This window comes from Vibrio furnissii CIP 102972, assembly GCF_000176175.1.
GTDB lineage: Bacteria > Pseudomonadota > Gammaproteobacteria > Enterobacterales > Vibrionaceae > Vibrio > Vibrio furnissii.
In genome coordinates this window covers 1-115,343 of sequence record NZ_ACZP01000018.1, presented here as the reverse complement: position 1 = coordinate 115,343, position 115,343 = coordinate 1, and the positions used below count along the sequence as shown (strand labels likewise).

At 53.0% G+C, this 115,343-nt stretch carries 95 protein-coding genes, 5 tRNA genes and 3 rRNA genes (1 of these 103 running past the window's edge); 53 read left to right on the top strand and 50 right to left on the bottom strand.

Annotation, left to right across the window (positions count from 1 at the left end; translation table 11 throughout):
- On the top strand, positions 1-25 hold the final stretch of the coding sequence (locus VFA_RS19285; protein ID WP_004728535.1) for a DUF3135 domain-containing protein. 326 nt of this gene lie to the left of the window's left edge; the window shows 25 of its 351 coding nt (coding positions 327-351); its start codon lies off the left edge, out of view; the stop codon is at positions 23-25.
- A gap of 54 nt (positions 26-79) precedes the next feature.
- Here the strand turns inward: VFA_RS19285 and VFA_RS19280 are convergent, their stop codons facing one another.
- Both VFA_RS19280 and VFA_RS19275 read right to left on the bottom strand, forming a co-directional pair.
- A complete protein-coding gene (locus VFA_RS19280) occupies positions 80-517 on the bottom strand; it encodes a DUF805 domain-containing protein (protein WP_004728534.1) in 438 nt (145 codons plus the stop codon).
- 34 nt (positions 518-551) lie between these two features.
- Positions 552-899 (bottom strand): 5-carboxymethyl-2-hydroxymuconate Delta-isomerase, encoded by a 348-nt coding sequence (locus tag VFA_RS19275; protein WP_004728533.1) that lies wholly within the window; start codon positions 897-899, stop codon positions 552-554.
- 232 nt (positions 900-1,131) lie between these two features.
- Here VFA_RS19275 and tpiA point away from each other — a divergent pair, with 232 nt between their 5' ends.
- Both tpiA and VFA_RS19265 read left to right on the top strand, forming a co-directional pair.
- Entirely contained in the window at positions 1,132-1,902 is a 771-nt protein-coding gene (gene tpiA / locus VFA_RS19270; protein WP_004728532.1) for a triose-phosphate isomerase, read from the top strand.
- Between the two features lie 172 nt (positions 1,903-2,074).
- On the top strand, positions 2,075-3,436 hold the full coding sequence (locus tag VFA_RS19265; protein WP_038152608.1) for an MATE family efflux transporter: 1,362 nt from the start codon (positions 2,075-2,077) through the stop codon (positions 3,434-3,436).
- A 110-nt stretch (positions 3,437-3,546) separates the two neighbouring features.
- On the opposite strand, the gene rraA is transcribed toward VFA_RS19265, so the two are convergent.
- From rraA to priA, 7 genes are all read right to left on the bottom strand, one after another.
- Positions 3,547-4,083: a ribonuclease E activity regulator RraA gene (gene rraA / locus VFA_RS19260; protein WP_004728530.1), complete on the bottom strand. Its 537-nt coding sequence runs from the start codon at positions 4,081-4,083 to the stop codon at positions 3,547-3,549.
- Between the two features lie 75 nt (positions 4,084-4,158).
- Complete coding sequence (locus VFA_RS19255) at positions 4,159-5,076, bottom strand: 1,4-dihydroxy-2-naphthoate polyprenyltransferase (RefSeq protein ID WP_004728529.1); 918 nt, start codon at positions 5,074-5,076, stop codon at positions 4,159-4,161.
- 93 nt (positions 5,077-5,169) lie between these two features.
- The gene (hslU, locus tag VFA_RS19250) at positions 5,170-6,501 is read right to left on the bottom strand and encodes an HslU--HslV peptidase ATPase subunit (protein WP_004728528.1); all 1,332 of its coding nucleotides are present in this window, start codon (positions 6,499-6,501) and stop codon (positions 5,170-5,172) included.
- Positions 6,502-6,537: 36 nt separating this feature from the next.
- On the bottom strand, positions 6,538-7,095 hold the full coding sequence (hslV, locus tag VFA_RS19245) for an ATP-dependent protease subunit HslV (RefSeq protein ID WP_014204312.1): 558 nt from the start codon (positions 7,093-7,095) through the stop codon (positions 6,538-6,540).
- Between the two features lie 138 nt (positions 7,096-7,233).
- Positions 7,234-7,785 carry an SPOR domain-containing protein gene (locus VFA_RS19240; protein ID WP_038152602.1) on the bottom strand — a complete coding sequence of 184 codons (552 nt, stop codon included), beginning with the start codon at positions 7,783-7,785 and terminating at the stop codon, positions 7,234-7,236.
- Positions 7,786-7,914: 129 nt separating this feature from the next.
- Positions 7,915-8,922: a DNA-binding transcriptional regulator CytR gene (gene cytR, locus VFA_RS19235; protein WP_004728525.1), complete on the bottom strand. Its 1,008-nt coding sequence runs from the start codon at positions 8,920-8,922 to the stop codon at positions 7,915-7,917.
- Positions 8,923-9,229: 307 nt separating this feature from the next.
- Positions 9,230-11,431, bottom strand: a complete 2,202-nt coding sequence (gene priA / locus VFA_RS19230; protein WP_004728524.1) for a primosomal protein N' — start codon at positions 11,429-11,431, stop codon at positions 9,230-9,232.
- Between the two features lie 246 nt (positions 11,432-11,677).
- Between priA and rpmE the strand changes: the two genes are divergently transcribed.
- Positions 11,678-11,896 (top strand): 50S ribosomal protein L31, encoded by a 219-nt coding sequence (gene rpmE / locus VFA_RS19225; protein WP_004728523.1) that lies wholly within the window; start codon positions 11,678-11,680, stop codon positions 11,894-11,896.
- Positions 11,897-12,106: 210 nt separating this feature from the next.
- Positions 12,107-13,381, top strand: a complete 1,275-nt coding sequence (locus VFA_RS19220; protein ID WP_004728522.1) for a malic enzyme-like NAD(P)-binding protein — start codon at positions 12,107-12,109, stop codon at positions 13,379-13,381.
- 76 nt (positions 13,382-13,457) lie between these two features.
- On the opposite strand, the gene metJ is transcribed toward VFA_RS19220, so the two are convergent.
- Complete coding sequence (metJ, locus tag VFA_RS19215) at positions 13,458-13,775, bottom strand: met regulon transcriptional regulator MetJ (RefSeq protein WP_004728521.1); 318 nt, start codon at positions 13,773-13,775, stop codon at positions 13,458-13,460.
- Between the two features lie 217 nt (positions 13,776-13,992).
- On the opposite strand from metJ, the gene VFA_RS19210 reads away from it, so the two are divergent.
- The 3 genes from VFA_RS19210 (at position 13,993) to metF (ending at position 18,734) form a co-directional block, all read left to right on the top strand.
- Positions 13,993-15,159 (top strand): O-succinylhomoserine (thiol)-lyase, encoded by a 1,167-nt coding sequence (locus VFA_RS19210; RefSeq protein ID WP_004728520.1) that lies wholly within the window; start codon positions 13,993-13,995, stop codon positions 15,157-15,159.
- Entirely contained in the window at positions 15,159-17,570 is a 2,412-nt protein-coding gene (locus VFA_RS19205) for a bifunctional aspartate kinase/homoserine dehydrogenase II (RefSeq protein WP_004728519.1), read from the top strand. Before VFA_RS19210 ends, VFA_RS19205 begins: the two co-directional genes overlap by 1 nt.
- Positions 17,571-17,846: 276 nt before the next feature.
- A complete protein-coding gene (gene metF / locus VFA_RS19200; protein WP_004728518.1) occupies positions 17,847-18,734 on the top strand; it encodes a methylenetetrahydrofolate reductase in 888 nt (295 codons plus the stop codon).
- Between the two features lie 75 nt (positions 18,735-18,809).
- Here the strand turns inward: metF and zapB are convergent, their stop codons facing one another.
- The gene (gene zapB, locus VFA_RS19195) at positions 18,810-19,052 is read right to left on the bottom strand and encodes a cell division protein ZapB (RefSeq protein ID WP_004728517.1); all 243 of its coding nucleotides are present in this window, start codon (positions 19,050-19,052) and stop codon (positions 18,810-18,812) included.
- 314 nt (positions 19,053-19,366) lie between these two features.
- On the opposite strand from zapB, the gene glpX reads away from it, so the two are divergent.
- On the top strand, positions 19,367-20,374 hold the full coding sequence (gene glpX, locus VFA_RS19190) for a class II fructose-bisphosphatase (protein ID WP_004728516.1): 1,008 nt from the start codon (positions 19,367-19,369) through the stop codon (positions 20,372-20,374).
- Between the two features lie 63 nt (positions 20,375-20,437).
- On the opposite strand, the gene pfkA is transcribed toward glpX, so the two are convergent.
- The 3 genes from pfkA to VFA_RS19175 all read right to left on the bottom strand — a co-directional run bounded on the left by pfkA (position 20,438) and on the right by VFA_RS19175 (position 23,248).
- Positions 20,438-21,400: a 6-phosphofructokinase gene (gene pfkA / locus VFA_RS19185; protein ID WP_004728515.1), complete on the bottom strand. Its 963-nt coding sequence runs from the start codon at positions 21,398-21,400 to the stop codon at positions 20,438-20,440.
- Positions 21,401-21,662: 262 nt separating this feature from the next.
- Positions 21,663-22,571, bottom strand: a complete 909-nt coding sequence (gene fieF, locus VFA_RS19180) for a CDF family cation-efflux transporter FieF (protein WP_004728514.1) — start codon at positions 22,569-22,571, stop codon at positions 21,663-21,665.
- Positions 22,572-22,702: 131 nt separating this feature from the next.
- Positions 22,703-23,248, bottom strand: coding sequence for a CpxP family protein (locus tag VFA_RS19175; RefSeq protein WP_004728513.1), 546 nt, complete (start codon positions 23,246-23,248; stop codon positions 22,703-22,705).
- A 188-nt stretch (positions 23,249-23,436) separates the two neighbouring features.
- On the opposite strand from VFA_RS19175, the gene VFA_RS19170 reads away from it, so the two are divergent.
- The 4 genes from VFA_RS19170 (at position 23,437) to trmL (ending at position 26,753) form a co-directional block, all read left to right on the top strand.
- Entirely contained in the window at positions 23,437-24,123 is a 687-nt protein-coding gene (locus tag VFA_RS19170; RefSeq protein WP_004728512.1) for a response regulator, read from the top strand.
- Positions 24,123-25,502 carry an envelope stress sensor histidine kinase CpxA gene (cpxA, locus tag VFA_RS19165; protein ID WP_004728511.1) on the top strand — a complete coding sequence of 460 codons (1,380 nt, stop codon included), beginning with the start codon at positions 24,123-24,125 and terminating at the stop codon, positions 25,500-25,502. The genes VFA_RS19170 and cpxA overlap by 1 nt, the downstream gene beginning before the upstream one ends.
- Positions 25,503-25,581: 79 nt before the next feature.
- The gene (locus VFA_RS19160; RefSeq protein ID WP_004728510.1) at positions 25,582-26,199 is read left to right on the top strand and encodes a superoxide dismutase; all 618 of its coding nucleotides are present in this window, start codon (positions 25,582-25,584) and stop codon (positions 26,197-26,199) included.
- An 80-nt stretch (positions 26,200-26,279) separates the two neighbouring features.
- Positions 26,280-26,753, top strand: a complete 474-nt coding sequence (gene trmL / locus VFA_RS19155; RefSeq protein ID WP_004728509.1) for a tRNA (uridine(34)/cytosine(34)/5-carboxymethylaminomethyluridine(34)-2'-O)-methyltransferase TrmL — start codon at positions 26,280-26,282, stop codon at positions 26,751-26,753.
- A 98-nt stretch (positions 26,754-26,851) separates the two neighbouring features.
- Here trmL and VFA_RS19150 read toward each other — a convergent pair whose 3' ends face one another.
- Positions 26,852-27,343: an FxsA family protein gene (locus VFA_RS19150; protein ID WP_004728508.1), complete on the bottom strand. Its 492-nt coding sequence runs from the start codon at positions 27,341-27,343 to the stop codon at positions 26,852-26,854.
- 223 nt (positions 27,344-27,566) lie between these two features.
- On the opposite strand from VFA_RS19150, the gene VFA_RS19145 reads away from it, so the two are divergent.
- The 13 genes from VFA_RS19145 (at position 27,567) to VFA_RS19085 (ending at position 48,467) form a co-directional block, all read left to right on the top strand.
- A complete protein-coding gene (locus VFA_RS19145) occupies positions 27,567-29,477 on the top strand; it encodes a GGDEF domain-containing protein (protein ID WP_004728507.1) in 1,911 nt (636 codons plus the stop codon).
- A 183-nt stretch (positions 29,478-29,660) separates the two neighbouring features.
- Positions 29,661-31,112 carry an aspartate ammonia-lyase gene (gene aspA / locus VFA_RS19140; RefSeq protein ID WP_004728506.1) on the top strand — a complete coding sequence of 484 codons (1,452 nt, stop codon included), beginning with the start codon at positions 29,661-29,663 and terminating at the stop codon, positions 31,110-31,112.
- Positions 31,113-31,269: 157 nt separating this feature from the next.
- Positions 31,270-32,577 (top strand): anaerobic C4-dicarboxylate transporter, encoded by a 1,308-nt coding sequence (locus tag VFA_RS19135; RefSeq protein ID WP_004728505.1) that lies wholly within the window; start codon positions 31,270-31,272, stop codon positions 32,575-32,577.
- A gap of 698 nt (positions 32,578-33,275) precedes the next feature.
- Positions 33,276-34,721 (top strand): YfcC family protein, encoded by a 1,446-nt coding sequence (locus VFA_RS19130; RefSeq protein WP_004728504.1) that lies wholly within the window; start codon positions 33,276-33,278, stop codon positions 34,719-34,721.
- 990 nt (positions 34,722-35,711) lie between these two features.
- Positions 35,712-36,932, top strand: a complete 1,221-nt coding sequence (gene arcA / locus VFA_RS19125) for an arginine deiminase (protein ID WP_004728502.1) — start codon at positions 35,712-35,714, stop codon at positions 36,930-36,932.
- A gap of 66 nt (positions 36,933-36,998) precedes the next feature.
- Positions 36,999-37,913 (top strand): carbamate kinase, encoded by a 915-nt coding sequence (gene arcC / locus VFA_RS19120; protein WP_014204301.1) that lies wholly within the window; start codon positions 36,999-37,001, stop codon positions 37,911-37,913.
- Positions 37,914-38,002: 89 nt separating this feature from the next.
- A complete protein-coding gene (gene argF / locus VFA_RS19115; protein ID WP_004728500.1) occupies positions 38,003-39,013 on the top strand; it encodes an ornithine carbamoyltransferase in 1,011 nt (336 codons plus the stop codon).
- Positions 39,014-39,445: 432 nt separating this feature from the next.
- A complete protein-coding gene (gene pyrB / locus VFA_RS19110; protein WP_004728499.1) occupies positions 39,446-40,375 on the top strand; it encodes an aspartate carbamoyltransferase in 930 nt (309 codons plus the stop codon).
- Positions 40,376-40,390: 15 nt separating this feature from the next.
- Positions 40,391-40,852: an aspartate carbamoyltransferase regulatory subunit gene (pyrI, locus tag VFA_RS19105; protein ID WP_004728498.1), complete on the top strand. Its 462-nt coding sequence runs from the start codon at positions 40,391-40,393 to the stop codon at positions 40,850-40,852.
- 351 nt (positions 40,853-41,203) lie between these two features.
- Positions 41,204-41,677 carry an arginine repressor gene (locus VFA_RS19100; protein ID WP_172475432.1) on the top strand — a complete coding sequence of 158 codons (474 nt, stop codon included), beginning with the start codon at positions 41,204-41,206 and terminating at the stop codon, positions 41,675-41,677.
- Between the two features lie 222 nt (positions 41,678-41,899).
- Positions 41,900-43,696, top strand: coding sequence for a protein-disulfide reductase DsbD (locus tag VFA_RS19095; protein WP_038152598.1), 1,797 nt, complete (start codon positions 41,900-41,902; stop codon positions 43,694-43,696).
- 379 nt (positions 43,697-44,075) lie between these two features.
- Positions 44,076-47,654, top strand: coding sequence for a pullulanase-type alpha-1,6-glucosidase (pulA, locus tag VFA_RS19090; protein WP_004728495.1), 3,579 nt, complete (start codon positions 44,076-44,078; stop codon positions 47,652-47,654).
- Between the two features lie 183 nt (positions 47,655-47,837).
- A complete protein-coding gene (locus tag VFA_RS19085; RefSeq protein ID WP_004728494.1) occupies positions 47,838-48,467 on the top strand; it encodes a response regulator transcription factor in 630 nt (209 codons plus the stop codon).
- A 2-nt stretch (positions 48,468-48,469) separates the two neighbouring features.
- On the opposite strand, the gene VFA_RS19080 is transcribed toward VFA_RS19085, so the two are convergent.
- Positions 48,470-50,215 carry a potassium/proton antiporter gene (locus tag VFA_RS19080; RefSeq protein WP_004728493.1) on the bottom strand — a complete coding sequence of 582 codons (1,746 nt, stop codon included), beginning with the start codon at positions 50,213-50,215 and terminating at the stop codon, positions 48,470-48,472.
- Between the two features lie 426 nt (positions 50,216-50,641).
- Here VFA_RS19080 and VFA_RS19075 point away from each other — a divergent pair, with 426 nt between their 5' ends.
- Both VFA_RS19075 and VFA_RS19070 read left to right on the top strand, forming a co-directional pair.
- Positions 50,642-50,908 (top strand): DUF4212 domain-containing protein, encoded by a 267-nt coding sequence (locus VFA_RS19075; protein WP_004728492.1) that lies wholly within the window; start codon positions 50,642-50,644, stop codon positions 50,906-50,908.
- Between the two features lie 12 nt (positions 50,909-50,920).
- The gene (locus VFA_RS19070; RefSeq protein WP_004728491.1) at positions 50,921-52,624 is read left to right on the top strand and encodes a sodium:solute symporter family protein; all 1,704 of its coding nucleotides are present in this window, start codon (positions 50,921-50,923) and stop codon (positions 52,622-52,624) included.
- A 93-nt stretch (positions 52,625-52,717) separates the two neighbouring features.
- Here VFA_RS19070 and VFA_RS19065 read toward each other — a convergent pair whose 3' ends face one another.
- On the bottom strand, positions 52,718-53,383 hold the full coding sequence (locus VFA_RS19065; RefSeq protein ID WP_004728490.1) for a 7-cyano-7-deazaguanine/7-aminomethyl-7-deazaguanine transporter: 666 nt from the start codon (positions 53,381-53,383) through the stop codon (positions 52,718-52,720).
- A 394-nt stretch (positions 53,384-53,777) separates the two neighbouring features.
- Here VFA_RS19065 and gmk point away from each other — a divergent pair, with 394 nt between their 5' ends.
- The 6 genes from gmk (at position 53,778) to VFA_RS19035 (ending at position 61,633) form a co-directional block, all read left to right on the top strand.
- Entirely contained in the window at positions 53,778-54,401 is a 624-nt protein-coding gene (gene gmk, locus VFA_RS19060) for a guanylate kinase (protein ID WP_014204297.1), read from the top strand.
- A gap of 102 nt (positions 54,402-54,503) precedes the next feature.
- Entirely contained in the window at positions 54,504-54,776 is a 273-nt protein-coding gene (rpoZ, locus tag VFA_RS19055) for a DNA-directed RNA polymerase subunit omega (RefSeq protein ID WP_004728487.1), read from the top strand.
- Between the two features lie 38 nt (positions 54,777-54,814).
- Positions 54,815-56,935 carry a bifunctional GTP diphosphokinase/guanosine-3',5'-bis pyrophosphate 3'-pyrophosphohydrolase gene (gene spoT, locus VFA_RS19050; RefSeq protein ID WP_004728486.1) on the top strand — a complete coding sequence of 707 codons (2,121 nt, stop codon included), beginning with the start codon at positions 54,815-54,817 and terminating at the stop codon, positions 56,933-56,935.
- Between the two features lie 112 nt (positions 56,936-57,047).
- Positions 57,048-57,734 carry a tRNA (guanosine(18)-2'-O)-methyltransferase TrmH gene (gene trmH / locus VFA_RS19045; RefSeq protein WP_004728485.1) on the top strand — a complete coding sequence of 229 codons (687 nt, stop codon included), beginning with the start codon at positions 57,048-57,050 and terminating at the stop codon, positions 57,732-57,734.
- A gap of 145 nt (positions 57,735-57,879) precedes the next feature.
- Positions 57,880-59,958, top strand: a complete 2,079-nt coding sequence (gene recG, locus VFA_RS19040) for an ATP-dependent DNA helicase RecG (RefSeq protein WP_038152632.1) — start codon at positions 57,880-57,882, stop codon at positions 59,956-59,958.
- A 283-nt stretch (positions 59,959-60,241) separates the two neighbouring features.
- Positions 60,242-61,633, top strand: coding sequence for a uracil-xanthine permease family protein (locus VFA_RS19035; protein ID WP_004728483.1), 1,392 nt, complete (start codon positions 60,242-60,244; stop codon positions 61,631-61,633).
- A gap of 206 nt (positions 61,634-61,839) precedes the next feature.
- Here VFA_RS19035 and envZ read toward each other — a convergent pair whose 3' ends face one another.
- The 4 genes from envZ to VFA_RS19015 all read right to left on the bottom strand — a co-directional run bounded on the left by envZ (position 61,840) and on the right by VFA_RS19015 (position 66,209).
- Positions 61,840-63,147, bottom strand: a complete 1,308-nt coding sequence (gene envZ, locus VFA_RS19030) for a two-component system sensor histidine kinase EnvZ (protein ID WP_004728482.1) — start codon at positions 63,145-63,147, stop codon at positions 61,840-61,842.
- Positions 63,148-63,220: 73 nt separating this feature from the next.
- On the bottom strand, positions 63,221-63,943 hold the full coding sequence (gene ompR / locus VFA_RS19025; protein ID WP_004728481.1) for an osmolarity response regulator transcription factor OmpR: 723 nt from the start codon (positions 63,941-63,943) through the stop codon (positions 63,221-63,223).
- 268 nt (positions 63,944-64,211) lie between these two features.
- Positions 64,212-64,817, bottom strand: coding sequence for a bifunctional 4-hydroxy-2-oxoglutarate aldolase/2-dehydro-3-deoxy-phosphogluconate aldolase (locus tag VFA_RS19020; protein ID WP_004728480.1), 606 nt, complete (start codon positions 64,815-64,817; stop codon positions 64,212-64,214).
- A 12-nt stretch (positions 64,818-64,829) separates the two neighbouring features.
- Positions 64,830-66,209: a GntP family permease gene (locus VFA_RS19015; protein ID WP_004728479.1), complete on the bottom strand. Its 1,380-nt coding sequence runs from the start codon at positions 66,207-66,209 to the stop codon at positions 64,830-64,832.
- A gap of 159 nt (positions 66,210-66,368) precedes the next feature.
- On the opposite strand from VFA_RS19015, the gene VFA_RS19010 reads away from it, so the two are divergent.
- Entirely contained in the window at positions 66,369-66,890 is a 522-nt protein-coding gene (locus VFA_RS19010) for a gluconokinase (RefSeq protein ID WP_004728478.1), read from the top strand.
- On the top strand, positions 66,887-68,692 hold the full coding sequence (gene edd, locus VFA_RS19005) for a phosphogluconate dehydratase (protein ID WP_004728477.1): 1,806 nt from the start codon (positions 66,887-66,889) through the stop codon (positions 68,690-68,692). Before VFA_RS19010 ends, edd begins: the two co-directional genes overlap by 4 nt.
- Before the next feature lie 8 nt (positions 68,693-68,700).
- On the opposite strand, the gene VFA_RS19000 is transcribed toward edd, so the two are convergent.
- On the bottom strand, positions 68,701-69,699 hold the full coding sequence (locus VFA_RS19000; RefSeq protein WP_004728476.1) for a substrate-binding domain-containing protein: 999 nt from the start codon (positions 69,697-69,699) through the stop codon (positions 68,701-68,703).
- Between the two features lie 134 nt (positions 69,700-69,833).
- Entirely contained in the window at positions 69,834-70,319 is a 486-nt protein-coding gene (greB, locus tag VFA_RS18995) for a transcription elongation factor GreB (RefSeq protein WP_004728475.1), read from the bottom strand.
- 130 nt (positions 70,320-70,449) lie between these two features.
- On the opposite strand from greB, the gene VFA_RS18990 reads away from it, so the two are divergent.
- Both VFA_RS18990 and VFA_RS18985 read left to right on the top strand, forming a co-directional pair.
- Positions 70,450-71,112, top strand: coding sequence for a hypothetical protein (locus VFA_RS18990; protein ID WP_004728474.1), 663 nt, complete (start codon positions 70,450-70,452; stop codon positions 71,110-71,112).
- A gap of 55 nt (positions 71,113-71,167) precedes the next feature.
- Complete coding sequence (locus VFA_RS18985) at positions 71,168-73,477, top strand: Tex family protein (protein ID WP_004728472.1); 2,310 nt, start codon at positions 71,168-71,170, stop codon at positions 73,475-73,477.
- An 82-nt stretch (positions 73,478-73,559) separates the two neighbouring features.
- On the opposite strand, the gene VFA_RS18980 is transcribed toward VFA_RS18985, so the two are convergent.
- The gene (locus VFA_RS18980) at positions 73,560-74,030 is read right to left on the bottom strand and encodes a hypothetical protein (RefSeq protein WP_004728470.1); all 471 of its coding nucleotides are present in this window, start codon (positions 74,028-74,030) and stop codon (positions 73,560-73,562) included.
- Positions 74,031-74,158: 128 nt separating this feature from the next.
- On the bottom strand, positions 74,159-74,929 hold the full coding sequence (gene bioH, locus VFA_RS18975) for a pimeloyl-ACP methyl ester esterase BioH (protein WP_004728468.1): 771 nt from the start codon (positions 74,927-74,929) through the stop codon (positions 74,159-74,161).
- A 113-nt stretch (positions 74,930-75,042) separates the two neighbouring features.
- Here bioH and VFA_RS18970 point away from each other — a divergent pair, with 113 nt between their 5' ends.
- The 4 genes from VFA_RS18970 (at position 75,043) to cysQ (ending at position 77,950) form a co-directional block, all read left to right on the top strand.
- Positions 75,043-75,717 carry a phosphoribosyltransferase family protein gene (locus VFA_RS18970; protein ID WP_232281756.1) on the top strand — a complete coding sequence of 225 codons (675 nt, stop codon included), beginning with the start codon at positions 75,043-75,045 and terminating at the stop codon, positions 75,715-75,717.
- Between the two features lie 100 nt (positions 75,718-75,817).
- On the top strand, positions 75,818-76,405 hold the full coding sequence (gene nfuA / locus VFA_RS18965) for a Fe-S biogenesis protein NfuA (protein ID WP_038152592.1): 588 nt from the start codon (positions 75,818-75,820) through the stop codon (positions 76,403-76,405).
- 145 nt (positions 76,406-76,550) lie between these two features.
- Positions 76,551-77,099: an ADP compounds hydrolase NudE gene (nudE, locus tag VFA_RS18960; protein ID WP_004728462.1), complete on the top strand. Its 549-nt coding sequence runs from the start codon at positions 76,551-76,553 to the stop codon at positions 77,097-77,099.
- A gap of 23 nt (positions 77,100-77,122) precedes the next feature.
- Complete coding sequence (gene cysQ, locus VFA_RS18955) at positions 77,123-77,950, top strand: 3'(2'),5'-bisphosphate nucleotidase CysQ (RefSeq protein ID WP_004728460.1); 828 nt, start codon at positions 77,123-77,125, stop codon at positions 77,948-77,950.
- 60 nt (positions 77,951-78,010) lie between these two features.
- Here cysQ and VFA_RS18950 read toward each other — a convergent pair whose 3' ends face one another.
- The 12 genes from VFA_RS18950 to gspC are packed head-to-tail and all read right to left on the bottom strand — an operon-like array spanning position 78,011 to position 89,209.
- Complete coding sequence (locus VFA_RS18950) at positions 78,011-78,769, bottom strand: type II secretion system protein N (protein WP_004728459.1); 759 nt, start codon at positions 78,767-78,769, stop codon at positions 78,011-78,013.
- Positions 78,766-79,275 carry a type II secretion system protein M gene (locus tag VFA_RS18945; protein WP_004728457.1) on the bottom strand — a complete coding sequence of 170 codons (510 nt, stop codon included), beginning with the start codon at positions 79,273-79,275 and terminating at the stop codon, positions 78,766-78,768. The genes VFA_RS18950 and VFA_RS18945 overlap by 4 nt, the downstream gene beginning before the upstream one ends.
- A gap of 9 nt (positions 79,276-79,284) precedes the next feature.
- Positions 79,285-80,496, bottom strand: a complete 1,212-nt coding sequence (gene gspL, locus VFA_RS18940) for a type II secretion system protein GspL (RefSeq protein WP_004728456.1) — start codon at positions 80,494-80,496, stop codon at positions 79,285-79,287.
- Positions 80,465-81,481 (bottom strand): type II secretion system minor pseudopilin GspK, encoded by a 1,017-nt coding sequence (gspK, locus tag VFA_RS18935; RefSeq protein ID WP_004728455.1) that lies wholly within the window; start codon positions 81,479-81,481, stop codon positions 80,465-80,467. Before gspK ends, gspL begins: the two co-directional genes overlap by 32 nt.
- The gene (gene gspJ / locus VFA_RS18930; protein WP_004728454.1) at positions 81,471-82,118 is read right to left on the bottom strand and encodes a type II secretion system minor pseudopilin GspJ; all 648 of its coding nucleotides are present in this window, start codon (positions 82,116-82,118) and stop codon (positions 81,471-81,473) included. Before gspJ ends, gspK begins: the two co-directional genes overlap by 11 nt.
- A complete protein-coding gene (gene gspI, locus VFA_RS18925; protein ID WP_004728453.1) occupies positions 82,105-82,461 on the bottom strand; it encodes a type II secretion system minor pseudopilin GspI in 357 nt (118 codons plus the stop codon). The genes gspJ and gspI overlap by 14 nt, the downstream gene beginning before the upstream one ends.
- On the bottom strand, positions 82,448-83,029 hold the full coding sequence (gene gspH, locus VFA_RS18920; RefSeq protein WP_004728452.1) for a type II secretion system minor pseudopilin GspH: 582 nt from the start codon (positions 83,027-83,029) through the stop codon (positions 82,448-82,450). Before gspH ends, gspI begins: the two co-directional genes overlap by 14 nt.
- Before the next feature lie 53 nt (positions 83,030-83,082).
- Complete coding sequence (gene gspG, locus VFA_RS18915; protein WP_004728451.1) at positions 83,083-83,526, bottom strand: type II secretion system major pseudopilin GspG; 444 nt, start codon at positions 83,524-83,526, stop codon at positions 83,083-83,085.
- Positions 83,527-83,563: 37 nt separating this feature from the next.
- On the bottom strand, positions 83,564-84,787 hold the full coding sequence (gene gspF, locus VFA_RS18910) for a type II secretion system inner membrane protein GspF (protein WP_004728450.1): 1,224 nt from the start codon (positions 84,785-84,787) through the stop codon (positions 83,564-83,566).
- Positions 84,787-86,298: a type II secretion system ATPase GspE gene (gene gspE, locus VFA_RS18905; protein ID WP_004728449.1), complete on the bottom strand. Its 1,512-nt coding sequence runs from the start codon at positions 86,296-86,298 to the stop codon at positions 84,787-84,789. The genes gspF and gspE overlap by 1 nt, the downstream gene beginning before the upstream one ends.
- Entirely contained in the window at positions 86,298-88,325 is a 2,028-nt protein-coding gene (gene gspD, locus VFA_RS18900; protein WP_004728448.1) for a type II secretion system secretin GspD, read from the bottom strand. The genes gspE and gspD overlap by 1 nt, the downstream gene beginning before the upstream one ends.
- 35 nt (positions 88,326-88,360) lie before the next feature.
- The gene (gene gspC, locus VFA_RS18895) at positions 88,361-89,209 is read right to left on the bottom strand and encodes a type II secretion system protein GspC (protein ID WP_172475433.1); all 849 of its coding nucleotides are present in this window, start codon (positions 89,207-89,209) and stop codon (positions 88,361-88,363) included.
- 265 nt (positions 89,210-89,474) lie between these two features.
- Here gspC and hslR point away from each other — a divergent pair, with 265 nt between their 5' ends.
- The 4 genes from hslR (at position 89,475) to VFA_RS18875 (ending at position 94,743) form a co-directional block, all read left to right on the top strand.
- Complete coding sequence (gene hslR, locus VFA_RS18890) at positions 89,475-89,861, top strand: ribosome-associated heat shock protein Hsp15 (RefSeq protein ID WP_038152589.1); 387 nt, start codon at positions 89,475-89,477, stop codon at positions 89,859-89,861.
- 33 nt (positions 89,862-89,894) lie between these two features.
- On the top strand, positions 89,895-90,770 hold the full coding sequence (gene hslO, locus VFA_RS18885; RefSeq protein WP_004728445.1) for an Hsp33 family molecular chaperone HslO: 876 nt from the start codon (positions 89,895-89,897) through the stop codon (positions 90,768-90,770).
- Positions 90,771-91,105: 335 nt separating this feature from the next.
- Entirely contained in the window at positions 91,106-92,734 is a 1,629-nt protein-coding gene (gene pckA / locus VFA_RS18880) for a phosphoenolpyruvate carboxykinase (ATP) (protein WP_004728444.1), read from the top strand.
- Positions 92,735-92,844: 110 nt separating this feature from the next.
- Positions 92,845-94,743 carry an AsmA family protein gene (locus tag VFA_RS18875; protein ID WP_004728443.1) on the top strand — a complete coding sequence of 633 codons (1,899 nt, stop codon included), beginning with the start codon at positions 92,845-92,847 and terminating at the stop codon, positions 94,741-94,743.
- Here VFA_RS18875 and VFA_RS18870 read toward each other — a convergent pair.
- Genes VFA_RS18870 through VFA_RS18860 form a run of 3 tightly spaced genes read right to left on the bottom strand, consistent with a single transcriptional unit; the run spans position 94,740 to position 97,023 of the window.
- A complete protein-coding gene (locus VFA_RS18870; protein ID WP_004728442.1) occupies positions 94,740-95,666 on the bottom strand; it encodes a bifunctional GNAT family N-acetyltransferase/hotdog fold thioesterase in 927 nt (308 codons plus the stop codon). The genes VFA_RS18875 and VFA_RS18870 overlap by 4 nt on opposite strands.
- Before the next feature lie 36 nt (positions 95,667-95,702).
- A complete protein-coding gene (gene dtd, locus VFA_RS18865; protein WP_004728441.1) occupies positions 95,703-96,137 on the bottom strand; it encodes a D-aminoacyl-tRNA deacylase in 435 nt (144 codons plus the stop codon).
- Positions 96,109-97,023 (bottom strand): virulence factor BrkB family protein, encoded by a 915-nt coding sequence (locus tag VFA_RS18860; protein WP_014204276.1) that lies wholly within the window; start codon positions 97,021-97,023, stop codon positions 96,109-96,111. The genes dtd and VFA_RS18860 overlap by 29 nt, the downstream gene beginning before the upstream one ends.
- Before the next feature lie 62 nt (positions 97,024-97,085).
- Here VFA_RS18860 and VFA_RS18855 point away from each other — a divergent pair, with 62 nt between their 5' ends.
- Positions 97,086-97,724 (top strand): DUF2959 domain-containing protein, encoded by a 639-nt coding sequence (locus VFA_RS18855; protein WP_004728439.1) that lies wholly within the window; start codon positions 97,086-97,088, stop codon positions 97,722-97,724.
- 4 nt (positions 97,725-97,728) lie between these two features.
- Here the strand turns inward: VFA_RS18855 and VFA_RS18850 are convergent, their stop codons facing one another.
- A complete protein-coding gene (locus VFA_RS18850) occupies positions 97,729-98,268 on the bottom strand; it encodes an AAA family ATPase (protein WP_004728438.1) in 540 nt (179 codons plus the stop codon).
- Between the two features lie 72 nt (positions 98,269-98,340).
- Entirely contained in the window at positions 98,341-100,170 is a 1,830-nt protein-coding gene (typA, locus tag VFA_RS18845) for a translational GTPase TypA (protein WP_004728437.1), read from the bottom strand.
- Positions 100,171-100,676: 506 nt separating this feature from the next.
- Between typA and glnA the strand changes: the two genes are divergently transcribed.
- The 6 genes from glnA to add all read left to right on the top strand — a co-directional run bounded on the left by glnA (position 100,677) and on the right by add (position 109,128).
- The gene (gene glnA / locus VFA_RS18840; RefSeq protein WP_004728436.1) at positions 100,677-102,086 is read left to right on the top strand and encodes a glutamate--ammonia ligase; all 1,410 of its coding nucleotides are present in this window, start codon (positions 100,677-100,679) and stop codon (positions 102,084-102,086) included.
- 167 nt (positions 102,087-102,253) lie between these two features.
- Positions 102,254-102,784: a DUF4124 domain-containing protein gene (locus VFA_RS18835; RefSeq protein ID WP_004728435.1), complete on the top strand. Its 531-nt coding sequence runs from the start codon at positions 102,254-102,256 to the stop codon at positions 102,782-102,784.
- A gap of 135 nt (positions 102,785-102,919) precedes the next feature.
- Positions 102,920-103,966, top strand: a complete 1,047-nt coding sequence (gene glnL / locus VFA_RS18830) for a nitrogen regulation protein NR(II) (RefSeq protein ID WP_004728434.1) — start codon at positions 102,920-102,922, stop codon at positions 103,964-103,966.
- A gap of 55 nt (positions 103,967-104,021) precedes the next feature.
- Positions 104,022-105,425, top strand: coding sequence for a nitrogen regulation protein NR(I) (glnG, locus tag VFA_RS18825; RefSeq protein WP_004728433.1), 1,404 nt, complete (start codon positions 104,022-104,024; stop codon positions 105,423-105,425).
- A 58-nt stretch (positions 105,426-105,483) separates the two neighbouring features.
- Positions 105,484-108,042: a phosphodiesterase GepA gene (gepA, locus tag VFA_RS18820; RefSeq protein WP_038152586.1), complete on the top strand. Its 2,559-nt coding sequence runs from the start codon at positions 105,484-105,486 to the stop codon at positions 108,040-108,042.
- An 81-nt stretch (positions 108,043-108,123) separates the two neighbouring features.
- A complete protein-coding gene (gene add, locus VFA_RS18815) occupies positions 108,124-109,128 on the top strand; it encodes an adenosine deaminase (protein ID WP_038152630.1) in 1,005 nt (334 codons plus the stop codon).
- Positions 109,129-109,477: 349 nt separating this feature from the next.
- On the opposite strand, the gene VFA_RS18810 is transcribed toward add, so the two are convergent.
- From VFA_RS18810 to VFA_RS18775, 8 genes are all read right to left on the bottom strand, one after another.
- A tRNA-Asp gene (locus VFA_RS18810) sits at positions 109,478-109,554 on the bottom strand.
- 32 nt (positions 109,555-109,586) lie between these two features.
- Positions 109,587-109,702: ribosomal RNA gene (gene rrf, locus VFA_RS18805) — 5S ribosomal RNA — on the bottom strand.
- 92 nt (positions 109,703-109,794) lie between these two features.
- Positions 109,795-112,685, bottom strand: a 23S ribosomal RNA gene (locus tag VFA_RS18800).
- 289 nt (positions 112,686-112,974) lie between these two features.
- Positions 112,975-113,050 (bottom strand) — tRNA-Val (locus VFA_RS18795).
- A 12-nt stretch (positions 113,051-113,062) separates the two neighbouring features.
- Positions 113,063-113,138 (bottom strand) — tRNA-Ala (locus VFA_RS18790).
- 31 nt (positions 113,139-113,169) lie between these two features.
- Positions 113,170-113,245 (bottom strand) — tRNA-Lys (locus VFA_RS18785).
- A 1-nt stretch (position 113,246) separates the two neighbouring features.
- A tRNA-Glu gene (locus VFA_RS18780) sits at positions 113,247-113,322 on the bottom strand.
- Between the two features lie 66 nt (positions 113,323-113,388).
- Positions 113,389-114,941: ribosomal RNA gene (locus VFA_RS18775) — 16S ribosomal RNA — on the bottom strand.
- The 16S, 23S and 5S rRNA genes sit together here with 5 tRNA genes alongside, the layout of an rRNA operon.
- Positions 114,942-115,343 lie beyond the last annotated feature (402 nt).

Here is a 115,343-nt window from a genome sequence, read left to right as displayed (position 1 = left end):
CCCGACATCCGAGTCGTGGCGTTAAAAAAGGAGGCACAAGCCTCCTTTTTTCTTGACCGCACAGGCTCTAACAGCCCTGTCACGATGAGTGAGGCGCTTTCCCAAAGCGGTTATCGCCGCGGCTGCCCACCAAAAAACCGCACTCCACCAAAATCCAACTGCCACACAACAAGGCAGCAAGCGAGATCAGGGTATCGAAAATGTTGGGGGTGCTGGTCATCGCCATATTGGCGCCGCCCATCGGCACCGTCATTCGGCCAATCACCAGCGGTACATTAAGCAACAGCCACCAGCTCGATTTATCGCGATCGTGCCAACGCTTGGCGGTGATGGCCAAATCTGGTACCAGAATCAACAGCATAAACAGCGGCAGCAGGTATGGCGCCCAGTCTGGCAGCCAACGGTTAAGCAGCGCGATCGCAGTGACGATCGCCACATAATAAAAGACGTTCCAAATCCAGTATGTACGACGCCCGATGCGCCCCTGAAACGAAAAGAGCAGTGTTTGATAAGACATTAGCGTTTCCTGTTCAAACGGAATCAACTCGCTGTCAGTTCGTGACCTTCTGAAACCAAGCTCGGTCCATGTCACGAATGTTCACCGTCAAGCTGCGAACGTGGCTGGCTTGCGCCACCAACACATCCATGAGCTGACGTGACAACTCGCGTTTTTGCTCGGCGGTGCGCCCGTCCATCATTTCAAAACTGATGTGAATAAAATCCACGCTGTCGCCTTCATCGCCCACCAGCCAATGGTGGCAACGCAGCGCGCGGGATTTAATCGAGGGAATATCAAATAAGCCACACGTCATGACCACCTGATGCAAATCTTCCAATAGCCCCTGCACATTGACACGTTCATCCACAGAGTTGGAGTACTCGAGCACCAAATTAGGCATATTCACTTCCTTGTTTGTTATTTTCCCCATACTGAACTGACAGTAATAGCAAGACGCAGCACAAAATCCGAGCGAATGGCCTCTATTCTGTATAGCAGATCACTTCTCGGCCTTGCGCCTCATCAAACAAGATCCCAGAAAGTCATGACCGGAGTCATGATCTACGTAGTTTTATCTGTTATATTCTTTCGCAATCACGTTTTTTTTATTCATTGAAATTGGAGATATTCCTATGCGTCGTCCTGTAGTGATGGGGAACTGGAAACTGAATGGCAGCAAAGCAATGGTAACTGAGCTGTTGACTGGTCTGAATGCGGAACTTGAAGGTGTAACGGGTGTTGACGTGGCAGTAGCTCCACCAGCACTGTACCTGGATCTGGCTGAGCGTCTGATTGCAGAAGGCGGCAAAAAAATGATCCTGGGTGCACAAAACACTGACCTGCACAACAGCGGTGCGTACACTGGCGACATGTCTCCAGCCATGCTGAAAGATTTCGGTGCAACTCACATCATCATCGGCCACTCTGAGCGTCGTGAATACCACAACGAATCAGACGAGTTTGTTGCTCAAAAATTCGCATTCCTGAAAGAAAACGGTCTGACTCCAGTATTCTGTATCGGTGAAACTGAAGCGCAAAACGAAGCGGGCGAAACTGAAGCCGTTTGTGCACGTCAAATCAACGCAGTGATCGATGCATACGGCGTAGACGCTCTGAACGGCGCAATCATCGCTTACGAACCAATCTGGGCAATCGGTACTGGTAAAGCAGCAACGGCTGAAGATGCACAACGCATCCACGCATCGATTCGCGCGCTGATCGCAGCGAAAGATGAAGCGGTTGCAGCACAAGTGATCATCCAATACGGCGGTTCTGTTAAACCAGAAAACGCAGAAGCTTACTTCTCACAACCAGACATCGACGGCGCTCTTGTTGGCGGCGCATCTCTGGATGCGAAAAGCTTCGCAGCCATCGCGAAAGCAGCTGCAAAAGCAAAAGCGTAATCGCTTGTTGATGAAAAAGGTCGGCACTGCCGGCCTTTTTTATCGCCGTGACTCAGCGCGAGCGCGGCTAGTGCCTCCCCGCAAATTCGAGTATCCTACCCCCTTTCTTCCCTGTAATTGGCTGCCTGCTGACGCACGTCCGGCACGGTGCCGCGCGATGTAAGAAGGGTATATGCACGACAAACACGGCCTGCTTTCCGCCCCGATTCCCACGGTGCTCCGCCAGATGACCATCCCGATGACGTTCGGCATGATCGCCATTCTGATGTTCAACCTAGTCGATACCTTTTTCATCTCGCTGCTGGGCACCGACGCGCTGGCCGCGATCAGCTATACCTTTCCTGTCACATTTGGCGTCAACTGCATCACCATGGGCATTGGTGTGGGCTTGTCGACCAGCATCGGTCGGTTGTTGGGGCAAGGCGATGCGCCCAATGCCGCGCGTTTTTCCACACACGGTGTGCTGTTGGCGGTGTGTTTGGTCGCGATCGCCTCCACGTTGGGCTTTTTCACCATTGAGCCACTGTTTCTGCTGTTGGGCGCCAAAGCTGAGTTGATTCCGCTGATTGAGCAATACATGCAGGTCTGGTACCTCACCATTCCGCTGCTGGTGATTCCGATGGCGGGCAACAGCGCGATTCGCGCCACCGGTGATACCAAAACCCCAGCCAAAATGATGATGCTGGCGGGCGCAATTAACGGCTGTCTCGATCCGCTGCTGATTTTTGGCTACGGCCCGTTTCCAGAACTCGGTATTCAGGGTGCGGCCATTGCCAGTGCCTTCTCGTGGCTGGGCGCATTGGTCGGCTCGCTGTATGTGTTGGTCAAACGCGATCGCCTGTTGGCGCCGCCGCACTTTGCGTCATTGCGTCACGATTGGCAGCAAATCCTCAAGATTGGCACCCCAGCGGCGCTGTCGACGGCGATGAACCCCATTTCCGGCGCACTGCTGATGATGATGCTCTCCGGCCACGGCACCGCTGCGGTGGCCGCTTATGGCGCAGCGCAGCGCATCGAATCGATTTTAATCTTGGTGCTGATGTCGCTCACCTCAGCGTTGACGCCATTTATGGCGCAGAATTTTGGGGCCAACAATCCGGTGCGCAGCTTTTCCGGCCTGTTTTTAAGCCTGCGCTTCTCGCTGATTTTTCAGTTGTTGGTCTTCATCATGATGGTGCCGCTGAGCATTCCCTTGGCTGCGCTGTTCTCTCAAGAGCAAGCGGTGCGCGACTTGTTGTGGCATTACCTGTTGGTGGTGCCATTCAGCTATGGCTTTCAGGGGGTGGTGATGATGCTGGTGTCGGCGCTCAACGCGCTTCATCTGCCGCTCAAAGCGTTTCAATGGAGCTTTATGCGCCTCTTTCTCTTCACCCTGCCATCAGCATGGCTCGGGTCAACGTTGTATGGCATTGAAGGGCTGTTTATTGGCATTGCGCTGGGCAACATTTTGGGCGGGCTATCGGGCTACTTGTATGCCTTGATCCTGCGACGTCGCACGCTGCGCGATGGCATGATGCAATCTGGCGCCTCCTAGCAGCGGCTCATTTTGCACAACCTTTTCTTACGCGACCTAATCTTGCTAGATTGATGCGATAGCGCGAGACAAAAAAAGCCAGCGTCACGCTGGCTTTTTTTGTCTCGGATTCAGAGTAATTCGTCGATGACGTCATCTTCATCGCTTTCATCGCTGTCGAGATCCGTCGTATTAAGCGGCTCTTGCGACAGGATGATGCCGGTGTTGTCGGCATAGAGATAATCTTCTGGCAGGAACGTCACGCCACCGAAGTTGACCGGCACATCGACTTCGCCGATGCCTTGTGCAGGCGCTCCCACGGGAATCGAAGCCAACGCTTGAATCCCGATGCTCATGTCTTCCAGCTCGTCGACTTCACGCACGCAGCCGTAAACCACAATGCCTTCCCATTCGTTCTCTTCGGCTATGGCCGCCAGTTCAGCATCAACCAGCGCACGGCGTAGCGAACCACCACCATCGATCAGCAGCACACGCCCAAGGCCGTCTTGTTCTAATGTCTCACGGATGAGGCCGTTGTCTTCAAAACATTTGATGGTCGTGACTTGGCCGGCAAATGACGCGCAGCCACCAAAATTGCTAAACATGGGTTCTACCACATCCACCTGGTCGAGATAGATATCACATAACGCAGAGGTGTTATATTCCATAGCCTTAGTCTCTTTACGAACAGTCTTTCAACGAGTATATCGGGTCAGTAAGTCAATGCAATGACAGAGTGCAAATTAACTCGTCAGAGTTTGAGCTATCACCACACCAACAAACAAAAGGTTAGTTACCAGCGAGCACTTGACGATCACCGGCAGCATCGGGGCAATTTGCGCCGGTTGCTCTGTAGCCCACACCGCGCGGCCATGCTTGGTCACCATGATGAGGCTGAGTAAAAACGGCAGGCTGATCCACACCGGTTTGCCCTGCATCAACAAATAGCTGGCAAACGCGATCACCGCGCCAGTCAGCAGCAAAAAGTGGTAGGTTTTGGCGCGCTGTTGGCCCAATCGCACAGGCACGGTGCGCTTGCCACATTCTGCATCGTTTTCAATATCGCGCATGTTGTTGATGTTGAGCACCGCCACCGCCATCAAGCCACAACCCAGCGACGGCAGAAACAGACTCCATTCAATGTGACCGATGTGCAAAAAGTAAGTCCCGGACACGCCGAGCAAACCAAAGAACAGAAACACCGACAAATCCCCAAGGCCGACATAGCCGTACGGTTTGTTGCCGACGGTATAGGCGATCGCCGCCATCATTGCCAGCACACCCAAGCCAATAAAGGCCAGAATGCTTTCTAGGCTGTCGAGGGCGTAAAACACCAGCGCCAATCCCGCCACAATGGTGAGACCGATGTTGATGAAAATCGCTCGCTTCATGTCTGCCAGCGACACTTCGCCTGACTGAATCGCGCGCATCGGGCCAAGGCGTTTGTCATTGTCGGTGCCTTTCACGGCATCGCCGTAATCGTTCGCCAAGTTCGATAGAATTTGCAGCAGGGTTGCGGTCAGTAGCGCCAATAGCGCAACAGGCAACGAAAAGTGGCCAGACGAAAAGGCCAGCGCGCTGCCCGTAAAAATAGACACCAGCGCCAACGGCAACGTTTTCGGACGCGCCGCGTCAAACCAGATACGTAAAGAATTATTCATGGGGAAAAATTGTAAGATCGATCAACATAGTTTTCAGTATACGCGCAAGTGCGTAATATGAAAAAGCCCACCAGATCAAGGTGGGCTCAGAAATTACAGAATAAAGCGGCTGAGGTCTTCGTCTTCGACCAACTCGCCGAGTTTGGCGCGCACATAGGCCGAATCAATCGTCAGGCTTGCACCGGCTTTCTCGGTGGCATCAAACGAGATTTCATCCATCAGACGTTCCATCACCGTATGCAGGCGACGCGCACCGATGTTCTCGGTGGTTTCGTTGACTTGCCATGCGGCATCGGCAATTTGCTTGATGCCATCTTCGGTAAAGGCAATATCGACCTCTTCCGTTTTCATCAACGCCATGTATTGCTCGGTCAGAGACGCTTTTGGCTCGGTCAGAATGCGTTTGAAGTCATCACTAGAAAGCGCTTCCAGCTCCACGCGGATCGGCAGACGGCCTTGCAGCTCAGGGATCAGATCCGAAGGTCGTGCCACTTGGAAAGCACCCGATGCGATGAACAGAATGTGGTCGGTACGCACCATGCCGTGTTTGGTGGTGACGGTGCTGCCTTCAATCAGGGGCAGCAAATCGCGTTGTACACCTTCGCGAGAGACATCAGGGCCTGACGATTCGCCGCGCTTACAGATCTTGTCGATCTCATCGATAAACACGATGCCGTTGTTTTCAACGTTGTAAATCGCCTGCTCTTTCAGTTCTTCCTGATTCACCAGCTTCGCCGCTTCTTCTTCGGTCAGGGCTTTAAACGCATCTTTAATTTTCAATTTGCGTTTTTTCTTGGTGTCGCCACCTAAGTTCTGGAACAGGCCCTGCAGCTGATTGGTCATCTCTTCCATGCCCGGAGGCGCCATGATTTCCACGCCCATCTGCGCCACCGCGACGTTCACTTCAATCTCTTTGTCATCCAGCTTGCCTTCACGCAGCTTCTTACGAAACGTTTGGCGTGTCGACGACGCAGTATCGTTGTGCTCCGCTTCGCCCCACGCATCACGCGCTGGCGGCAGCAACGCGTCAAGAATGCGCTCTTCCGCCTGCTCTTCAGCACGGAATTTCACTTTTTCCATCGCTTGTTGATGCGTCATCTTCACCGCCACGTCCGTCAGGTCGCGAATGATGGTTTCAACTTCTTTGCCCACATAGCCCACTTCGGTGAACTTGGTGGCTTCGACTTTAATGAACGGCGCATTGGCCAGTTTCGCCAAACGGCGCGCAATCTCGGTTTTACCGACACCGGTTGGGCCGATCATCAGAATGTTTTTCGGTGTGACTTCAACACGCAAGCTTTCTTCCAGCTGCATGCGACGCCAGCGGTTACGCAGCGCAATGGCGACCGCACGTTTGGCGTTGTCCTGACCGATGATATGACGGTTCAGTTCATGGACAATTTCACGAGGAGTCATTTCAGACATAGTGGTTTCCTTCAAATTCAGTAGCATCACACACGATTATTCGGCTGCGGCAGCAGGCAACAGTTCCGGCGGAATTTCCAGCTCTTCAATGGTGTGATGATGGTTCGTGAACACACAGATGTCGCCAGCAATCTTCAGCGCTTTTTGTGCAATTTCACGGGCGTCTAAATCGGTATTTTCCAGCAAAGCTATCGCCGCGGCTTGTGCAAAATTACCGCCGGAACCGATCGCAATCAGATCGTGTTCAGGCTGCAGCACATCGCCGTTGCCGGTAATGATCAGTGATGCGGTTTCATCCGCGACGGCCAAAATGGCTTCGAGGCGACGCAGTGCGCGATCGCTGCGCCAATCTTTGGCCAGCTCCACCGCCGCTTTTGTCAGGTGGCCCTGATGCATTTGCAGTTTGCTTTCAAAGCGTTCAAATAAGGTGAATGCGTCCGCTGTCCCCCCCGCGAATCCGGCCAATACTTTGTTGTTGTACAAACGACGAACTTTGCGCGCATTGCCTTTCATTACGGTATTGCCAAGCGAGACTTGTCCGTCACCTGCGATGACAACTTTGTTATTACGACGTACAGATACGATGGTAGTCACGAGGAACCCCTTTGTGCTTTTCACTATCAAGATAGTGGTTATATGAGGTTGGAAAATCAAAATTCAAGGCGGGAATCGTCAGCGCATCGTAAAAACGCCCAGCACTGAGGCCGGGCGTTTGATGACAATGAAAGGCTGTTATTGCTGCTCTTTCCAAATCGCGCAAGGTTCAATCTTGGCGCGTTGCAGCTTGTGTTTATCACGCTCTGCATCGCGTTTGAATTTGTATGGGCCAAGCACCACACGGTACCAGCTACTGTCTTCTTTCTTGCGAATTTTGCTGCTCAGGCCTTGGAAAGCAATGTCCAATTTACGCGCTTCCGCCTGCTGCATGGTTTTGTAAGCCCCACACTGCATGATGTACGGAATGTCCGAGACTTGCAGCTCTTTGGCTTTCACTTCAATCTCGCGATTGGGCAGTGATTCCACGTAGTCCCACTTCTCGGTGGGTGGTGGCGGCAAACGGTTGTTGTTTTGTGGTTGGCTGACCGGTTTTGATTTGGTCTCGACCACCACCGGTGCCGGCGGCTCAGGATCTTGATTGAGCAGATACAAGCCATAGCCAAACCCGCCGACCAACAGCATCGCCAGCAAGCCGCTGCGCCATGGTTTTCTGCGTCGAGGAGCTGATTTTTTAGGGGTCGGCTTTTTCGGACTACGACCGCGCCTTACATAATCTTTATTAGCCACTGAGAATTTCGAACGTTGACAATTTTGTCCACATGTTAAAGCAGATTCACTGCAGATAACAGCGCGGAAATGGAAGCGGCGCATCAAAATACGCCGCTGGTTGCAGGGAAATCACCGCGTTCACACGGCTTAGGCCGAGCGGGGCGGCGCTGCACTCTCGCGAATGACCAATTGGGTGTCGAGCAAACGCGAGCCCGCACGCACATCATGACCCCGCAGTAACTCAAGCATCATCAACATCGCCTGACGGCCGATCTCGTAACGCGGCTGAGAAATGGTGGTTAGCGGTGGATCGCAGTACTGCGCAAACTGAATGTCATCAAAGCCGACCACAGACAGGTCTTGCGGCACACGCATGCCCAAGCGCTTGGCTTCCTGAATGGCACCAATCGCCATGGTATCGTTGTGACAGAAAATGGCTGTCGGCGGCTCTGGCAGGGCCATCAATTGGCGCACCGCTTTGGCCCCCGACTCAAACGTAAAGTCACCGATGGTACTGTAGGTTGGATTGCGTGAAATCCCCGCGCGGCGCAGGGCTTGTTGATACCCTTGCTGACGGAACTGACACAACACCGCCGCTTCAGGACCGGCAATCTGCGCGATGCGTTTGTGCCCCATCTGCGTCAGATAGTTCACCGCTTCAAAGGCAGATGTCAGGTTATCGATATGCACCGTCGGCAATTCAAGTTCTGGCGCAAACTCACACGCCATCACCATCGGTGGCAGGTTTTTCTGCTCAGGTTTGCTCACGTCAAACGGCAAATCGGTCCCCAGCAATAGCATACCGTCCGCCTGTTTGGTAAACACCAAGTTCACAAATGAGCTTTCACGTTTTTTCTGCTGACCGCTGTCACCCAGCAGTACCAGATAACCGTGTTCCATCGCGGCGTCTTCGATACCACGAATAATTTCGGTGTAATAAGGATCACAGATGTCCGGCACGATCGCGACAATGGTTTTCGATTCATTGCGACGCAGATTTCGGGCTAAAGAATTCGGTGAATAGCCAGCTTCTAAAACCGCCTCTTCAACCCGTTTACGAGTTGAGGCTGAAACTTTCTCGGGATTCATCAGAGCGCGCGAGACTGTCGCCGTCGATACGCCTGCAAGCTGGGCAACATCCTTCATTGTCGCCATGTGTAATTACCCTCTTTCTCGGTTCTTCATAGTGCGATGCACTTTTTTTATGATTATGGGATCGCTTTGAGTTGCCCTTTACTCTTCAACCACCCGGCACTCCTTTTACCGTGTCGTTGAGACTGCTTTTGGCCAACTTTAAGCACACTTTATGCAGCGAAAACGATTCACTGACACAAGATTGCGAATAGTTTATTCGTTTCCGAATAGAAAGTTACGGTCTGATTAACAAATCTTACATTGCAAGTGTGACGTTAATCACGATAAGGAGGTTTTTATTTTTTGACAAAAATAACAATAAGAACAATCAGCTGAGATCTTGCGGTTCAATGTCCAATGACCAACGCACTTTACTCGCTAGCGGCAAGAGCTGAATGGCCGGTTTGGCGCTGGCGAGCAGCTTTTGCATCACTGAGCGACTCGGCGCCTGCAGCAGCAATTGCCAACGGAATTTACCCGCGCGTTTAGCCAAAGGCGCTGGCGTTGGGCCAAGCACCAGGCAACCCTGTTCACACAATGGATGCGCTTCCAACGTGTGGCGCACTTGGCGCAGAAAATCTTCCACAGGTTGCGATTGGTTGCCTTCGGCACGAAACAGCGTCAAATAGGTATACGGCGGCAGTTGTGCCAACTTGCGCTCAGCAAGCGCGGTCTCGGCAAATTGACTGTAGTCGTTGTGCAGTAATGCTTGCAGCAAGGTGTGCTCCGGATGATGGGTTTGCAATACCACTTCGCCCGGTTTGCTCGCCCGCCCCGCTCGGCCTGCGACCTGAATAAACAGCTGCGCCAATCGCTCCGACGCGCGAAAATCGCTGCTGTAGAGCGAGCCGTCGACATCCAGAAGCGCCACCAACGTTACATCCGGGAAATGGTGACCTTTGGCCAGCATCTGCGTGCCAATCAGAATTTGATATTCACCGCGGCGAATCGCGCCAAGCGCCGACTCCAAGCTGCCTTTGCGACGCGTGCTGTCGCGGTCGATACGAATCGCTTTGTATTCCGGAAACAGCTCACTGAGCTGCGCTTCCAACTGCTCGGTGCCCACGCCGACGGTCACCAAATGGGTAGAACCACATCCCTGACACTGGTGAATTACCGGACGCTGGGAGCCGCAATGGTGACAGCGAATTTCGCTGCTGTGTTGGTGATAGGTGTAATAGGCATCGCAGCGCTGACAGTTGGCGATCCAACCACATTCGTGGCACATCAGTGCCGGTGAAAACCCGCGGCGGTTGAGAAACAACAACACTTGATTGCCTTGCGACAAATGGCGGCGCATTTCGGCGATCAGCGGCGCCGACAGGCCACTTTCCAAGTACAGCCCTTTGACATCCAACACGCGGTTGGTGGTCGGCAGTGCCGTGCCCGCTCGCTGCGTCAGTTGCAGATGATGGTATTTGCCGGTCAGCGCGTTGTGCAGCGTTTCTAGTGCCGGCGTCGCCGACCCCAACACAATCGGCACCTGCTCCAAATTAGCGCGCATCACCGCCACATCACGGGCGTGATAACGTAGGCTATCTTGCTGTTTGTAGGAGGCATCGTGCTCTTCATCGACAATAATGATGCCGAGATCAGCAAACGGGGTCAGCAATGCCGAACGGGTACCAATCACGATGCCAGCCACTTTGTCACGCGCGGCCAGCCAAGCATTGAGCCGTTCGGTGTCGTTCAAGCCGGAGTGAATCACCTCCACCGGCACGGTGAAGCGCTTGCGAAACCGATTAATAGTTTGCGGCGTGAGGCCAATTTCCGGCACCAGCACCAACGCCTGCTTACCCGCTTCCAACACCGGTTTGATGAGATTGAGGTAGACCTCCGTTTTGCCAGACCCGGTCACCCCATGCAGCAGATAACAACCAAAGCCGCGCTGACTGTTGATTGACGCAATCGCGATCGCCTGCTCTTGGTTGAGTTTGGGTTTATCGACATCGGCTTCAACCACCTTGGGCCATGGGCGAAACTGCGGCTGCTTCTCCGTGACTTCAATCCAGCCTTTGTCTTGCAAAGTATTAAGCGTGGCACTGGACACCTCTTCATCGAGCATGATCTGATGCGCCACCGGGCCCGGCTCAAGCAAATGCATCACCTGCGCCTGCTTGACCGCGCGGCCAAAGCCTTGCATCAACTGATCGCGTCCACGCTCGGTCATGTGCCACTCTTTACTGCTGGCAAAATCAGCCGGTTTACCTTTGCGCAATGCACTCGGCATCGCATTGGCCAACGTGTCGCCGAGTGGATATTGATAAAACTGGCTGCACCATTGCAACAAGCGGTACAGCGTTTCCGGCCACACGGGCTGCGAATCGAGCACTGCTTTGATCGCTTTGAGCTGCTCGCGCGGAAACGCCGATTCCTGCGCCAACGCCGTCACCACACCGACCAGCGTCTGGCGGCCAAACGGCACCGACACACGGCCGCCGATGATCGGAAACAAATGGTTGGGGATCAGGTAATCAAATTGCTTATCCAGTGGTACCGGCAGGGCGACACGGGCAATACTTGGGCGCATAACAGTCCGTCAGCAGTCAAAAATGGTGAGAAATCACAGTCTACTGGATGCGGGTAGGAAATTCGACCCACAAATAGTGGCGAAAATAACGCCGAAAGCGGTTGATCCGGCGCGGGGGATTCATTAATATATCGCGCCTTGAAGATGCTTGGTCACCAAGGCTGAGTATCGAACAGTATCATTAACATTACGTGTGGTGTCCGACATTGATTCGGATAGCGACACGGCCTAAATTGAGGTTATCCCATGAAAGCTGGTATCCACCCAGAATACAAAGAAGTAACAGCGTCTTGCTCTTGCGGCAACACTTTCGTTTTCAAATCAACTCTAGGTAAAGACGCTCTGCACCTGGACGTATGTGACCAGTGCCACCCATTCTACACTGGTAAACAACGTGTTGTTGACACTGGCGGCCGTGTTGATCGCTTCAACAAGCGTTTCGGCGCGCTATCAAGCAAGAAGTAATTTCGACTTCACGCGAAGATTCAAAAAGGACGCTCCGGCGTCCTTTTTTCGTGCCTGCAATTTCTCCTTACCGCGATCACAAAATAGCTGGTCTTATCAGATTAAATTAGTCAAGTTTTGTACGATTGACCCGCAATCCTGCCTAGGCAGCTTGACAGACATCTATTAGAATAATTCCCCTTTTCCAAAAACAATAAAGAGACCTCCCCTATGTCCGATGACAACCAAGAACTGACGCCGGAAGAAGCATTCCGCCAGCGTGCGCTGGATTACCATGCGTTGCCGATCCCAGGAAAAATTGCTGTTTCTCTAACGAAACCAGCAGATTCTGCTGCTGACTTGGCCCTCGCCTACAGCCCAGGCGTGGCAGAGCCCGTGCGTGAAATCGCGCAAAATGTCGACAACGTTTACAAATACACGGCCAAAGGCAATACCGTGGCAGTGATCTCAAACGGCACCGCCATTCTTGGCTTGGGTAACTTGGGCCCAATGGCATCCAAACCGGTGATGGAAGGAAAAGCCCTGCTATTCAAACGCTTTGCAGGTCTCGATTCCATCGACATCGAAGTCAAACACCGCACCATTGATGAATTCGTCGATACCGTCGCCAACATTGCCGACACCTTTGGCGGGATCAACCTCGAAGACATCAAAGCCCCAGACTGTTTTGAAATCGAACGTCGCCTGATTGAGCGTTGTGACGTGCCCGTCTTCCACGATGACCAGCACGGCACTGCGATCGTGACCGCCGCTGGCATGCTGAACGCGATTGAACTGCAAGGCAAAAAGCTGGAAGAGTGCATCATCGTCTGCCTTGGCGCAGGCGCTGCGGCCGTGGCGTGTATGGAGCTGCTGATCAAGTGCGGCGCGATGCGTGAAAAAATCTACATGTTGGACCGCAAAGGCGTGATTCACACGCGCCGTGACGATCTGAACGAATACAAACAGCTGTTCGCCAACAATACCGACAAACGCACATTGGAAGATGTGATTGCCGGGGCTGACCTGTTCCTTGGAGTATCAGGCCCGAACCTGCTGCCAGCCGACGCACTGAAGCTGATGGCCGACAAACCCGTGGTGTTTGCGTGTTCAAACCCGGATCCAGAAATCAAACCGGAACTGGCGTACGAAGTGCGCAGCGATTTGATCATGGGCACCGGCCGCAGTGACTACCCGAACCAAGTCAACAACGTGTTGTGTTTCCCATTCATCTTCCGTGGCGCGCTGGATGTCCGCGCGAGCGAGATCAACGATGAAATGAAACTGGCCGCAGTCGACGCGATTCGTCAACTGGCCAAAGAAGACGTGCCTGCGGAAGTCCTGAAAGCGGCCGGCGTTGATCACCTGGCATACGGCAACGACTACATCATTCCAAAACCAATGGACCCACGTCTGCTGCCACGCGTCGCCAAAGCCGTGGCTCAAGCTGCCGTGGATTCGGGCGTTGCACGCATCGATATGCCACAAGGTTACATGGAAGCGTAAACGCTCCTTGCTTCAAGTGAAGACAAAAAAACCTGGCTCATGGCCAGGTTTTTTTATGCGTGACGTACGTGTGCGCTTAGTCGTCGTAAGCTTCGAACTCGATGCCCATCGCGGTCATCAGCTCTTTCACTTCGGCAGGAATATCATCCGGACGGTCTTTACGCAGATCTTCATCCGTGGGTAGCGGCTGACCGGTGTATGCATGCAAAAACGCTTCACACAGCAGCTCACTGTTTGTTGCATGACGCAGGTTATTGATTTGGCGGCGAGTTCGTTCATCCGTCAGCACTTTCAGCACCTTAAGCGGGATCGACACAGTGATTTTTTTCACCTGCTCGCTCTTTTTCCCATGCTCCGCGTATGGACTAATATAGTCGCCATTCCAGTCTGCCATTGCGCACCTTCGTTGTTTGGATTCGAGTTAGTTTTTCAAAGTCCCCAATTTTAGCGGGATTTACTGCCATAAGCAAAGACATATAGACGTCTAGAAGTGTTGACGTCTTCTTTTTTGACCAGTAAAGTGTGATGTTATTCAGCGGGGTGATTAGCGTCAGCATGCGTCACCGCCGACTTGGAAGCCAAAACATCGTCAATCAGGAAAGGAAACGCTCATGACCAATCGCAAGCCAGCGACCGTTGCGGTCCGCACGGGTATTGAATCGGACACGCAGTATCACGCTGTGGTTCCCCCCATTTATCTCTCGACTAACTATGGCTTTCCTGCGTTTGGTGAAGTGCCAAAATACGATTACACCCGCTCGGGGAACCCCAACCGTGGTTTGCTCGAACAAGCGCTGTCTGAACTCGAATGCGGCGCGGATGCAGTCGTCACCAACTGCGGTACTTCAGCGCTCAACCTATGGGTTTCTGCCTTCCTGACTCCGCAAGATTTAATCATTGCGCCACACGATTGTTATGGCGGTACATACCGTTTATTCAACACGCGCGCTAAAAAAGGTGACTTCAAAGTGCTGTTTGTCGATCAATCTGACGAACAGGCGCTGGCCGCGGCGATGGCCCAACACCCGAAACTGGTGCTGCTGGAAACGCCGTCTAACCCGCTGGTGCGGGTGGTCGACATCGAAAAAATCTGCCAGCAAGCCCACGCGGTCGGCGCGCTGGTGGCGGTCGACAATACCTTTTTGACACCGGTGTACCAAAAGCCCCTGACGCTCGGCGCTGACTTTGTGGTGCACTCCACCACCAAATACCTCAACGGTCACTCAGACGTGATTGGCGGCGTGATTATCAGCAAAGCGGCTCAGCATGCCGAAGAGCTGAAATGGTGGGGCAACTGCATTGGTGCAACGGGCACGCCATTTGATAGCTACATGACGCTGCGCGGCTTGCGCACGCTCGGCGCGCGGATGCGCGTGCATGAAGAAAGCTCCCAACTCATCCTCAACTACCTGCAAAGCCAATCGCTGGTGAAGGTCATTTACCACCCAAGCCTGCCAGAGCATCCGGGGCACGAGATTGCGAAAAAGCAGCAGGTCGGTTTTGGTTCCATGCTCAGTTTTGAGTTTGCGGGCTCGTTTGAACAACTGAAATATTTTGTCGGCAAACTCGACCTGTTCTCGCTGGCGGAATCACTCGGCGGCGTCGAAAGCTTGGTGTGTCACCCTGCGTCGATGACGCACCGCGCGATGGGCGAAGAAGCCCTCGCTGAAGCGGGCGTATCACAGCAACTGCTGCGTTTGTCGGTTGGTTTGGAAGATGCCTCTGACCTGATTGCCGATCTGGATCAGGCATTCAACAAAGCCAAGGAGGCCTTTTAATGACTCAGTCGCGTCAACTGCATAAATTTGGCGGTAGCAGTCTCGCAGACCCAGAATGTTATCAACGCGTGGCGCATATTCTGCAGGAATATTCTCAGCCCGACGATTTGGTGGTGGTGTCCGCAGCGGGCAAAACCACCAACCGGCTGATCGCGTTTCTCGATGCGTTGAATAAAGACGGTCGCATCGCGCATGAAACCCTGCAATCCCTGCGCGTGTATCAAAGTGAACTGATTGAAGGCTTGTTAGAAGGCGATGCTGCCGATCGGTTACTGACCCAATTGAATGGTGAATTCGTCGCACTGGGCGAACTCACGGCGCCGCTGAGCACCGCGCAACAAGCGGCCGTGCTTGGTCATGGTGAAGTGTGGTCTTCTCGCCTGCTAGCGGCACTGCTGAACCAACAGCAACTTCCCGCCGCCGCGCAAGATGCGCGCGTGTTTCTGCGCGCTGAAAGTGGCACGCAACCCGAAGTGGATCGCGCCCGCTCTTACCCACTGCTCAAAGAAGTGTTGGCACAACACGCACATCATCGCGTGGTGATCACCGGCTTTATGGCGCAAAACGACGCAGGGGAAACCGTACTGCTCGGGCGCAATGGCTCCGATTACTCGGCAACGGTAATTGGCGCACTGGCGGAAGTCGACCGCGTGACGATTTGGAGCGATGTGGCGGGCGTCTACAGCGCCGACCCGCGCTTGGTCAGCGATGCCTGCCTGCTGCCACTGCTGCGTTTGGATGAAGCCAACGAACTGGCACGCTTGGCAGCCCCTGTGCTACACAGCCGCACGTTGCAGCCCGTCGCCCAAAGCGCGATGGATCTCAGCTTGCGTTGCAGCTACCAGCCGGAATCCGGTTCTACGCGCATTGAACGCGTACTGGCCTCTGGCCGCGGCGCCAAAATCATCACCTCGCTTGACGACGTGCAGCTGATCGAATTGGCATTTGCACACGGCCACACCGTTCAGCGCGCGCAACACGAAGTGCTGGAAAAACTCAAACGTGCGCAGCTTGAACCGCTGGCATTTGAAGTACAAGCCGACCAACACCACATGCGCTTGGCCTACACCGCTGAAATCGCCTCCGGCGCACTGAGCTTACTACACGATTTGGCCATTGAAGCCGAAATCAAACTCAAAGATGGCTACGCGATGGTCGGCGCGGTCGGCGCAGGCGTCACTAAGAATGCGCACCACAGCTACGGTTTCTTCCAACAACTCAAAGCCTCGCCGGTGGAATTTGTGTACGAAGCGGAATCGGGCTTGAGTTTGGTGGCCGTACTGCGTCAAACCGACGTTGAGCCGTTAGTCACCGGTTTGCACACGCAACTGTTTCAGGCGCAAAAACGCGTGGCACTGGCGCTGTGTGGCAAGGGCAACATCGGCTCAAGCTGGCTCAAACTGTTTGCTGAACAAAAAGATGAGCTGGAAAAACGCCACGGCATGAACTTCGAATTGGTCGCCGTCATTGACAGCCAAACCTACTGGTTCAACCCACAAGGCATCGATGCAGCCAACGTGTTGGCGCATTACAGCGATGAAGCGCTGCCAAACGATGGTCAGCAGTGGCTCAAGCAACTGGGCAACATTCAAGGCTTTGATGAAGTCGTGGTGTTGGATGTCACCGCCAGCCAAGAGTTGGCCGATCGCTATCTGGACATCGCAGAACACGGCATGCACCTGATTTCCGCCAACAAGGTGGCCGGGTCAGCTGCGGGCGATTATTACCAACAAGTCAAAGACGCGTTTGCCAAAATCAGCCGTCATTGGTTGTACAACGCGACCGTCGGCGCCGGCTTGCCCATCAACCACACTGTGCGCGATTTGCGTGAAAGTGGCGATGAAATCACCGCGCTATCGGGAATTTTCTCGGGCACGCTGTCGTGGCTGTTCCAGCAATACGACGGCCAGGTGCCGTTCAGTGAATTGGTCGATTTGGCGTGGCAACAAGGCTTAACCGAACCCGATCCACGCTGTGATTTAGATGGCTCAGACGTCATGCGTAAGCTGGTGATTCTGGCGCGCGAATCAGGGCTGGACATCGAACCGCAAAGCGTTCGCGTGGAATCATTGGTGCCTGAAGAGCTGCGCACATTGTCGCTGGATGACTTCCTCGACAAAAGCCAGTTGCTCAACGAACGCTTGGCGGAACGTCTGGCCAAGGCGCAGCGCCAAGACAAAGTACTGCGTTATGTGGCGCGCCTCGAGAAAAACGGCAAAGCCACCGTCGGTGTGGAAGCCCTCGACAAAGAGCATGCGCTGGCGAATTTGCTGCCGTGTGACAACATCTTTGCCATCGAAAGCAAATGGTATCGCGACAACCCGTTGGTGATTCGTGGCCCGGGCGCCGGGCGAGAAGTGACGGCCGGCGCGATTCAGTCCGACCTCAACTTGCTCGCAGGTCTGCTGTAAACATGATAAAGCTCGTCAAAATGGCGAGCTTTTTGTTGTTTATTCTGTTATTAATTTCAAGGACAGAACAATTGTCGAACAGGATGGGAATGGCCGTGAATCACCGCTAACGTGCTGATAACGGTGTTGAATTCCCCTCACGATCAACATGAAAAATATTCATAATGGCAAGGTTGACATTAAAATGCATTCAAGACATTCTGTAGCCATATAGACGTCTAAACGTCAATCTTAACAGTGTTCGCGTTGTGGCATGAAGCCACAGGGAGAGAAAAAATGGGATATACGCACGCCAGTCATATTGACGCACTAAACCAGAATATTGCTGATCTTTCAGACATCAACGTTTCGTTTGAATTTTTCCCGCCGAGCACTGCGCAAATGGAAGAAACGCTGTGGAACTCGGTGCATCGTCTCAAAACCCTGAAACCTAAATTTGTCTCGGTCACTTACGGCGCGAACTCCGGCGAACGTGATCGCACCCACTCGATCATCAAAGCCATCAAAGACCAAACCGGCCTGATTGCAGCGCCGCACCTGACCTGTATCGATGCCAGCCGCGAAGAACTGATTCAGATTGCCGACGATTACTGGCACAACGGGATTCAAAACATCGTTGCCCTGCGTGGTGACATTCCACCGGGCGGCGGCAAGCCAGATATGTACGCTTCGGACTTGGTGACACTGCTGAAATCACGTCACGATTTCGACATCTCCGTCGCGGCTTTTCCGGAAGTCCACCCAGAAGCCAAAAGCGCCCAAGCAGACCTTCTGAACCTGAGACGAAAAGTAGATGCAGGGGCCAACCGTGCCATCACGCAGTTCTTCTTTGATGTCGAAAGCTACCTGCGTTTTCGTGACCGTTGTGTGGCGGCAGGAATTGATGTGGAAATCGTCCCGGGCATTTTGCCAGTCTCTAACTTCAAGCAGGCCTCGCGTTTTGCGGCGCAGAACCACGTCAAAGTACCGAGCTGGATGGCGAAGCAATTTGATGGGTTGGATGACGATCCAGTGACACGTCAGCTGGTCGGTGCCAGCCAAGCGATTGACATGGTGCGCATCTTGTCACGCGAGGGCGTGAAAGACTTTCACTTCTACACCCTCAACCGCGCGGAAATGACTTACGCGCTCTGCCACACGCTGGGTGTTCGTCCAAGCTTGTAAGCCCATATGAGACACAAAAAAACGCCGACAACTGTCGGCGTTTTTTATCAATTCGATATTGCGGCAATCGGTGGATTATTCCACGTCGTCCATTTTGCCCAGCAGGTTGCGAATACGCTCTTGCCATGCAGTGTGTTCTTGTTGAATTTGTTGAGAACGTTGCTCTAGTGCTTCACGGCTCGCTTTCAGCTCGTTCGCTTCTTCGACCAGTTTCACTTTCTCTTCTTTCAGCTCTTCAACTTCCATTTGCAGTAATGCGATTGTATCAACCGCGGTTTGGATTTTTGCTTCTAGTTGTTCTAGTACTTCAAAAGACATGGTACTTACCCTTTTTTGATTCGGTTGCGGTGAACTCACTTCACTAATCGTTCCATTCTACTCAGCCAAGCGCAGAGAAACACTCACTATATTCGATATTTTGCGCTATTCGGTTAAAAAAACGGCGCAAATTGACTTCCCGCTTACTTTCGTGACGCGCAGGGGGAAACAAAGCCTGAAAAATCAGGCTATCGTAACGACTTTTGATCGAGTGCAAGTCTCGTGAGTGTCAAAAAGCAAACGTTTCCTTTCGAATATGCTAAGATCCGCCGCAAATCATTCCCCCTATTACTGATCCTTGGTTTGGAGTAAGCATGAAACGCGAATTGGCAATGGCTTTTTCACGCGTCACAGAAGGCGCGGCATTGGCTGGATATAAATGGCTTGGCCGTGGCGACAAAAACGCCGCAGATGGCGCGGCAGTAGAAGTGATGCGCACCCTATTAAACAAAACCGAAATCAAGGGTGAGATCGTCATCGGTGAAGGTGAGATCGACGAAGCGCCAATGCTGTACATCGGTGAGCACGTGGGTGTGGGCGGCGACGAAGTTGACATTGCCGTCGACCCGATTGAAGGCACGCGCATGACAGCCATGGGCCAATCCAACGCGCTGGCCGTGCTGGCGGCCGGCGAGAAAGGCAGCTTCCTCAAAGCGCCGGACATGTACATGGAAAAATTGGTGGTCGGCCCAGGCGCGAAAGGCTGTATCGACCTCAACAAACCGCTGAAAGAAAACTTGGAAAATGTGGCCGCTGCGCTGGGTAAATCCCTGAACAATTTGACCGTGATTACGCTGGCAAAACCGCGTCATGAAGCGATGATTGTCGAAATGCAACAGCTCGGAGTGCGCGTGTTCGCGGTGCCAGACGGCGACGTGGCCGCCTCAATTCTGACCTGCATGCCCGACAGCGAAGTGGACATGATGTACTGTGTGGGCGGCGCGCCGGAAGGGGTGGTGTCTGCCGCGGTGATTCGCGCGCTCGATGGCGACATGAACGGCCGTTTGCTGCCCCGTCATAAAGTCAAAGGGGAAACCGAAGACAACCGCATTTGGGGCGCACGTGAGCTCGAACGTTGCGAACAGATGGGTGTGACCGCGGAAGTGGTGTTGAAACTCGAAGACATGGCGCGCAGCGACAATGTCATCTTCGCCGCCACCGGCATCACCAAAGGCGATTTGCTGGAAGGCATTACCCGCCAAGGCAACATTGCGACCACCGAAACCTTGCTGATTCGTGGCCGCTGCCGCACCATTCGCCGCATCAAGTCGATTCACTATCTGGAGCGTAAAGATCCAGAAGTACGCGAATTCATTCTTTAATCGCGAGCAACAAAAAAGACCGCCAAGGCGGTCTTTTTTTCGAACTGATTGCAGGTTAAGCGCTTAGAACAGCTCTTCAGCCACCTGGAACAGATCTTTACGTACTGGACGTTTCATGTTTTCAATCGCGTCGATGATGTCGTGGTGAACCAGTTGCTCTTTTTGAATGCCCACACAACGGCCACCGTGACCTTCCATCAATAGATGAACGGCGTAGTTACCCATGCGAGACGCAAGCACGCGGTCAAACGCAGTTGGTTTACCACCCCGTTGAATGTGGCCCAGGATCGTCGCACGAGTCTCACGACCCGTCGCTTTTTCGATCTCTTTCGCCAATTGGTTCGCATCCATCATCAGTTCAGTCAGCGCGATGATCGCGTGTTTCTTACCTTTCTTGATGCCGTCTTGAATATTAGAAATCAGCTGTTCCATATCCAAACCCGTTTCAGGCGTGATGATGTACTCACAGCCGCCTGCGATCGCAGACATCAGCGTCAAGTCACCGCAGTGACGACCCATGATTTCAACGATCGAAATACGTTGGTGAGAAGAAGACGTGTCACGCAGACGGTCAATCGCTTCGATCACGGTGTTCAGTGCAGTCAGGTAACCGATGGTGTAATCCGTGCCTGCGATGTCGTTGTCGATGGTACCTGGCAGACCGATACATGGGTAACCCATTTCAGTCAGTTTCTTCGCACCCATGTACGAACCGTCACCGCCGATCACAACCAATGCATCGATGCCGTGTGTTTTCAGGTTTTCGATCGCTTTTTCACGCACTGCTTCTTCACGGAACTGCGGGAAACGCGCAGAACCCAGGAATGTACCACCACGGTTAATCACATCAGACACGCTTGAACGGTCTAGCTGCTTGATACGACCTTCGTACAGGCCTTGATAGCCATCGTAGATGCCGAATACTTCAAGACCTGCGCCCAACGCCGTACGAACCACGCCGCGAATCGCAGCATTCATGCCTGGGGCGTCGCCGCCACTTGTCAAAATACCGATCTTCTTAATCATGCTCACCCTCGATTTTTGGGAACTTAATATAATATTTTTCGCGCCGCCCGCCCTGGATTGGCAAGCAGCAAAAGCATTCTATATCTGTGCGTTATGTTACATTTCCTAATTAGGAATACTACTGTTATTTGCACGAAATTCTGTAAGTTTGCTACTTATGTAAGAGTATTACAGTTTCGACCCACAGCGTTGTTGATTCACATCAGGATCAGGTTTTTTAGTTCAATTGGGGAAAAGATAGCCAACCTCGACCACTTTTGCCTCACCACCCTTGGAATTTTTGCTTTCGCTCTGGACCGAAGACCACAGAATACGGATCCTGATGGATTAAAACATCGGCACCGGGAAAAGTTTTACGCAGCTTCGCTTCCACAATATCCGAGATGCGATGTGCTTCAATTAACGGAATGTTGTCATCCAATTCCAAATGGAGCTGAATGAAACGCACCGGGCCGGACATGCGTGTGCGCAGTTGATGCACGCCCATCACCCCATCGACCGAAAGCGACAAGGTGCGAATCTGCATCAGCTCATCATCAGGCAATTTGCGATCCAGCAGCGTTTGGACTGCGCCATGCGCCATGCGATAGGCGCTGTAGAGAATGTACACCCCAATCCCGACCGCAAACACCGCATCGGCCTGTTTGATGCCAAACCAACTCAGTCCGAGCGCCACCATGATCGCGCCGTTCATAAATAAATCGGACTGATAATGCAGTGAGTCCGCCGCTATGGCCTGACTGCCGGTTTTCTGCACCACGTGGCGCTGGAACATCACCAAGGCAAACGTCACCACCATGGCAAACCCACTGACGTAAATCCCGTACTCGGGCGATTGTAATTCATGGGGGCGGAAGAAACGGTCAATGCCGTTGAGGATCAAAAAACAAGCAGAGCCGGAGATGAACATCGCTTGCGCCAGCGCCGCCAAGGATTCCGCTTTGCCGTGACCAAAGGTGTGTTCTCGGTCTGCCGGTTGCAGCGAATAGCGCACCACAATCAAGTTGACCACTGACGCGGCGATGTCGAGCAGCGAGTCAATGAGCGATGCCAGCAAGCTGACCGAGCCGGTCACCCACCACGCGGCGATTTTCACGATCAGCAGCAACGTGGCGACTGTGGTCGCGGTCCAAGCGGCGAGGGTCACCAATCTGGCGTATTCCTGTTTCATAGTCTGTTATCCATGCAAATCAATGACGTAATTATACGCAAAAGGCTGTTTGATGTGCGTTAAATCTCATCCGACATCCAGTCAAAAAACGTAAAAAAGGCAGCCGAAGCTGCCTAAAATGCGAGTCACAATTATTCACCAGCTGGTGGCGCAGGTGGCATCATGCGTTGACCTTTTGGTCCCTTGCCCTCGTGATGACCGCCACGAGGGCCGTGGTCCCAACATTGATCCATGCGCTCTTGTTGCAGGGTCTGGAACTGCGCTTTTTGCGCTGGCGTTAACACGCTCAACATGTGATGACGTTTTTCCATCATCTGTACGCGACGTTCCACTTGCATATCAACCATCTGTTTCGCCAGCTCAGTCGCTTGCGCTTTATCGAAATTAGGCGCCAGCATCAGCGCACGTTCTTTGTCACGCATCGCCTTCATCTGTTCAGACGGCCCCGCCTGACGTTTTTGTTGCATCTGCGCACGGCCATCTTCACGCATCTGACGCAGTTGAGCCTGCTGCTCAGCGCTCAGATTCAGCTGTTTGAAAATCCCACGCTCACCGCGTGGACCGCACATCTCATCGTCAGGGCCTTTGTTTTTGCCGCCAGCGGCCAGCACACTCGCTGAACCCAGCACCATCGGTAGAACCACAGCGGTAAGCATCAATTTTTTCGCCATTTTCATCATCATATCCTCAATCGTTGCATTCTGACTTACGGGCTGCCCTTGCAGCGCTTGAGTGTAGAATACGACCTGCTAAGTAAAGTGGTGTTTAGGCAGCGTAAAGAATCGTAAAGAGTGCAATTAGCGCTAATTGCGCGCAAACTTTCACAGTAAACTACAGAGAATCCCCCGATGTTTAAGAGGCAGATATGGCGCACATTCTTCTTATTGATGACGACACCGAACTCACTGGTCTACTGAAAGAGGTCCTGAGCTACGAAGGCTTTGAGGTCTCCGAAGCGAACGATGGTGAAGCAGGCTTACACGCCGTCAACGACAGCGTGGATCTGATTCTGCTTGATGTGATGATGCCCAAACTCAATGGCATGGAAACGCTGAAAAAGTTGCGTGAGAAATGGCAAACGCCGGTCTTGATGTTGACCGCCAAAGGCGAAGAGATTGACCGCGTGATTGGGCTAGAACTGGGCGCCGATGATTACCTGCCAAAACCGTTCAGCGACCGCGAGTTGCTGGCGCGCATTCGCGCGATTTTGCGCCGCACGGGCAACCACACGCAAAGCAAGCCAACCGATATGATTGAGTGTCAGGATTTACAACTGTATCCGGGCAAGCAGGAAGCGTATTGCCAAGGGCAATTGCTCGATCTCACCACCACTGAATTTGCCCTGCTGACCCACTTTGTGCAAAACCCGGGCGAAACCCTGACCAAAGAGATGCTGAGCCTCGATGTGCTGGGGAAACGACTGGCGGCATTTGACCGTGCGATTGATATGCACGTGTCGAACCTGCGCAAAAAACTCCCGGAACGCAGTGATGGCAAACCCCGCATAAAAACACTGCGCGGCCGCGGTTACTTGATGATTGTGGAGGATTAATGCGTCTACCGAAGATCAATAGCCTCTACGGCCGTATCTTTGCCATCTTCTGGTTCACCATGATGTTGGTGTTGGTCGCCGTCTTGACGCTGCCGCACCTCGATCCGCGAAAAACGCGCGACATTCCGCCCGAAGGTTACCAACGCCTGCTGGAATACCGCAACGCGATTGAAAACCGCTTTGGGCGCGAAGAAAACTTAGCGCGCATTCTGATGCGGCTGGAAGAGAATGGCGGACACAAAAATGAAGAGCGCTCGCGTTTCTTCCTGACTGATCTCGACGGCAACATTCTCACCACCAAAAAACATGCGGATTTCAAACTCAAAGCGCTGCAAAACTTTACCACCAGCATTGAGTCGATTGAAAAACCGCAGCAGCGTTTGTATGGCCGCTACATGATTGCCGGCCCCCTGCCAATCCAACTCGCGCAGCGCGATTTGCTGCTCTACGTCGGTTTGCGCTGGGATGAGCCGCCACCGTTTTTATTGCGTCTGTTTGACCGCCCGCTGCAACTGCTGCTAGCCGTCATGGTGGTCAGCACGCCTTTGCTGTTGTGGCTGGCATGGGCCCTGAGTAAACCGGCACAACGTTTGGCATTGGCAGCCCAACGCGTCGCGCGTGGCGAATTTGTGGTCGACCCCAGTTTGGAAAAAGGCACCACCGAGTTTCGCCAAGCTGGGCGCAGTTTCAACCAGATGGTCGAAGCGGTGAATCAGATGATTTCTGGCCAGCAGCGCCTGCTGTCCGACATCTCGCACGAACTCCGTTCGCCCTTAACCCGCCTGCGTATGGCCAGCGCATTAGCAACGCGCAAACAGGGCTCCAGCAGCGAGCTGGAACGCATCGACACCGAAGCGCAGCGCCTTGAACGCATGATTGGCGAACTGCTCGAAGTGTCGCGCATGCAGATCAACAGCCACTTGAGCCGCGAAGTGCAGCCGCTGAGCAGCTTGTGGGAAGAGCTATTGTGCGACGCGCAGTTTGAAGCCGAACAGATGCACAAAACCCTGACGCAGGATCCGATCCCAGAATGCAACATTTCCGGCAACCCCACCTTGCTGATGAGCGCGCTGGAAAACATCGTGCGCAACGCCATTCATTATGGGCAGGACAAAATTGAAGTGCACTTTGCTGCCACGACACAGCAACTGACCGTCACCGTTGAAGACAACGGCGAAGGCGTGCCCGACAGCGAACTGGCGGAGATTTTCCGCCCCTTCTATCGCGTGTCAACTGCGCGCGATCGCCACAGCGGTGGCACGGGATTGGGGCTGGCGATCACCGAAAGTGCAATTCGCCAACACAGCGGCCAAATCACCGCCAGCCGTAGCCAGCTTGGCGGCTTGAAAGTGCAGTTTACGCTGCCCTTGGATGCGTAACGAAAGACCTTACAAAAGACATAGTTGATAATGAGATTAATTATCAGTAACGTTAAGTTAATCAAACGGAGGATCAACTATGTCTCATATTTTCCCAGAGTTGCCATACGCCTACGATGCACTGGAACCGTACATCGACGCGAAAACCATGGAAGTCCATTACAGTAAGCACCACCGGACTTACTACGACAAATTCATCACTGCCCTCAAAGGCACCGCGCACGAACACACCCCGCTCCCGGAATTGTTTGCCCAAATTTCCACCCTGCCTCCAGCCCTGCGCAACAATGGCGGTGGCTACTACAACCACATTCTGTACTGGAACTGCATGGCACCCCACGGCGGCGGTGAACCCCAAGGGGAGCTTGGCGAAGCCATTCGCGCCACCTTTGGCAGTTTTGACGCGTTCAAAGAACAGTTTGCCCAAGCGGCGGTCAACACCTTCGGGTCGGGCTTTGCCTGGTTAGTGGTGAATGAGGGCGCGCTGCACATCAGCGCCACCAGCAATCAGGACAACCCGCTGATGGATGTCGCCAGCGTGCGCGGTGAACCGATTCTGGCATTGGATGTGTGGGAACACGCTTATTACATCAGCTACCAAAACCGCCGCCCGGAATACATTGATGCGTGGTGGCATGTGGTTGACTGGGAAGCGGTGGGCGAAAACTACGCAGTCGCCAAAGCGCTCTCGGCCTAAGCGGCGTCCGTCCCTTACTCGCATCTTGCCGTGACTTGGGTATATACTCCGTCGCTCAGCAAGAGAGGAATGAACGCGTCATGTTTGATATCGCCCTGTATGAACCCGAGATTGCGCCGAACACCGGCAACATCATTCGTTTGTGTGCCAACTGCGGTGCCAACCTGCATCTGATTGAGCCTCTGGGGTTTGATCTCGAAGAGAAGAAAGTGCGCCGTGCCGGGCTGGATTATCACGATCTGGCGCGCGTGACTCGCCACAAAGATTATCAGGCGTTCATCGCATTTCTGGAAGCGCGGGGCGATTACCGCATTTTTGCCTGCACCACCAAAACCACCGGCCATCATGTCGATGCGCAGTTCCAACGTGGTGACGTGTTGCTGTTTGGCCCGGAAACCCGTGGCTTGCCCGCAGACCTGATTGAAAGCCTGCCGATGGCGCAGCGCATTCGCATTCCAATGATGCCTGAAGCGCGCAGCCTGAATTTGTCCAACGCGGTGGCGATCATCGCGTTTGAAGCGTGGCGTCAAATGGGGTTTGAAGGCGCACGTTAAATCACGCGAAACAGGGCCTCCAACCCGCGCATGAACACCGAATCATCGGCAATAAAAAAGCTCTCCCATGGAGAGCTTTTTCGTTATAGGAAGCTGGTTTACGGACGATTGAGCTTGTCCTGATCATCCTGCTTGCGCTCAAATTCACCATCAAATGTTTGACCGTGATGCGACGACGAGTGCGTCTCGCCATCACGCTCAAAGTGACTGGACTGAAATCCGGATGCCATAGGGGTCACCACCATTTTGCTCATCAGAGAGTGCGCCAGCTTGGCACGAGGCGCGGGCAGCAGAATCACCATGCCGAGCACATCGGTCATAAACCCCGGCACCACCAGCAACACACCAGCCATCGCCAACAATACGCCTTCCACAATCTGCTGCGCTGGCATCTCGCCGCGCTGCATACGTTGCTGCACCGTCATCAAGGTATTGAGTCCTTGGCTGCGCACCAGCGACGCGCCGACAAACGCAGTGATCAACACCAACGCAATCGTCGGCCACAGCCCCAGCACGCCACCCACCTGAATAAACAGGCCGATTTCGATCACTGGCACTGCAATAAATAAAATCAGTAGTATCGGAAACACAGTCCCTCCTTATTATCGGCTACAACCTTAGCGCCAAGCGCTAGGCACTTCAAGCGCTCAACACGAGGCAAAAATGTAGCGAATTATTGCCTGAGAGGAAAATTTCTCTGAATGAAAATCAAGTGGATAGCTCGAAACGCCCGAATTCACTGGCCTCAGCGTTGGCAAATTAGCAAAGGCTCAACTACCTTTTAAACACAGATTTCACTCAACATGTATCATAATGAAACGGGTTGCCAATACGCTAAAAAAAACGGTGATTCTGTGGCTAGGGCTGTCGTTGATTCCGCTGGGCTACTATTACCATTTATCTGACAAAGCGCATCAGTTCTTGCTCGACCGATTGGAAGTGCAGGGTTCGCAGTTCCTGTCGTTTGTCGATGCCAAGGCCAGCCGCACGCACGCCCAAATTCAAAAATCCTTTTATGAAATGAGCCACTCCCCACTGCTGTTGGATTTCGCGCTCAGCAACAACCCACAATACCGGGGCTACCTCGAAAGCCAGTGGTATCTCACCTCGTTTAATTCCGGTTTGTTTTACCAATTACGCTATTTAGACCAAGCCGGTACCGAGGTGATTCGAGTCGATTACACGCCGCAGATGACCCACCCGTTTATCGTCCCCATCAGCCAACTGCAAGAGAAAGGACATCGTGACTATTTCCATTACGCGCAACAATTAACCCCCGGCGAACAAGGCTACTTCGGCATCGATTTGGAATACGAACATGGCCTGCCGGTGATTCCCTATAAACCCGGTTTTCGCATTCTCTATCCGATTGACACACTGGCAGGGCGGCAAGGCTATTTCATTGCCAACCTCGACGTAATGGAGGTGATTCATCAAATCACGGAGAACACACAGAACCTGTCGATCGACTTTGTCGACGCACAGGGATATTTCATTGTCAGCAGTGACGACAACAAACTATTTGGTGATTTAATTCAAACGCGCGCATTCAACAACCTGCCACGCGAATACCCCGACGTGTGGCGCGCAATGCAGCAGCATCCCAATCAACGCGGCACCTTGTTGACCCAAGATGGTTTTTTCATTTACCAACCCTTTGAAAATCAACTCTTTGGATCCGTTGGCGGGTTGACGATGCTGACGCATTACGATCCCGCCACCTTGCAACAGATCTTTCAAACCCGCGATGAACAAATTCGATCCGATGCGATCACCATCTGGTTGTGTTTGGGCTTAGCATCTGTGGTGCTGGGCATGTTGTGGGAAGCGTTTCACATGGTGCGCATGGATCAAACCTACGCTCAGTTTGTGATGGACAATGGCGTCGCCATCGCATTTGCCAATCGCGAGCACCGTATTTTGCGCGCCAATGCTCGCTTTAGCGAACTGGTGGGCATTGATTTGCACCTGCTGCATGGGCGCAGTGTGTTGGACATTCTCCCCTCGCGCCACAAGCAGAAATTGATGCTCAATCAACTGGCGCAACATGGCGAATGGAAAGGCCAATACAGCCTGCAAGATCCCGATGGTCACGAGGTGATGTGTAAAACAGAAGTGCGGGCATTGGCGGGGAAAATCGCCAAAGTGCAGTACTACGTGTATTCATTTACCGACATCTCCGAACATTACAATGCGATTGTCGAACTCAAAGAACGCAGCGAACGCGACCCCGCCACCTCGCTGTGGAACAAGAAGAAATTCGAGCACACCTTGCAGTATTACGCGCGCCTGAAACAGCGTTACCCCAATCAACCGCCCACCTGCCTCGCCATCATCGATATCGATTCATTCAAAGCGATCAACGACTCGCTCGGCCACACCGTCGGTGACGAAGTGATCTTGTATGTCGCGATTCAATTGCAATCACTGCTGCGTGATACCGACTTCATCGCGCGCATCGGCGGTGATGAGTTTGCAGTCATCATTCAGCACACGGATATTCACCAAGCGGTGAAGCTGATGCAGCGTGTCTGCACCGCCATTTCGTCGTGGCCACAGCACAAAGTCACGGTCAGTGTCGGCGTTGCCGAAGTGACCGCCGAAGCCCCGCAAACCTGCACCAATGCCGACAAAGCCATGTACCGATCCAAACGCAAAGGCAAAAATTGCGTCTCGGCACATGGTTTTGAAAATTTGACGGTAGTTGAGTCACATCGCGTGTAATTCTTTTCTGAAAATTGAACTAAAAAGTGATCCAGTTCCTATTTTTTAAATACTACTCAAGTATTATGTGCCACAGAAGTCAGGACGGATTTTCCAGCCAATAATTCTGATGAATGGATTCTTAAGGCAGAAATGGCTAAGCATTTTAAATCTAATCAGAATAATTATCTTAAGGATCCTGTTATGGCTACCCTATCTGATGCTCCAATGACATCCACCACAGCCACTCGCATCGAAGAAGATCTATTAGGTCAACGTCACGTACCGGCCGACGCTTACTACGGCATTCACACCCTGCGCGCAATGGAAAACTTTAACATCTCTAATGTCACCATTTCAGATGTACCAGAGTTAGTGCGCGGTATGGTGATGACCAAAAAAGCAGCTGCACTCGCAAACAAAGAACTGAGCGTAATTCCTAAGGATGTGGCGAATTACATCATTCAAGCGTGTGACTTGATTCTGGAAACTGGCAAATGTATGGACCAGTTCCCTTCAGACGTCTTCCAAGGCGGCGCAGGCACTTCTGTGAACATGAATGCGAACGAAGTGATTGCAAACGTTGCGCTTGAGCTCATGGGCAAAGAAAAAGGTCAATACGAGTTCGTGAACCCGAATGACCATGTGAACAAGAGCCAATCCACTAACTGTGCATACCCAACCGGTTTCCGTATTGCGGTATACAACAGCGTGCTGAAACTGATTGACGCGATTGAATACCTCAAAGGCGCATTCGAACTGAAAAGCGTTGAGTTCAAAACTATCCTGAAAATGGGTCGTACTCAGCTTCAAGACGCTGTTCCAATGACTGTTGGCCAAGAATTCCACGCTTGGGCAGTAACACTGAACGAAGAAATTCGTGCCCTGCAATACACCTCAAAACTGCTGCTTGAAGTGAACATCGGTGCAACTGCGATCGGTACGGGTCTGAACGCGGCACCAGGTTACCAAGCGGCTGCCATCAAACACTTGGCTGAAGTGACTGGCCTTGAAGTGGTTCCAGCAGAAGACTTGATCGAAGCAACATCTGACTGTGGTGCGTACGTGATGACTCACGGTGCACTGAAACGCCTTGCGGTGAAACTGTCTAAAATCTGTAACGACCTACGTCTGCTGTCTTCTGGCCCACGTGCAGGTCTGAACGAACTGAACCTACCTGAGCTACAAGCGGGTTCTTCTATCATGCCAGCAAAAGTAAACCCAGTTGTACCAGAAGTGGTCAACCAAGTGTGCTTTAAAGTGCTTGGTAACGACAACACGGTATCGTTCGCAGCCGAAGGCGGTCAGCTACAGCTGAACGTGATGGAACCTGTGATCGGTCAAGCGATGTTTGAATCCATTTCACTGCTGTCTAACGCGTGTGTGAACCTGCGTGACAAATGTATCGATGGCATCACAGTGAACAAAGAAATCTGTGAAGGCTACGTGTTCAACTCAATCGGTATCGTTACTTACCTGAACCCATACATTGGCCACCATGAAGGTGACATCGTGGGTAAAATCTGTGCTGAAACCGGTAAGAGCGTACGCGAAGTTGTGCTTGAGCGCGGCCTACTGACTGAAGAAGAACTGGATGACATCTTCTCAGTAGAAAACCTGATGCACCCACAATACAAAGCAAAACGCTACGAATAAGCACTTCTCGATCAGGCCCCTTTCCGGGGCCTGTTTTGTTCGTATTTTTGGTGATACGCAACGGACCTGCTCCAACCGCCCCTGTTTTAATTATCTGAGGATTTATCCCCCTGAGTTCTCAGATAATTAAATTAATAATATTAAACGAGGTATCACTATGGTTTGGGTTGAACTGTTAGTTGTTCTGCTCTTTATCTTTTTGGGAGCACGTATCGGCGGTATCGGGATCGGTTTTGCCGGTGGCGCTGGTGTCATTGTCCTGTCTCTTGTTCTGGGCGTTCCGACCAGTCAAGCTTTCATTCCCGTCGACGTTATTCTGATCATCATGTCCGTGATCACAGCGATTGCTGCCATGCAGGTTGCTGGTGGTATGGATTGGCTTGTACAGATCGCGGAAAACTTTTTACGTAAACACCCTGAACGCATCACCTTCTACGCCCCAATCGTGACATTCTTCATGACACTGATGGCGGGTACTGGCCACACTGCATTCTCAACACTACCTGTGATTGCTGAAGTGGCGAAAGGCCAAGGCGTACGCCCATCACGTCCGCTGTCTATCGCGGTGGTCGCCTCACAAATCGCGATCACCGCCTCGCCAATTTCTGCTGCCGTAGTCGCTTTTGCCGCGATGCTGGTACCGTTTGGCGTGGACTACTTAACCCTGCTGGCCATCTGTATTCCAACCACATTCGCGGCCTGTATGGTCGGTGCATTTGTGGCGAACTTCATGGGTTGTGAGCTGAAAGACGATCCGGTTTACCAAGAAAACCTCGCCAAAGGTTTGGTGAAACTAGACAACGACCACAAGCGTGAAATTCTACCAACGGCCAAACCAGCAACTTACATCTTCCTTGCTGCGATTGCGTTTGTGGTGTGTTACGCCGCTGCAATTTCGTCTTCTGTCGGTCTGATTGAAAACCCTGCGCTTGGTCGTAACGAAGCGATCATGACTGTGATGCTTGCCGCTGCGGCAGCCATCGTGATGGTGACCAAAATCGACGCGTCTAAAATTGCATCCGCTGCCACCTTCCGCTCTGGTATGACGGCATGTGTGTGCGTTCTGGGTGTGGCATGGTTAGGTTCAACCTTTGTGAACGCGCACGTAGATGGCATCAAAGAAGTGGCTGGCGCCCTGTTGGCAGACTACCCATGGATGCTGGCATTGGTGCTGTTCTTTGCGTCGATGCTGCTGTACTCACAAGGGGCAACCACGGTTGCGCTGATGCCTGCTGCATTGGCGATTGGTGTGGCACCGCTGACTGCAGTTGCATCTTTTGCTGCCGTGAGCGCGCTGTTTGTGCTGCCTACTTACCCAACCTTGTTGGCGGCAGTCGAAATGGATGACACCGGTTCAACTCGCATTGGTAAATATGTGTTTAACCACGCATTCTTTATTCCAGGCGTGGTGACCATTGCATCGGCAGTGGCCTTTGGCTTCCTGTTCGGTGGCCTGTTCATCTAGAGAATAAAGTGCAATCAAGGGGAGCTTCGGCTCCCTTTTTTTATGACTCGAAACCGCCCGCGCGACCCGCCTCCTTTTACGCCACCATCGGTTGCCTATCGAATCCACGAATCAGTGCGCTCAAGCGACTTGATTTAAATCAAGCATTGGTGCAAAAGTTATTTTTTACCCGCTGAATTTGCAACTGAATAAAATTCCCCTGTTTGAAATAGACGAAATAAAATATCGCTTATATTCGCGAACAACCTGAATGAATCAAGAATAGAATTCCATTATTTATACACAATTACCCTGACTTATTTTGAGTCTAATTTCGGCCACGAATCACCACTCAATAATTTGTGAACCACCGCTAAGATAATCCCCACCAGCCTCTTTAGAATTTCTTTAACGATGAAGCGTTATTCACTTCATCACCATGAATAAAAATAAGATTTTTTGCCATATTTATTAATTTTCCTTAAGCTTTATTTCACTTAATACGTTGCCATATTCGATAATATTGCAATTAAGGTTTTCTAAGTTACTGATTTGAGATGCCGGTTGGACGATGTAACCTATCTATTTTTGTTTTCGCGCCAATATAGGTATGCATCGCCCCGCTCAAAACGGGCCTGAGAAAACAATCCGGTGAATAGAGAATATTAGCCACCAAACGCGTTCAGAGCGTTCTATTTTCTGAATGTAAGGAGACAGCTATGACAACCCAAACTGCACCCACAGAACGTAAAGGCGGCTTTCTGGCCAACTTTAAGTTCCCCTCCGCCTACACCATTCTCTTTGTGTTGATCGCCCTGGTGGCGATGCTCACCTGGATCGTGCCCGCCGGTCAGTACGACCGAGCTATGAACGAAGACCTCGGCCGTGAAGTGCCCGTTGCTGGCACCTACCACGCCACCGAAGGCAACCCACAAGGCGTGATTGATGTCTTGCTTGCACCAATTGACGGCTTCTACGATCACAACAGCTATGAAGCGGCGGCGATTGACGTGTCGCTATTCATTCTGGTGATTGGTGGCTTCCTTGGCTTGGTGACCAAAACCGGAGCGATTGACGCCGGTATTGAACGTGTCACCGCACGCTTGGAAGGCCGCGAAGAGTTGATGATTCCCATTCTGATGGCGCTGTTTGCCACTGGCGGGACCGTGTATGGCATGGCGGAAGAATCCCTACCGTTCTACACCTTGTTGGTGCCGGTGATGATGGCCGCTCGTTTTGACCCTGTGGTGGCCGCTGCGACCGTTTTGCTCGGCGCAGGCATTGGTACCCTCGGTTCCACCATCAACCCGTTTGCAACCGTCATCGCGGCCAATGCGGCGGGCATTCCCTTCACCGATGGCATCTGGTTACGCGTGGCGATGCTGATTGTGGGTTGGATCATCTGTGTCATGTACGTCATGCGCTACGCCAAAATGGTGCGTGCCGACCAAAGCAAATCCATCGTGTTTGATAAATACGAAGAGAACAAAGCGCACTTCCTAGGCAGCCGCAGTGGTGAAACCCTGGAGTTCACAGGCACGCGCAAAGTGATTCTGACCATTTTCGCGGCTGCGTTTGCTGTGATGATTTACGGGGTCTCCGTCGCCGGATGGTGGATGGCGGAAATCTCGGCCATGTTCCTTGGCGCGACCATCATCATTGGTTTGGTGGCTCGCATGAGTGAAGAAGAGTTTACCTCAAGCTTTATTGATGGCGCCCGTGACCTACTTGGTGTTGCCCTGATCATCGGGATTGCACGCGGTATCGTGGTGGTCATGGACCGCGGCATGATCACCGACACCATTCTGAATTCAGCCGAACAACTGGTGACTGGCCTGTCATCGGTGATTTTCATCAACGTGATGTACTGGTTGGAAATCCTGTTGTCGTTCTTGGTGCCTTCTTCATCTGGTTTGGCCGTCCTGACCATGCCGATCATGGCACCATTGGCCGACTTTGCAGGCGTGGGTCGTGAACTGGTGGTGACCGCTTACCAATCAGCATCAGGTATCGTCAACCTCATCACGCCCACTTCAGCAGTGGTGATGGGTGGCTTAGCGATTGCCCGTGTCCCTTACGTGCGCTGGCTAAAATGGGTCGCCCCGCTACTGGGCATTCTGTGTGTGCTGATCATGATCATGCTCAGTGTCGGTGCCTTTATGTAACACCGAGTTCGTGACCCCGAGGCCTGCCACACCAAAGCCTCTACTGCTCACCAAGCCGCGCTCAGCGCGGCTTTTTTCTGCCCGCCATCTCATGATCCATGGCACAGGGTTCTGCGCTATGACGGGGCAAGAGACGCCATCAGGACGCCGTTTCTCTTTCGTCCTTTAGCTTTCGTCCTTTATCTTTTGTCCTTTAGCTTTCGCCCGCGATTTGTCGCCTCAGTCGTCCGTACCCCATCTTCTGCGACCCATCTGCGGCCTCCAATCTTTCGCCCCCGGCCTTTCGACACCAGCCTTTCGACACCAGATTTTGCTGCTCGCCTTTCAACAGCAAATACGCCTCGACTACACGGTTCGGCGCATCCATGCCGCCGTCTTGAATCCAGTCGGTTCAACGCGTGGATAATTAGTGCCAAACGCGGAAATATTATTCTGCCGCATTTTTTCATGCGCGCGTGATGCACCATATTCGGATTCAAAATGCGACGTTTTTTATCATCACCCCAAACTTTGAACGCGTATTTTCGATTGTCTCAGATCAATATTTTGCACGATATTTTTGTTACAACACGGCCATTCGCGGCGGTTAAAGTCACTATCTACCCTTTAGAAATGCATACTTCGGTCGTTCAACAATCCGAATAAATAAAATTAAATTGCATAAACTTCCCCAACTATCAATTCATCTCACTCATTTCATGAATATTCTTTATTTTGCTCGATTAAATTTCCGTAAATGACGCGCATTCACCCAAGCGTATCAATCCCTATTCGATGAATAAACATTGTTAAAAAGGACTATTTTTGGCGGTCATTTATTAAAAATCGAACTGTGATCGTTCTCTAAGAAAGGCCTCTCTCACTGGGTAATATGAATATCAGAACGAAACAATGAATTAATTAAAAGCTAATTTAAATTCATTACCTAACCCTACAAATAAATATGTATTTCAAATTAAGAAATACACAGAAAATAAGAGAGATACGATTATGAGTAAGTTATACGTAGGTTCTGAAATCGGTCAATTACGTCGCGTTTTAATTCACCGTCCACGTCGCGCACTCACCCACCTGACGCCATCAAACTGTCACGACCTGTTATTTGATGACGTTTTGGATATCGAACGTGCGGGCAAAGAACACGATGTGTTTGCCCAAACACTTCGCGACCAAGGTGTGGAAGTATTACTGCTCACCAATTTGCTTGCAGAAACACTGGATGTGCCGGAAGCCAAAGAATGGCTGCTGAACACGCAAATTTCTGATAACCGTTTTGGTCCAACGTTCGCCAACGATCTGCGCTGCTACCTTGCAGATCAACCCCACATGGAATTGGCGAAAATTCTGACCGGCGGTCTGTCTTACGGTCAGCTACCCATCAAATCGTCTTCTATTTTACAAACCATGAACAAGGCGAACGATTTCATCATCAAACCGTTGCCAAACCACCTGTTCACTCGTGACACCTCATGCTGGGTTTACGGGGGTGTATCCATCAACCCAATGGCGAAAGTGGCGCGCCAACGTGAAACCAACCACCTGCGTGCAATTTACCGCTGGCACCCAACATTCGCCGGCCAAGACTTCATCAAGTACTTCGGCGACGAAGAACGCAACTACGACAAATCCACCATTGAAGGCGGTGACGTTCTGGTAATTGGTCGCGGCGCTGTGCTGATTGGTATGTCAGAACGTACCACGCCACAAGGGGTTGAGCAGTTGGCTTCTTCTCTGTTCAAACATGGCCAAGCCAAACAAGTGATCGCACTGGAACTGCCAAAAGATCGTTCTTGCATGCACTTGGATACGGTGATGACACACATGCGTGAAGACACCTTCTCTGTGTATCCAAACGTGATTCCAGATGATGTGAACTGCTGGAGCCTGACCGGTGATGAATCTGGCCGCGTGAAAGCGACCCAACAAGCGTCTTACATTCACACCATCGAAAACGCATTGGGCGTCGACAAACTGAACATGATCACCACCGGGGGTGACAGTTTCGAAGCCGAACGTGAACAGTGGAACGATGCCAACAACGTGTTGACCGTTCGTCCTGGCGTGGTGATTGGTTACGAACGTAACACCTACACCAACGAAAAATACGACAAAGCCGGCATCACCGTTCTGCCAATTCCGGGTGATGAACTGGGCCGCGGCCGTGGCGGTGCTCGCTGCATGAGCTGCCCAATTGAACGTGATGACATCTAGTGACTAACTCGGGCCGGGGCTGACCTTCCTCTGCCAGCTTCGGCCCACATAATAAGAGATATAACCATGACTAAACAAACAGTAGTCGTCGCATTAGGTGGTAACGCATTGCTTCGTCGCGGTGAACCGTTAGAAGCGGATGTTCAACGCCACAACATTGAAATTGCAGCCAAAACCATTTCTGAAATTGCCAAAGCGTACAACGTGGTGTTGGTGCACGGTAATGGTCCACAAGTGGGATTGCTCGCGCTGCAAGGTTTGGAATACAAGAAAGTAAGCCCTTACCCACTTGACGTGTTGGGTAGCGAAACTCAAGGCATGATCGGTTACATGCTGATGCAGGAATTCAAAAACCTGCTGCCAGAACGCAACGTGACTTGCATGCTGACTCAAATGTCGGTCGATCCGAACGACCCGGCCTTTGCCGACCCGACCAAACCGATTGGTCCAGTCTACGAAGAAGCCGAAGCGCGTGAAATGGCCGAGAAATATCACTGGACGGTGAAACCGGACGGCAAATACTTCCGCCGCGTGGTGCCAAGCCCACAACCTACCGGCATCATCGAACATGAAGCGATCACTAAGCTCATCGATGAAGGTCACTTGGTGATCTGTACTGGCGGTGGCGGCATCCCGGTCAAACGTGAAAACGGCAAATTGGTCGGTGTGGAAGCGGTGATCGACAAAGACATGTCAGCCGCGTTCCTTGCCAAACAGATCGGTGCCGATGCACTGCTGATCCTAACCGATGCCGACGCGGTGTACCTCGACTGGGGCAAACCAACTCAAACCGCACTGCGCAACACCACCCCGTCTGAGCTGGCGAAATACCAATTTGATGCAGGCTCCATGGGGCCAAAAATCGAAGCGTCCTGCGAATTCATTCGTAAAGGCGGCACCGTGGTTGGCATTGGCGCGCTGCAAGATGGCTTGCGCATTCTGGAAGGCCAAGCAGGCACCAACATCACTCGCGATCAGTAATCACCCGTGCTGCGTCACTGGTAATCAAACATTGAATTTTCAGCGCTTAGGCAAGATGGCGTAAGCGCTTCCCAGATGAGGATAAGATCATGGCTTTTAACCTACGTAACCGTAACTTCCTGAAACTACTCGACTTCACTCCACGCGAAATTCAACACATGTTGGATCTTGCCGCTGAACTGAAAAAAGCCAAATACAACGGCTATGAACAGCCACGCCTGACTGGCAAAAACATTGCACTGATCTTTGAAAAAACCTCCACTCGTACCCGTTGTGCATTTGAAGTGGCGGCATTCGACCAAGGCGCGCAAGTGTCTTATCTTGGTCCCTCAGGCTCTCAAATTGGTCACAAAGAATCGATGAAAGACACCGCCCGCGTGCTGGGTCGTATGTACGACGGCATTGAATACCGCGGTTTCGGTCAAGCGATCGTTGAAGAGCTGGGTGCACATGCCGGTGTACCGGTATGGAACGGCCTGACTGACGAATTCCACCCAACGCAAATCCTCGCTGACTTCCTAACCATGATGGAACACAGCCGTGGCAAACAGCTGCACGAAATCAAATTCGCTTACCTTGGTGATGCGCGCAACAACATGGGTAACTCATTGATGGTCGGCGCAGCGAAAATGGGCATGGACATTCGCCTCGTGGCACCTAAACAATTCTGGCCGACTGAAGAATTGGTTGCGACTTGCCGCGAAATCGCCAAACAAACCGGCGGTAAAATTACCCTGACTGACGATGTGCAAGAAGGTGTGATTGGCTGTGACTTCCTCTACACCGACGTGTGGGTGTCTATGGGCGAAGCGAAAGAAGCGTGGGCAGAGCGCATTAACTTGATGCTGCCTTACCAAGTCAACATGAACGTCATCAAAGCAACTGGTAACCCGCATGTGAAATTCATGCACTGCCTACCAGCATTCCATGGCGAAGACACCACCGTGGGCAAACAACTGGCACACGACTACCCAGTGCTGAAAGACGGCTGCGAAGTGACTGACGAAGTGATCGAATCCGACTACTCCATCGTGTTCGATGAAGCGGAAAACCGCATGCACACCATCAAAGCAATCATGGTGGCAACACTCGGCGACTAAGCCAAAAACCAAAACTTCCTTTACCTACCGACCAATGCGGGCTGAATAAAGCCCGCATTTTTTTTCAGCCTTTTTTCAACGTTTTTTCGGTAAAACCCACCATCAAGCCAGACGCATAAACTGGCGGGTAAAATGCAGAACATTTGAGTAAAATTCGCATAAAAATCCACAACTTGAATATTTTTCAAAAGCTATTGCACCGGTGATTTTTGTCCGTATAATCCTCCGCAATTTGTCTACAGGGAACAAAAAATGAGCGTATTCAATCGAGCATCGCGTTTGAAAAGCCGTCCGTATTGGGCGCGTCACGCCGTTTTGTTTTGCTGTGGTGATCGTTGTTAAAGCCTCCTATTTCAGGGGGCTTTTTTTTGAGTTTTTTTCGTCCTCAGCCCATCGGCCGAGCCATGAACCCACACAAAAGGAAGAGACGTTATGGCACACTCGCTGTTTAACCGACACATCATTTCGATTCCAGAATTCACACGCCATGAACTGGAACTTATCGTCGATACGGCCGCCCGCCTCAAAGCGGAACCCAACCCTGAGCTGCTGAAAAACAAAGTGGTGGCGAGCTGTTTCTTTGAACCCTCCACCCGCACCCGCCTGTCGTTTGAAACCGCAGTGCAACGCCTCGGTGGCACCGTGATTGGCTTTGACAACGGCGGCAACACCTCGCTGGCGAAGAAAGGCGAAACACTGGCCGATTCAGTGCAAGTGATTTCTTCTTACGTCGACGCGTTCGTGATGCGCCACCCGCAAGAAGGTGCCGCGCGTCTCGCTTCCGAGTTCTCCAACGGCGTGCCAGTGGTCAACGGGGGGGACGGCGCCAACCAGCACCCGACGCAAACCTTGCTCGATCTGTTCTCGATTTACGAAACGCAAGGCACGTTGGATAACCTCAACGTCGCATTCGTCGGCGATTTGAAATATGGCCGCACCGTGCACTCGCTGACGCAAGCACTGGCGAAATTCAACAACATTCGCTTCTTCTTCATCGCCCCGGAAGTGCTGGCGATGCCGGATTACCTGTGTCAGGAACTGGAAGAAGCAGGCATCGCGTTCAGCACTCACGCCAGCATTGAGGAAGTGGTGCCGGAACTGGATATTCTGTACATGACACGTGTGCAAAAAGAGCGCTTTGACGAGTCCGAATACGCACACATGAAATCGGCGTACGTCCTCTCGGCCGACACGCTCAAAGCGGCACGCGCGAACCTGAAAGTGCTCCACCCGCTACCCCGCGTGGACGAAATCACCACCGACGTGGATCACACCCCTTACGCCTACTATTTCCAACAGGCCGAGAACGGCGTTTATGCCCGCCAAGCCCTACTCGCCCTTGTTCTGAACCCAAATCTATAAGCAGGAGATGTCATCATGGTAAAAGAGAACCAACTACAGGTAGAAGCGATCCGCAACGGCTCAGTGATTGACCACGTTCCTGCCAACCTCGGCATCAAGATTCTGTCGCTGTTCAAACTGCATGAAACCAATCAGCGCATCACCATCGGCCTCAACCTGCCCTCGTCTGCGCTGGGTCATAAAGATTTGATTAAGATTGAGAACGTCTACCTGAGCAAAGAGCAGGCCAACCAACTGGCGCTGTACGCACCGAATGCGACCGTGAACCAAATTGAAGAGTATCAGGTGGTGAATAAACTGACGCTGGCACTACCTGAGCGCATCGACGGCGTGTTTGCTTGCCCGAACAGCAACTGCATCTCACACGGCGAGCCGGTCAACAGCCGCTTTCGCGTGATTCTGAAACAAGAAAATGTGCAGCTCAAATGCCACTACTGTGAAAAAGTATTCTCGCGCGAAATCATGACCGAGAATTGATTCACCGCCAGCCACTCAGCCGCCTACGTTGGCGCTGAGTGGCTCCCCGCTCACCGCACGCAATATTGCATAAAGTTACATCACTTCAACATAAAATACCAAGCATGACATATTTATCCGAATTATTGTTTGGTGATCCTATTCAAAAAGCCACATTGTGAATAATGGTAAGCTGCTGCCATCAACGATAATGATCCCAGTGCTCAACACCGGTTTCCCGCCCATGCTGCGATGTGCATCGTGGGTGGATGTCGCACTCTAAGGCTTTGGGAGTGTGCTGACAGGGTATGGAATACCAGATTGTCTCGCGCCTAGGCGTGACTGGATAAGGAGTTACCCGTGAACAGAAAAATGCCTCACAGTGCACTCACGTATGAGGATGAATCTCTGGCGGCGGCGTGCAAACGCCTGCTTCAACAGCAGAGCTTTGCCAATCAAAATGAACTGCGTGAAAAACTCATCGAACTGGGCTTTGAGGGCATCAGTCAATCGACGGTGTCGCGCCTGCTGTCACAGCTTGGCGTGGTGAAAGTACAAAATGCCTGCGGTAAGAAAGTTTATTGCATCACGGTGGAAACCGCGCCGGTGCGCGTGGAATCCTCCATCGCCTCGCAGATTGAATTTATCACTCACAACCAAGCGATTGTGGTGGTCAAAACCCATCCCGGCAGCGCGCAATTGGTGGCGCGATTAGTGGACATCGACCCGCACAGCGAAATTCTTGGCACCGTGGGCGGCAATGACACCGTGCTGGTGATCCCGCGCGACGCCAACAATGTGGAAGCGTGCGAACACATCGTCAAAACCCGCCTCGGCGTGGCCTAACTCAAGCACCCGCCCTGTGCGGGTGTTTCCCCACGGTTTTTCAGCAAATTGACGCCATTTGCGCCCCAACATGAAACCAAATCCCCTTTCCACCGGTCTCATCGAACAACCCCCCAAACACCGCGGGTGCGCCTGATGTTGCACAGAATTTGATACCAACAAACGCAGTCGCGGATTTTTTGGGTATAGTATGACCGTCCACTTTTTCAGAATGTCTCGATGATGCGTATATTTTTGTCTTTTTTTCTGCTGCTGTGTGCCGCACTCAGCCAGCCCGCACTGGCCGCCTTTGGCAACAGCAATCCGCTGGCGCTGGGCAGTAACTCGCGTTTTGTCACCGTCGATGAAGCCTTTCCGTTCAGCTCATTTCAACAAGGCCATCAAATCTACCTCGATTGGCAAGTGAAAGACGGCTACTACCTCTATCAAGACCGCATCAGCATCAGCGCCGACAAGGTGACGCTGGGCGACTATCAGTTGCAGCAAGGTCAGCCGTATCACGATGAATTCTTTGGCGATGTCACCATTTACACCACGCCGTTGTCGCTCGCGCTGCCGCTGAGCGACTACCAAGATGGCGCGCGTCTGATTGTGCAGTATCAAGGCTGTGCCAAAGCGGGCTTCTGTTATCCGCCGGAAACGCGTGTGATCGACATCGAGCGTTTCAATGGCACGCAGGCCGCCGCCATAACACCCGCGCCGTCAGCCACAACCGCATCGACGGACAACGCCGCTATCACGCCCAGCAGCGCACCTGCGTCTCAACAGGATTCTCTGGCATCACAACTGGCCGATGCTTGGTGGACGCCACTGCTGTTTTTGCTGCTCGGCATCGGGCTGGCGTTTACCCCATGCGTGCTGCCCATGTATCCGATCCTAACCAGCATTGTGCTCGGTGGCGGCCAGTTGTCGCACCGCCGCGCACTGCTGCTCAGTGTTGTGTATGTACAAGGCATGGCGCTGACCTACACCCTCCTCGGGTTGGTGGTCGCTTCAGCCGGATTGCAATTTCAGGCCGCCTTACAGCATCCGTACGTGCTGATTGGCCTCAGCGCGCTGTTTGTGCTGCTCGCCGCCTCCATGTTCGGCCTTTACACCTTACAACTGCCCAGCCGCGTCCAGACTTGGTTGAACAACCTCAGTAACCAACAACAAGGCGGCAGCCTTGCGGGCGTGTTTGCCATGGGGGCGATTTCCGGTTTGGTGTGTTCCCCTTGCACCACGGCGCCGCTGTCCGGCGCATTGCTGTATGTGGCGCAAAGTGGCGATTTGCTCACCGGTGGCGTGGCGCTCTACGCACTGGCTCTCGGCATGGGCATTCCGCTGATTCTGGTGGCGGTGTTTGGTAACCGTCTGCTGCCCCGCGCAGGCATGTGGATGGAACGCGTCAAAACGCTGTTTGGTTTTATTCTGCTCGCCGCGCCGATTTTCCTTTTGGAGCGCCTGCTGCCTGAATTCTGGGCCACCGCGCTGTGGTCTCTGCTTGGCATCGCCGCGTTTGGTTGGTTATACCATGTTAAAAACAGCCTGCCGTTTGCCGGCTGGAAGCAGAGCCTACTGGGCATCATCGCCATGCTCGGCCTGCTGGCCTCAGCCCAGCCGCTCCTGAACCATTGGCTGCTGCCAGAACACGCGGCCACGCAGGCACAACCGACGATTGCATTTACGCGGATTGCCAATGTGGACGATCTCAACCGCGAACTGGCCAACGCCAAAGCGGCTGGCAAACCGGTGATGCTTGATTTCTATGCCGACTGGTGCGTGGCGTGTAAAGAGTTTGACAAGTACACCTTCCACCATCCGGATGTGGCGCAGAAACTGAAAAACTTTGTCTTGCTGCAAGCCGACGTCACACGCAACCAGCCGCAAGACATTGCCCTGCTCAAACAGCGACAAGTGTTGGGGTTACCCACGATTGAATTCTGGAATGCTCAAGGCGAATCCGTGCCCAACGCGCGCATCACCGGCTTTCAACCTGCCGAGCAGTTTTTACAACATCTCAAAAACCATCAGCTATAACGGGTCACCGTTTTGGCATGGCAGATATTTTAGTCAATGAAGGAAGTGACTGAAATATCTGCCTAATTTTCACGCTCCCACAGGCACACACGACCAACGATCGTGCAATGCAACCGCTGTCTAACAACATTGTGTGCGCCGTGCGACACCTCCGCCCCCGCTCCACCCCGCACCTCCCCCTTCAATATGTGCCAACGCTCACTACAACTCATACCACATTTGGTGACGCGGACTCCAAGCCGAGATTTTTTCTGTCACCAAATTATCTTTACGGCACTGACTCACACTTTGTAGCCCCAGCCGGCTTTTAGCATATCGATTGCAAAAAGAGCCGGGCTAAGCATGGCCAGGCGATCATAACAATCAGGAGTCTACAAACGTGAACAAACCTACTCTGCCTCATTCGGTACTTTGGCAGGCGATGTTGCCAATCATCGCCGCGGGAGTGTTGGTCGGCTGTAATTCATCGTCTGACGATGATGACGTCGACACCGGCACGCAAACGGTCACGGTCTACTACAAAGCCAACGACACCGTGACAACATTGAGCGCCGACAGTACGGCCTACGACAATGCGACCTTATACATCTGGAACGACAGCAACTGTAACGCCTTTGCCGGGGATACCAGTGCCGCCTCGGATTGGAACCAAGGGCTCCCCGCAGACGGTGTTGATCCTGAATTTGGAGCCTACTGGACGCTCAGTTACAACCAAGACAGCACGCAGTGTATTAACTTCATCCCGCGTGTCGACGGCAACAAAGTGCTGGGAGAATACGATGGCAAAATCGATCTGACCCAACTGGGAGAAAACGACAGCGCCTACACCCAGCAAGGGGTTGCGGCGGTGTATCCGGAATTGATTCCAACCAGTGACTTGGCGGCTAACACCACACGTATTTACTTCAATAGCACCGACGGTGATCTCGACGCGTTTACTTTGCACGTGTGGAATAACGAGACCTGCACCAGTTTTGATGACAGCAATACCACATGGCCGGGGATGGCTCCCACCGGCTTTAGTTCTGCGTACGGTGCGTATTGGGATCTGCCAACCAATGATGAAAACACCTGTATTAACATCATTCCTAACGACAACGGCACCTACCAGACCGCCGATTTGAGTTTTGATTTCTCCAAGCAAAGCGTCATTGGCCCGATTGGATTTGTGTTTAAAGGCACCGACAAAGTTTATTACGAACCTTTAACCCGGTTACCGCAAACGCAAGTCGCCCTGAGCGGCGCCAGCGCCATTTTTGCCGATGCCAGCACGCTGTTGGTGGCCAGCCTCGATGCCACATCGCTGTCGCTGTACTACTCCGAAACCGGCGATCTGGCGTTTGACAGCAGCAGTAAAACCGTGACCGGTTTTGATGACCTCATCACCACCAGCCAAGCGGGCAGTGATGATTGGAAGAGTAGCAAACCGCACCTAGTCGATGCCTTCAAGGCGTTTCAATTTGATTTTTCCACCGCGCAACACGATTTAAAAACCATGCTCAAAGGCCAGCTGTGGTTGGTCGCGAGTGACAGCAGCGGCGTGATTCTGGCGACCGAAGTGCAACCTGCCAGCGCTTTGGATGCCCTCTACGCCGATACCGCCAGTCAGTTGCAATATGGCGCGATCGTCAGTGGGAACACCACCAGCTTCCGTCTCTGGGCCCCGACAGCGCAATCGGTCGATTTGGTTGCCTATGATGCCGACAAACAGCTCAAAGAAACCATTGCAATGAACTGGGACAACACGTCCGGTAGTTGGTATGCCGCCGAGACGGCGCTGGCGCATGGCGATTTTTACCGCTACCGCGTGAAGGTGTACCACCCTGCGACCGATCAGGTGGAAGAGTATGAAGTCACCGACCCATACTCTCACAGCTTGGCCCGCAACTCGGAATACAGTCAGGTCGTGAACCTCGACAGCACCGAGGTGACGCCAACCGGTTGGGGCACCTTAAGTGCACCGCATACACAAGACAACCCATCTCAATTCGTCTTGTACGAAGCGCACGTGCGCGATTTCTCCTCATCAGACAGCAGCATGGCCGCGCAATACCGTGGCAAGTTTGCCGCCTTTACACAAAGCGATTCCGTGGCGGTCAGCCATCTGAAAGCGCTGGCGGATTCTGGCGTCACGCACCTGCACCTGCTACCGGTGTTTGACATTGCCACCATCAATGAAGACCCCGATCAAGTGGCCGATATCGACCAGCCGTTCAGCAAGCTGTGTGAACTGCAGCCGACGGTCAGTGCCGACAGCGACTTTGGCGCCTACTGCAGCAGCAGCCAAACCATTGCCGATGTGTTTAGCGCGCTGCAAAGCGACGACAAACAGACGCAAGCCGTACAACGCCTGAACGCGTTTGTACGCGATGTGGACAGCTTCAACTGGGGCTACGACCCATTCCATTACACGGTGCCGGAAGGCTCTTATGCCAGCGATCCGGATGGCCTAGCGCGGATTCTTGAATTCCGTCAGATGGTCATGGCGATCAAGCAAGACGTTGGCCTTAATGTGGTCATGGACGTGGTGTACAACCACACCAATGAGTCGGGAACCTCTTCGAAATCGGTACTCGACCGCATCGTGCCTTGGTATTACCAACGCTTGAATGAGTATTCCGGCAGCGTTGAGAACTCCACGTGTTGTTCCAACACCGCGCCAGAAAACCGCATGTTTGCCAAGTTGATTGACGACTCCATCGCCACGTGGGTCCGCGACTACAAAATCGATGCTTTCCGTTGGGATTTGATGGGCCATCACCCCTTGGCGCAGATTCAGCACACACTGCAAGTCGCACAAGCGATTGATCCTCAAGTCTACTTCTATGGTGAGGGTTGGGATTTTGGTGAAGTGGTCGGCGATCGTATGTTTACCCAAGCCAGCCAATCCAACTTAGGCGGCACCGGGATTGGCTCCTTCTCGGATCGCCTGCGTGATGCGGTGCGTGGCGGCGGCCCATTCGATAGTCAAGACGCTCTGCGTTCAAATCAAGGCTTCGGCAACGGCATTTACGTGCAGCCCAATGACTTAGCGTCGAGCGACACTCTGGCCAGCGCGCTGCATCTGTCTGATTTGGTTCGCCTTGGCATGGCCGGTAACCTCAAAGCGTTTACCTTTATCGACAGTCAAGATAACACCATCACGGGTGAAGAACTGGACTACAACGGTCAACCCGCCGGTTATGCGGAAGATGCGTGGGAAATCCAAAACTACGTCTCGAAACACGATAACCAAACGCTGTGGGACAACAACCAGTACAAAATCGCCTATGACGCCTCCGTCGAAACGCGTGTCCGCATGCAAGCCGTCAGTCTCGCATCCGCCATGCTAGGGCAAGGGGTGCCGTTTATCCACATGGGCAGCGAACTGCTACGCTCGAAATCCATGCAGCGCGACTCGTACGACTCGGGCGACTGGTTCAACCGCGTCGACTTTAGCATGCAAGGCAACAACTGGGATGTGGGCTTGCCTCGTTCTGATAAAGATGGCGACAACTGGGACATCATCACCCAAGTGATCACCGGTGCAGGTGAAGCGGCGAATCCAGGCGCAGACAACATCGCAGCGATGAACCGCTACTTTATGGAGATGGCCCAGTTGCGCGCCTCATCCGGTTTGCTGACGTTAGGCAAAGGCAGCGAGATCATCAAACGCGTTGCCTTCCACAACACCGGAAGCACTCAAATTCCTGGCTTGATCGTGATGAGCATCAACAACAGCACCGACGTGTTCGATTCAACCATCGATGCTGAGCGCAGTGGCCTGATCGTGGTTCTCAACGCGTCACCGACCCCGGTTAGCAATTTCGCCGGCGTGGATGCCAGTGGCTATCAGCTGCATAGCACTCAACAACAGGCGGGCAGTGATTCAATCGGCTTTGGTGCCAGCGTAGACGACGGCAAGCTGTCCGTTCCGGCTTGGTCTGTCGCCGTTTTTGAAGCCCCAATCACGAATTAAGTCATCACACATTGTCCATAACCTTTGCGCTGAGCGTAGCATACGACGCTCAGCGCTTTTTTTTGTTGCAGCGATCTGACCCAAAATAGGGATACAGTTCAGACTTTTAGTGTGTGAGCATTGTCCATATTTTCAAAGCGGACAATAATTTCATTAACTTATTTGTTCAAAGTGTTTAACGTCATGGACTCGACCTACACCATCATCATCGCCGATGATCATCCGCTATTTCGCAATGCCTTGTTCCAATCGGTGCACATGGCAGTCAGTGGGGCGAACCTTCTTGAAGCCGATTCGCTAGAAGCGCTGCTTGCATTGCTCGACAAAGGATCGGAGCCGGACCTATTGCTGCTGGATTTGAAAATGCCCGGAGCCAATGGCATGTCTGGGCTAATCCACCTGCGCGCCGAACACCCGGATTTGCCGATTGTGGTCGTGTCGGCCAGTGAAGAGCCGTCGGTGGTGTCACAAGTTAAAAGCCACGGCGCGTTTGGCTTCATTCCCAAATCGAGCGACATGCGCAGCTTAATCAGTGCGATTAATCAGGTGTTGAACGGCGAACCATACTTTCCGGAAGGGCTGATCGCAAATGCAGGCGCGTGCAACGATCTGGCGGAAAAAATAGCCGCCCTCACCCCCCAGCAATACAAGGTGCTGGGCATGTTATCGGACGGCTTATTGAATAAGCAGATTGCTTATGAGTTGAATGTTTCGGAAGCCACCATCAAAGCACACATGACGGCGATCTTCCGAAAACTTGGGGTGAAAAACCGCACGCAGGCGGTGATCCTGTTGAAGGAGATCAGCGAGTAAATTTACTCGCTCGCTTCCTGAATATCTTTCTCGGCTGGCAGACGCAGACCCACTTTCACCACCTGCCAGTCCACCACATCCGCCACAACCCAATACAGGCCGTGCCACTCAAAATGGTCACCAAGAACCGGCGTGGTGCCAAGGTGTTCGGTCACCAAGTCCTTCAGGGTTTTCTCATCATTGAGTTCGCCGAGATCCAAACCGTAAATCATCGCCACATCGGATAACTTCGCATCGATATCCAAGAAGAAGTCACCAAAGAATCGCGCCAATGACGCTTTTTCAGGCGCTTCACTAAACAACTGACTCAAGGCTTCCAGATCTTTTTCCTGCGCCAACACACACAGCGTATCGCCTTCTTCCAGCTTGGTACTGCCCGATGGGTGAAGTAACTGCTGCTGACGGAAGAGCGCCGCAATCCGCGTGCCCTCAGGCATGAAGAGATTACGCAGTGGCTCGCCAATACACCATTTTTCCTGTTTCAGCTTATAGATGAACAGTTCCCACTCGCTGGTCGGGAAAATTTCCACGCCCGTGCGAGACATCGGCTCCGGTTTAGATGGCAATTCCACTTTCGCCAGTGACATCGCTTTGGTCAGCGTTCCGCCTTGCACAATCAGCGATACCATGACCACGAAAAACGCCAAGTTAAAGTAGAGCTGCGCGCCCGGCAGACCGGCCATCATTGGGAATACCGCCAGGATGATCGGCACAGCGCCGCGCAGACCCACCCAAGAGATGAACCATTTTTCACGCGCGGTAAAGCTCTTGAATGGCAACAGGCCAATCCAGACCGAAATAGGACGCGCAAACAAGATCATCCCAAACGCCAATGCCAGACCCGGTAGCATGATCGACACCAGATTCGACGGCGTCACCAGCAGCCCCAGCACCAAGAACATGCCGATTTGCGACAACCACGTCATGCCATCCAGCACGTTCAAAATCGAGTGGCGGCTGCGCGTTGGACGGTTACCAATCAGTAACCCCACCAAATAAATCGACAAAATGCCACTGCCGCCCAGCGCATTCGACAACGCAAAAATGATCAAACCACCGCTGATGGTCAGAATCGAATACAGCCCTTCTGGCAATTGGCTGCGGTTAATCAGTTTCCACAGTAGCCAACCGCCACACAGGCCGAGCAACGCCCCCAAACCAAACTGCTTCACAAAACTCAGCGCCAGAAAACCTGCGCTCAGATCGGTGCCTTGGCTGCCCAGCACGGCAATCATTGTCACGGTCAAAAAGACCGCCATCGGGTCGTTGGTCCCCGATTCAATTTCCAGTGTAGCGCCGACACGTTCGTTCAGGCTGCGTCCTTTCAGCAGCGAGAATACCGCAGCCGCATCGGTCGAGCCGACAATCGCGCCAACCAAAATCCCTTGCATCAAATCGAGATCAAATAGCCATGCCGCCATCAATCCCGTTAACATGGTGGTAATCGCCACCCCCACGGTCGCAAGCGACACCGAGGGCCAAAATGCCACTCGAAAACTTGCCACCCGAGTGCGCATACCGCCGTCGAGCAATATCACCGCCAGCGCGAGGTTACTCACCAAATACGCAACCGGATAATTATCAAATAAAATGCCCCCGAGCCCATCTTCCCCAGCCACCATACCGACGGCAAGAAACACCAAAAGAATTGGAATACCCAATTTTGAGGATACAGGGCTTAAGAGTACGCTAAGCGCGATAAGTAATGCGCCAATCAGAAAAAAGCTGTTGATGGTGATCGCGTCCACTCTTTAGCTCCCTTGATTAAATTGTTGTTATTATACGGTGGAACCCCACCGCCCGCTGCTCGCCTATTGTGCACGAAAACTCCCCACTTTTACGAAAAGTTTGTGTAAACAAATACCACCAAGTTCTCATGACATAAGACTTGCGCCGATCTTGCCCTCACGCTCATGACACCAATTTCGCATCAAAACGTTATCTGAACACAATTTTATGACGTTCTGGTGTTAGACCTTTGGCTAATTTAACATCACCTTAACATAAAACACACATCACAAACTCGCAGACACGCTTTGATTTTAAAGCGTTTTAAACAAAAAACGTCACGACTAAAGTTGCACAGATCCCTTGCCAAAACACTGCTAGATTACAAATCGTAACATTGCGTTAACACAACATCTCATCAGGAATAGAAACGGAAGGAGAAGGCCATGGCGTTCGAATCAACAGAACATGCTCAAGCCTACTGGAAGGAAAACTTGGGAATTATGGGCGCACTGCTCGCAGTGTGGTTCCTTGTGTCATACGGGGCCGGCGTGCTGTTTGTCGATGCGCTGGACACCATTCAAATTGGCGGCTTTAAACTCGGCTTTTGGTTTGCCCAGCAAGGCTCTATCTACACCTTTGTCGCCCTAATCTTTATTTACGTTGCGCGCATGAATGCGCTCGACAAGAAATATAACGTACATGAAGACTAAGAGGGTTTAGAAATGGATATTCAAACTTGGACGTTTATTCTGGTTGGTCTCTCATTTGCGCTGTACATCGGTATCGCGATTTGGGCACGTGCGGGATCCACCAGTGAATTTTATGTCGCCGGCGGTGGGGTTCACCCGGTGGCAAACGGCATGGCCACGGCAGCCGACTGGATGTCAGCGGCTTCTTTCATCTCCATGGCCGGGATCATCTCCTTCATCGGCTACGATGGCGCAGTTTACCTGATGGGTTGGACGGGCGGCTACGTGCTGTTGGCACTGTGTTTAGCACCTTATTTGCGTAAGTTCGGCCAGTTCACCGTGCCTGACTTCATTGGTGAGCGTTACTACTCCAAAACTGCCCGTATGGTTGCGGTATTCTGTGCGATTTTCGTCTCGTTCACTTACGTGGCCGGACAGATGCGTGGTGTGGGTGTGGTGTTCTCTCGTTTCCTCGAAGTTGACATCAACATGGGTATCATCATTGGTATGGCGATCGTGTTCTTCTACGCCGTACTGGGTGGCATGAAAGGCATCACTTATACGCAGGTGGCTCAATTCTGTGTGCTCATTTTCGCCTTCCTTGTGCCCGCCATCTTTACCTCAATCATGATGACGGGTAATCCGCTGCCTCAACTGGGCATGGGTTCCACCGTTGCCGGTAGCGATGTGTACTTGCTGGATAAACTGGATGGCTTAACCCAAGAACTCGGATTTACCGCGTACACCCAAGGGAACAAGAGCATGGTGGATGTGTTCTTCATCACCGCCGCGCTGATGGTGGGTACGGCGGGTCTCCCCCACGTCATCATCCGTTTCTTCACCGTGCCGAAAGTCCGTGATGCGCGTATCTCGGCAGGTTGGGCATTGCTGTTCATCTCATTGCTGTACACCACCGCACCGGGTGTGGCTGCGTTTGCTCGCGTCAACATGATCGACACCATCAACGGTCCGGACATGCAAGGTGTACCGGGGGATCAAGCACCAAGCTGGTATAAGAACTGGGAAAGCACAGGCCTAGTCGGCTGGGAAGACAAGAACGGCGATGGCCGCATGTTCTACTCAGGCGACGAACGTAACGAGATGAGCATCAACCGTGACATCATCGTTCTGGCATCGCCAGAGCTGGCCAAATTGCCAAACTGGGTCGTCGGCCTACTGGCTGCAGGTGGCTTAGCCGCAGCACTGTCAACTGCAGCAGGTCTGCTGCTGGTGATCTCAACCTCTATTTCACATGACTTGTTGAAAAAAGGCTTCCGACCCAATATGACCGACAAACAAGAGCTGCTCGCGGCGCGTTTGGCGGCCATCGTGGCCATCATCGGTGCTGGTTACTTGGGGATTAACCCGCCCGGATTTGTGGCGCAGGTGGTTGCGTTCGCCTTCGGCTTGGCTGCCGCCTCCTTCTTCCCAGCCATCATCTTGGGTATTTTCTACAAGAAGATGAACAAAGAAGGGGCGATTGCCGGTATGGTCGCAGGTATTGTCTTCACCGCAGCGTACATCATCTACTTCAAGTTCATTAACCCAGCGGCAAGCACGCCAGACAACTGGTTCTTCGGCATCAGCCCAGAAGGCATCGGTACACTGGGTATGTGTCTGAACTTTGTGGTCTCAATCGTCGTGAACAAGTTCACCGCCGAAGTCCCGAATGAAGTTCAAGACATGGTGGAGTCTATCCGTTATCCGAAAGGTGCCGGTGCTGCTCACGACCATTAATCCTCTCCAGAGGAGCGAATTGTAGGGATTCTCTCCACAAAAAAGCCCGGGCACATGTCCCGGGCTTTTCTTTGGCAATTCACCACGCCTTGCTTACGCTTTGGCAACCGAAAAATTCGGATTCACCGCCGTCAGTTTGCGGATCAGGTAGTTGAGCAGCACACCGTACATTGGCACGAATAGCCCCAAACTGATGATCAATTTAAAGCTGTAATCCACCAGCGCGATTTCCGTCCAGTGCTGCGCCATAAACGGATCGGGACTTTGATAAAAAGCAATCGCAAAGAACGCGATGGTATCGAGCGCATTCCCAAACAGCGTAGATGCGGTGGGCGCGACCCACCACTGCTTCAATTGGCGCAGGCGGTTAAACACATGCACGTCCATGATTTGGCCGAGCAGATATGCCATAAAGCTTGCAGCCGCAATACGCGCGACGAACAGGTTAAATTCACTCAGCGGCGCCACACCCTGAAATTGACCTTCAAAGAACACCACCGACAACCCATACGACACCAACAGCGCCGGCAACATCACCAAAAAGATGATTTTGCGGGCCATTGGCGCCCCAAAGATACGCACCGTTAGGTCGGTTGCCAGAAAAATAAACGGGAACGTGAAAGCGCCCCACGTGGTGTGGAAGCCAAACACGGTAAATGGAATCTGCACCAGATAGTTGCTCGAGGCAATGATCACCAGGTGAAATAGAACGAGATAGGATAAAGCTTTGCGCTGCTGCGCAGGGGTAAAGTTACTCATTGTGTACCTTTTTAGTTTGTTTTGGGGGCGAGGGAACCCAAATGGAAGCCGCAGCTTCACGCATCAATGTTCGTGTTGACGTCGTTCTGGCTCGCAGCCAGCGTCAAGGGCGGCGATTATACCGTAATCAATTCGCCCTGCAAGTGAGCAAAAAATAGCAAACGTTTTTATCCTCAAATGATTGTGTTTTGCTCCGATCACGCCCACCACGAAACCGATCTCATTCGGTGACCTTTTGCTTGAGAAGATCCAAAGGATCGTGCTAATCTTCGCCTCCATTTTTCTGGCCTAAAATTCATCCTCTGAATGAACAAATGCGGGCCAGTGCTATCTTTTAGGGTGTTGCACGCACATGCGTGAGCACACAATCCCAACCCAAAGTGGAACCGAACAGATGGGCAAAGGTACTCTATACATCGTCTCTGCACCAAGTGGCGCAGGCAAATCGAGCTTGATCGCGGCGCTGTTGGAACGCAATCCAACGTACGCGATGAAAGTGTCCGTTTCGCACACCACGCGCGGCATGCGCCCGGGCGAACAAGACGGCGTGCACTATCACTTCGTTCAGAAGGAACACTTCGAAGACTTGATTGGAAAAGGCGAGTTTTTGGAGTACGCCGAAGTGTTCGGAAACTACTACGGCACATCCCGTGTTTGGATTGAGGACACACTAAATAAAGGTATTGATGTCTTTTTGGACATTGACTGGCAAGGTGCGCGTCAAATCCGCGAACAGATGCCAGCATCGAAAAGCATCTTTATTCTGCCGCCATCCAAAGAAGAGCTGGAGCGTCGTTTAAACACGCGCGGCCAGGATAGCGAAGCAGTAATTGCAAAACGGATGAGTGAAGCGCAGTCAGAAATTTCGCACTACAGCGAATACGACTACGTGATCATCAACGACGATTTCGATGTCGCACTGATGGATTTTAAAGCCATCATGCGTGCAGAAAGATTGAAGCAGGATAAGCAAGCTGCTAAATATAGCAGTATGCTGGCTGCACTTCTGGCGGACTAAGCCCGCCACCATGAAATTGGCCAGCCTGTCGCTAGTATCTCAACGCGTTAGGCTGTATACTTTCTCGTCATTCAACATTTTAGTTAACTATTTGGAGTTCTCATGGCACGCGTAACTGTTCAAGACGCTGTTGAAAAAGTTGGCAACCGTTTCGACCTAGTTCTGATTGCGGCTCGCCGCGCTCGTCAAATGCAAACTGGCGGTAAAGACTCACTGGTGCCGGAAGAGAACGATAAGCCAACGGTTATCGCTCTACGCGAAATCGAAGAAGGTCTTATCACGAAAGATGTGCTAGACGCACGTGAACGCCAAGAGCAGCAAGAGCAAGAAGCAGCAGAATTGGCAGCGGTGAGCAGCATCGTGCACAACCGTTAATTCTGCATCAGGAATTAATCAACACTCGGGCCTGAAATTTGTATCTATTCGATAGCCTCAAAGATGTTGCCCAGGAATATCTCACAGAGCCTCAAATTGAGGCTCTGCGCCAATCTTATGTGGTGGCACGAGATGCCCATGAAGGGCAAACCCGCTCCAGCGGCGAACCTTACATTATCCACCCTGTTGCCGTAGCTCGAATTCTGGCAGAAATGCGTTTGGATTTAGAAACGCTGCAAGCCGCCCTCCTGCATGATGTTATCGAAGATTGTGACGTCACCAAAGAAGACCTCGAAGCTCAGTTTGGCCATGCCGTGGCAGAACTGGTGGACGGCGTTTCGAAGCTCGACAAACTCAAATTCCGCGATCGCAAAGAAGCCCAGGCTGAGAACTTTCGAAAAATGGTCCTGGCCATGGTGCAGGACATTCGCGTCATCCTGATCAAGCTGTCAGACCGGACTCACAACATGCGCACGTTGGGCGCCCTTCGCCCAGACAAAAAACGTCGCATTGCCCGTGAAACACTAGAAATCTACGCCCCGTTGGCACACCGCCTCGGCATTCACAACATCAAAACCGAGCTTGAAGAGCTGGGCTTTGAAGCCCTGTATCCCAACCGTTATCGCGTTCTGAAAGAAGTAGTGAAAGCCGCGCGCGGTAACCGGAAAGAGATGATTCAGCGCATTCATAGTGAAATCGAAGGCCGTTTGCAAGAAGTGGGCTTGCCTGCTCGTGTGGTGGGCCGCGAAAAGAACCTGTTCTCCATCTACAACAAGATGAAAACCAAAGAACAGCGTTTTCACACCATTATGGATATTTACGCGTTCCGCGTGGTGGTCGACACTGCCGATACCTGTTATCGCGTGCTCGGTCAGGTACACAGCCTGTACAAGCCGCGTCCGGGGCGTATGAAAGATTACATCGCCGTCCCCAAAGCCAACGGTTACCAATCCATACACACCTCCATGGTCGGCCCGCACGGCGTGCCGGTGGAAGTGCAGATCCGTACCGAAGACATGGATCAAATGGCAGACAAAGGGGTCGCGGCACACTGGTCTTACAAAGCCAACGGCGATCGCGCTGGCACCACCGCGCAGATTAAAGCGCAGCGCTGGATGCAAAGCCTGCTTGAGCTACAACAAAGCGCCGGTAACTCGTTCGAATTTATTGAAAACGTCAAATCCGATCTGTTCCCAGATGAGATTTACGTCTTCACGCCCAAAGGCCGCATTGTGGAACTGCCTGTCGGCGCCACCGCGGTTGACTTTGCGTATGCGGTGCACACCGATGTGGGCAACACTTGTGTCGGCGCGCGTGTTGATCGCACGCCGTACCCACTGAGCAAACCGCTGAAAAACGGCCAAACCGTTGAAATCATCAGCGCACCGGGCGCTCGCCCGAACGCAGCATGGCTCAACTACGTGGTCACCTCACGTGCGCGCACCAAGATTCGTCAAGTGCTGAAAACCATGCGCCGTGAAGAGTCGATCACCTTAGGCCGCCGTCTGCTCAACCATGCGCTAGGCGACTTGTCTCTGAGTGACATCAGTGAAGACAACATCAAACATGTGCTCAGTGATCTCAAGATCGCGTCTGAAAACGATCTGCTGGCCGCAATTGGTCTGGGTGAGTTGATGAGTATCGTCATCGCACGTCGCCTCCTCGGCGATGCTGACGAACTGACGGAACTGGAAACCAAAGACAGCAAACCGAAGAAGAAACTGCCGATTCGCGGCGCGGAAGGCATTCTGCTGACGTTCGCCAACTGCTGTCATCCAATTCCAGGCGATTCGATCATTGCCCATGTGTCACCGGGCCGAGGTTTGGTGGTCCACCGCGAAACCTGCCCGAACGTGCGCGGTTATCAACGTGAACCGGATAAGTACATGGCCGTGGAATGGAGCCGAGATTACGAGCAAGAGTTCATTGCCGATCTGCGTGTGGACATGCAAAACCGTCAAGGCGCACTCGCTGAGCTGACCAACGTGATCTCCAATACCGGATCGAACATTCATGGCTTGTCGACCGAAGAACGAGATGGTCGCCTCTACACCGTGACGGTCTCGCTGACCACCAAAGATCGCGTTCATCTGGCTGGCATCATGCGTAAAATTCGTGCGATGCCCAATGCGCTGAAAGTCAGGCGCAGAAAGTACTAACTCATACTGTACACTGCCCTTGATAGCCACCTATCAAGGGCTTTTTTATTTTACGAGAGACCCAAATCGTGCCGCCATTTGCCAGCATGTGGGTCCCCCAAGAGTCCTCACCATGAATTTAGATCGTTACGCCCGAATTCAGGAAGTCCTGAAAGCCCGTCAAACCGACTTAACCGTGTGTCTGGAAGAAGTGCACAAACCCAACAATGTCTCCGCCGTGATTCGCACCGCCGATGCCGTCGGCCTGCATAAGATTCACGCCGTGTGGCCAAACGAGCAAATGCGCACCCTCACGCACACCTCAGCGGGCGCGCGCAACTGGGTGGAAGTGGAAACACACAACAGCACGCTGGACGCGATCAAAACCCTGAAAGCGCAAGGCATGCAAGTGCTGGTGACCAACCTGTCAGACGACGCGGTCGACTTTCGTGACATCGACTACACCCAACCTACGGCGATCATCGTGGGCAGTGAAAAAGTCGGCATCTCCAAGCAAGCCTTGGCACTGGCCGACCAAGACATCGTGATTCCCATGGTCGGCATGGTGCAATCGCTCAATGTGTCGGTGGCCAGCGCGTTGATCTTGTATGAAGCGCAGCGACAACGTCAGCAAGCGGGTATGTATGAGCGAGACGAAAGTCCGCTGCCCGCAGACACCATCAACCGCATTCTGTTTGAACGCGGCCATCCGGTGTTGGCGAAAGTCGCCAAACGCAAAAAGCTTGCCTACCCATCATTGGATGACGCAGGTCAGATCGTGGCCGACGAAGCATGGTGGAAGGCGATGCAGAGCGCGTAATTGGCCCTTCGTGCCGATTTCCCCCTGTACAAATAGACAGCTCAGTGTTTGAATAGCAATTTGATGTTTGAATCGTCACGCCGAGTTTACGTCGGGATTTGAGGGGTCACACGTGACCCCATCCATTGGTTATGTGGTTGAATTTATGTCGCAACTTCTTTCAGCAATTCCATTAAGCTCCCTGTCCGGCGTCGGTGCCAAGGTGGCCGAAAAGCTGGAAAAAATTGGCTTGAACAGCGTTCAAGATTTGCTGTTTCACTTGCCGCTGCGCTATGAAGATCGCACGCGCGTCTACCCCATCATCAAACTGCATCCGGGGCTGTGGGCCGCAGTGCAAGGCAAAGTGATGGCGGTCGACACCACCTTTGGTCGCCGTAAAATGCTGACGGTCAAAATCAGCGATGGCAACGGCACGCTCACGCTGCGTTTTTTCAACTTCACCGCGGGCATGAAGAACAACTTCGCCGACGGTAAGTTAGTACACGCTTACGGCGAAATTAAGCGTGGTAATGGTGGGCTGGAAATCATCCACCCGGATTACAAGTTTTTCGCGCCGGCGCAAAACCCCGATGTCGAACCCAACTTGACCCCAGTTTACCCAACCACCGATGGCCTGCGCCAGCTCACGCTGCGTAACCTCACCGATCAAGCGTTGGCACTGCTCGACAAAGCCGCAGTACAAGAGTTACTGCCCTCTGGGCTGTATGACCACCAAATCACCCTCGCTCAAGCGCTGCACACCATTCACCGCCCACCGGCAGACATTGACTTAAGTCTGTTTGACGAAGGCCGTCATCCGGCGCAGATTCGCCTGATCATGGAAGAGCTGCTGGCGCAAAACTTGTCGATGCTCGCGGTGCGCAGCAAAGGTCAGCAAGACGTCGCGCTGCCGCTGCCGGAGACCCATCAGCTCAAACAACAACTGCTGGCACAACTGCCCTTCTCGCCCACCCAAGCGCAAGCGCGTGTGGTGCGTGAAATCGAAGCCGACCTCGCCAAGCCCCACCCGATGATGCGACTGGTGCAAGGCGATGTGGGTTCAGGTAAAACCTTGGTGGCAGCACTGGCGGCCGTGCGCGCACTCGAACACGGTTATCAGGTTGCGCTGATGGCGCCGACCGAACTCTTGGCTGAGCAGCACGCCCTCAACTTTGCCAACTGGTTTGAGCGCATGGGCATTCCCGTTGGTTGGTTAGCTGGGAAACTCAAAGGCAAAGCCAAAGAAGCGGAACTGGCGCGCATCGCCAGTGGCGAAGTCAAAATGGTGGTCGGTACGCATGCGCTGTTTCAAGAGCATGTGGTGTTTGATCACCTGTCGCTGGTCATCATTGATGAGCAGCACCGCTTTGGGGTTCACCAACGTTTAGAACTGCGTGAAAAAGGCGCCAAACAAGGCGCGTACCCACATCAACTGATCATGACTGCCACGCCGATTCCGCGCACCTTGGCCATGACCGCCTATGCCGATTTGGAAACCTCCATCATCGACGAATTACCCCCCGGCCGAACGCCGATTCAAACCGTGGCCATTCCCGACACCAAGCGCGCCGACATCATTGAACGCGTGCGCCATGCGTGCCTGACTGAAGGCAAGCAAGCGTATTGGGTCTGCACCCTGATTGATGAGTCCGAAGTGCTCGAAGCGCAAGCGGCGGCAGACACCGCCGAAGAGCTGCAACGCAAACTGCCAGACCTCAACATTGGTTTGGTGCACGGGCGCATGAAACCGGCCGAAAAGCAGGCCGTGATGCAAGCATTTAAAGACAACCAGCTGCATTTATTGGTCGCCACCACGGTGATTGAAGTCGGGGTGGATGTACCCAACGCCAGCCTGATGATCATCGAAAACCCAGAACGTTTGGGACTGGCGCAGTTGCACCAGTTGCGTGGCCGTGTGGGTCGCGGCTCGGTGGCCAGCCATTGTGTCCTGCTCTACCATGCGCCGCTGTCAAAAACAGCGCAAAAACGCCTCGGTGTCCTGCGCGAGAGCAACGATGGCTTCGTGATTGCGCAGCGCGATTTAGAAATTCGCGGCCCCGGCGAACTGCTGGGCACCAAGCAGACCGGTTTGGCCGATTTCAAAATCGCCGATCTGGTGCGAGACCAACGCCTGATCCCGGAAGTGCAACGCATCGCCCGCCACATTCACGAACAATACCCCGACAATGCGGTCGCAATCATCGATCGCTGGTTGGGTGAACGCGACGTGTACGCCAAAGCCTAAAACGCGCGAGATCGCCTTCGCCGCTTTTCCTCAAGCGGCGTCCTCACGCCTTGCCAATTGACGCCGATCAATCACGGGCCTCAACCTTCTGGCAAACGTTTGCTTTCTTGAGTAAAACCTCTATAATCGCCGCCAAATTTGAGTAAACGCAAACGTTTACCTTGAGAAGAATCCCCATATCCTGAGCCGGACCTGATTAACAGCAATCACAGATAACGTCCGCGTTCCGCTTCCAATGCCCACTCAGCGCATACGAAGTGACATGACACATTAGGAAACTGCCATGACAACCCAAAACACGCGTAAGTCCGATCTGGTTTACCAGCTCAATGACCGTCCGCCACTGCCACAAACGTTTTTTGCCGCTTTGCAGCACCTGCTGGCGATGTTTGTTGCCGTGATCACCCCATCCCTGATCATCTGTCAGTCACTGGGTGTGCCGGCCGATCAGACCAATACCATCATCAGCATGTCGCTGTTTGCCTCCGGTCTGTCTTCATTCATTCAAATTCGCACCATCGGCCCCATTGGCTCCGGTTTGCTGTCGATTCAAGGCACCAGCTTTAATTTCCTTGGCCCCATCATTGGCGCAGGTTTGGCACTGAAAGCCGGTGGCGCAGACATTGCCACCATGATGGCAGCGATTTTTGGCACCATCCTTGTGGCCTCTTTCGCCGAAATTCTGCTCTCGCGCGTCCTGGAATTTGCCCAGCGCATCATCACCCCGCTGGTCTCTGGCATTGTGGTGACGCTGATTGGCTTGACGCTGGTGCAAGTGGGCTTGGTGTCGATGGGTGGCGGCTATGCGGCACTGGGCGACGGCACCTTCGGGAGTCTGGATAAACTGGCACTGGCTGGCACCGTGTTGGGGCTGATCGTGCTACTCAACCGTTCACGCAACCCTTACGTGCGTGTGGCATCCATTGTGATTGCCATGCTGGTCGGTTACATCATGGCGTACCTGATGGGCATGGTCGACACCAGCCAACTGGGCGCCACTGAGATGATTGCCCTGCCGATTCCGATGCAATACGGCCTCGGCTTTGACTGGTCACTGTTTATTCCGCTGGTACTGATTTTCCTTATCACGGCACTGGAAGCGATCGGCGATATCACCGCGACGTCTGAAGTGTCAGGTGAGCCAGTGAAAGGCCCGGTCTACATGAAACGCATTAAAGGCGGCGTGCTGGCAGACGGCATCAACTCCGCGCTGGCAGCGGTGTTCAACAGCTTCCCGAACTCCACCTTCAGCCAGAACAACGGCGTGATCATGCTGACCGGTGTCGCCAGCCGTTACGTCGGTTACTTCATTTCCGGCATGTTGGTCCTGCTGGGCCTGTTCCCGGGTGTGGCGAGCTTTGTTCAGCTGATTCCGGAACCAGTGCTGGGCGGCGCAACCATCGTGATGTTCGGTACCATCGCTGCAGCGGGTGTGCGCATCATTTCTCGCGTCGACCTCGACCGCCGCGCCATTCTGATCATGGCGCTGTCGTTCTCGATGGGCCTGGGCATCGCGCAAAAACCAGAAATCCTGCAATTTATGCCCGACTTCATTAAGAGCATTTTCTCTTCAGGTGTCGCAGCCGGTGGGATCACCGCGATTCTGCTCAACCTGCTGTTGCCAGAAACGCATGTCACACGCGAAGACGCGCAAGACGACGTGAAAGAAGCGTAAGTCATGTGCATGCGCTGCATAAACGATTGAGACGAAAAAAGCTCGCCAGATGGCGAGCTTTTTTGTGGGTGATGTTTGCGATATGGCCCAACGCCAATGATGGCCAACCCGCGTCGGGTGGCCGTACTTTGACACGTCAGGAACGCATCATCTTCGTTCGTATCAACATCATTCGTATCCACGCAATCCGTATCGACGTATCCGTATCAGCGTGTCGGGAAACTGATTTGTGCTTTCAAACCACCCTCGCTGCGATTGTTCACCGCCACCGAGCCGTGATGTTGGCTGATGATGCGCTTCACAATGGCCAGCCCCAATCCCGTGCCTTCACTACCGCGGGCGGTATCGCCCCGAGTAAACGGTTCAAACAGCTTGTTGACCTGCGACGGCTCGATGCCCGGGCCATTGTCTTCCACACACACCCACGCCATTTTTTTATCCACAGTCAGGCCGGTACTCACTTTGACCCAGCCATTGCCGTAACGCAGCGCGTTCACAACCAAGTTGCTCACCGCCCGCTTGATGGCGATCGGATTACCAAAGGCTGGCACAAATTCAGGGTGCAAACTCACGTCGACTTGCACTTCGTAGCCGCCTTCCGAAGTCGCCACATCGTTGGCAATTTCATTGAGGTCGACTTGTTCAAAGCTCTGTTTATTGACCGGTTTGAGGTAGTCCATGAACTGGCTGATGATCTCGTTGCACTCTTCGGTGTCGCTGATAATACCTTCGGCAAGGTAGCTCTCTTCCGGGGACATCATTTCGGTCGCGAGGCGAATGCGGGTCAGCGGCGTGCGTAAATCATGACTGATGCCCGCCATCAACAGCGCGCGGTCGGCCTCCAGCGCTTGAATGCCCTTAGACATCTGATTAAATGCCCGAGTGACCGAGCGAATTTCACTGGCCCCTTTTTCTGGCAGTGGCGGCGGAATTTCCCCGCGCCCCACCGCTTTAGCCGCTTTTTCCAGCGCGATCAACGGCCGGTTCTGTAAACGAATAAACAACCAACCGCCAACCAGAATCAACACCGCCATCACAATGCTATTACGAAACAGCGGCGCAAAGTCCTCTTCCTGCAACTCCGACAGCGGAATGCGCAGCACTTGCCCCGGCAGCAGATCGATCTTCATCCACAGCACGTAACTGTCTGGCCCAACGCCCATGCGCACTTCCGTCGGCGAACCGAGTTCTTGCGACATCTCCTCACTCATCAAATCGATGCTGACCGAATGGTTAAAGCCATCCGCCAGTGGGCTGTTTTCGTTAAAAATACTCACGCCAAGCTGCTCTAACACGCGGCGACGCATCGGGACATCCATCGCCAAGCTGTCATCCGCTGGGGTCAGGGAATCATCGAGCATCAGGCTGATTTCATGGCTGAGGATTTTGTTGAACTGCTGCAAACTCGGCATCAGCGCGTAATTAAACAGCGCGTAATAGGAGTACGCTTGGCTGGCGATCAGCAGGGTGAAAAACAGCAGAATGGTTTGAGTAAATGAGCTGCGAATACGCATGCGACACCTTTTGGGGCAAGGGAAAATTCAGCACCAATATCAGGGCGACACTGGTACTGCAAGGGGCGTCAGATTAGCTGGCGGCTTTGCCATCGGGAACAAACACGTATCCCAGACCCCACACGGTCTGAATGTAACGCGGTTTGCTTGGATCCACTTCCAGCATGCGGCGCAGGCGGGAAATTTGCACGTCAATCGAGCGTTCCATCGCGGAATATTCGCGGCCACGTGCCATGTTCATCAGTTTGTCACGCGACAACGGCTCACGCGCGTTGGTCACTAGGGCTTTGAGCACAGCAAATTCACCCGACGTCAGCGGCATCGCCTCTTCGCCGCGGAACATTTCACGCGTGCCAAGGTTTAAGCGGAATTCACCAAATTCGACCACGGTATCGTCTGCGCTTGGCGCACCCGGGGCTTCAATCACCTGACGGCGCAGCACCGCTTTAATGCGTGCCAGCAGTTCACGTGGGTTAAACGGTTTTGGCAGGTAGTCATCGGCGCCCACTTCTAGGCCGACGATACGATCAATTTCATCGCCTTTAGCGGTCAACATCAGAATCGGAATGGCGTTGTTGGCATTGCGTAGACGACGACAAATCGACAGACCATCTTCCCCCGGTAGCATCAAATCCAGTACCATCAGGTGAAACGTTTCACGGGTTAACAGGGGGTCCATCTGCTCACTGTTTGCGACGCTGCGCACCTGAAAGCCTTGTTCAGATAAATAACGCTCCAGCAATGCACGCAAACGCGCGTCATCGTCGACGACTAAAATTTTGTAGTTTTCTTGCATGTGTCCTGATCCCACTAATTAAGTGACTGCCCCCGAAAAGACGGGGGCGAGTAAAATGTAACACTGTTATGCGCAGTAAGATTCAAAGAATTGTTAATGTTTATTTCCGCTTACGCCGTATGGCAGCTTGCGTGATGCGGCTTGCCGCGCTCGCGATGCACCAATTTGCTTTTATCATAGTCCATCGCAGGGGAACAACTCGTTTCATACCGCACAAAACAAAAAGCCAGCCACATGGGCTGACTTTCTCATTCATGAGCACACTGGCTTACAGGTCACGGACTAAACGCGCGATCGCATCCCAGTCGCCGCGGTCCATCAAGTCGGTGGGCACCATCCACGTTCCGCCACAGGCAACCACGGCCGGAATCGACAAATACTCAGCCACATTGCGCGGATTCACGCCGCCCGTTGGCATAAACTGCACGGGGTACACGGCGCACAGCGCTTTAAGCATCGCCACACCGCCCGACGGCTCTGCCGGGAAGAACTTCACCGTGCGAAGACCCAGTTCCATGGCTTGCTCCACCAAGCTTGGGTTGTTCACGCCCGGAACAATCGCAATGCCCCGTTGCTGACAGTATTTCACCGTGGTGGGGTTCAACCCCGGGCTGACGATGAAATCAGCCCCCGCGCTGATCGCTTGATCCACTTGCTGCGTGGTCAGTACGGTGCCCGCACCAATCAACAGCTCTGGGTAGGCGTCGCGCATCAAGCGAATCGATTCCTGCGCTGCGTCGGTACGAAACGTGACTTCGGCACACGGCAAGCCGTTTTCCACCAGCACTTTCGCCAGCGGCACCGCGTGCGCCGCATCATTGATCGCAATGACCGGGACAATTTTGATGTGTTGCAGTCGTTGTTCAAGCGTCATTCTCAGTCCACCTTATAAAATAAAGCTAAGCAGTGCGACAATCGCAAAGGCAATTGTGCCCAGCAGCGTTTCCATCACTGTCCAAGTTTTCAGTGTGGTCTTCTCATCCATTTCCAGCAGGCGAGACACCAGCCAGAAACCCGAATCGTTGAAGTGTGACAACACCGTCGCACCACCGGCAATCGCAATCACGATAAAGCACAGGTCCAGTTCAGTCAGACCGACCGTCTGTGACACAATCGGCGCCATCAGTGCGGCAGTTGTTGTCAGCGCCACGGTCGCCGAACCTTGCGCCACGCGCAGACAGGTTGAAATCACGAACGCGGCCAAAATCACAGGCATACCGGTGTCGGCCAACACATCCGCCAGTGCTTGGCCGATGCCGCTTGAGCGCAACACGCCACCAAACATCCCACCCGCACCCGTCACCAGAATCACGGCGCAAATCGGAGCCAACGCATCGGTACACAGTTTTTCCAATTTGCCCATGCCGTATTTGCCGGCAAACACGCTCAGACACACCAACAAGGTGATCAGCAACGCAATCGGGGTTTTACCCAGCATTCGCAAGAATTCAATCACCGGTTGCTGGCCATCAATGATGCCTGCCACCGTCAATGTGTTGAGGCCGGTATCCATGAAAATCAGCAGCACAGGCAGCAGTAGGATCAGCAGGACGGTCGAGAACTTCGGCAAATCGGTTTTGTCTTTGAACATCACTTCAGTGTTCAAAAACGCTTTGGAGAGCGGAATGTTGAATTTATTCCCAGCATACAAACCGAACAGGTACGCACCGAAATACCACGTAGGAATCGCGACCAAAATACCGACAATCAGCAGCAGCCCCAAGTCCGCACCAAGCAGATCCGACGCAGCCACCGGGCCTGGATGTGGTGGTACAAACGCGTGCATCACCGCAAACGCACCCGCCGCTGGCAACGCGTATTTGAGCGGTGAACCGCCAAAGCGTTTCGCGACACTAAACAGGATCGGCATCATCACAATCAAGCCAGCATCAAAGAAGATCGGGAAACCGAACATCAAGGACGCCACCCCGAGTGCCAACGGCGCGCGGTGTTCACCAAAGCGGCCAATCAAAGTATCCGCCAGCACTTTCGCCCCGCCGGTCACTTCAAGAATTTTACCAATCATGGCCCCAAGGCCAACCAGCAGCGCCACCGAGGCCAGCGTGCCGCCAAATCCCGACATCATGGTCGGAACAACTTGCTCACTGGGCATGCCCGTGGCGAGTGCAGTACCAAAGCTCACCAACGTCAGTGAGGCAAAGGCATGCACCTTCAATTTCATGATTAAAACAAGCAGCGCTGCGATGGCACAGGCAGCGATCAGCAACAGATAGGTAGGGTCTGGGCTATGTGCTATTGATTCCATTTTGTTCACCTTTATCAAGGATTGGATGTTTGTGTATTGGGTCACAAATCTTTAAGTTACGGGTAACATGTTACCGATAACACCGATAAGATAAAGTCAATTCTTAGAGCAATTTTCGAAATTGAGATCTCGCTCAGATCTCGTGATTAAGGAGTCTGTATGACGGGTAGCAGCATTATCGTTATGGGTGTAAGTGGCTCTGGCAAAAGCACCATTGGTGCCAATATCGCCCAACGTCTCAACGCAAAATTTATCGATGGTGATGACCTACATCCACGCGCCAACATTCAGAAAATGAGCCGCGGTGAACCACTCAATGACGCGGACCGCGCGCCTTGGCTGGAACGCATTCGCGACGCCGCTTTCAGTTTGGAAAACAAAAGCGAGCGTGGTGTGATTGTCTGCTCGGCGCTGAAAAAGTGCTATCGCGACCAAATTCGTGACGGCAACCAGCACGTGACGTTTGTGTTTCTCGATGGCGATAAATCGCTGATTCTAGAACGCATGCGAGCGCGTCAGGGCCATTTCATGAAAACCGACATGCTCGACAGCCAATTCGCCACGCTAGAACGCCCACACGCCGACGAGCGCGATGTGCTCATCATCCCCATCGATTGCAGCATTGACGATGTGGTGACACGCGCCGTCGCCGCCCTGAATCAGTTGGAGGCCGTGGCATGACTCAAACACTCATCGCGCAGGTCACCGAGCGCATTCGTCAACGCAGCGCACCGCTGCGCCAACAGTTTCTCGCCAAAACCGCCGCGCAACTTGCCGCCGGGAAAGGCAAAGCCAGCTTGTCGTGCGGTAACTTGGCGCACGCCATCGCGGCCTCGTGTAGCCACGAAAAGTCGCATATTTTGGATCTCACACGCTCCAATCTGGCGATCATCACCGCATACAACGACATGCTCAGCGCGCATCAGGTGTACAAAACCTACCCAGACCAAATCAAAGCCACGTTGGCACCACTCGGTCACACCGCGCAAGTGGCCGGCGGCGTCCCCGCAATGTGCGATGGCGTGACCCAAGGTCAACCGGGCATGGACATGTCGCTGTTTTCACGCGATTTGATTGCGCAAACCACGGCGCTGTCGCTGAGTCACAATATGTTTGATGGCACATTGCTGCTGGGCATCTGTGACAAAATTGCCCCCGGGCAGCTGATGGGCGCCCTCGCCTATGCACATTTGCCGACCGCGTTTATTCCGGCCGGCCCCATGGCCACCGGGATCAGCAACGAAGAAAAAGTGGATGTGCGCCAGAAATACACCGCCGGTCAAGTGGGACGCGACGCACTGCTGGACATGGAATGCAGTTCATATCACTCACCGGGCACCTGCACCTTTTATGGCACAGCCAACACCAACCAATTGGTGTTTGAAGCCATGGGCTTGATGCTACCGGGTTCAGCATTCGTGCCACCGCACTGCGCGCTGCGTCATGCCTTGACCGATTACGCCGCTCAAGCGATTGCTGCGCAAGCACCGGGCACGCCGGGCTATCGTCCGCTCAGCGACGTGGTGACCGAAGAGAGCTTGGTCAATGGCGTGGTCGCCTTGCTGGCTTCTGGGGGCAGCACCAACCACACCATTCACATGGTGGCGGTGGCGCGCGCTGCGGGGCTGATTTTAACGTGGCAAGACATCAGCGACTTGTCCGATGTCGTCCCGTTGCTGGTCAACGTTTATCCGAACGGCACCGCCGACATCAACGCGTTTGAAGCCGCCGGCGGCGTCCCAATGCTGATGACGCGCCTCAATGAGCGCGGCCTGCTGCATCAGAATGTGACCCCTGCCATCGGCAGTTTTGAACAGCAACTGCAACGTCCCCAACTGCAAGATGGCCAACTGCAGTGGCATACATGCCACGACACGCTCAACCCGAGCGTGATTGCGCCGCAAGGCGAAGCGTTTCAAACCAGTGGCGGCATTAAAGTGCTGCAAGGCAACTTGGGACAAAGCGTGATCAAGATTTCGGCGGTCAAAGCGCAGCATCACGTGATTGAAGCGCCAGCGAAAGTGTTCGAGTCACAGCACGATGTCGAAGCGGCTTATCATCGCGGCGAACTCAATCAGGATTGTGTGGTGGTGGTGCGTTACAGCGGCCCGGCAGCCAACGGTATGCCGGAGCTGCACAAACTGATGCCCATTCTGGGCAACGTGCAAAAAGCGGGCTATCACGTGGCGCTGGTCACCGACGGCCGTTTATCGGGCGCATCGGGTAAGATTCCCGCGGCGATTCATGTCTCTCCAGAAGCCTTGCGCGGCGGTGCGATTGGCCTGCTACAAGATGGCGATCGTCTTCGTCTCGATGCCACCCACGGTCAACTGACCTGCTTAACGGATTTGACGGGCCGCACCGCGACCTTGCCCGATAGCGAAGCCACGCAACACAGTTGGGGCCGAGAGTTGTTTGCTCAGGCGCGCCATCTGGTGACGGCGGCGGATCAAGGTGCGACGTTTTTGTTCGACGCGCAGTAAAGTCAGGATTACAGGCTGTCGCCTTCGGTGAGGCGATAGCCGAGATCAAACACTTTCTGCTCGACCACGTCACCGGCGAGTGCAGCCAGCAGCAGCTCTGCACTCTTCTTCCCAATGTCATAACGCGGCGTTTCCACACTGGTCAGTTTGGGAATGATCGCCTGACCGATATCCAGCGCGTTGTAACCCACCACGCCAATTTGCTCGGGCACCGCAATGCCTTTGTGCGCGCAGTACATCATGGCACCAATCGCCACGTCATCGTTGGTACAAAAAATGGCATCCAGTTGCGGCTCGTCTCGCAGGGCTTTTTCCAGCAGCGCCCCCCCAAGCGTAAAGCTCGAATGCTCACCCGTGGAGACTTGCAGCGGGGTGAGCCCCGCATCGTACATCGCGCGCTCATAACCTTTCATCCGCAAACGGGTTCGCGTATCGAGACGCGCGCCCAAATACACGATGTGTGTTTTGCCGCGTGCAATCATAGTCTGCACCACCTCGTACGAGGTTTGCTCGTGATCGAGCCCAACCGCCATGTCGATCGGTCGCTCGGGGATTTCCATGGTTTCCACCACCGGAATGCCTGCGGAGTTGAGCATCTGCAAGGTGCGATCCGTGTGATTGGTTTCGGTGAGAATCAACCCATCCACACGATACGACAGCAGCGCCGCGATCTTCTCTTCTTCTTCTTTGGCACTGTAGCCGGTGTGCGCGATCAGCGTGTCGTAACCGGCCGCTTTGGTCACCGCTTCAATGCCTTGCACCAAGTGAGCAAACACTTGGTTCGAGAGCGAAGGCAGAATGATGCCAATTGCGCGGCTGGATGATTTGGACAAAATCGCCGGCACGCGGTTCTGAATGTAGCCGAGCTCTTCAATCACTGCCGCGATTTTTTCCTGGGTCTTTTGGGCCACAGAATTGGGGTCACGCAAATAGCGCGAAACGGTCATCTTGGTGATGCCCACTTGGTCGGCAATGTCTTGTAATGTCGGTCTGGTTTTTCGCTGCATAGTTATCCTAATCGGTGCGGCCGGAGCCGCCCTGTCACGACTTCGCTGTCGGCGGGCTATGATAAAACAAGGCCGTAACTGAAACTACGCCAACTTTTCACAAAAGCGCGCCAACTGAGCGATCGCATGCGCATTTACGCATTTTTTTCGTATTCGATGCGGTTGATGAACCACTCTTTTTCGCCGCTGGGTGTGCGAACCACAAATTCGTCATCGACCTCTTTTTTCAGCAGCGCCCGCGCCATCGGCGAGTCGATAGAGATATACTCTTTCACGTCATCGCCGTAGATCTCTTCGGGGCCGACGATGCGAAATCGCTTCACGTCGCCCGCGCTGTTTTCAATCTCAACCCAAGCGCCAAAGAACACTTTGCCTTCCTGCTGCGGCGAATAATCGACGATTTTCAGCTCTGGAAGCAGCTTGCGCAGAAAACGCACTCGGCGGTCGATTTGACGCAGCAGGCGCTTGTTAAAGGTGTAGTCAGCATTCTCGGAACGATCGCCAAGGCTGGCTGCCCAGGTGACGATTTTGGTCACTTCCGGACGGCGTTCATGCCACAAATAGTCGTGCTCTTTTTTGAGTTTCTCATACCCTTCACGGGTGATCAGTTTGGTCTTCATTTACACCTAAATACTCTATCAATCATCAAGTTAACCCTAAAATCACATCATTTTAGGTTGTTTTAGTGCCATAAAAAACACTGTTTTAATAACATAGTAAGATTGTGAATCACTAGCGAGTCTCAATATTATGTCCACTCACGATGCAAAACTCCAAATTCTCTCCAGCGGCAAAGAGCTGCTGGTCTTGATTGCTATGCTGCTGCTTGCACCGCTTGCGCTGTATGTTGATCTCACCCTGCTGCACAATGACATCGGTGAAATCTCGGTCACTGAAATTTCCCAAGAAGCGCTGATTGCCTTTGCGGCCCTGATGTTCGCGCTTGCCGCCAAGCGCACGCCACAAGCCCGCGGTTTCTATCTGCTGGCGGCCGGCTTCTTCAGCTGTGTGCTGATCCGCGAACTCGACCAACTATTTGATGTAGTTTACCACGGCTTCTGGCTGATCCCGGCGCTGCTGGTCGCGATGGCAAGTATCGGCTATACCGTGCTCTATTGCAGTGACTCCGTGTGGGTGCCCATGGCTGCCTTTACAAAGCAAAGAGAGTATGTGTATATGATCGGCGGATTGCTGATGGTGCTGGTCTTTAGCCGTGTGTTCGGGAGCGGACGCCTGCTGTGGGAACACATCATGGGCCAAGAGTATAATTTTGTATTCAAAAGCGCCTTGCAGGAAGGTCTCGAACTGCTGGGCTATACGTGGATGAGTTACGCGGCCTACTACCACTGTTGGCGTCGCCAAACTCAGACCGACGAAATTCAATCTTCTCTGACAAGGCTGATAGACGTTTAAAATAGACTCTGGAGCCCCCACTTCAGAGATTCTGTTGTAAAAAGTGATATCAACCATGAGCTTAGCTATCTGTCAATCGATTGCCAAAGAGCTGAACGTTCGCTCAGAGCAAGTCATCGCCGCCGTCAAACTGATTGACGACGGCAACACCGTGCCATTCATTGCCCGTTACCGTAAAGAGGTCACCGGCGGTCTAGACGACACTCAATTGCGGACGCTGGACAGCCGCCTCGCGTATTTGCGCGAAATGGACGACCGCCGCCAAACCATTCTGAAATCGATTCAGGATCAGGGAAAACTGACTCCTGAGCTGGAACAAGCAATTCAAGATGCCGACAGCAAAACCCGCCTAGAAGATCTATATCTGCCGTACAAACCCAAACGTCGCACCAAAGGTCAAATCGCGATTGAAGCAGGCCTAGAGCCGCTGGCCGATCAACTGTGGACGCAGCCGGAAACTGATCCAGAACGCGAAGCCGCACGTTACATCGCCGCCGACAAAGGCATCGACGACACCAAAGCCGCCCTCGACGGCGCACGCGCCATCGTGATGGAACGCATCGCTGAAGATGCGAACCTGCTGGAAAAAATCCGTCAGCACCTGACACGCAACGCCGAAATCGTCTCGCGCGTCGTAGAAGGAAAAGAACGGGACGGCGAGAAATTCAAAGATTATTTCGACCACCACGAACCCATCAGCAAAGTGCCGTCGCACCGCGCGTTGGCAATGCTGCGTGGCCGCAACGAAGGCTTCCTGACCCTGACGCTCAACGCCGATCCTGAATTGGAAGAGACCGCACGTCAGTCCTACTGTGAAACCCTGATTGCCGAGCATTACGGCATTCACCTCAGCCAAGCGGCAGCCGATGCTTGGCGCAAGCAGGTGATCAGTTGGTCATGGCGCATCAAAGTGTCGATGCACATGGAAACCGAACTGATGGGCGCGATGAAAGAGCGTGCTGAAATCGACGCCATCGACGTGTTCGCCACCAACCTGAAAGATTTGCTGATGGCGGCGCCGGCAGGCCCGCGTGCCACCCTTGGCCTCGACCCCGGCCTGCGCACCGGCTGTAAAGTCGCCGTGGTGGATGCCACGGGTAAAGTGCTGGCAACCGACACCATCTACCCGCACCAACCGCACAATCAATATGACCGCGCGATGGCAAGCGTGGCGGCGCTGGTGAAGCAATACCATGTCGATCTGATTGCGATCGGAAACGGCACCGCCTCGCGTGAAACCGACGCGTTTACCGCCGACCTCATCAAGCGTGGCAACCTCAACGTGCAAAAAGTTATCGTGAGTGAAGCGGGCGCCTCGGTGTACTCGGCGTCTGAGTTGGCAGCCAACGAATTCCCTCATCTGGATGTGTCACTGCGCGGCGCAGTCTCCATCGCCCGCCGCCTGCAAGACCCATTGGCAGAGCTGGTGAAAATCGATCCGAAATCCATCGGTGTGGGCCAATATCAACATGACGTGAGCCAATCAATGCTCGCCAAACGACTCGATGCCGTGGTGGAAGACTGTGTGAACGCCGTGGGTGTGGATGTCAACACCGCCTCTCCGGCGCTGCTCACGCGTGTCGCAGGTCTGTCGAGCACGCTGGCACAAAACATCGTCGACTACCGCGATGAGAACGGTCGCTTTGATTCACGCAGCGCGCTGAAAAAAGTCGCACGTTTGGGGCCCAAAGCGTTTGAACAGTGTGCCGGCTTCCTGCGCATCATGGGTGGTAAAAACCCGCTCGATGCCTCTGCGGTGCACCCGGAAGCGTACCCTGTGGTGAAAAACATCGCCGAGAAAAACCAAAAAGCGATCCAAGCGCTGATTGGGAACAGCGAGTTTCTGCGCAACCTGCGCGCGGTCGATTACACCGACGAACACTTTGGGGTGCCGACCGTGAGCGACATCATCAAAGAGCTCGACAAGCCGGGCCGTGACCCGCGTCCTGAGTTCAAAACCGCGACCTTCGCCGAAGGCGTGAATGAAGTGTCGGATCTCGAAATCGGCATGGTGCTGGAAGGTGTGGTGTCGAACGTCGCCAACTTTGGCGCGTTTGTCGACATCGGCGTGCATCAGGACGGTTTGGTGCACATCTCTGCGCTGACCGATCGTTTTGTTTCCGATCCTCGCGACGTGGTCAAAGCGGGCGACATCGTGAAAGTCAAAGTGATGGAAGTCGACGTGCAGCGCAAACGCATCGCGCTGTCTATGCGTTTGAACGATGAACCGGGTCAGGAAAGCCGCCCGGCGCGCAGCAGCCAGCCGCGTCAAGAGCGCGCACCGCGTCGTCGTGATGAACCCACCAACGCCGGGGGTGCCATGAGTGGCGCCTTTGCGGCGGCCTTTGCCAAAGCGAAGAAATAAGCGCCATTGCGCTGAAAAAGAAAATCCCCAACGGCGTACGCTGCTGGGGATTTTTTTGTGCGTGTCTCATCGCAAGCGATGACTACAAGACCGCAATCACTTCTGAGGGCGTATTGGGCGCCACGGCATGGCCGTAATGGAATTTGATCACGGTGCGCCGCTTGGCCATTTTGCCTTCAGTTATCGCAGCATCAATCACGCGTTTCGGCAACCGAAACCGCATTGCATAACCTTTGCCCTGCGCGTTGCTATAGGTCGACAAAGCCAGCAGGTCGAATAATCGCTCCAACTCACTTTTCGGCTCGTCATACGGGCGTACCGTGGTCTCGGCCTCCTGATCCAGCTCATAGCCGGGGTGTTCAGACGGATCCCAAGACGACTGCTTGCGCCGTTTGTCGTCGCCTTTGACCTTACGCTCAGCATTGGGTTTGGTCAGCTCTACCGTCGGCATCACAGGTTCACGGACTCGGTTGTCACGCGCAGCCTGCTCTGTCGGCACGTTAACTGATGGGGCGATAAGTGGCACGCTGACATTTGTCGGTGACACGATCATAGCCGAAACCTCCTCAGTATCGCCCGGCCCGGTCGGCGCGTTCACGCGTCTGGGTTAGCTTATTTATCGACCAATCACCGCAAACGTTTAGCGTTATTTCAATGCCATCGTCGCTTTTGCGCCAAAATTTACATTTCTCTGCTAAACGCCACCAGTTGCTGACAAAACGCTTCGAGTTCGGTCATAAACGGCGCATGGGATGATTCGGTAAAAATGTACTGCTGACTGTGCGGCACCACGTGGGCCAGATCGTGCGCCACTTTGACTGGCACCAACCCATCCAAACGGCCATACAAACGCAGCAGCGGCATCGACAAATGCGGCAGTTGGTCACGCAGGTCGACTTCGGCCAGCATGTGCAACCCCGCCAGCAAAGACTGCGGATTCGGGCTCGGACGCGATAACACCGCATGCTTGAGGGTTTTCACATCTTGGCGTGCCGAGGGGCTGCCCATCGCTTGCAGCGCCATAAAGCGTTCGATCGTAGCTTGGAAATCGTCCACCAGCTGATCGGTAAACGCACCCAGCACCTGAGGCTGAATACCGCGCCAAGGGCGTTCGGCGGCAAATTTCGGAGACGAGGCCACCGTGACCAATTTGGCCACGTACTCGCGATGATGCAGCGCCATGTGCGTGGCCACTAACCCGCCGAGCGACCAACCGACCCAAATCGCTTGCTTGGGCGCATGCTCCAACAAGCGCTGCGCAATGGCGTCGAGCGAGTCTGCGTGTTGCTCGGCGCTGTGTCCGTAGCCCGGCAAATCGACCACATGCACGCGAAAATGCGCGGCCAGCGCGTCTGCCGTTTGTTGCCATACCGCGCCGTTCATGCCCCAACCGTGCACCAACACCAGATCCGGGCCACTGCCGGTGACCTGCCAATACAACGCCGCTGCCATCGTCACATGCTCTCCTACTTATTCCATGCACACTGTGCCTTGGCCTGTCGCGATGATAGCGACACGCCTTGTCAATTTGGTCTGCTATGTTAACCAATCGCTTTCAAAAAAACATGTTTTCCTGGTTGGCACCCGCCTGCCAACTGTGCGGCCTAGCGCTACACGCGCCGACCAAACCCAGGCTGTGTACGGCATGTCTGGCGTGGTATGCCCCCACACCGCGCTGCGCTCGCTGCGGCCTGCCGTGTGAAAGTGCCACCGCGCAGTGCGGCCAGTGCCTGAGCACACCGCCGCCGTGGCATCAGCTGGTCTGCGTGGGCGATTACCGCTTTCCTCTCAGCCACAGCGTGCATCAGCTCAAGTATCAGCGCCAGTTTTGGCAAGCACGGCCCCTGGCTGCATTGCTCGCGCCCAGAATCACCACGCCTGCGCCGCTGCTCACGTGCGTGCCGTTGCATTGGCGTCGCCAACTGCGGCGCGGCTTCAATCAAAGTGATGTGTTGGCACGTCAGCTCGCCCAGCATTTGGGCTGCGAGTATGACCCGCAGCTGTTTTCTCGCCCGCACGCCACGGTGCCACAACACGGCTTGGACAAAGCGCAGCGGCGACGCAACCTCAATCGTGCCTTTGTGTTAAACCACGTGCCGTGCCAGCAACACGTGGCGATTGTCGACGATGTCGTCACCACCGGCAGCACCGTACGGCAATTATGCAATTTACTACTTGAAGTGGGCGTCAAAAGCCTCGATATTTACTGTATCTGCCGCACTCCTGAACCAAGCGACTAGCCCAAGCACACCACCCTGTGCACAAAAAAGGGCTGGATCCTCGGCTCGACAGGAGTAGAATGGTGACTAAATAGCCTACAATTTTACTCAGGTATTCGTCGTGTCAAATCCTATTACTATTACAGAATCTGCCCAGTCTCACTTTGCTAAGCTGCTTGCTCAGCAACCAGACGGTACTAACATTCGTGTGTTCGTGGTTAACCCGGGCACTCAAAATGCGGAATGTGGCGTGTCGTACTGCCCACCTGAGGCTGTGGAAGCTACCGATACAGAAATCACATACAGCGATTTTTCTGCGTATGTGGATGAGCTGAGCCTGCCATTTTTGGAAGAAGCCGTGATCGACTTCGTGACAGATAAAATGGGCTCACAACTGACGCTGAAAGCCCCGAACGCCAAAATGCGTAAAGTGGCTGACGATGCGCCACTGATGGAGCGCGTGGAATACGCGATTCAAACTCAAGTGAACCCACAGCTGGCAGGCCACGGTGGTCACGTCCAACTGCTAGAAATCTCAGACGACGGCGTAGCACTGGTTCAGTTCGGCGGCGGTTGTAACGGCTGTTCGATGGTCGACGTCACGCTCAAAGAAGGCATTGAGAAAGAGCTGCTGGCGCAGTTCGAAGGTGAGCTGACCGCGGTGCGCGATTCTACCGAACACGATCGAGGCGAGCACTCTTACTACTGAGTCCCCAACCGAAGAAAGCTGATGCGTGCATCAGCTTTTTTTATTTTCTGCGCCTGTACGCAGGGTTGCAGATAAAGAGTAATATGTTCACTCATCCGTTTTTCTCATATAGTAGGAAAACATTTGAATGCGAAGGAGTTAACGTATGCCATCTAAATCATTACCGGAGATTTTGGCCCGTAATACGGTTGCCAAATCGAGACTATTTGCCATCGAGGCGCTCGACCTCCGTTTTTCGAATGGTGAGCAACGTACCTACGAACGCATGAAGCCCAGTGGCCGCAACGCCGTGATGATGGTGCCCATCACCGAGAACGGCGATCTCCTGCTGGTGCGCGAATACGCCGCAGGCACTGAAAACTATGAACTGGGGTTTCCCAAAGGGCTGATTGACCCGGGCGAATCGGCGCAAGAAGCCGCTGTGCGCGAACTCAAAGAAGAGATCGGGTTTGGCGCGCACTCGCTGACACCGCTGAAAGATGTGGTGTTGGCGCCATCGTATTTTTCCAGCCGCATGACCCTCTTCATCGCTCAGGATCTATACTCAGAACAATTGGAAGGCGATGAGCCTGAGCCGCTGGAACTCGTGCGCTGGCCTCTCGCTCAAGCCGAAGAGTTGCTGACTCACTTAGATTTTAGCGAAGCTCGCAGCATCACTGCACTATTGCTCGCGCTGCGCCACTTGCAATCCTGACCCGCAGCGCCAAAGGAAAGAGTATGCCTACCGCCAAAGATCTGTCTCACTTATTGCCCGATGTGATTAGCATCGCGCGTTCCGCTGGGCAATTGATCCTCGAGATTTACGAGAAAAAATCCTACGAAGCGTTCACCAAAAGCGACGAAACCCCCGTCACCAGCGCCGATTTAGCGGCGCACAAACTGGTGGTCGAACGCCTGAGTGAACTGACACCGGACATTCCGGTGCTGTCTGAAGAAGCCGCCAACATCAGCCTCACCACGCGTGAAACGTGGCAACGCTACTGGCTGGTGGACCCGCTCGATGGCACACAAGAATTCATTGCCCGCAGCGGCGATTTCGCCACCATTATCGCGTTGGTTGAGAATAACCGTCCGGTGATGGGCGTGGTGTACGGCCCGGTCTCCGGCGTCACGTACTACGCGTATAGCGGCAAAGGAGCGTGGAAGATTCCGGACATGTCGGAAAGCCTGCGTATTGAAACCCACACGCATGAGCTGCCGGGGCAGTCGATTGCAATTGCTATCAGCCGCCGTCAGGACATCAACCGCATCACCAGTCGTTTAAGCAGCCAGTGGAACTATGAGTTGGTGCCACTCGGCTCGGCAGCGCTCAAAGCGTGTCTGGTCGCCGAAGGCGCCGTGGACTGCTACTTGCGCCTGGGGCCAACGGGCGAATGGGACACCGCAGCGACACAATGCATCGTCGAAGAAGCGGGCGGTCGCATTCTCAGCACGCAGTTAGAACCGTTGTCCTACAATGAGCGGGATACGCTGGAAAATCCGAACTTTATTGTGCTGGGCGATGCCAACTTGCCGTGGGATCAGATTCTCAAGGTGAAAGATTAACGAGCAAAAAGGGCGAGATGAACTCGCCCTTTTGTTTGTACGGTTATATTGTTTGCACGGTTATAACTGCCCTTGGCGGGAAAACTGAAAGCGGCCTTGACCATCGGGACGCGGCAGGTACTTCAACTGCTCCGCCATCGCGGCGGGGAACTCGGCCCCCGGCTTAAACCAAGCTTGCGCATTAAATCGGCGTTTGGCATTCAACTCTGCGCTGAATTCGCTACTGACCTGCGCGCTCTGCTGGCCCCCTTTCACCGTCACCACGTTATTGTCACACGTGACATCGGCCATCACCGGCCCCATGCTGAGATCCCCTAACGGAGACCCCATCATGCTTTGCGCCCACACCAAGGTGCCGCTGGCCGCACCGCACCACGGCGCCGCGTATTGGTAATCACGCACGGTCAGTTCCACTTGGCCCTGCGCGCTGATTGGCAGCGGTAACGCAAGCGTCTGCATCAGGGTCGCCGCCGGGGCCGAGAGCACCACATCCTCGGCAAACGGCCCAGACATGCCGTAACCGATCACGCCTTTGCCGCGCACATCCAAATCGCTTCCGCGACCAAAACGCACCGCCACCTTTGCTTTCGCGCTCAGCAATGACGACCACTGCAACTGCCAGCTCAACGCACCAAGCTGATTACGTTGCCAACGCACCTGAGTCGCGCTGCCCTGCCACCAACGGCCCTGCACACCTTGCAGTTCCAGCCCTGCAGGCAGCGGAACCGCTTTGATCACCACCGCGGCAGGCAAATGCACAATGGCACTCGCCACAAAGACCACCACAAATAGGGCGACAAAGCTTAATCCTTGTTTCATGACGTGCCCCGTTTTAATTGCAGCCGTTTAACCTCAACCACACCGGACACTTTGCCGCGGTCGAGATCCATATATTCAACATCCACACCCTGTTTCTCTTTGAGGTACGCAATCCACGCCACCAATTGAGAAAACGGCAGCGGCTGAACCCATACTTGCATCATGTCACCGCGAGGCTGAACTCGAATCAACTCAATGTTGAACTGACGCGTGGAGTTGGTGATCACCTGATTGAGTGTTTGCGACGTGCGCGCCACACCGCCTTGCCCCCGCAACGCCACGATGTCATCCGCCGTGGATTGAACCCATTGCAGTAACTGCTGCTCAGATACGATGCGTGCTTTGGCCGCGTCACTGCGCTGTTGCAGCGGCTGGAGAATGCCCCAGTATAAAATCCCTAGGAATAACAGGCCGCCACACATCAGCACCAAACGCTGTTCGCGTTGGCTGATGCCACTCCACCAAGTCTGTAGCGATGCTTGAAGTGGGCCGAGTAAATTCTTCATGTTCTGCCCTTATTTGCGTTTGAGGACATACGACCCCACCACCAAATCACCATTTTTGCTTAACTGGCCCTGTTCAACCGCAAAGTGCGCTTCAAGTTTGACGCGCGCTTGCTCAAAGGTTTGAAAATCTTTGCTGCTCGCTTCCAAACGCACTTCGCCGCGGTTGCCATCAAATCGCAGGCTCTGCACTTGCAGTGCGCGCACGCTACGCAGAGTGTCGGGCAACTTGCTCAGCCAGCCCAGGACATGCTCTCCACTGCCGCCACCCGACAACGCCGCCAATTCATCACTCATCTGACGTTTGAGATAACTGACGGTCGGAATGCGCTGCTTATCAGGAAAAATGGTTCGAAAAATGCGTTCACTCTCCGCGCGATACCGCTGCGCCTGAGTTTCGTATTGATAAGCTTCCACAAAGCGGTATCCCATCGCGACCACCAGCAACAAACCGGCCGCGATTGCCGCCTTACGCCACACGCCCCAATGTTTGGACCACGAGGATTTCGGCGCAAATTCACCGGTCAGTAGCGTGATTTTGCTGCGCAGCGCTTCTTGGGTCAGCTGTTGCATCACCAGATCTGCCGCTTCGGTGTGCCATACCTGCCCTTCAGCCAATACCAGTTCAGGCAGCGGCGTGTAAGCCGTAAGCGGTAACCAAGCCTCACCCTCTTGTACCCAATCGGATTGGCTAAATAGCGGCAGCCACTGCGTTTCGACGCTTAAGCCCACCAAGTCCCCTTTGCGCACCAACCATTCGTCGCCCAACTGCAATGCCGCGAGGCCATCAGCTTGAGGCACAGCTAGGACATCGGGCAGCACGCGTTTGACGTCGAACTGCAGTGCTTTGAGCGTGTCCAGGCACGATTGCAACCATTGGCGATCCACGCCGGCCACGTGCGCCACACCGCCGCTTTTGCTCAACACGCTAAAATGCAGCTCTTCGACATCTTGCGCAATTTCATCTTCCACCAAATATGGCAGCATGCTCTCCAACTGGCGACTGGCACCAGAAGGAATCTCGACCTGTGTCAGCACCACATCACTGGCGGCCAGCAGCACCAACGTTGACCGCTGCGCAGCATACGGCGCCAGCTCATCCAGCTGCTCGATTCCGGCCACTTCGCCGCTGGCGATCACCGCCTGCTGTTGCGGCGACCACACCAGCCAAGGAATGGCGGCATTTTGTTGACTACTCAGCCGAACGGTCAGAAACTCGCTCACTGATTCCTCCAAAGCGACGGCGTATCACCGTTGCAGTTTCTTTATTGCTACTAAAAAACAGACTCCGAACGCGCACGCGGGATTCATCCACTTTCACCTGTGCGTCCAGTTCAAAATATTGGCTGTCGACCGACAAATAGCCACGCGCATCATCACGTAAGGTGCTGTCCAGCGCGGCGATCTGAGCTTCTGCCATAAAATTATTCACGCTGCTCCAACCATCAAACGGGCGATTTTCCAGCACCGTTTTGGCGTTGGCTTCACTGAGTGCGGGCGTAAACATCGCCGCCAGTAACTTGGCTTGCTCCGGTGCCAACGTATTGATATTGAGTCGCCAGTCATCCATCGGCAGTGCGCACACGTAAGGCGCGAGCTTTTGCATCACCTCGCCACTCACCTGATTGACGGCGCGCAGTTCGCTGCTGTCAGCGAGCAGCGTATTGGCCGCCAAATAGGCTGGCGACATCGACTCGTAGTAACTGTCTTCAACCCCACCGACCGAGTTCACACTGTCATTGCTGTCGATGTAATCCCACGTCGCCCCAGCGATGCTTTCCGCTTGGTAATTGTCGATGTCGAGATCATCGAGCAGCGCTCGCCAAACACGGTATACGTAAGCTTGCGTGGTGCCTGTGCTGGTCGCTGGCACATTGGCAAACACATTGAGATTAAAACACGCCTGTCGGTCGATGATGCTGCCGGTCACCTGACCATAATCGAGCGGATAGCTGCGATCTTTTTGTGACCAAGGTTGATTCAAGCTGATCACATCGTTGTCTTTGTAACTCTGTTCAATCGCCGCTTTCGCTAAGGCTTCCACCCCCAAACTGTACCAATACGCTTGCTGGTAATTGAGTTGATGGCTGGCGCGCTGAAACTGAGTAAACATGCGCTGCGACATCGTGGCCGCAATCGACACCATGATCGCTAGGAGCAACAAAACAATGATCAACGCCACACCGCGCTGTCGCTGGTTACGAATCATTGCTGTCTCCCAGCGTACCGCCTGAGGTCAAATAAATACGTTCAACCTCACCGTAATCTTTCAAGGTCAGCGTCACCGATACGGCCTGTGGCAGCGACTGTTTCGACGTCCACTCGTCCAGCCACTGGCCTTGAAAATAGAACTTCATCGACCACGATGTGACTTGCGTCAGCAGTGGCATCACCACCGGCGCTTGAGCCACCGGCGTATCGGCATAGCGCCACCACACGCGCTCTAGCACGTCATCTTTTAAACGATAGCCAACCTTCGCCACTTCGCCACGCGGGAACTGTTGCTGCGGGTTGTGCCAGCCCAAACGCACAAACAGCACGCCTTTGCTGTCAGAATCAAGCAAGTAATCGCGCCACAGCAGCATCGTGTCGCCCGGCTCTTCGCCATTGGTGCGAAAACGACGCAGCGCCATTTGGCGAAAATCAGCATCCATGATCACGATGGCACGTTGCAGTTCACTCAGGCGCGCTTCCCGTTCAGCCGACAAACTGTTGCTGCGTTGTACTTGATTGAGCACCTGATAAGCCGCCAAGCTTAAGCTGGCAAAAATGGCCATCGCCACTAGCACTTCGATCAGGGTGAAACCGCGTGTGCGGCGCTGACGCCCAGCGTTATTTCGCCACATAACTTCTCACCGTCACCACCGGAGCGGCTTTTTTCTCTGTCGCGACACTGACATCAAACGCCGCCAGAATATCGTTGCCAGTTTTCACCGGCGTCACTTTCCAATACCACGTGCGACCCGCCATTGTCTGCGTTCCTTGCCGCGCGCTGAGTCCCTGCGGATTGAGCATCACGTTGGCCATCTGGTTATCCACCACCAGTGCGGCAAAGGTTTTCTCTTCCAAATAGCTGATGGTGTTGATGTGCTGGCTCACCGCGCGCATCACACTGATGGCCGCGGTGGCAAAAATTGCCAGAGCCACCAGCACTTCCAACAAGGTAAACCCACGTTTAGCGCTGCGCATGACGTTCTCCCGGAGCGAGCAGTTGGATCGCCCCGTTCTCTTGCACGTTGACTTGCCAGCCATGCTCCGGCGTCTCCGATTTAACGTAGACGTCGAGCGTAAATGGGGTCAGCTCGCCACTGGACAAAATAAACACTTGCGGCGGACGCGTTTTCTTGGCGTCGTCTTGCTCGGCAAACATCTCGTCGTCAAACAAGCTGCCCGGCTTGAACAATCGATCCTTGTCTTGCCACACATCGCCGCCGGCCCGAAATTGCAGCACCAGCCCTTCCTCGGCCTGTAACTGCGCGCTAAACCCCGGCTTATTCAGCCGTTGCCAGCCAGTTTCATTGAGGCGAAGAAATGTCGCGCGGCGCGTTTTTTCATCCACACGCAACCCGTAATCCATCCCGCTCAAAATCGCTTCTTCGTTGATCAGTTGCAAACGCTGATACAGGCTTTCGGCAAAGCGGTTGGCCTCGTCATTGGGTCGATCCGGTAAGGTGGCAATCACCGCCACCGCACTCATCGACAACAACACCAGCACCAACAGAATTTCCAGCAGGGTAAACCCGCGTTTGTACTTCATGACTTCGCCGCAACTCATCTCAAATCATGGGCGGTCTCACCGCCCAATCCACCTTATTGGAAGTCCTGCAGGTTCCAGTTGCCGATGTCGGTACTGGTGCCTTCGCCGCCTTCTTGACCATCTGCCCCCAAGGTAAACACATCAATGGTGCCTTTATCGCCTGGGCTCAGGTATTGGTAGTCATTGCCCCAAGGGTCTTTAGGCAGACGCTTAATGTAGCCCCCAGTGCGGTAGTTGCGCGGCTCAGGGCTAGACGGTTTGCTGACCAGCGCATCCAAGCCTTGGTCGGTGGTTGGGTAAACATTGTTGTCTAATTTGTACATATCGAGCGCATTTTCCAGCGCGACGATATCGGTAATCGCTTTTTGTTGATCGGCTTTTTCTTTGTTACCCAGCAAGTTAGGCACAACAAAACTGGCCAGAATACCCAGAATGACCACCACGACCATCACTTCCAGCAGGGTAAAACCAGACTGTTTGTTTACTTTTTTGTTCATAGAGACTCCATGTTAAACAAGGCGAAATTGAGCCGAATTAACGACTCATTAAGTTATTCATTTCGAGGATGGGCATCAGGGTCGCCATCACGATAAACAGCACCAGCCCCGCCATCAACGCGATCAACGCGGGTGTAAAAATACCCAGCGCAATATTCACGGTCGATTCAAAACTGGTGTCTTGGTTATCGGCTGCGCGCGTGAGCATGCTTTCCAACTCGCCACTCTGCTCGCCACTGGCGATCATGTGTAGCATCATCGGTGGAAACAACTTGGTTTGGTCGAGCGCTTTACGCAGGCTGGAGCCTTCACGCACATTTTCCGCCGCCGCCAACACTTGTTGTTTCACATATTGGTTGGTCATGACATCGACAGCGACTCGCATGCCATCAAGGATCGGAATGGCACTGGAGGTACAGATCGATAAGGTGCGCGCAAAACGTGAGGTATTGAGGCCGCGCGCGATTTTGCCAATCATCGGCATATGAATCACGCGGCGATCCCAGTTCAGACGCACATCCGGTTTACGCAGTAACCAGCGGCACACGTAGATGATCACCAACAGCGCGAGCAGCAACTGAATGCCCCAGTGTTGAATGAAATCGCTGGATGACAGCAAAAACTGCGTCGATTTCGGCAATTCCTGCCCCATTTGTACAAACTGACCGACGATTTTAGGCACCACTGCCGCGAGCAAAAACGCGACAATCGCAACGGCAAACACCACCAGCACGATCGGATAGAGCATCGCTTGCAGCAATTTGGAGCGCATTTTCTGGCGGTTTTCCGCGTAATCCGCCAACCGCTCCAACACCGCATCGAGGTGACCTGATTTTTCACCCGCTGCCACCATGGAACGAAAGAGTTCATCAAACACCTGCGGGTAATCTGCCATGCTGTCTGACAGGGTGTACCCTTCGGTGACTTTGGAGCGCACGGCCGCCAGCATGTTTCGAATACGCGGCTTTTCCGATTGCTCGGATACCGCGCGCAAACACTCTTCCAGTGGCATGCCCGACTGCACCAGCGTCGACAATTGGCGCGTCAGGAGCGCCAAGTCCGGCGTACTGATACCACGGCGTGATAGCCCCAAGCTGCGGCTTTGGTCTTTGGCCGCTTTGACTTTGGTTTCCACCACTTCAATCGGTACCAAGCCTTGTTCTTTAAGACGCAGACGTGCCTGCCGCGCGTTATCGCTTTCCAGCACACCTTTTTTCTGTTTGCCACGGGCATCCAGCGCCTTATATTCAAACGCTGCCATCAGGACTCCTTGGTCACACGCATCACTTCTTCAAGCGACGTCAAGCCTTGGCGCACTTTTTCCAGTCCGTCATCGCGAATGCTTGGCGTGGTTTCACGCACCGCTTTTTCCATCGCCTGCTCACCGGCTTCGGCGTGGATCAATGCTTGTACTTCTTCTGTCACCAGCACTAGCTCATGAATCCCGGTTCGGCCGCGATAGCCTTTAAAGTTACATTTCTCACAACCGTGCGCTTTGTACAGCGTCAGTGGGTCCTTTTTCTTCACATCAAACAGCTTGCGTTGCTCTTTGTCAGCTTCGTAAGGTTCTTTGCAGTCCGGACACAAGGTCCGCACCAAACGCTGCGCCAACACACCCAGCAGTGACGAGGAGATCAAAAAGGGTTCAATGCCCATATCACGCAGGCGCGTCACCGCACCAATCGCCGTGTTGGTGTGCAGCGTCGACATCACCAAGTGACCGGTCAACGAGGCCTGAACCGCAATCTGCGCGGTTTCTAAGTCACGAATCTCACCCACCATCACCACATCTGGATCCTGACGCAAAATCGCGCGCAGGCCACGGGCAAAGGTCATGTCGACTTTGGGGTTCACTTGCGTTTGACCGATGCCATCGATATCAAATTCGATCGGATCTTCAACGGTCAGAATATTGCGTTCGTTGCTATTGAGCTCTTGCAGGCCCGCATACAGCGTGGTCGATTTCCCTGAACCCGTCGGTCCGGTGACCAGCAAAATGCCGTGTGGACGCTCAATCAAATGGCGGAAGTTATCGTGGTTGTGCGCCGTCATGCCCAAGCTGTGCAGATCCAATCGCGTGGCGTTTTTATCGAGCAGACGCATTACCACGCGCTCCCCGTGCGACGATGGCATGGTCGACACCCGCACATCCACCGAACGTCCTCCGATGCGCAGCGAAATGCGGCCATCCTGCGGCACGCGTTTTTCTGCAATGTCGAGCTTAGCCATGACTTTAACCCGCGACACCAACAGCGGGGACAGCTTACGACTTGGCGACAGCACTTCACGCAACACGCCATCAACGCGAAAACGAATCGACAGCACTTTCTCAAACGTCTCAATATGAATATCAGACGCGCCTTCTTTGATCGCTTCGCCGAGCATGGCGTTGATCAATTTGATGATGGGCGCGTCGTCTTCCGATTCGAGCAAGTCCTCATTTTGCGGTAACTCTTCCACAATCGAGAAGAAATCGTCGCTGTCAGCGCCGATGTCTTCCATCAGTTGACGCGCTTCTGAGGAGTCGCGCTGATACACTTGGGTGAGCTTGCTTTCAAACTCATTCGGCTGCAGTTCAATCAGATTCAGGCTGCCTTTGACCACTCGGCGCACTTCCGCCAAGGAGGTCACCGACATCGGCGCCACGTAATACACCGTTGGCGCGGCCTCTGCATCCTGCCACTCGAGCACCAGTTTATAGCGATTGGCAAAACTGAACGGCAATCGGCGGACTAAATTGCGAACCGCCTGCGCTGCCACTACGTCCGTCATTACTTCTCTTCCATTTGATCGAGAAAGGCTTGAATTTCTGGTGGATGAAGACGATCTTGACCGTATTTCGGCAACACCGGAATGTTGCTGTCTTCCATCAATTTCAGGCCTTTATCGGCTTTGAATAACTGCTCCGCGCGAATGTAGTTGTACTTACGCTGCGTAATCCCATCGGCGGTCACGCCATTACGAATGATGGTCGGTTTGATGAACACCATCAGGTTTTTCTTCTCAACCTGCGTGCTGGTTGATGAGAATAGATGTCCGATGATCGGAATGTCCCCCAGCAGCGGCACTTTCGATTCGCTCTCTGCCGTGCGTTCATCAATCAAGCCCCCAAGTACCAGCATCTGACCGTCTTGCACCATCACCGAGGTGTTGAGCTGACGTTTGGCAAAGCGCACGTCGACGGCGCCATTGGCCCCCAACACGTTCGACACTTCTTGCTCAATCGCCAGTTGCACCGAATCCCCTTCGTTGATTTGCGGGACCACTTTGAGTTTGATACCCACCTCTTTGCGATCCACCGTTTGGAACGGGTTGTCGTTGTTGGAGCTAGAGGTCGAACCGGTAATCACCGGCACTTCTTCACCGACGATGAACGACGCTTCGCCGTTATCCATCACGGTAATGCTCGGTGAGGAGAGAATATTGGTATTGGAGTTGCTGGATACCGCGCTGATCAGCGCCGTCCAGTCGCCCATCAAAACGCTTACGGCCGCGCCGTTGATGCCCGACAGGGCGGAGGCCAAGCTTGAATAGTCGCCCGATTCGGTGCTGGTGTATGGACGTCGGTTACCGCTCGAATCGTAGTAGTATTCGGTCGTGGTCTGGTCTTTGGCTTCTTCCAGCCCCACCATCACACTGCCAATCGATGCGCCACTGTTACTGTACTGAATCACCGAGCCACTCTCTAGCGAGCCCCATTGCACACCAAGGTTGATCCCGTCAGCTTCCGACATTTCAACAATCAACGCTTCAATCAACACCTGCGCACGGCGAATATCCAACTGCGCAACCACATCCAAAATCGCGTTCATGATGTCTTGTGGCGCGGTGATCACCAGCGAGTTGGTATCGGCGTGCGCGGCAATCATCACCTCGTTGCGCTGCGCTGCACCGCTCGAGCTTTTCTGACCCGTTTGCTTGTCCGCTTGCAAGTTGTCCGACACCCCTTTGAGCACGTCGACCAAATCTTCGGCTTTGGCGTATTTGAGGTACACCACACGGTTATTGCCTTTGGTCGCCATCTCCACATCAAGCTGTCTGATCAAGCGTTTGAGGCGTTCACGCACTTTCGGGTCACCAGAAATCAGAATCGAATTGGTGCGCTCATCGGCGACAAACTTCGGCTGCAGGAATTCAGGGGTATTCTTGGCATCATTGGCTTTGTTCAAAGCTTCCACGATACGCACCATTTCCGAAGCGGAGGCATTTTTCAGTTCCACCACTTCGATGTCTTTATTGCCCGCTTGGTCGACGCGACGAATGATATCCGCCAAACGGTTGACCACCGCCGCACGGCCCGTGATCAAAATGATGTTGGCCGGGTCGTAATGCACCACGTTGCCCGCGCCCGCGTTATCAATCAGTTGGCGCAGCAGTGGCGACAGTTCGCGCACAGAAACATTTTTCACCGCCACCACTTGGGTGATCACGTTGTCGCCGTTGGCGCGATCATGATCGCCCAACACTGGAATGGCTGAGGTTTTGGCGTCTTTGGCTTTGATAACTTTCAGCACGCCGTTGTCCATCTCAACCACCGCAAAGCCGTACACTTCCAGCACATTGAGGAAAAAGCTGTAGTACTGCTTTTCGTTCAGCGTGTCGTAGCTGCGCACATCCACTTTGCCTCGAACAGAAGGGTCAACAATAATGGTTTTCTCGAGGTTGCGGCCAACAATGTTGATGAATTCCTGAATATCCGTGCCTTTAAAGCTGGCGCTGAATTCATTCGCCAGTGCTAACGGCGTCGCCAATAAACTTCCGGCCAACAGCCATGCACTTTTTTTAAGCCAATGCTTCACAGAATACTCCCTCAAACTTTGCTGACATTTTGCGGTTAAAACTGAATATAGATGTCATGTTGCTGTCCATCTCGTTCTACGGTGAGATTGATCTCGGTCAGATCGCTGATCGACTCAAAGACTTTACTCATCACGTCTGGATCGGTCAGATCCAAACCATTTAATTGTGTGGCGATGTCGCCGTTTTGTAAGCCAACCGATTCAAATAACGCTGAATCTTTGCCCGGGCTGACACGATAGCCCAGAATTTTGTCATCCTGCTTCAACTGGGAGAGCGTGACATATTGGAAAATTTCGCGCGGATTTTTCGCCACGGCGGCGCGAATGGCATCCAGTTTGTCATCCACAGAGGCTGACTGAGCGGCACGTGAAGGGGCTGGCGCAGGCTGAGCGCTCATTTTTGAGTAGTCGATCCCTTCCAGCATCAGGGTTTCATCCCGGCCAGAGTTATCGATGATGACGCGATCCGGCAGCACTGCTTTGAGTTTGACCCGCGTGCCTTCAATCACTTCGTTGAGGCCATACGTCGCTTGCGAGCCCCGGTTTGCGATCACCGCCAAGCTCAAACGCGGTTCAGAACTCGCAACCACGCCCACCAGCTCTAGGTTCAAGCGCGTTTTCGGTGCATCCACTTTGACCGTTTTCACCACTGCCGGTGCTTGCTCGTTGTACTGCCCAAACAGATCGCCTTGTTGCAATCCGCTGATGTCCATGCCGCTTTGCGTCTGCGTTTGCGTCGTGGTGCTGGCAACCCAACCGCCAACCGCAGTTTGCTCTGCCGGCAGCATCCACACCATCTGACCGACAATCCAGGCAGACCACGCGATACAAATCAAAGCCACCCACACACTCATTGGTTTTTGCCAACGTGCGAGGTGTTGCATCCAATCGCCGGATGTCAACTGCTGAAAATTGATACGCTCCACTTTGTGTCCTTTATTCCTAATTCTTCCGCTAACGTCGTGTTTTTTCTCAGTAGGAGCCTTTTTAATTCAGGGCCTTATACAAAATATAGCAATATATCACAAGCTTTACGGTGTTCTTACACATAAAGTTAACGTTTGTGATGAGTTGAATTATCGGCGATCAATCACCATTGTAAGCGGTAAGCAAAACGCTAAATCATCACATTAGAGGTAATTTGCCAGCATGAGTTCCCATTCTGAAGCGGTTCGACTCGATAAATGGTTATGGGCCGCAAGATTCTATAAAACTCGCTCGCTGGCGCGGAATATGGTCGATGGTGGCAAAGTTCACTATAATGGCCAGCGAACAAAGCCAAGTAAGCTGGTCGAAATCGGTGCGATCATTACCCTGCGCCAAGGCAACGAAGAGAAAACCGTGGTCATCGAACACGTGTCGCAGCAGAGACGTGGCGCACCGGAAGCTCAGACCCTGTATTCAGAAACGGCTGAAAGCGTCGAAAAACGCGAGCGCATGGCGCTGGCACGTAAACTCAACGCCATCAACCCAGCCCCAGATCGCCGCCCAGATAAAAAACAGCGTCGCGATCTTCTAAAATTTAAACATCAATAACGAGCCGGACTATTCCTTATGACTACACGTTCAGTGTCAAACAACACATTAAACCGCTACCTATTTGAAGACCTTTCAGTACGTGGCGAGTTGGTACAACTGGATGAAACGTACCAGCACATCATTACCAGCAAGGAATACCCCGCGCCGATTCAGACGCTGTTAGGTGAGCTATTGGTCGCGACGTCACTGCTGACCGCGACGCTAAAATTCGAAGGCTCAATTACCCTGCAACTGCAAGGGGATGGCCCGGTTTCGCTGGCCGTCATTAACGGCGACAACAATCAGCAAGTCCGCGGTGTGGCGCGTTGGGACGGCGACATCGCCGACAACGCCAATCTGCATGACATGATGGGCAAAGGCTACCTGGTGATCACCATTGAACCGAAGCAGGGTGAACGCTACCAAGGCGTGGTTGGCCTGGAAGGGGATAACTTGGCTGACGTGCTGGAAGGCTACTTCCTGCGTTCAGAGCAGCTCAAAACGCGCCTATGGATTCGCGTGGGTGAACACGAAGGCAAACCGCACGCCGCAGGTATGCTGCTGCAAGTGATGCCTGATGGCACAGGCACGCCGGAAGATTTCGAGCACCTTGAACAGCTGACCAATACCGTGAAAGATGAAGAACTGTTTACGTTGGAAGCCAATGAGCTGCTGTACCGCCTGTACAACCAAGAAAAAGTGAACGTGTTCGAACCGCAACCGGTGGCATTCCAATGTGGCTGCTCACGAGAACGCAGCGCAGCGGCGATCATCACCCTGGCTCGCGACGACATCAACGAAATCCTTGCTGAAGAGGGATTTGTGGCACTGCATTGTGACTACTGCGGCACCACCTACTCGTTCGATTCGGCGCAAGTGGCTGAATTGTTCGCACATCAAGCGGGCGAGAACAAAACCCTGCATTAATTCATCGGGCTTAACAAGCACGAAGATTTACCGCTACAGCCAGCATTATGCTGGCTTTTTTTGTGATCAAAACCCAATAAAATCAATAGTTACACTCACCGTACGACGTACTTAATTTCTTTGGAATAATAATCCTTTTGATCTGGCGCAATGGTTTGCGCGCACGATAAAATACCCAAGCCACAATATGTGACGGGTCACCTAAAACCACAGGGAATGCGTGGGTAATTTTTGAACTATCTCCCTGTTTTTTCCCCCTCCCGTTGCTAGCATGGTGAGCAGATAACAATTACAAACTTTTAAAAATCCCTACAAAATCCTCATAAGGAGCACCTATGACCGTTATGGAACATACGAAGGCTGCACAATTAGATCTTACCCAATACGGAATAACCGATGTAACTGAAGTGGTGCGCAACCCAAGTTACGAATTGTTATTCGAAGAAGAAACTCGCTCAGATCTGGAAGGCTACGAAAAAGGCGTCGTCACTGAACTGGGTGCAGTTGCCGTGGACACCGGCATCTTCACTGGCCGCTCACCAAAAGATAAATTCATCGTCAAAGACGCCACCACCGAAGAAAACATGTGGTGGACCTCTGAACAGGCGAAAAACGACAACAAACCCATTAACCAAGCGGTTTGGAACGATTTGAAAGCGCTGGTCGGCAAGCAATTGTCTGGCAAGCGTCTGTTTGTGGTGGACGGATACTGCGGCGCGAACGCCGATACCCGTCTGTGCGTGCGCTTTATTACTGAAGTGGCATGGCAAGCGCACTTCGTGAAAAACATGTTTATCCGTCCATCAGACGAAGAACTGGCAACCTTTAAGCCTGATTTCGTGGTCATGAATGGCGCCAAATGCACCAACGACAAATGGCAAGAACACGGCCTGAACTCAGAAAACTTCACGGTCTTCAACCTGACCGAAAAAATGCAACTGATTGGCGGGACGTGGTACGGCGGCGAGATGAAAAAAGGTATGTTCGCGATGATGAACTACTTCCTGCCGCTGCAAGGCATCGCATCCATGCACTGTAGTGCCAACATGAGCAAAGATGGCGACGTTGCGATCTTCTTTGGTCTGTCTGGTACCGGTAAAACAACCCTGTCGACCGATCCAAAACGCGCACTGATTGGCGACGACGAGCACGGCTGGGATGACGATGGCGTGTTCAACTTCGAAGGCGGTTGTTACGCGAAAACCATCAAGCTCTCAAAAGAAGCGGAACCAGACATCTACAACGCGATTCGTCGCGATGCGCTGCTGGAAAACGTGACGGTTCGTGCGGATGGCTCGATCGATTTCGATGACGGTTCAAAAACCGAAAACACCCGTGTGTCGTACCCGATTTACCACATCGACAACATCGTCAAACCGGTCTCCAAAGGCGGTCACGCAAACAAAGTGATTTTCCTGTCTGCTGATGCATTCGGCGTGCTGCCTCCGGTGTCTAAACTGACGCCAGAACAAACCAAGTACCACTTCCTGTCTGGCTTTACGGCCAAACTGGCGGGCACTGAGCGTGGCATTACCGAGCCAACGCCAACCTTCTCCGCGTGTTTCGGTGCAGCATTCCTCACGCTTCACCCAACCAAATACGCTGAAGTGCTAGTGAAACGCATGGAAGCTGCAGGTGCGGAAGCGTACCTCGTGAACACGGGCTGGAACGGCACTGGCAAACGTATCTCGATCAAAGATACCCGTGGCATCATTGATGCAATTCTGGACGGCTCGATTGAACAAGCGGAAACCAAGCACATTCCGATCTTCAACCTCGAAGTGCCCGTCGCGCTGCCAGGCGTTGATTCAGCCATCTTGGATCCACGTGACACATACACTGACCCACTACAATGGGAAAGCAAAGCCAAAGATTTAGCGTCTCGCTTTATCAATAACTTTGATAAGTACACCGACAACGCGGAAGGTAAAGCGTTGGTTGCGGCAGGTCCACAGCTAGACTAAAACTGATAACTCAGTAGCAAGCCCCTCTTTTGAGGGGCTTTTTTAGTTGAAGCCGACGCCAATTTACTCCAAGCTGTGAGCTTTCAGGACGATCATCGCATCAGGGAATTATGAAAAAGCTGCTTGCTCTGGGAGTTGGTTTGATTGCACTGCTGCTGGCGCTCATGCTGGTCGCATTTGGCATCATGCACACCCGTTATCTCACCCCGTCTGCGCAGTGGCTAACCGACCATCTGTGGCCTGAAAAACTGACGTTTAGCGCGCTCGATTACGAGTATCCACTCCATTTTCGCCTGCACAATGTGACGCTAGAAACCAACGCGGCTCCACTGAGTTTTCAACAGGTGGATGTTTGGCTCAGTCCACAACTGTTCCAAGACGACAAATGGGTGATCGACAGCGTGCTGCTTGATGGCGCCAATTTTGCCGACGGCCTGCCAAGCAACGACTTTCTCGCCCAGCTGCAACTCCATCAACTGGCGCTACACAACATTGATTTCGCCGACCACGGTTTGATCGCTCGTGGCGTCAACATGCAAGTCAAAAACCCCGTCTGGACCCACGCCCAACAATGGCTGCCTTATGGCGAACTACAACTCTCTGCTGAGCAATTTTACTGGCAAGGCGAAGCGCTCAATAACGTGTTGATTGATGCCAACTACCAAGCGCAAGACAGCACCATCTTTGGCGCCTCATTTCAGTGGCGCGGCGGCGAGTTTTCGGGTCAGGCAGAGCAGTATCCGGCGGGCTGGTCGTTGGTCAACGTCACCCTGAGCAAGCTCGATCTAAAAGACGATCTGTCGACGCTGAGCGCGCCGTGGTGGCAACTGGCCAAGCCTTATCTTCATCACATCAACAGCCTGGATGTGCTCAACAGCAATCTACAACTGGCCGGCACTCGGCTGACCAACGTTGCGCTGTCGCTGGAAAATCTGACGTTAGATCACTCACTGTGGCAACAAGAGGACGGGTATGTGTCGCTCAATGCCGAGTCGGTCGACTGGCACGGTTTGCAATGGATAGACCCAACGCTGAAGCTGGCACTGCGTCCCGGCCGCATCACCATCAGCGACTTTGCCACCGAACTGCTGCAAGGCAGCATTCAGCTTAGTGGTGATCTTCAACCTTCGAGCATCCATCTGCAGCAACTCAGCGCCAGTGGCATCAAATGGTTTGCTGAGCAGCCACACGATTGGGCTTGGTTGGAGGGCGATCTTCCCGAGCTGAACAATCTGACCATCGATCGTTGGGATCTCAACAACTTGCAGTTGATCCAACTGACACACAAACCATTCTGGCAACTCTCCGGGGTCAATGTCGAAGGACGCAATACCGAACTCAATCGCGCGGGTCGCTGGGGGCTGTGGAATGGTCAGCTCCATATCAGCGCCAACAGCGCCAGTATTGATTCCCTACTCAGCACGCAAGGCGTGGTGGACATGAGCAGCAAAGAGGGCCATTGGCAGCTTGAGCGCGCGTTCCTGCCTCTTGAGAACGGTTATGTGGATGCCACTGCCGATTGGGCGTTTAACGCGCCGAGCGCGCCGTGGCGCGTGAATCTGCATGGGGATGGTATCCCGCTGGCGCCGATGAACACCTGGTGGCCGCTCCCGCTGAAAATCGACGCATTGGCTGAACTGGATGTCACCGCCGACGGCCTTGCGGGCGATTACCCGATGCTGGCGCATTCACTCAGTGGCGTTCTCAACCTCAACCTGCGCGATGGGGTGATGGTCACCCCATCGGCAGATGCTTTGGTGGTGCAACCTTTCGCCCTCGATGGGCTCACACTCAGCGCTGATCGTGGGCGCTTGTCCGTGGAGGCGACGCCGTTGTCTGGCCCAACGCTGAATGCGCACGTGCATGGCGCAATCGATCTGGTCGAGCCCAAGCAGGGCGTGCTGGAATTGAAGGTGAAGCAGCGCTGCACAACGCAGCATTTTGATCTGCTGCGTAATCAACAGCGCACTGAGGCAAATCCTGAGATGATGTGCGCGCCAACCCCTTAGTCGCGCGCACTTTCCAAGATGGCTTGATAATTCGGAATCAGCATGTAGGTGCCAATAAACGTCACGGCATCGACGTCACCACTGGCAATGTTCACATTGACCACAATACGCGCTTTGCGCCCAGATTCGAGGCGATCCAAATCGCCGCTGATACCATCCAAAGACGTCGACGCCACCGGGTTGTGCACCACCGGATGGCGATAACGAATGCGACTGTCAACCAGCACAATGTCTCCATCCAAATTGCGCTCACGCATCAGCAGCCACGCCATGCCCCAGCCGGTTAAGGTCGCCAAGGTAAAGGCCGAGCCAGCAAACAGCGTATTGTGCGGGTTCAGGTTGGGATTGAGCTGCGCGCCACATTGAAATTGATAGCCCGTGTACTGCAATACTTTGATGCCCATTTTCTCGCTGATCGGAATGTGCGCCGCCCAGCGCTCCTGAAGCTCAGTGCACCACTCCGGTTTACGCAACACATTGGCCATCGGGTCGAGAGGTTTCACCATCTGTTGATGGCGCACAGGGCCACGTTCATCGGTCAACTCACCGCGGCGTTCAAATCCATTTTTCTCGTAGAACTTAATCGCATCTTCTCGAGCATTGCACACCAGACGTTTGGCCCCTTCCTGGCGCGCCAGAGACTCCAGAGCCACCAGCACCAGCGATCCCATCCCTTTGGCTCGCCGTGTGGATTTGACCGCCATAAAGCGAATCTGGCCTTCGCTGTCCGGTGTAATGTACAACCGGCCGATGGCGATCGGGCGTCCTCGTCCATCGACAATCATGCGGTGATGGCTCATGGCGTCATATTCGTCGCGCTCCGAACCAATCGGCATCCGCCACGGCTCGCGCAGCAATTGCCAACGAAAGTGGTAATACTTATTGAGCTGATTATCCGTTTTCGGCGTAATAAGTTTAAACATAGCGTCCGTTCCCGAAGGCTCACGAGGAGCCGAAATTTATACCTGCAACCAGAAGGTTACTGGGCCATCGTTGATGAGTGATACTTTCATGTCGGCCGCAAAACGTCCACGTTCTGTCGGCAACACCTCGGCACACACATCAGAAAAATAATCGTAAAGGCGCTCGGCCTCTTGCGGGTGTGCACCGCGTGAAAACCCAGCGCGCGTGCCCTTTTTGGTGTCGGCTGGCAAGGTAAACTGCGAGACCACCAGCACACTGCCCCCAACGTCTTTGACGCTGAGATTCATTTTACCGGCGTCGTCTTCAAACACACGATAGGTGGTGACACGCTCCACCAAGCGTTTGGCTTTGGCTTCATCGTCGTCGCGTTCTACCCCCAACAGCACCAACAGACCCCGGTTGATTTCACCGATGGTCTCACCGTCGACACGAACGGCCGCTTCACTCACCCGTTGAATCAAGGCTATCACTTTGGTTTCCTTCTTGTTTGTGCTGAGTTTGAGGCAATGAGTGTATCACGTCTGGGGACTCACTCCAGTCTTCACGCTCACCGAGCGCCGCCGTAACTTCGGCCCCAATCAACACAATCAACCAACACAAATACACCCAAACAAACAAAATAGGAATCGCGGCGAGTGCCCCGTATATCAACTGATAAGAAGGGAACTGAGTGATGTAGGCGGCAAAGGCCTTTTTACTCAGTTCAAATAACAATGCCGCGACAAACGCGCCAGCAATGGCATGCAAAAAGTGGACTTTTTTATTCGGCACCAGCAGGTATAAACCCGCAAACGCAAAGAATGACAACAGCAGCGGCAGGCGACGTAGGAAGAAGTTGAAGGCTCCCGTGAGCGCTTCACTGTCGAGCAGCTTGAGCGACGTGATATAGGACGTCAGCGCAATGCTGGCCCCCACCAAAATCGGGCCGAGCGTCAGAATCATCCAATACATCGAAAACGAAAACACCATGCGGCGTTTTTTGCGTACCCGCCAAATGTAGTTGAGGTTTTTATCGATGTTTGAGATCAACGTTAACGCGGCGACAAACAGGAACATCCCGCCGACCGCCGTCATCTTGCCCGTATTGGTCACAAACTCGCTCAAAGCATGGCGCACCGCATCGCCAGCCGCTGGGACGAAGTGGGTAATTACATAGTCTTGTACCACGTCACCGACATTTTCAAAAATCGAGAACGACGAGAGGATCGACAGCAACACGGTCAGCATGGGCACTAACGACAACAGCGTGATGTACGCCAGATACCCGGCGTTAACGTTCACTCGGTCGTGCACCATTCGACTCAATAAGTAACGACCAAATAATACGCTCTGCTTTACCAAAGTTTGGATTTTCAACTTGTCTCTCCCATGCGACTAAGCCATGCTAACGCCTTCATTTTAATTGAAAGGAGCGCATGATGCCTTACCTGTTGGCCATCTTCTTATCGATCTTTACTCTAACGGGCTGTCAAAGCGCCTACTACTCGGCGATGGAAAAAGTCGGCGTCCACAAACGCGACATCATGGTTGACCGCGTCGAGGCCGCTCAGGACGCCCAGAAAGACGCACAACAAGAACTGACCAGCGCGTTAGACGCCTTGTCGGCATTCACGCAGTTTGATGGCGGCGAACTCGAAAGCGCTTACGAGCGTATCAACGACCAGTATCAACACAGTGAAGACGCCGCCGCTGACGTTCGTGAGCGCATTGCCGCGATTGAAGACGTTGCCGAGGCGCTCTTTGATGAATGGCAAGGCGAACTGAAACTCTACACCAGCAGCAAACTGCGCCGCGCCAGCGAACAAAAACTCAACACCACCAAAGCGTCATATCAGACGATGCTCAAAGCGATGAAGCGCGCCGAGCAAAAAATGACGCCGGTGCTCAACACGCTGCGAGATAATACGCTCTTCTTGAAGCATAACCTCAATGCCAGTGCGGTAGGATCACTGCAAGGTGAATTTGCGACGCTGGAACAAGATATTCGCACCGCGATCACGCAAATGAACGCGGCAATTGAAGAATCAAATCAATTCCTCAATCAGTTGAAACAGTAATGCCTTATCGTGCTGCGTGCTCTCGCTCTAGCGTATGCAGCACAAATTCAACCCGCGCCGCCACCGGGCCAAATGGGACATCCACACAGTGATATCCCAATTGGGTGTATGTGGTGAGCAACTGCTCATGAATGGCGAGCGCTTGTGCAAACGGATAGGGTCGCACCTCATCTTGCACATAAATCGCCGCATGAGGCCGACAGACAAAGACCAAAGGGAAATACCCTTGGCTTTCGGCTTGCAGCTCAGCGTTCGGCGCAATCCCCGCTTCATGCAGATAACCACAAATGTCCGGAATCGCACGGTCCAAAAACGCCAAAGGTTCGTTTTCCGCACAGCACTTTTGCTCGCGCATTGCCACCAAACACAACTGAGCAAATCCCGGCAGATCGTGCCAAGGCAAAATGCCCTGAGGCTTGGCACGCTCCTGCTCAATCAAGCGTCTCGACACCTCGGGAAACGTTGCCATACCGGTTTGCGCGAACGCCTCTATCAAGGAGGTTTTTCCGGCGCCCGGACCGCCGGTGATGATGATCGGTTTCACTCTCACTCCTTTTCTCAGGGCGAAAAAAAGCCCCCAGCAAATGCTGAGGGCTTCACGCGATTCATTCAACGATTATTTTGCGTCGCGAGCAGCGCGTTTACGATCGTTTTCAGTCAGGTGACGTTTACGAATACGGATACTTTGTGGTGTTACTTCAACCAGTTCATCGTCATCGATAAACTCAAGCGCTTGCTCTAGCGTGTATTTGATTGCTGGAGTCAGAACTTGAGCTTCGTCCGTACCAGAAGCACGTACGTTGGTCAGCTGTTTGCCTTTCAGACAGTTGACAGTCAGGTCGTTCGAACGGTTGTGAATACCCACGATTTGACCTTCGTAAACTTCGTCCGCGTGTTCAGTGAACAGACGGCCACGTTCTTGCAGGTTAAACAGTGCGTAAGTCAGTGCTTTACCAGTTGCGTTCGAAATCAGTACGCCGTTCACACGTTGGCCGATGTTGCCGCCTTTGTGTGGACCGTAGTGGTCGAATGTATGGTACAGCAGACCAGAACCTGAAGTCAGCGTCATGAACTCAGTTTGGAAGCCGATCAGGCCACGTGATGGCATCACGAAGTCTAGACGTACACGGCCTTTGCCATCTGGAGACATATCTTTCAGTTCGCCTTTACGCAAACCGATTTTCTCCATGATGCCGCCTTGGTGCTCTTCCAACACGTCGATGGTCACGGTTTCAAACGGTTCCATCAGTTGGCCGTTTTCTTCTTTCAGGATTACTTCTGGACGAGATACTGCCAGTTCGAACCCTTCACGGCGCATGTTTTCGATCAGGATAGACAGGTGAAGTTCACCACGGCCTGATACGCGGAATTTATCTGGATCGTCAGTTTGCTCAACACGCAGTGCAACGTTGTGAACCAGTTCTTTTTCCAGACGCTCAAGGATGTTACGTGAGGTCACGAACTTACCTTCTTTACCCGCGAACGGAGAAGTGTTGACTTGGAAAGTCATGGTAACGGTTGGTTCGTCAACGCTCAGAGGTGGCAGCGCTTCGATGCAGTTCACGTCACAGATGGTGTCTGAAATTTTCAGTTCGCCAAGACCCGTGATTGCAACGATGTCACCCGCAGTTGCTTGTTCAGTTTCAGAACGTTGCAGACCCAGGTAACCCAGAACAGTACCCACTTTGCCGTTACGTTTTTTACCATCAGCGCTCACAACGGTCACTTGCTGGTTTGGTTTTACCGTACCGCGAGTCACACGGCCAACACCGATAACACCAACGTATGAGCTGTAGTCCAGCTGAGAAATTTGCATTTGCAGCGGACCTTCAAGGTCAACTTGAGGTGGTTCAACGTTATCCACGATCGCTTGGAACAGCGGTTCCATGTTCTCGCCCGTTTCGCCTTCTTCCAGCGTTGCCCAGCCGTTCAGCGCTGATGCGTAAACCACTTGGAAGTCCAGCTGTTCATCCGTTGCACCCAGGTTGTCGAACAGGTCAAAAACCTGATCCATAACCCAGTCAGGACGCGCGCCAGGGCGGTCGATTTTGTTGATCACAACGATTGGTTTCAGACCGTGAGCAAACGCTTTTTGAGTCACGAAACGAGTTTGTGGCATTGGGCCGTCAACGGCATCAACGATTAGACATACACAGTCAACCATTGACATGATACGTTCAACTTCACCACCGAAGTCCGCGTGTCCTGGGGTGTCTACGATGTTGATACGGTAGTCATGCCAGTTAATCGCAGTGTTTTTCGCTAGGATGGTAATGCCGCGCTCTTTTTCAATGTCGTTCGAGTCCATGACTCGCTCTTCAACATCACCGCGCGACTCTAACGTGCCTGATTGCTGGAGTAGTTTATCCACCAGGGTCGTTTTGCCGTGGTCAACGTGCGCGATAATCGCGATGTTTCTTAATTTATCAATCTGTGGAGTAGCCATGGAGTTTTGCTTCACTTATTTACACAAAATGGTCCGCTTTCGCGCGTAGGCGAAATCGGCACCTGAGTTTGGTTCAAAAAACGGCCAATAATGTACCAGATTTTGGCGAAAAACCTAGGAATATGTGATCTGTCACGCTGAATTTCGCTCCTTTAGAGCCTAGTTGTCAAATTGAGTTAAAACAAACCGAGACATACTGGTCGGAAATGGCAATTGACATCCCTGCAAATTAGCGGCTGAATAGTGTTCGCTTTGACAGATATTGGTGCAGTCAAAATTAATTTGCACCAACAAGGTGCAACAAAGGATCTTCTTGGTGCAGCAATAAGCACCAAAACGAACCAAACCTATGCAAGGCATTGAATTTATGGAACTTAAGAAATTGGCACGATTTTAGCTAATATGATTTCAGCACAGATTAAGTAGCAGTTCAGACATTAATCGATGCTGGAATTCATTTTTGATTCGAGCCCAAACCGCTTTATTAACACTGGAGGTTATCCAAGATGTCAGTAGAAAACGTACTATCGCTGATCCAAGAAAACGAAGTTAAGTTTGTTGACCTACGCTTCACAGACACAAAAGGTAAAGAGCAGCACATCTCTATCCCTGCTCACCAAATCGATGCAGACTTCTTCGAAGAAGGTAAAATGTTCGATGGTTCATCAGTTGCTGGCTGGAAAGGTATCAACGAATCAGACATGGTCATGATGCCTGATGCATCATCTGCTGTGCTTGACCCATTCACAGAAGACTCAACGCTGAACATCCGTTGTGACATTCTTGAGCCTGCAACCATGCAAGGCTACGATCGCGACCCACGCTCTATCGCAAAACGTGCAGAAGACTACATGCGTTCAACTGGCATCGCAGACACGGTCCTGATCGGTCCAGAGCCAGAGTTCTTCCTGTTTGATGACGTAAAATTCTCGACTGACATGTCCGGCTCTTTCTTCAAGATCGATGACGTTGAAGCCGCTTGGAACACAGGTACTGACTACGAAGACGGTAACAAAGGTCACCGTCCAGGCGTGAAAGGGGGTTACTTCCCAGTCGCACCAGTCGACTCATCACAAGACATCCGTTCAGCCATGTGTTTAATCATGGAAGAGATGGGTCTGGTTGTTGAAGCACACCACCACGAAGTTGCGACCGCAGGTCAGAACGAAATCGCTACACGTTTCAACACGTTGACCACTAAAGCGGACGAAATCCAAATCTACAAGTACGTTGTTCATAACGTTGCTCACGCATTCGGTAAAACAGCGACTTTCATGCCTAAACCACTGGTTGGCGACAACGGTTCTGGCATGCACGTACACCAATCTCTGGCGAAAGACGGTGTGAACCTGTTTGCTGGCGACAAGTACGGCGGCCTGTCTGAAATGGCGATCTACTACATCGGTGGTATCATCAAGCACGCACGTGCACTGAACGCCCTGACTAACCCGTCAACCAACTCATACAAGCGTCTGGTACCTCACTACGAAGCACCTGTGATGCTGGCTTACTCAGCGCGTAACCGTTCTGCGTCAATCCGTATCCCAGTGGTACCAAGCCCGAAAGCGCGTCGTATCGAAGTTCGCTTCCCAGATCCAGCAGCAAACCCATACCTTGCGTTTGCCGCGATGCTGATGGCTGGTCTTGACGGTATCAAGAACAAGATCCACCCAGGCGAAGCGATGGACAAAGACCTGTACGATCTGCCAGCAGAAGAAGCAGCAGAAATTCCTAAGGTTGCAGAATCACTGAAACAAGCGCTAGAAAGCCTAGATGCTGACCGTGAATTCCTGACCGCAGGCGGCGTATTCTCTGATGACTTCATCAACTCTTACATCGATCTGAAAACGAAAGATGTTGAGCGCATCAACACCGCTGTACACCCACTGGAATTCGAACTGTACTACTCTGTATAAGTTGCATTTCGTGTAACCTTCACGGGCTTACACCAGAAAATCAGGCTCGCCTCGCAGGCGGGCCTTTTTCATATTTGGCGTTTATCATCGGCAATTTAACATGAACGTTACATAATCTAGCGTCTTCGACGCTGCCGTTTTGGCCACCACCATGAGTGAGGTGAACGATGATTCGTATTGTGTTTTTGGGGTTACTCCTGTTGCTCACACTGCCGCTGAAGTTGAGCGCACAAAGTGTTTATACTTGGGAAGATGAACAAGGCGTGGTGCACTTTAGCGATGCGCCAGCCGACGATCAGGCCCAAGCCATTCACCTACCCGATGTGGATGCAACGCCCCCCGCTCCCAGTTATACCCCCGCCCAACCAATCGACCCACCTGCACCAAAATCGACCACCGAACCCCACATCGCGCTGCAAGTGACCCTGATCGCGCCCCGCCATGACCAAACCATTCGCGACAATCGCGGCCGAATGACCCTTGAGGTTGAACTCAATCGCCCGCTGAGCGTTGGTGAACACCTGCAATTGCTGATGGATGGCAAGCCTTACGGCGCACCCAGCACCAAAACGGTGTGGCACCTGAACAATATTGAACGCGGGCCTCATACCTTTTCAATTCAGGCATTTGGATTCGGCAAGGTTATTGCATCATCTAAGTTTGTAACGGTGCATTTACATCGAGCGTCCGTGAATTAGGCGATATCCACACTAATTTGCTCGATTTCAGGCAGTGTCTGGCTTTTTCTTTGTGCTCCGTTGCGCCATACTTGACAATTCGATGCACCATTTTTGTGCATTGCATTATTTTGGAACACGGACAAGGATGAACCTGTGAGTGCAGAGCTAAGCGAAACCATACTGAACAACGTTGTGACCGCCACTTTGATGTTGGATGAAACCCTGTGCGTGCGCTATGCCAACCCCGCAGCCGAACAGCTGTTTTCACAAAGTGCCAAACGCATCATCAATCAGCCGCTGTCTAAACTGATTCAACATGCGTCGATGGATCTGGCGCTGCTCTCACAGCCGCTGCAAAGCGGTCAGAGCATCACCGACAGTGACGTCACCTTCGTGGTCGATGGCAAACCCCTCATGCTGGAAGTGACCGTCAGCCCGTTATCATGGCAAAAAGAGCTGATGTTGTTGGTCGAAATGCGCAAAATTGGGCAACAGCGTCGCCTGACGCAAGAGCTTAACCAACATGCACAACAACAAGCGGCCAAACTGCTAGTGCGTGGCTTGGCCCATGAGATCAAAAATCCACTGGGTGGGTTACGCGGCGCAGCGCAACTTCTCGAGCGCATGCTGCCCGATCAGAGCCTGACTGAATACACCCAAATCATCATTGAACAAGCGGACCGCCTACGCGCGCTCGTGGATCGCCTGCTCGGCCCCCAAAAACCGGGCAAGAAAACCTCCGAGAACCTGCACCTGATTTTGGAAAAAGTTCGTCAGTTGGTGGAACTGGAAGGCCGCGCCGATCTCACAATTGAGCGCGATTACGATCCCAGTTTGCCCAACATCCTGATGGACACCGATCAGATCGAGCAAGCTCTGCTGAACATTGTCAGCAATGCAGCGCAAATTTTGGCCAACCAGCCACATGGCGTGATCACACTCCGCACCAGAACGGTGCACCAAGCCAATATTCATGGCCAACGACATAAGTTGGTGGCCAGAATCGAAATCATCGATAACGGTCCGGGCATTCCGCTCGAACTTCAAGACACGCTGTTTTACCCCATGGTCAGCGGTCGTGAGGGCGGCACCGGACTTGGCTTATCGATTTCGCAAAACCTGATTGACCAGCACAATGGAAAAATAGATGTAGAAAGCTGGCCAGGTAGAACCACATTTACGATTTATTTACCGATTTGAACGACGTGACCATTCTCGCTTGGAGAATGGAGGCTGCTGTTGAGGAAACCAGACTATGAGTAAAGGATACGTATGGGTTGTCGATGACGACAGCTCGATTCGCTGGGTGATGGAGAAAACCCTGTCGTCAGCCAATATTAAGTGTGAAACCTTTTCTGATGCAGAAAGTGTGTTGATGGCACTCGAACGAGAAACCCCTGACGTCTTAGTTTCCGATATTCGTATGCCCGGCATTGATGGGATTGAGCTATTGCACCAAGTGCACTCACGCTCACCGGAATTGCCGGTGATCATCATGACCGCGCACTCCGACTTGGATGCCGCAGTCAACGCCTACCAAAAGGGGGCATTCGAATATCTGCCGAAGCCATTTGATGTCGATGAAACGTTAACCCTCGTTGAGCGCGCCATTGCGCATGGTCAGGAGCAGCGTAAAGAACAATCGCAGCATTTGGTTCCCACCTACGATGCACCAGAAATCATCGGTGAAGCCCCCGCGATGCAAGAAGTGTTTCGCGCCATCGGCCGCCTCTCTCGCTCCTCTATTTCAGTGCTGATTAACGGTGAATCCGGCACGGGTAAAGAACTGGTGGCGCATGCACTGCACCGTCACAGCCCGCGCGCGCAAAAGCCGTTCATCGCGTTGAACATGGCCGCGATTCCCAAGGATTTGATTGAATCAGAGCTGTTTGGTCACGAAAAAGGGGCGTTTACCGGCGCCAACAACGTGCGCCAAGGCCGTTTCGAACAGGCCAATGGCGGCACACTGTTTCTGGATGAAATTGGCGATATGCCGCTGGATATTCAAACCCGTCTGCTGCGCGTGCTTGCAGACGGACAGTTTTATCGCGTGGGTGGCCATTCAGCGATCAAAGTCGATGTGCGCATCGTGGCCGCAACCCACCAGAACCTAGAAAAACTGGTACATCAAGGCAAATTCCGTGAAGACTTATTTCACCGTCTGAACGTCATTCGCATTCAAATCCCGTCATTACGTGAGCGCCGTCAGGATATTGATAAGCTGACTAAACATTTCCTCGCTTTGGCCGCCAAAGAGTTAGGTGTGGAGATGAAAACGCTGCACCCCAAAACGATTGAGATACTTAACCGCCTCGACTGGCCCGGGAACGTGCGTCAGTTGGAAAACATGTGCCGTTGGTTAACCGTGATGGCCAGCGGCACTGAAGTGCTCCCGAGCGATCTACCTTCTGAGCTGTTGGCTGAAAAGAAAAGCGTCGACTTTGACAGCGATGCCAGCTGGCAAAAACAGCTTGAAGCGTGGGCGAAATCGGCGTTGGCCTCGGGAGAAACCGAGATACTTTCGTACGCACTCCCAGAATTTGAACGTATACTTTTAGAGGCAGCACTCAATCACACCAATGGCCATAAGCAGGACGCCGCCAAAGTATTAGGTTGGGGACGCAATACGCTCACACGGAAACTGAAAGAGCTGTATTAGCATGTAGGTTGTCTCCCGCTGCCAATCCTAATACCGGCCATTAGCGCAGAATCAGGATATGCCGTTCAGACAACAGATGACTTTAAAAACTGCAGTGTTGTTTCCTTTTGTGATCATTATTTTGGTCACCATTGGAGTCATCGGCGCGGTACAAAAATACAGCTACGAACAGATGGTTCAGGACGTGAGCCGCAAGCAGCTCACGTTCCTGTCCAGCAATGTCGACCAACGGCTGCATACCTTTCTGGATGAGCCATTTCGCGCCAACCAAAGCATGAGTTATGGCATTGGCTTCCATCAGTTGTATCAACCCCACCAAGCGCAGGTGATCGAGCGCTTTCTTCACTCAGGGTTTGATGAGCTGTATCGGCCGATTTCGCAAATCGATGTGATGAGCTTTGCCGGCATTCACGGCGAATTTGTCGGTTTTCGCAAAGAGGACAATCAAGACTTTACGCTGATGCTCAAAGATGCACGCACTCAGCAACAGTTGATGATCTACCACGGTGACTCGGTGAATGGTGAAGTCCGTTCCGTCATCAATCACTATGACCCTCGCACCCGCCCGTTTTACACACCAGTCGCTGCCAATCCGCGTCCGATGTGGTCATCGGTATACACCAACATGGATGAACGTCAGGACATCACCCTGTCCGCGCTCACGCCCGTCATGCAACAACAGCAGTTTGTTGGCGTCATGGTCATCGACGTGAAGATCAGCACCTTCAACGCGTTCCTGCATCAGTTAAAGCGTGAAACCAACGCTGATGTCTATATCTTTGACGGTGACCAACGCTTGATTGCACACACGGTGCCGACGGGCGTGGTCTCTTGGGGAACCGAGTCGTCTCCCAAAGGAGAACGACTCACGACACAAGAAACCCCGAACCCCGTGCTCAAAGCCAGCGCGACACACATCGCGCATTCACTGCATACCGAACATGCCGTTCCCAGCCAAGTGTTTAGCACCAGCGTCGATGGCGCGCGCTATTTCAACCAAGTCGCCGCGGTTAGGGATGAATACGGGCTTCAATGGTATATCAACGTCACCATCTCTGAAGCCGACCTCTTGGGTTCGCTACCACAAAACCAGCGCAATAGCTGGTTACTGGGGTTGCTCGTGAGCTTATTCGGCATCGGGATTGGTTTTATCACATTCAACCGAGTCACGGCGCCGATCACCTCCACCGCCGTGGCCGCAAAACATCTAGCACAGGGCGACTGGAACAGTTCTATGCCCAAACCCGGCAAGATCTACGAAACCAGCATGATGGTGTACGCCTTTACCGAAATGGCCAACAACTTAAAGGCGTCCTTCAAAGCACTGCGCGAACAATTGATTTATGACTCGTTGACCAAGGTATACAGCCGTGAAGGCATCATCGATTGCTGTAGCCAGATGCCTGTGCTGCGGGGCAGCTTATTTCTCATCGGCATCGATAAGTTTCGAGACATCAATGACAGCCTCGGTCATCACCAGGCCGACCAACTGTTGGTGTTGATCGCCCAACGCCTCAAAACCGTGAATAACGAAGAGACATACATCGCACGCATCGGGGGCGATGAATTCGCGATTTATCGGCCGCATTGTGTGGAGGAACAACAGGTGAAGCACTTTGCTCAGCAATTGCTACAGCTGTTTGCGACACCATTTCATATGCCAAACGAAAACATCGCCGTGAACATCTCCATCGGCATCGTACATCATCTACCTTCCGCCAGTATGACGGTTTGGCTGCGCAACGGCAGCATTGCGCTCAGCAACGCGAAACAGGACTCAACTCGCATCAGTTATTACGTTCCAGAAATGGCCGATATTTCGCGCAAACGGACTCAAATGGTCACGCACATTAAGCTGGCACTAGAGAACCGAGAGTTTGTACCGTTCTATCAACCCATTGTGGATCTCCACAGCGGTGAAGTACTGGGGGCGGAAGCGTTAGCACGCTGGTTATCGCCGGAGTTTGGCCTCGTACCGCCAATGGATTTCATTCCAATCGCCGAAGAAAGCGGCCTGATCAACGCCATTGGTGAACACATGCTGCGCCAAGCCTGCTGGGACACCGTGCAAGGCATTGAACAAGGCAAGTGGTCGGCGGACTTCCAAATGCACGTGAATTTATCAGTCAATCAATTGTCTCACCCAGAGTTCTTACCGCAGTTGCGAGAGACATTACGCGACACCGGGATGCAGCCCAATAACCTCACCTTGGAGATCACCGAATCGCGCATCGTCAACAACGACCCCGTCATTCTCAATACCATGCAAGCCATTAAACAACTGGGCATCCGTTTGGCCATCGACGACTTCGGTACAGGATATAGCTCGTTGGCCTACTTGTATAAATTGCCATTCGACTGTCTGAAGATCGATCGTGCGTTTGTTTCGTTACTCAACCCAACGCATTTTGAAACCAGCATCGCCGCCACCATCATCACGCTGGCCAACAGTTTTAAAGTCAACATCGTCGCCGAAGGCATTGAAACACCGGAACAAGCAGAGTTGTTGGCAAAATTACATTGCCCACAAGGACAAGGCTTCCTATTTAATAAGCCAATGTCTTATCACGAATGGCCAACAGATCTAGTGAACATGAAGAGAATATCGGCAAAATAGCGACGATTTCCGCTTTCTCACTACTGACACTTCATGGTTTGGTTTTTATACTTAGCGCAGATTTTGACTTGGTAGATGAACATGATTACGAAAACTATTCCACTCACCGATTTGCACCGTCACCTCGACGGGAACATTCGCACTCAAACTATTCTCGACCTCGGGCAAAAATTTGGTATTGCTTTACCCGCCAACACGGTAGAGGCACTCACGCCACACGTACAAATTGTGGAAGCTGAGCCTTCACTGGTGGCCTTCCTGTCTAAACTGGATTGGGGCGTGGCCGTACTGGGCGATTTGGATGCGTGTCGCCGCGTTGCGTATGAAAACGTGGAGGACGCACTGCATGCTCAAATTGATTACGCAGAACTGCGTTTTTCCCCGTACTACATGGCGATGAAACACAACCTACCCGTAGCGGGCGTGGTTGAAGCGGTCGTCGATGGCGTTCAAGCCGGCGTACGCGATTTTGGCGTTCAGGCGAACCTGATTGGGATTATGAGCCGTACTTTTGGCACAGACGCTTGTCAGCAAGAACTGGCGGGCATTCTAAGCCAAAAAGATCACATTGTGGCCGTCGATCTGGCCGGTGATGAGCTGGGCCAGCCTGGCGATCGCTTTGTCAGCCACTTTAAACAAGTGCGTGATGCCGGTTTACACATCACTGTGCATGCCGGAGAAGCTGCAGGTCCAGAAAGCATGTGGCAGGCGATTCGTGATTTGGGAGCCACTCGTATTGGTCATGGTGTGAAAGCCATTCACGATCCGGAGTTGATGGATTATTTAGCCAAGCATCGCATTGGTATCGAGTCTTGTCTCACCTCCAACATTCAAACCAGTACAGTAGAAAGCTTCGCACAACACCCTCTCAAGCGTTTCTTGGAGCATGGTGTACTTGCATGCTTGAATACCGACGATCCAGCAGTCGAAGGCATTGAGCTGCCTTACGAGTATGAGGTAGCCGCACCTCTAGCCGGACTGAGCCAAGAACAGATTCATCAGGCACAGATCAATGGTCTGGAGCTGGCTTTTCTTTCCGAAGCTGACAAACAGGCCCTCAAAGCCAAAGTCGCTCAGCGCGTGTAACGTAAAAACTCTTTTCTGTTAAAGCCGATGCCTATCGCATCGGCTTTTTTATGGTTCATCGCTGCTACTCATAAATCGCGTGAGCGCAGCTTCGCCAGTGTCAATAAACAACGTCATCGTGACCGTCATTCACCCATTGAGAACCAGTCAAGATGTCAATCACGAGCGGAGCGCACTGAAATCACAAAGAGTAAGAGGAAAAATTTGGAGTACGTAGCACGGAATAAACAAGAGAGTTCAGGAATAAAGGAAATAAAGGAAATAAAGGAAATAAAGGATGGCAATTCGGTGCATTTTCTAAACGCCAGATAGCAAAAAACCCAGTCAAAGACTGGGTTTTCAAAATAAGTGGCGGAGCGGACGGGACTCGAACCCGCGACCCCCGGCGTGACAGGCCGGTATTCTAACCAACTGAACTACCGCTCCGCACTGGTTAGACTCAAGAGTCTAAATTTAAAGCCTGGCGATGTTCTACTCTCACATGGGGAGACCCCACACTACCATCGACGCTGTTTCGTTTCACTTCTGAGTTCGGAATGGAGTCAGGTGGGTCCAAAACGCTGTGGTCGCCAAGCAAATTCTTAAAATTCGGAAAGCTGTTTCATTCTCACAACACATTCTTATGCGCTTAGCTTTGAGTCCAATACAAAACCCCTTGGGTGTTGTATGGTTAAGCCTCACGGGCAATTAGTACAGGTTAGCTCAACGCCTCACAACGCTTACACACCCTGCCTATCAACGTTCTAGTCTCGAACAACCCTTTAGGATACTTAAAGTATCAGGGAAGACTCATCTCAGGGCTCGCTTCCCGCTTAGATGCTTTCAGCGGTTATCGATTCCGAACTTAGCTACCGGGCAATGCGTCTGGCGACACAACCCGAACACCAGAGGTTCGTCCACTCCGGTCCTCTCGTACTAGGAGCAGCCCCCTTCAATCTTCCAACGCCCACGGCAGATAGGGACCGAACTGTCTCACGACGTTCTAAACCCAGCTCGCGTACCACTTTAAATGGCGAACAGCCATACCCTTGGGACCGACTTCAGCCCCAGGATGTGATGAGCCGACATCGAGGTGCCAAACACCGCCGTCGATATGAACTCTTGGGCGGTATCAGCCTGTTATCCCCGGAGTACCTTTTATCCGTTGAGCGATGGCCCTTCCATTCAGAACCACCGGATCACTATGACCTGCTTTCGCACCTGCTCGAACCGTCATTCTCGCAGTTAAGCGGGCTTATGCCATTGCACTAACCTCACGATGTCCAACCGTGATTAGCCCACCTTCGTGCTCCTCCGTTACTCTTTGGGAGGAGACCGCCCCAGTCAAACTACCCACCAGGCACTGTCCTCAACCCGGATAACGGGTCTAAGTTAGAACATCAAACATACAAGGGTGGTATTTCAAGGTCGGCTCCAACGCAACTGGCGTCACGTCTTCAAAGCCTCCCACCTATCCTACACATGTAGGTTCAATGTTCAGTGCCAAGCTGTAGTAAAGGTTCACGGGGTCTTTCCGTCTAGCCGCGGGTACACTGCATCTTCACAGCGATTTCAATTTCACTGAGTCTCGGGTGGAGACAGCGTGGCCATCATTACGCCATTCGTGCAGGTCGGAACTTACCCGACAAGGAATTTCGCTACCTTAGGACCGTTATAGTTACGGCCGCCGTTTACCGGGGCTTCGATCAAGAGCTTCGACCGAAGTCTAACCCCATCAATTAACCTTCCGGCACCGGGCAGGCGTCACACCGTATACGTCATCTTACGATTTTGCACAGTGCTGTGTTTTTAATAAACAGTTGCAGCCACCTGGTATCTGCGACTCTCATCAGCTCCATCCGCGAGGGACTTCACCATCAAGAGCGTACCTTCTCCCGAAGTTACGGTACCATTTTGCCTAGTTCCTTCACCCGAGTTCTCTCAAGCGCCTTGGTATTCTCTACCCGACCACCTGTGTCGGTTTGGGGTACGATTCCTTACAATCTGAAGCTTAGAGGCTTTTCCTGGAAGCATGGCATCAATGACTTCACACCCGTAGGTGCTCGACGTCGTGTCTCAGCCTTAAAGAGAGCCGGATTTACCTAACTCTCAAGCCTACGCACTTGAACCTGGACAACCGTCGCCAGGCCCACCTAGCCTTCTCCGTCCCCCCATCGCAATTGTAAGAAGTACGGGAATATTAACCCGTTTCCCATCGACTACGCTTTTCAGCCTCGCCTTAGGGGTCGACTTACCCTGCCCCGATTAACGTTGGACAGGAACCCTTGGTCTTCCGGCGGGGAGGTTTTTCACCCCCCTTGTCGTTACTCATGTCAGCATTCGCACTTCTGATACCTCCAGCATGCTTTACAACACACCTTCAACGGCTTACAGAACGCTCCCCTACCCAATACGATAAATCGCATTGCCGCAGCTTCGGTTTACAGCTTAGCCCCGTTACATCTTCCGCGCAGGCCGACTCGACTAGTGAGCTATTACGCTTTCTTTAAATGATGGCTGCTTCTAAGCCAACATCCTAGCTGTCTGAGCCTTCCCACATCGTTTCCCACTTAGCTGTAATTTGGGACCTTAGCTGGCGGTCTGGGTTGTTTCCCTCTCCACGACGGACGTTAGCACCCGCCGTGTGTCTCCCGGATATTACTTACTGGTATTCGGAGTTTGCAAAGGGTTGGTAAGTCGGGATGACCCCCTAGCCTTAACAGTGCTCTACCCCCAGTAGTATTCGTCCGAGGCGCTACCTAAATAGCTTTCGGGGAGAACCAGCTATCTCCGAGTTTGATTGGCCTTTCACCCCTAGCCACAAGTCATCCGCTAATTTTTCAACATTAGTCGGTTCGGTCCTCCAGTTGATGTTACTCAACCTTCAACCTGCCCATGGCTAGATCACCCGGTTTCGGGTCTATATCCAGAGACTGAACGCCCAGTTAAGACTCGGTTTCCCTACGGCTCCCCTATATGGTTAACCTTGCCACTGAATATAAGTCGCTGACCCATTATACAAAAGGTACGCAGTCACCCCACAAAGGAGGCTCCTACTGCTTGTACGTACACGGTTTCAGGTTCTATTTCACTCCCCTCACAGGGGTTCTTTTCGCCTTTCCCTCACGGTACTGGTTCACTATCGGTCAGTCAGGAGTATTTAGCCTTGGAGGATGGTCCCCCCATATTCAGACAGGATAACACGTGTCCCGCCCTACTCGATTTCACTGAACATGCGCTGTCGGCTACGGGGCTATCACCCTGTTTCGCGGTCCTTTCCAGAACCTTCACCTGACGCATGTAAAGCTTAAGGGCTAATCCAATTTCGCTCGCCGCTACTATCGGAATCTCGGTTGATTTCTTCTCCTCGGGGTACTTAGATGTTTCAGTTCCCCCGGTTCGCCCTGTTAACCTATGTATTCAGTTAACAGTAACTGCTTATGCAGTTGGGTTTCCCCATTCGGAAATCTCAGACTCAAGTGGCTGTTACTGCCTAATCTGAGCTTATCGCAAGTTACTACGTCCTTCATCGCCTCTGACTGCCAAGGCATCCACCGTGTACGCTTAGTCACTTAACCATACAACCCGAAGGAGTTTCGGGTTGTTGTTAAACAACCTAGGTGTCACACATTTAATTTACATGAGTGTGTGACTGATTTTGCCGGACTCAATTTGAAGACTTACTGAAACAGTAAGCTTCGATACCAAGCACACTTGAATGTGTTTGTTGGTGTATTCCATTAGGAATACATTGAGAACTTTACAAACAACAATAAACTGTTGTTTTGTCAGCTTTCCAAATTGTTAAAGAGCAAGATTTTCTAATGAAAACCATGTTTAAAAGCACTCATTGAATGCGTTTAAAGATGGTGGGCGATACCGGGTTCGAACCAGTGACCCCCTGCTTGTAAGGCAGGTGCTCTCCCAACTGAGCTAATCGCCCATTATTCAAGAATGGTGGAGCTAAGCAGGATCGAACTGCTGACCTCCTGCGTGCAAGGCAGGCGCTCTCCCAGCTGAGCTATAGCCCCAGTCTTGAGTTTTAATTCCTAATGGAAGGAATGGTGGGTCGTGCAGGATTCGAACCTGCGACCAATTGATTAAAAGTCAACTGCTCTACCAACTGAGCTAACGACCCGTGGTATCCCGTAGGGGAGTCGAACCCCTGTTACCGCCGTGAAAGGGCGGTGTCCTAGGCCTCTAGACGAACGGGACACTAAGATACTCTTCACATCTAAACCGTATCAATCTGTGTGAACACTCATCGCAATAATCTTCGTATAAGGAGGTGATCCAGCGCCAGGTTCCCCTAGCGCTACCTTGTTACGACTTCACCCCAGTCATGAACCACAAAGTGGCAAGCGTCCTCCCGAAGGTTAAACTACCTGCTTCTTTTGCAGCCCACTCCCATGGTGTGACGGGCGGTGTGTACAAGGCCCGGGAACGTATTCACCGTGGCATTCTGATCCACGATTACTAGCGATTCCGACTTCATGGAGTCGAGTTGCAGACTCCAATCCGGACTACGACGCACTTTTTGGGATTCGCTCACTTTCGCAAGTTGGCCGCCCTCTGTATGCGCCATTGTAGCACGTGTGTAGCCCTACTCGTAAGGGCCATGATGACTTGACGTCGTCCCCACCTTCCTCCGGTTTATCACCGGCAGTCTCCCTGGAGTTCCCGACATTACTCGCTGGCAAACAAGGATAAGGGTTGCGCTCGTTGCGGGACTTAACCCAACATTTCACAACACGAGCTGACGACAGCCATGCAGCACCTGTCTCAGAGTTCCCGAAGGCACCAAAGCATCTCTGCTAAGTTCTCTGGATGTCAAGAGTAGGTAAGGTTCTTCGCGTTGCATCGAATTAAACCACATGCTCCACCGCTTGTGCGGGCCCCCGTCAATTCATTTGAGTTTTAATCTTGCGACCGTACTCCCCAGGCGGTCTACTTAACGCGTTAGCTCCGAAAGCCACGGCTCAAGGCCACAACCTCCAAGTAGACATCGTTTACGGCGTGGACTACCAGGGTATCTAATCCTGTTTGCTCCCCACGCTTTCGCATCTGAGTGTCAGTATCTGTCCAGGGGGCCGCCTTCGCCACCGGTATTCCTTCAGATCTCTACGCATTTCACCGCTACACCTGAAATTCTACCCCCCTCTACAGTACTCTAGCCTGCCAGTTTCAAATGCAATTCCGAGGTTGAGCCCCGGGCTTTCACATCTGACTTAACAAACCACCTGCATGCGCTTTACGCCCAGTAATTCCGATTAACGCTCGCACCCTCCGTATTACCGCGGCTGCTGGCACGGAGTTAGCCGGTGCTTCTTCTGCAGCTAACGTCAAAGAATACCGCTATTAACGATATCCCCTTCCTCACTGCTGAAAGTACTTTACAACCCGAAGGCCTTCTTCATACACGCGGCATGGCTGCATCAGGCTTGCGCCCATTGTGCAATATTCCCCACTGCTGCCTCCCGTAGGAGTCTGGACCGTGTCTCAGTTCCAGTGTGGCTGATCATCCTCTCAGACCAGCTAGGGATCGTCGCCTTGGTGAGCCCTTACCTCACCAACTAGCTAATCCCACCTGGGCATATCCTGACGCGAGAGGCCCGAAGGTCCCCCTCTTTGAGCCGAAGCTATCATGCGGTATTAGCCATCGTTTCCAATGGTTATCCCCCACATCAGGGCAATTTCCCAGGCATTACTCACCCGTCCGCCGCTCGCCGCCCAACAAATCTCCCGAAGGTTCAATGTTGTCGCTGCCGCTCGACTTGCATGTGTTAGGCCTGCCGCCAGCGTTCAATCTGAGCCATGATCAAACTCTTCAATTTAAGATTTTGTGGCTCAATGAATACTGACTTCAAATTACCTTAGTAATTCAAAGCTATTATCGTTCCAACAGAACGATAATGAATTGACTGTGCCGATACCGAAGTATCGATTGGTCACTCAGTTCATTGATACCTAAGTTGATTCTTTAGAATCATCTTCGATTATCATCAACGAGTGCCCACACAGATTGATAGGTTTATATTGTTAAAGAGCTTTGCTTTCAGTGCGTTAGCACTTAGGCAGGACGCGTATATTACGCTTCACACCGTGAAAGTCAACATAAAACTCTAAGTTTTTTTAGAGCTCTATGGTGACTTGCTTAAAGTTTAAGCAAGTGCAAATTAAAGCCTGGCGATGTTCTACTCTCACATGGGGAGACCCCACACTACCATCGACGCTGT

Coding starts and splice junctions, on each gene's coding strand:
- VFA_RS19280 (WP_004728534.1), bottom strand. CDS start 517: ATGTCTTATCAAACACTGCTCTTTTCGTTTCAGGGGCGCATCGGGCGT.
- gspG (WP_004728451.1), bottom strand. CDS start 83,526: ATGAACAAAAAAGTAAACAAACAGTCTGGTTTTACCCTGCTGGAAGTG.
- VFA_RS18980 (WP_004728470.1), bottom strand. CDS start 74,030: ATGATCGTGTCACCGACAAATGTCAGCGTGCCACTTATCGCCCCATCA.
- gspE (WP_004728449.1), bottom strand. CDS start 86,298: ATGACGGACGTAGTGGCAGCGCAGGCGGTTCGCAATTTAGTCCGCCGA.
- VFA_RS19070 (WP_004728491.1), top strand. CDS start 50,921: ATGGATATTCAAACTTGGACGTTTATTCTGGTTGGTCTCTCATTTGCG.
- VFA_RS18990 (WP_004728474.1), top strand. CDS start 70,450: ATGTCCACTCACGATGCAAAACTCCAAATTCTCTCCAGCGGCAAAGAG.
- hslR (WP_038152589.1), top strand. CDS start 89,475: ATGAGTTCCCATTCTGAAGCGGTTCGACTCGATAAATGGTTATGGGCC.
- VFA_RS19095 (WP_038152598.1), top strand. CDS start 41,900: ATGCGTATATTTTTGTCTTTTTTTCTGCTGCTGTGTGCCGCACTCAGC.
- VFA_RS18950 (WP_004728459.1), bottom strand. CDS start 78,769: ATGAAACAAGGATTAAGCTTTGTCGCCCTATTTGTGGTGGTCTTTGTG.
- metJ (WP_004728521.1), bottom strand. CDS start 13,775: ATGGCAGACTGGAATGGCGACTATATTAGTCCATACGCGGAGCATGGG.
- gepA (WP_038152586.1), top strand. CDS start 105,484: ATGCCGTTCAGACAACAGATGACTTTAAAAACTGCAGTGTTGTTTCCT.
- VFA_RS18970 (WP_232281756.1), top strand. CDS start 75,043: ATGTTTTCCTGGTTGGCACCCGCCTGCCAACTGTGCGGCCTAGCGCTA.
- VFA_RS18870 (WP_004728442.1), bottom strand. CDS start 95,666: ATGTTTAAACTTATTACGCCGAAAACGGATAATCAGCTCAATAAGTAT.
- bioH (WP_004728468.1), bottom strand. CDS start 74,929: ATGGCAGCGGCGTTGTATTGGCAGGTCACCGGCAGTGGCCCGGATCTG.
- VFA_RS19265 (WP_038152608.1), top strand. CDS start 2,075: ATGCACGACAAACACGGCCTGCTTTCCGCCCCGATTCCCACGGTGCTC.
- VFA_RS19255 (WP_004728529.1), bottom strand. CDS start 5,076: ATGAATAATTCTTTACGTATCTGGTTTGACGCGGCGCGTCCGAAAACG.
- arcC (WP_014204301.1), top strand. CDS start 36,999: ATGACTAAACAAACAGTAGTCGTCGCATTAGGTGGTAACGCATTGCTT.
- VFA_RS18985 (WP_004728472.1), top strand. CDS start 71,168: ATGAGCTTAGCTATCTGTCAATCGATTGCCAAAGAGCTGAACGTTCGC.
- fieF (WP_004728514.1), bottom strand. CDS start 22,571: ATGAAACAGGAATACGCCAGATTGGTGACCCTCGCCGCTTGGACCGCG.
- pyrB (WP_004728499.1), top strand. CDS start 39,446: ATGGCACACTCGCTGTTTAACCGACACATCATTTCGATTCCAGAATTC.
- add (WP_038152630.1), top strand. CDS start 108,124: ATGATTACGAAAACTATTCCACTCACCGATTTGCACCGTCACCTCGAC.
- pyrI (WP_004728498.1), top strand. CDS start 40,391: ATGGTAAAAGAGAACCAACTACAGGTAGAAGCGATCCGCAACGGCTCA.
- gmk (WP_014204297.1), top strand. CDS start 53,778: ATGGGCAAAGGTACTCTATACATCGTCTCTGCACCAAGTGGCGCAGGC.
- tpiA (WP_004728532.1), top strand. CDS start 1,132: ATGCGTCGTCCTGTAGTGATGGGGAACTGGAAACTGAATGGCAGCAAA.
- VFA_RS19210 (WP_004728520.1), top strand. CDS start 13,993: ATGACCAATCGCAAGCCAGCGACCGTTGCGGTCCGCACGGGTATTGAA.
- VFA_RS19170 (WP_004728512.1), top strand. CDS start 23,437: ATGGCGCACATTCTTCTTATTGATGACGACACCGAACTCACTGGTCTA.
- priA (WP_004728524.1), bottom strand. CDS start 11,431: ATGCGCCCAAGTATTGCCCGTGTCGCCCTGCCGGTACCACTGGATAAG.
- VFA_RS18875 (WP_004728443.1), top strand. CDS start 92,845: ATGAAAAAGCTGCTTGCTCTGGGAGTTGGTTTGATTGCACTGCTGCTG.
- gspJ (WP_004728454.1), bottom strand. CDS start 82,118: ATGTGGCGAAATAACGCTGGGCGTCAGCGCCGCACACGCGGTTTCACC.
- greB (WP_004728475.1), bottom strand. CDS start 70,319: ATGAAGACCAAACTGATCACCCGTGAAGGGTATGAGAAACTCAAAAAA.
- envZ (WP_004728482.1), bottom strand. CDS start 63,147: ATGCGTATTCGCAGCTCATTTACTCAAACCATTCTGCTGTTTTTCACC.
- VFA_RS19275 (WP_004728533.1), bottom strand. CDS start 899: ATGCCTAATTTGGTGCTCGAGTACTCCAACTCTGTGGATGAACGTGTC.
- rpoZ (WP_004728487.1), top strand. CDS start 54,504: ATGGCACGCGTAACTGTTCAAGACGCTGTTGAAAAAGTTGGCAACCGT.
- VFA_RS19130 (WP_004728504.1), top strand. CDS start 33,276: ATGACAACCCAAACTGCACCCACAGAACGTAAAGGCGGCTTTCTGGCC.
- glnA (WP_004728436.1), top strand. CDS start 100,677: ATGTCAGTAGAAAACGTACTATCGCTGATCCAAGAAAACGAAGTTAAG.
- aspA (WP_004728506.1), top strand. CDS start 29,661: ATGGCTACCCTATCTGATGCTCCAATGACATCCACCACAGCCACTCGC.
- gspI (WP_004728453.1), bottom strand. CDS start 82,461: ATGCGCAGCGCTAAACGTGGGTTTACCTTGTTGGAAGTGCTGGTGGCT.
- VFA_RS19160 (WP_004728510.1), top strand. CDS start 25,582: ATGTCTCATATTTTCCCAGAGTTGCCATACGCCTACGATGCACTGGAA.
- nudE (WP_004728462.1), top strand. CDS start 76,551: ATGCCATCTAAATCATTACCGGAGATTTTGGCCCGTAATACGGTTGCC.
- VFA_RS18855 (WP_004728439.1), top strand. CDS start 97,086: ATGCCTTACCTGTTGGCCATCTTCTTATCGATCTTTACTCTAACGGGC.
- arcA (WP_004728502.1), top strand. CDS start 35,712: ATGAGTAAGTTATACGTAGGTTCTGAAATCGGTCAATTACGTCGCGTT.
- trmH (WP_004728485.1), top strand. CDS start 57,048: ATGAATTTAGATCGTTACGCCCGAATTCAGGAAGTCCTGAAAGCCCGT.
- glpX (WP_004728516.1), top strand. CDS start 19,367: ATGAAACGCGAATTGGCAATGGCTTTTTCACGCGTCACAGAAGGCGCG.
- gspC (WP_172475433.1), bottom strand. CDS start 89,209: ATGCAACACCTCGCACGTTGGCAAAAACCAATGAGTGTGTGGGTGGCT.
- cytR (WP_004728525.1), bottom strand. CDS start 8,922: ATGGCGACAATGAAGGATGTTGCCCAGCTTGCAGGCGTATCGACGGCG.
- VFA_RS18945 (WP_004728457.1), bottom strand. CDS start 79,275: ATGAAGAATTTACTCGGCCCACTTCAAGCATCGCTACAGACTTGGTGG.
- VFA_RS19085 (WP_004728494.1), top strand. CDS start 47,838: ATGGACTCGACCTACACCATCATCATCGCCGATGATCATCCGCTATTT.
- VFA_RS19000 (WP_004728476.1), bottom strand. CDS start 69,699: ATGCAGCGAAAAACCAGACCGACATTACAAGACATTGCCGACCAAGTG.
- VFA_RS19135 (WP_004728505.1), top strand. CDS start 31,270: ATGGTTTGGGTTGAACTGTTAGTTGTTCTGCTCTTTATCTTTTTGGGA.
- VFA_RS19075 (WP_004728492.1), top strand. CDS start 50,642: ATGGCGTTCGAATCAACAGAACATGCTCAAGCCTACTGGAAGGAAAAC.
- rraA (WP_004728530.1), bottom strand. CDS start 4,083: ATGGAATATAACACCTCTGCGTTATGTGATATCTATCTCGACCAGGTG.
- VFA_RS19035 (WP_004728483.1), top strand. CDS start 60,242: ATGACAACCCAAAACACGCGTAAGTCCGATCTGGTTTACCAGCTCAAT.
- VFA_RS19145 (WP_004728507.1), top strand. CDS start 27,567: ATGAAACGGGTTGCCAATACGCTAAAAAAAACGGTGATTCTGTGGCTA.
- VFA_RS19065 (WP_004728490.1), bottom strand. CDS start 53,383: ATGAGTAACTTTACCCCTGCGCAGCAGCGCAAAGCTTTATCCTATCTC.
- VFA_RS19205 (WP_004728519.1), top strand. CDS start 15,159: ATGACTCAGTCGCGTCAACTGCATAAATTTGGCGGTAGCAGTCTCGCA.
- recG (WP_038152632.1), top strand. CDS start 57,880: ATGTCGCAACTTCTTTCAGCAATTCCATTAAGCTCCCTGTCCGGCGTC.
- cysQ (WP_004728460.1), top strand. CDS start 77,123: ATGCCTACCGCCAAAGATCTGTCTCACTTATTGCCCGATGTGATTAGC.
- edd (WP_004728477.1), top strand. CDS start 66,887: ATGACTCAAACACTCATCGCGCAGGTCACCGAGCGCATTCGTCAACGC.
- gspF (WP_004728450.1), bottom strand. CDS start 84,787: ATGGCAGCGTTTGAATATAAGGCGCTGGATGCCCGTGGCAAACAGAAA.
- pfkA (WP_004728515.1), bottom strand. CDS start 21,400: ATGATTAAGAAGATCGGTATTTTGACAAGTGGCGGCGACGCCCCAGGC.
- typA (WP_004728437.1), bottom strand. CDS start 100,170: ATGGCTACTCCACAGATTGATAAATTAAGAAACATCGCGATTATCGCG.
- ompR (WP_004728481.1), bottom strand. CDS start 63,943: ATGCAAGAAAACTACAAAATTTTAGTCGTCGACGATGACGCGCGTTTG.
- VFA_RS19010 (WP_004728478.1), top strand. CDS start 66,369: ATGACGGGTAGCAGCATTATCGTTATGGGTGTAAGTGGCTCTGGCAAA.
- rpmE (WP_004728523.1), top strand. CDS start 11,678: ATGAAAGCTGGTATCCACCCAGAATACAAAGAAGTAACAGCGTCTTGC.
- hslU (WP_004728528.1), bottom strand. CDS start 6,501: ATGTCTGAAATGACTCCTCGTGAAATTGTCCATGAACTGAACCGTCAT.
- VFA_RS19220 (WP_004728522.1), top strand. CDS start 12,107: ATGTCCGATGACAACCAAGAACTGACGCCGGAAGAAGCATTCCGCCAG.
- metF (WP_004728518.1), top strand. CDS start 17,847: ATGGGATATACGCACGCCAGTCATATTGACGCACTAAACCAGAATATT.
- cpxA (WP_004728511.1), top strand. CDS start 24,123: ATGCGTCTACCGAAGATCAATAGCCTCTACGGCCGTATCTTTGCCATC.
- VFA_RS19020 (WP_004728480.1), bottom strand. CDS start 64,817: ATGACGCTTGAACAACGACTGCAACACATCAAAATTGTCCCGGTCATT.
- VFA_RS19175 (WP_004728513.1), bottom strand. CDS start 23,248: ATGAAAATGGCGAAAAAATTGATGCTTACCGCTGTGGTTCTACCGATG.
- glnG (WP_004728433.1), top strand. CDS start 104,022: ATGAGTAAAGGATACGTATGGGTTGTCGATGACGACAGCTCGATTCGC.
- VFA_RS19015 (WP_004728479.1), bottom strand. CDS start 66,209: ATGGAATCAATAGCACATAGCCCAGACCCTACCTATCTGTTGCTGATC.
- VFA_RS18835 (WP_004728435.1), top strand. CDS start 102,254: ATGATTCGTATTGTGTTTTTGGGGTTACTCCTGTTGCTCACACTGCCG.
- argF (WP_004728500.1), top strand. CDS start 38,003: ATGGCTTTTAACCTACGTAACCGTAACTTCCTGAAACTACTCGACTTC.
- gspH (WP_004728452.1), bottom strand. CDS start 83,029: ATGAAGTACAAACGCGGGTTTACCCTGCTGGAAATTCTGTTGGTGCTG.
- VFA_RS19100 (WP_172475432.1), top strand. CDS start 41,204: ATGCCTCACAGTGCACTCACGTATGAGGATGAATCTCTGGCGGCGGCG.
- gspK (WP_004728455.1), bottom strand. CDS start 81,481: ATGATTCGTAACCAGCGACAGCGCGGTGTGGCGTTGATCATTGTTTTG.
- pckA (WP_004728444.1), top strand. CDS start 91,106: ATGACCGTTATGGAACATACGAAGGCTGCACAATTAGATCTTACCCAA.
- trmL (WP_004728509.1), top strand. CDS start 26,280: ATGTTTGATATCGCCCTGTATGAACCCGAGATTGCGCCGAACACCGGC.
- zapB (WP_004728517.1), bottom strand. CDS start 19,052: ATGTCTTTTGAAGTACTAGAACAACTAGAAGCAAAAATCCAAACCGCG.